This window comes from Pseudomonas sp. Tn43 (assembly GCF_014192635.1).
Classification (GTDB): Bacteria; Pseudomonadota; Gammaproteobacteria; order Pseudomonadales; family Pseudomonadaceae; genus Aquipseudomonas.
The window spans coordinates 115344-230452 of sequence record NZ_JACHYG010000007.1 but is presented as its reverse complement, the minus strand read 5'-3'; the positions used below and the strand labels follow the sequence as shown (position 1 = coordinate 230452).

The window sequence follows — 115109 nt, the reverse complement described above, 5'->3', positions numbered from 1 at the left end:
GCGCTTGTTTGCTCATCCATGACTCAACTCCTGGGACAAAAGGTGGGTTCGGCTGGGAGTATAGAAGCCAAACCTGATTCGCCCAGTTACAGGGCATGCAACTGTTCGAGGGCGCCTGGGCCGATGAACTCGTTGTAACCCGATAGAATCACGTAGACCGCGAAATAGCAGAAGATCGCTGCCGATGCCATATAGGAATAACGCAGTAGTTTATCCCCGAGCAATTTGCCGCCGTGGCTCGCCGCGAAGCACAGACCGACACACCAGAGCACTCCGGCGCACAAGAAACCGCCGAGAAACAGCGCCGAACTGAGGGTATCACCACCGCCGGAACGGGCGATCAGCGTGCCGCCCACCGCGGCAAACCAGAGAATGGCGCTGGGGGACGACATGGCGAGGAAAATTCCGCGAAAAAACGCTTTGCGGTGGGAGTTGTGACCGACTTCAGCGGTCTGCGCCAACAGCGCTTCATGGTGAATCGCCGAATAAATCATCTTCGCCGCGAAATACAACAGCAGCGCCGAGCCTCCGATCCACAGCACCCAACGCACGGTTTCGTATTGCAGCAAAACGGTCATGCCGGCCAACGCCAGCACGGCGTAAATCAGGTCGCCGACACACGTTCCCAACCCCAGCGCAAAGCCTTGGAAATAGCCGCGCTGCATTGCCAGCGTGATCATCGCGATATTGGCCACGCCGATGTCCAGGCACAGCGAAAGGCTCAGCAAAAAGCCGCTGGTAAATTCCATCAACCGATTTCCTTCGCAAAATTTGTTTACATAGACGCTGGACAGTCTGCCACAGCAGCCCTTACATTCCGCCACAGGCCACCGCAGTGGCCAGCGTCGCTCGGACGGTTCCGGGCGCTTACGTTATCCGAGGCAACAATGGCCGAACAAGGTTCGCCGCGCCGCTTTGCGCGCATAGATCGACTCCCCCCTTACGTTTTCAACATCACTGCCGAGCTGAAGATGGCCGCCCGTCGTCGTGGCGAAGACATCATCGACTTGAGCATGGGCAATCCCGACGGCGCTACGCCGCCGCACATTGTCGAAAAACTCGTTACGGTTGCCCAGCGTGAAGACACCCACGGCTATTCCACATCCAAAGGGATTCCGCGCCTGCGCCGGGCAATCTCCAATTGGTACAAGGATCGCTACGAAGTCGACATCGACCCGGAAACCGAAGCCATCGTCACCATCGGTTCCAAGGAAGGTCTGGCGCATTTGATGCTGGCCACCCTCGATCAGGGCGACACGGTGCTGGTGCCGAACCCCAGCTATCCGATTCACATCTACGGTGCCGTGATTGCCGGCGCCCAGGTGCGCTCGGTGCCGTTGATTCCTGGCGTGGACTTCTTCGCCGAGCTGGAACGGGCGATTCGCGGCTCGATTCCGAAACCGAAAATGATGATCCTCGGTTTCCCGTCCAACCCCACCGCCCAGTGCGTAGAGCTGGATTTCTTCGAGCGAGTGATCGCCCTCGCCAAGCAATACGATGTTTTGGTGGTGCATGACCTGGCCTATGCCGACATCGTCTACGACGGCTGGAAAGCCCCGTCGATCATGCAAGTGCCCGGCGCCAAGGACATCGCGGTGGAGTTTTTCACCCTGTCCAAGAGCTACAACATGGCCGGCTGGCGCATCGGTTTCATGGTCGGCAATCCGGAACTGGTCAACGCCCTGGCGCGGATCAAGAGCTACCACGATTACGGCACGTTCACCCCGTTGCAAGTCGCGGCGATCGCGGCACTGGAAGGCGATCAGCAATGCGTCAAAGACATCGCCGAGCAGTATCGGCAGCGTCGCAACGTGCTGGTCAAAGGCTTGCATGAACTGGGCTGGATGGTCGAAAACCCGAAAGCGTCGATGTACGTCTGGGCCAAGATTCCCCAGGCTTACGCACACATGGGTTCGCTGGAATTCGCCAAGAAACTGCTGGCCGAGGCCAAGGTCTGTGTGTCGCCGGGCGTGGGATTTGGCGAGTATGGCGATGATCATGTGCGCTTCGCGCTGATCGAAAACCAGGACCGGATTCGTCAGGCCGTGCGCGGCATTCGCGGGATGTTTCGGGCGGATGGGTTGGTTCAGAAAACCAACGCCTGACACATTGGTCGTTCCCACAAAAAAACCGCATTGCTGCGGTTTTTTTTTGCTTGATCGTTCCAACGCTCTGCGTGGGAATGCCGCCATGGACGCTTCGCGTCCACTGTGACGCGGAGCGTCACGGGATGCATTCCCACGCGGAGCATGGGAACGATCAGTGCAGTGTGCTTAGACGAACAACGACAACAGCAGAATGAAGCCCAGGCCTACCACGGACAGGATGGTTTCCATCGCGGTCCAGGTCTTGAAGGTTTCCGCTACGGTCATGTTGAAGTACTGCTTCACCAGCCAGAAACCGGCGTCGTTGACGTGGGACAGGATCAACGAACCGGCACCGGTAGCCAGTACCAGCAGCTCACGGTTCACGCCCGGAATCATCCCCACCACCGGCACCACGATGCCCGCGCCAGTGATGGTCGCCACGGTGGCCGAACCGGTCGCGATGCGGATCACCGCCGCCACCAGCCAGGCCAACAGGATGGGCGAAATCTGTGCGTTCACCGCCATGTGGCCGATCACGTCACCCACACCGCTGGTCACCAGCATCTGCTTGAAGCCACCACCGGCACCGATGATCAGAATGATCGCGGCGGTCGGCGCAAGGCTGGCATCCAGCCATTTCATCATTTGATTGGAACCGATGCCCTGCTTGTAGCCAAAGGTATACAGCGACAGCAGCAATGCCAGCAGCAACGCCGAAATCGGGTGACCGATCAGGTCCATGAAAGCGCGGAAAATGTTGCCATCGGGCAGCACCACGTCGGCAAATGTCTTGAGCAACATCAGGAACACCGGCAGCAGCACGGTCACCAGCGTGATGCCGAAGCTCGGCAGTTCAGCCGAATCCGTCTCGCGCGACAGTTGATCTACCAGCTCCTGATTCGGATGACCGGGAATGTGCTTGGCAATGAACGTACCGAAGATCGGGCCAGCGATGATGGCCGTTGGCAGCGCAACGATCAGGCCGTACAGAATGGTTTTACCGATGTCGGCACCGAACACACCGATGGCCAGCAGCGGACCCGGGTGTGGCGGCACCAGGCCGTGTACCGCGGACAGACCAGCCAGCAGCGGGATACCGATCTTGATAATCGACACGCCAGTGCGACGGGCCACGATGAACACCAGCGGAATCAGCAGCACGAAGCCGATTTCGAAGAACAGTGGAATGCCGACCAGGAACGCAGCGAACATCATCGCCCACTGCACCTTGTCCTTGCCGAAGGCGCGGATCAACGTCTGCGCAATCTGATCCGCACCGCCTGATTCGGCCATCATTTTGCCGAGCATGGTGCCCAGCGCCAGGATGATCCCGACGAAACCGAGTACCCCACCGAACCCATCCTGGAACGCCTTGATGATAGTGCCGATCGGCATGCCGGACGTCAGCCCGAGGAAAGCGGCGGCGATGATCAGAGCGAGGAACGGGTGCAACTTGAACTTGGTGATCAGGACGATAAGCCCTATCACTGTGACCACTGCGTCTAGCAGCAGGAATGACTCGTGGGACATGCCAAACATGGGGGGTGTCTCCGTTGTTTGTTGTTGTTATGAAAGCGATTATTCAAATGCCGTCAGGACAGCGCTATCTTTTGGAGCAAAATCAACCGGCGAGTTTCAAGCCGTGATCGAGCCACCAACGGTGGGCCTGAGCAGCCAACTCATCGACGCTATGGCTGGACGCATCCAGAGCCAGGGTCAGGGGCTCACCAACGGGCGATTCAAGTGTGGCGAACTGGCTGTCGATCAAGGTTGACGGCATGAAGTGACCCGGCCGATGAGTCACACGATCGGCGGCAACGTCAGGGCTCAGCTCAAGAAAAACGAAGCCCAGGCCCGGCAAGGCACTGCGCAAGCGTTCGCGGTAACTGTGTTTGAGGGCAGAGCACGTCAGCACCGGGCGTTCCCCCTTGGCATCGACACGGCGCAGCTCATCACACAGGCTGTCGAGCCAGCCGGCACGGTCTTCGTCGTTCAGGGGGATACCCGCGCTCATCTTTTCGATATTGGCGGCAGGGTGGAAAGTGTCGCCTTCAATGGCGGTCGCGCCGCTGAGCTGGCACAGGGCCTGGCTAACGCACGTCTTGCCGCAACCGGCAACGCCCATGATGACCAGGGCGGTGATGGGATGATTCATGTAACACCTCAGCGCGCAGACAGCGCTACCTTTGCTACGTGAGACTCAAGTGCAAAAGCAGAAGTTGCCGACGCCTTCTTGTCATTTTTGTGGGTTGCAGCATGTTCGTTCTCGAGGCCAAAAAACGAGGATCAGGCAAACCTCGTTAACGCATTTGCAGCTGCATCGAGACAGCGCTACCTTAGTGCCTTGAATTTTGTTTGGCAAGCCGTCCGATGAATACCCCTAAAAACGATAAAAATACTCGCACCACTGGCCGCCCTACCCTCAACGAAGTCGCACGCCTGGCCGGTGTCAGCCCGATTACAGCGTCCCGCGCGTTGCGCGGCGTCAGCACGGTGGCCACCGAACTGGTGGAAAAAGTGCAGAAGGCCGCCCTCGACCTGAACTACGTGGTCAACCCCGCCGCCCGCGCCCTGGCCTCGGCCCAGAGCCATTCCGTGGTGGTTTTGGTGCCGTCGCTGTCCAACTTGCTGTTCATCGACACGCTGGAAGCCATTCATCAGGTTTTGCGCCCCAAGGGCTTCGAAGTGCTGATCGGCAACTTCCATTACTCCCGCGACGAAGAAGAAAACCTGCTGCGCAATTACATGGCTTATCAGCCTCGCGGCCTGTTACTGACCGGTTTCGACCGCACCGAAAGTTCGCGGCGAATGATCGAGGCCAGCAATATTCCCTGCGTCTACATGATGGAACTGGATAGCGCGGCCGGGCTCAATTGCGTCGGCTTTTCACAAGTCGCCGCCGGCGAAACCGCGGCCGAGCATTTGCTCTCCCGCGGCCGCAAACATCTGGCCTACATTGGCGCACAACTGGATCAGCGCACGCTGTTGCGCGGCGAAGGTTTCCGCCGCGCGCTGCAAAAGGCCGGTTTGTATAGCCCGGACCTCGAAGTGCTGACCCCGCGCCCCTCCTCCGTCGGATTGGGAGGCGAGTTGTTCCTGCAATTGTTGGCCAGTCATCCGCAGGTCGATGCCATCTTCTTCGGCAACGACGACCTGGCTCAGGGCGCCCTGCTGGAAGCTCTGCGCTGCGGGATCAAGATCCCCGAACAAGTGGCGATTCTCGGATTCAACGACTTGCCCATGTCCGAACACATGGTTCCGCGCCTGAGCAGCATCAGCACCCCGCGCGAAGCCATTGGCCGTCGCTCCGCAGAGCTGATGCTGACCTTGCTGGCCGGCAATTCCGTGACCAGGCCGGTGCAGGATATGGGGTTTGAATTGAAGGTGCGCGAGAGCACCTGACGCACGACCATTCCCACGCTCCGCGTGCTAGATTCCGATACCTGGAACAGCAAACGGAGAAGCTCAATGGGACATGCGCTGAAGATTTTGGGTCGGGCCTCATCAATCAACGTCAGAAAAGTCCTGTGGACCTGCGACGAATTGGGCGTGTCGTACGACCGCGAAGACTGGGGCAGCGGTTTCGCATCGACCCAGCGCCCGGAATTTCTCCAGCTCAACCCCAACGCACAGGTGCCGGTGCTCATCGACGAGGCCGGCGTATTGTGGGAGTCCAATACCATTTGCCGGTACCTGGCCGGTAAACACCAGAACACTGACCTGTTACCCGTCGAACCGGCGGCCCGCGCTCGCGTGGAGCAGTGGATGGACTGGCAAGCCACCGAACTCAACCCCTCGTGGGGCTACGCATTTTTTGCGCTGGTCCGGCAGTTGCCGAACTTCCAGGACACGCAGCGAATTGCCGATGGCATTCGCGGCTGGAACGCGAAAATGGGCATCCTCGAACAGCAACTCGCAACGACCGGTGCGTATGTCGCCGGATCGCAGTTCACACTGGCCGATATCCTCATCGGATTGTCGGTCAATCGCTGGCGGATGACCCCGATGGATCGCCCGGACTACCCCGCCGTCGACGCCTATTGCCAGCGACTGGCGCTGCGGCCGGGGTTTATGGAACACGCTTGCAACGGCGTGCCATAACGCCAAATCCGCCCCCTCTGCCCTTCCATAAAAAGAGAACCCCATGAACGGACTCAACGTACTGCTGACTGGCGCCTGCGGCAGAATCGGCAGAACCTTTTTCGAAGCTTCGCAGGACCGCTACACCTTCGTGCTGACGGATCGAATCGAACCCGACTTCAATGTCGATGCACCGCATCGCTTTGTACGCCAGGACCTGTCCGACCTCACCGCCATAAGCGAAGTGCTGAAGGACATCGACGTCATCGTGCATCTGGCTGGCATCCCTCACGCCACCGCCTCTTTCGATGAGTTACTGCCCAACAATATTCTGGCCACCACTTACCTGTTCGAAGCCGCCGTGGCGGCGGGTTGTAAACGGTTGGTGTTCGCCAGCAGCGCGCAGACCATCGAGGGTTATCCGGTGGACCGGCAGATCACACCGGGCATGCAGGTGATGCCGGCCAATCTGTATGGCGTCAGCAAGTGTTATGGCGAAGCCTTGTGTGCGTTCTACGCTGCCAAACACAACCTATCGAGCATCGCCATACGCATCGGCGCTTTCGAGTTTGCGGACCGTCACGAATTGACCAACGCTCGTGACCTGAGCGCATGGCTCAGCCCTCGTGATGCGGTGCAGTTACTGCAACTGTCGGTAGAGGTCAAAGGTGTGCAACACCTGATCGCCCACGGTATTTCCAATAACCGTTTCAAACGCCTGGACCTCAGTGAAACTACCCGGGTGTTGGGTTATAGGCCGTTGGATGATGCGTTTCAGGAGTTCGACATTCCCATCGGGTGATCTGCAAGCATCCCCAACAACGCCCGCACCGCCGCCGAAGGTTCCTTGTCGGGCGCGACTACCAAGGCAAACTCGCGATCGATACGCGGCGTCACCGGCACTATGCGCAATCCTTGGCGATGGGTCGGCAGGGTCATTTCCGGCACAAGCGTAACGCCGATGTTCTCTCGCACCAGGGTGAACGCACTACTCCACTCCCGCACTTCTGCCCGTACATCCAGCAGCTGCAGCCCGGCGTCGGCGGCCAGGCTGCGGGCATTGGTCGAGCAACCGCCCGTGGCGAGTACAAAGGGTTGCTCCGCCAGTTCCGCCAATGAAACGCCCTCTTCATTCGAGCGGCGCGCCAAGGGGTGGCCACCGGGCAGCACCGCCACCCAGGCATCACGCCCCAGACGACCGGCATTACGCACAGGCGCAGGGTTCAACACCACGCCGACATCCACCAGCCCGTCACTGAGCAACGTTTCCACTTCATCGTCGCTGACCTCCAACGCCACTACTTGAATGCCGGGATACAGCCGATTGAATTGGCGCAGCAGTGGCGGCAGAAAAGTCGCCAGCACCAACGGAAAACTGGCCAGGCGAATTGTCCCGCGCTGGATATCCTTAGTGGCGTCGACGGTGCTGCGAATATTCTCGAGGGCGCCGAGCATGGTTCGCGCCTGTTCGATTACAGGCAAACCGATGGCGGTCGGCAAGGTTTGACGGTTTTCCCGGCTGAACAGCTGAACGCCCAGGGTTTCTTCAATCAAGGCCAACGCCTGACTGGCACCGGACTGGGTCATTCCAACCCGCTCGGCGGCCCGGGTGATGTTGCCGGTATCGGCCACCGCCACCACCATTCGCCAATGCATCAGATTCATCATGGCAGTAGCTTTCCTAATGGCAGTTTTCTGAAAGATTAATTTTACCGAGCAGGCCGCGCACTATGACACTGGCGCAAATCCGCAACCAGAGTCCTGCCCATGAAGTTGTATTACGCCCCGCAAGCCTGCTCATTGGCGCCGCACATTGTGCTGCTCGAACTGGATTTGCCGTTCGAGTTGGTCCGCGTCGACAACAGCACCAAACAAACCATCACTGGCGAGGACTTTCTGGCCATTAACCCAAAGGGTTACGTGGCGGCCTTGCAGCTGGATAACGGTGATGTGCTGACCGAAGGCCCGGCGATCCTGCAGTACCTGGCAGATCTGCGACCCGAGGCGAACCTGGCACCGGCGAACGGGACGTTCGAGCGGGTGCGTTTGCAGGAATGGCTGAATTTCGTTTCGACCGAGATTCATGGCGGGCTGGGTTGGCTGTTCAATTCGCAGTTTCCGGATGAGGTGAAGGCGCTCATCAAGGAGAAGCTGTTCAAGCGCTTCGCCGTGTTGAGCAAAACGCTGGAGCGCCAGGATTACTTGATGGCCGGTGGATTCGGCATCGCTGATGCGTATCTGTTTACGGTGTTGCGCTGGACTCAGGGGTTTGACATCGATCTGAATCAGTGGCCTGCGTTGGCGCGGTTTCAGGCGAGGGTTGATGTGCGGCCAGCCGTGAAAGCCGCGTCGGCTGCGCAATGGGCGTGAGGGGTTAAATCATCCGCGAGTAACTCGCTTTGCAGATTTCCGGGGTATTGCGTCAAACCTGCAGCAGGAGCCCGAGAACCCGGGCTCCTTTGACGCGGGATCAGTGGCCGAACACGCCCACCTTCTTGGCCTTCTTGTCCGCACGTTTTTCATCGGCGGTTTTCGCCGGTTTCTTCTTTGCCGCTTTCTTTGAATCCATGCCTTTGGCCATGACACATACTCCACTCATACGGGACGTGAGATCAGGTATACACCTATCGCGGTGCCCGCGTTCTTTTATAATCACCCGCTTTGCGCACAGACAGTCCAGGCCCATGCCCAACACCCGGTACACCTTGCTCGACGAGCCGTTATGGCCGTTGATGAACAAGTTTTATCGCGCCCACCAATCGTCGATGAAAGCAGTCCGCGACGCTCGGCTGTGGGTCGCGAAACGCGATGAGATCATTGCGGCGCTCTGCTTGCGACCCGTGGCCGGTGGGCATTGGCTGACCGGGCTGTTCGTCGACCCGCGCTGTCGCGAGCAAGGGATCGCCGCGACGTTGATCGCCCACGCCATCAAGCACCTCGAAGAACCCGTCTGGTTGTTCTGCCATCCGGATCTGCGTGGCTTTTATGAGCGTCGCGGTTTTACCTTCGACCCGCCGCTGCCCTATGCCATGGCTGAACGGTTGAGTCGTTATGCGCGCAGCAAACCGATGATTGCGATGGGTTTGGAACCAGGTTAGAAGATCAAAAGATCGCAGCCTTCGGCAGCTCCTACAGGGTTTTGTGTACACCCGTAGGAGCTGCCGAAGGCTGCGATCTTTTAGCGATTTAATCGTCCGCTGCAGGATCGAGATCCGGGAACATCACTTCGGTAAACCCGAATTTGCTGAAATCACTGATGCGCGACGGGTACAGCCGGCCGATCAAGTGATCGCATTCATGCTGCACCACCCGCGCATGAAATCCCGAGGCAACGCGCACGATCGGCTCGCCCTTGGGATCGAAGCCTTCATAACGAATCTGCTGATAACGATTTACCGCACCGCGCAAGCCCGGCACCGACAGGCAGCCTTCGAACCCCTCTTCAAGGATCGGGCTCAATGGCGTGATCAGTGGATTGATCAGAATCGTCTGCGGCACCGCTTCGGCGTCCGGATAGCGTTCGCTGTGTTCGAAACCAAAGATCACCAGTTGCAGGTCGACACCGATCTGCGGCGCGGCCAGGCCAACCCCGCCGACGCTTTCCATGGTCTGGAACATGTCATCGATCAACTGCCACAACTCAGGGCTGTCGAACATGTCTGTCGGCACCGGTGGAGCAATGCGCAGCAGGCGTTCATCGCCCATTTTCAAAATTTCACGGATCATTTCAGGGCTTCGTCAGTGGTCGGCTTGATTGAGTGGTCACGTCCCAATCCCGAAACGTGGTGTTTGGGTTCTTCGGGCACCTTGTCGCCAGGTTTCTTGCCTTCGGATGACATATGTTCGATGACTGCGTTCATTTCCGCGCCGAGCAACAGCACCGCTGAGGAAATATAGAAGTACAACAGCAACACGATGATCGCGCCGATACTGCCATACATGGCATTGTAGTTGGCGAACGTTTTGACGTAGAAACCGAAGCCCAGCGAAGCGATGATCCAGACCACCACAGACAACACCGCGCCCGGGGTAATGAAGCGAAACTCTTGTTTGACGTCGGGCATGACGTAGTAAATCAGCGCCACCGCCATCATCAACAGAACCACGATCACCGGCCAGCGGACGATGGTCCAGACGGTCACGATAAAATCTTCGAGGCCTACCTGCGCGGCAATCCAGCCCATCACCTGTGGCCCGAGCACCATCAGCGCGGCGGCGATCAGCAACATGCCGGCGATGCCGATGGTGTAGAAAATCGACAGCGGGAAACGTTTCCAGGCCGGGCGGCCTTCGACCACGTCATATGCGGCATTCATCGCGCTCATCATCAACCGAACACCGGCGGACGCGGTCCACAGGGCGATGACGATACCGACCGAGAGCAATCCCCCCTTGGACTGCTGAAGCTGGTCGATCACCGGGTTCACTTGCTCCAGCGCCTGGGGCGGCAGAACCAGCTCCGATTGCAGGCGCAGCCAGGAAAAGAAGTCCGGCAAGTGCAGAAAACCGATCAGGGCGATCAGAAACAGAATGAAAGGAAACAGCGAGAACAGCATTTGATAGGCCAGCGCCGAGGCATAAGTCGACATTTCATCGGCGATGAACTCGGTGACCGTGCGCACCATGACCCGATGCAAGGGCAAACCTTTCATGGTTGGAAAAAACATTAGCGTCTCCTTTCGCCGCAAAAAGGTTGAAGTCGTGGCGACTCAGGGGCCGTTTTCTACAACAAAGTAGCCTACTTGGCGACTTTGAAACAATCTCAGGGTATATCGCGTCTATCCAATACAAAAACGGCCATCCGTGGGATGGCCGCTTTCTTGCACTTCCTCAAAGGCCGAATCAAGCCTTGTCGACGCCTTTTTTAATGGCATCCTTGGCTTTGCCGACCTTTTGCTGGGCTTCGCCCTTCTTCTCCTGCGCCACGCCTTCAGTGCGCAGCCTTTCATTACCGGTGGCCTTGCCGACGCCTTGCTTGACGTTGCCGGCCGCTTCGTTTGCCATGCCTTTAACTTTATCGCCCGTGCTGCCCATGGTATTTCTCCGGTGAACATTTCAATGGGGAAAGTGGTTACACAAGGATTGACCGGAGGGCTTTGCGCGGAGTTTCATTTTTTTATTAACCGGACATTTCGCAGGTTAGGCTTTATGTTTGCAGCCTTTGCCCCGAGAATGCGCAACGTATTCAGGCCATGGCGCTGAAGATCCAATCCCGTAGGAAGGTTATGAAACTCGATAAAAAGCAGGCCATTGCCCGCAGAAACCAGGAACTCGGCGGTGCTGTGCTTGGCGTCAACAACTGCCATTTCGCCGAACTGAACCGCAACCGCAATATCTTCTGGTTCGATATTCCGGTCGCGCGCCTTGCCGTTGGTCAGTACGAATGGATTCACTTGCTGATGCATACCCCGGATACCGACGAACTGCTGCACCTTAAAGTGCCAACGGTGTTCCTGCGCGAGAAACTCGAAGGCCTGGTGGTGCGCAACCAAGGCAAGCGCAAGGCAGCCCTGAGCCTGGAACTGAGCGCCGACAAGGATTCCTACCTGCAGGACATGCGCCCGGCCGGCACCAACGTCAATTTCGCGCAGTTCCGCCAGTAATCCCTGTGGCGAGGGGGCTTGCCCCCGTTGGGCTGCGAAGCGGCCCCAAAACCTGCAACAGTGCTCCATCCGGCATAGCGCGTTTGCCGGATTTACGACTGCTTCGCAATCGAACGGGGGCAAGCCCCCTCGCCACAAAAGCGTTCTTGATACCGCTTCAAACAAAAAGCCCCGCATCTGCGGGGCTTTTTGTTGGTTAGGCGCTCACTTTCTTCATGCCGAGCTTCTTCAGCTCTTCATCGCGCAATTCGCGGCGCAGGATCTTGCCGACGTTGGTGGTCGGCAGCGCATCGCGGAACTCCACGGCTTTCGGCACTTTGTAGCCGGTGACGTTGGCGCGCATGTGCTCCATCACCTGATCCTTGGTCAGGGTCACACCCGGTTTGGCGACGATAAAGATCTTGATCGCCTCGCCCGACTTCTCGTCCGGCACACCAATGGCTGCGCATTGCAGCACGCCCGGCAGAGTCGCCAGCACATCTTCAAGCTCATTGGGATACACATTGAAACCGGAGACCAGGATCATGTCTTTCTTGCGATCGACAATGCGCATGTAACCGTCGGGCTGGATCAGCGCGATGTCACCGGTCTTCAACCAGCCTTCGCTGTCGAGTATTTCATCGGTGGCGTCCTGACGCTGCCAGTAGCCCTTCATGACTTGCGGACCTTTCACACACAGTTCACCGATGGCGCCCAGCGGCTGCTCAACACCGGCATCGTCGATGATTTTGCACAGCGTCGAGGGCACCGGAATACCGATGGTGCCGATCTGGATGTTCTGGCTCGGGTTCACCGTGGCCACCGGGCTGGTTTCGGTCATGCCGTAACCTTCGCAGATCGGGCAACCGGTAACGGCTTTCCAGCGTTCGGCCGCGGCCAGTTGCAAGGCCATGCCGCCGGACAGAGTGATTTTCAGGCTGGAGAAATCCAGCTTGCGGAACGCTTCGTTGTTGCACAGCGCGACGAACAGCGTGTTCAGGCCGACGAAACCGCTGAACTTCCACTTCGACAGTTCCTTGACCATCGCCGTCAGGTCCCGCGGGTTGCTGATCAGGATGTTGTGGTTGCCGATCAGCATCATTGCCATGCAATGAAAGGTGAACGCATAGATGTGGTACAGCGGCAGCGGAGTGATCAGGATCTCGCAACCTTCATTGAGGTTGGAACCCATCAGCGCTTTGCACTGCAGCATGTTTGCCACCAGATTGCGGTGGGTCAGCATCGCGCCCTTGGCCACGCCCGTGGTGCCGCCGGTGTATTGCAGCACGGCAACGTCGCCGCTGGCCGGGTTGGCTTCAGCCACTGGCTGGCCGTGGCCCTTGCTCAGCACATCATTGAATTTGATGGCCTTGGGCAAGTGATACGCCGGGACCATCTTCTTCACGTACTTGATGACGCTGTTGACCAGCAAGCGCTTGAGTGGCGGCAGCAGGTCGGCCACTTCAGTGACGATCACATGCTTGACGCCGGTTTTCGGCACGACGGTCTCGGCCAGATGCGCCATGTTGGCCAGGCAGACCAGGGCTTTGGCACCGGAATCGTTGAATTGGTGTTCCATTTCCCGCGCGGTGTACAACGGGTTGGTATTGACCACGATCAGCCCGGCGCGGATGGCGCCGAAAACGGCGATCGGGTACTGCAGCAGATTGGGCAGTTGCACGGCGATTCGATCGCCCGGTTGCAAATCGGTATGCTGTTGCAGGTAAGCGGCAAAGGCACCGGACAATTCATACAGCTCACCGTAGGTGATTGTCTTGCCCAGGTTGCTGAATGCCGGTTTTTCAGCGAAGCGTTGGCAGGACTGCTTTAACACTGCCTGAATATTCGGATACTCGTCTGGATTGATCTCGGCAGCAATTCCAGCTGGGTACTTATCCTTCCAAAAGTCTTCGATCATGGAAGCCCACTCCTCAGCAACGCGAATTCAAATACCGCATTTGATGCGATTATTATTGGTGTTTGATTATTGGTGAGTCTGGCTTTTAACAAGGCCGAGAAGTCACAAAGCGCGCCGAGAGTAGCAGCTTTGCCAAAGGCCGACTAGAGCCAAAAACGGCCTCTACAGTCACATTTTTGACTCTTGACTAATCAATAGTCACTTTTAGAGCAAAAATTCTATAGATCCTTGGAAGCCTTTGAAATCGGGGCTTCAACCTCTTGAAAGCTTCGCGGGCAAGCCTCGCTCCTACAGGGTTTGCGTCGTTCACCGCTATGTGACGACACTGAACCTGTAGGAGCGAGGCTTGCCCGCGAATGTGCGAAGCGCGGCCATTCAACGATCAGGCGATCTCCCGCAATTCCCGCCGCAGAATCTTGCCCACCGGCGTCATTGGCAACGACTCTCGCAAGACGATGTGCTTGGGAACTTTGTACGCCGTGAAATTTTCCTTGCAGTAGGCCTTCAGCTCTTCAAGGCTGATACCTGATTCACGGGCCACCACAAACAATTTGACTGCCTCCCCCGAACGCTCGTCCGGCACGCCGATCACCGCGCAATTGGCGACTTTCGGGTGAGCCATCACCACGTCTTCGATTTCGTTCGGGTACACGTTGAAACCCGAGACGATAATCATGTCTTTCTTGCGATCGACGATGCGAACGAAACCGTCCGGATCGATTACCGCAATGTCACCGGACTTGAACCAGCCTTCAGCGTCCAGCACTTCGGCGGTGGCTTCGGGTTTCTGCCAGTAACCCTTCATGATCTGCGGGCCTTTGATGCACAGTTCGCCGCGCTCGCCCAGCGGCTGCTCGACGCCTTCATCGTTGATCACTTTCAAAGTCGTGCCCGGTACCGGCAGGCCAACCGTGCCGATGCGCGACTTGTCGCCGTAGGGATTGGTGCAGGCCACCGGCGAGGTTTCAGTCAGGCCGTAACCTTCAGTGATGCGGCAACCGGTGAGCTGTTCCCAACGTTCGGCCGTGGCCTTGACCAGCGCGGTACCACCGGAGTTGGTGAGTTTGAGGCTGGAGAAATCCAGAGTCTTGAAGTCGGGATGGTCCATCAGCGCCACGAACAGTGTGTTGAGCCCCAGCAGCGCCGAAAACCGCCAGTTCTTCAATTCCTTGATGAAGTTACCGATGTCCCGTGGATTGGTGATCAGCACGTTGTGGTTGCCGGTCACCATCATGCACATGCAATTCGCCGTGAACGCATAGATGTGGTACAGCGGCAGCGGCGCGATCATCACTTCCTGGCCTTCGCGCAGCAGCGGCTGACCGTCAGCGCCGAATTGCCCAAGACAGGCGCGCGCCTGTTGCATGTTCGCCACCAGATTACCGTGGGTCAGCATCGCCCCCTTGGCCAGGCCAGTGGTGCCGCCGGTGTATTGCAGCACGGCGATGTCGTCGAGGCCGACCTTCAGCGGTTTGATGGCCAGGCCCCGACCCAGACGCAGCGCGCTCTTGAAGGAAATGGCCTGCGGCAATGAATAGGCCGGCACCATCTTTTTGACTTTGCTCACCAGGGTATTGACCAGCCAGCCCTTGGCGGTGGGCATCAGGTCGCCCATCTTCGCTTCGATCAAATACTGGATGTCAGTGTCAGGCAGCACTTGCTGGACCTTCTCTCCGAACACGTTCAGGTAGACCAGCGCCCGGGCACCGGAGTCCTTGAACTGATGACGCATCTCCCGCGCGGTGTACAACGGGTTGGTATTGACCACGATCAACCCGGCGCGCAAGGCACCGAACACGGCAATCGGGTAATGCAGGATGTTGGGCATCTGCACCGCGATGCGATCGCCCGGCGCCAGGTCGGTGTGGGCTTGCAGATAACCGGCGAACGCGGCGCTGTAGCGTTCCAGTTCGGCGTAGGTCAGGGTCACGCCCATGTTGCTGAACGCCGGGCGGTCGGCAAATTTCTTGCAGGAACGCTCGAACACCTCGATCACCGACTTATAGGCCCCAAGGTCAATATCCAGGGGCACGCCGGCCGGGCGCTTGTCATTCCAGAAATCAGGTTGCATTGTTCTTGTCCTCTTTACCTGAGCCTACCGGGGCCGCTTTCTGTGCTTTCTCAAAAACAGAAAGCGAAAAACGGTGCTTTCCGGACACTAGCAGCTATAACGAATCAGGCAAATATGCGCACGGTCGTCATTGATCGCGTGAATCTTGCTGCCCCGCCGTGGCCTGATCAGACGGTAGGCGACGGGATCCGCTATACAATGCATCGAGGCTGTTTTCACCCGGCAGCTTCATGCAGCCCAACGCAAAGGAATCGCCATGATCCACGACACTTTCTGGCTGACCGCGAGTGACCGCAGCCGCCTCTTCGTCAATCAGTGGCTGCCGGCCGCGCCGCTCAAGGCGGTGATCCTGCTGGCCCACGGCATGGCAGAACACAGCGCTCGCTACGCCCGTCTGGCGCAAGCCTGCTGTGATCGGGATTACGGTGTGTATGCGCCAGACCTGCGTGGACATGGCAAAACTGCCGAAAACGGCACCTTGGGCCATTTCGCCGATGATGATGGCTGGTGCAAAGTGGTCGGTGACCTGGCCAGCCTTAACCAACATATCGGCCAACAGCATCCCGGCGTGCCGATCGTGTTGCTCGGCCACAGCATGGGCAGCTACATCGCCCAGGCTTATTTGCTGCATCACAGCGCCAGCCTGCACGGGGCAATTCTCAGTGGTTCGAACTTCCAGCCGGTGATGCTCTATCGCGCAGCGCGACAGATAGCTCGCCTCGAGCGCCTGCGCCAAGGGCCCAAAGGGCGCAGTGCGCTGATCGAATGGCTGTCGTTCGGCTCATTCAACAAGAAATTCAAACCGGTGCGCACGCCATTCGACTGGCTAAGCCGCGACCCGGCTGAAGTCGACAAATACGCCAATGACCCGCTCTGCGGCTTTCGCTGCACCAATCAACTGTGGATCGATTTGCTTGGCGGCTTGCAGCAAATCAGCAAAGCGTCCAATCTCGCCCAGATCGATCCGGGCCTGCCACTGCTGGTGATCGGTGGCGAATGTGATCCGGTGAGCGAAGGCAAACGTCTGAAAGATCTGGCCCACGCCCTGCGCGATGCTGGCTGCCAGAACCTGCAGCTGACTGTTTACCCGCAGGCCCGGCATGAATTGTTCAATGAAATCAATCGCGATCAAGTGACTGCCGATGTGCTGAACTGGATCGCCCAGGCCTTGAGCGCTCACCGGCCACCCAGGACCGAATAGTTTTTTTGTGGATTTTTTAATTCGTCACAGGAATCGAGACAGATGACCCAGGTTACCAATACGCCTTACGAAGCCCTCGAAGTTGGCCAGACCGCCAGCTACAGCAAGACCGTCGAAGAGCGCGACATTCAGTTGTTCGCCGCGATGTCCGGCGACCACAACCCGGTGCATCTGGACGCTGAGTTCGCTGCCGCCAGCATGTTCAAGGAGCGTATCGCCCACGGCATGTTCAGCGGCGCGTTGATCAGCGCGGCGGTGGCTTGCGAGTTGCCTGGGCCGGGGACGATTTATATCGGTCAGACGATGAGCTTTCAGAAGCCGGTAAAAATTGGCGACACGCTGACTGTGCGCCTGGAAATTCTCGAGAAACTGCCGAAGTTTCGTGTACGTATTGCCACTCGGGTGTTCAACCAGCGCGATGAGTTGGTCGTGGATGGCGAGGCGGAAATTCTGGCGCCGCGCAAGCAACAGACCGTGACCTTGCCGACGTTGCCGGCGATCAGCATCGGCTGATTTGCAAGCCCCAAATGATCGCAGCCTTCGTCAGCTCCTACGCCGATCTCTGTAGGAGCTGCCGAAGGCTGCGATCTTTTGATCCTACCGCCCCTCCTGCACCTGCACACTCGCCGTCATCCCCGCGCTCAAACGGATCCCTTCAGGCAATGTGTCAAGCTTGATCCGCACCGGAATCCGTTGCGCCAGGCGCACCCAGTTAAATGTCGGTTCCACCTCGGCCAGCAACTGCCCATCGGGCGTGGTATTGCGGTCGGTAATCCCGCGACTGATGCTTTCGACGTGCCCCTGCAAGGGTTCCCCGGCGCTCATGAGCCAGACCTTGACCGGATCGCCGACGCGAATTCGCGGCAGTTTGGTTTCTTCGAAATACGCCTGCACATAAAAGGTCGAATCGTCGATCAACGCCATCACTGGTTGCCCGGCATTCACGTAATTACCCTGGGCCAGACGCAGGTTGGTGACATGACCGCTGCGCGGCGCATGCACCTCGCTGCGGGTCAGGTTGAGTTGCGCGACTTTGGCTTCAGCCTGAGCTTCGCGCAGTTCGGCCCGGGCGATGCCGGCATTGATTTGCGCGTTCTCCCGCAGTTCGGCGCTGATCGCCTGCGGCCCCAGACTGGCACGACGGCTGGCTTCGTGTTCACGCAAACCGAGTTGCTGCTGACGGGTCTGCACCACCGCTTGCGCCTTCTCCAGCGCGGCTTCGAAACGATCGCGGTCGATGCTCAGCAACACATCGCCAGCCTTGACCTGCTGGTTATCGAAAGCCTTGAGCTCCCGCACCCAGCCAGACACGTCGGGGGCGATGACTACGACGTCGGCGCGGATCCGCGCGTCGCGCGTCCAGGGCGTCAACATGTAGTACTGCCACAGATGGAAACCGGCAAAAATGGCCAGGGCCGTCAGGCTCAGGGTGATCGCGACACGTACGGATGTACGCATATTCAACTCCTTTATAAAGGCCCGAGGACGACGGTGATCAAGGTCAATACACAGACGTACAGGGCGCAATCAAACAATGCTTCGTGCCAGATCCAGCGACCGACCGGGGTCAGGCGCAATACCATGCGCAACGCTCCGGTCACCAGCAACGCCAGCAACACATCAATCAGAAACGGACTGAGCAGCACGCCGCCCACCGACCACTCACGCAAGCCCATGGCTTAGCTCCTGTTGGTGACACCAGGCACGCCAGCTGCTTTGCAATTGCAGCACTGCGCCCTGGGCGAGTTTCACCGCGTCGCTGGGCGGCAACGCGTACAAGGTTTTCAGTAACGCTTCGCTGGGTTGCGCCAGCGCCTCGGCGCGACTGCCGGCCGGGCCTTGCCCGAGGACTTTTTCCAGTTGCTCGAGATAACGCCGCTGTGGCGCATCGACCGGCACCTGGGCGGCCGCCAGGCTCAAGCGCAAATGCAGCAATTCATCGCCGATGTCCAGGCCGAGCAAGCCGTCATCCCAGCGGCTGCGCGCCGGCTCCGGCAACTCGGGATAATGCCGCGCCAGTTGTAGCAAACGGTCGGCCATGCGCCCGCCGAACCAGCTTTCGGCACCGCGCAGATTGCGTCGGGTGAGGCGCACCAGATCGGCGAGGGTCGCCTGCAGCAAGCGTCGGCTATGCCATGTCGGGTTACGCAGGATCAGCAAGCGAAACGCCAATACGGCAGCGCCGACACCGATCAGCATGGCCTGCGCGCTATTGAAGAAATTCGCGACATCGAACGTCATCCTGTTCAACGGCGAAACCAGCACAATAAAGTGCAGACAGAAGGACGTGGCCGTGGCGCCGATCTGCGGATTGGCCATGCCCAGCGCGCCGAGAAACAGCGGCACGCCCATGCCCATGCACAGCAGCGCAAACCCGCTCCATTGCGGCAGTAGAATCTGCCCGACGATAAACGCCGATGGAATCGCCAGCAGAATGCCACGCAGAAAGCTCATGCCGATTTGCGCCCCATTTTCGCGGCTGGCAAACAGACTGCATACCACACACGTCAGCACCAGAGCGCCCGACGCCGCTGGCCATGCCGTCGCCAGCCAGAAACCCGCCACCACCAGAAACGCCAGCGCACTGCGCGCGCCAAAGACCAGTGCCAATGACAGGTCGCGATGCGGCGTCAGGGTTCTCGGCGGGTCGACCGTTTCACGCCCCTCTTGCACCGCTTTCAATGCGGAACAGGCTGCCATGGCGGTATCGAGCAACAAAGTGAAACGGGCCAGACAGTAACTTTGCGCAGCACTGATGCCCGCATCGTGAGAGGCGTCGAGCAATCTGGGACGCAAGGCCTGTAACTGGGCGGTATCACAAGCCCCAATTGCTTCTTGGACCTCGGTCATCCATGGCATCAGCTGCTCGGCTTCGAGCAGTTCCAATTGATTCCATTGGCGGCGTACCGAACGGGCGATGCGCAACAGCATCAACAGCTTCTGACTCAAACCGCTGATGGCCCGCGCTCGTTGCCGACCGAGGCTGCCTTCGAACCAGGCATGCTCGCGCTGGGCATCGACCGCGACGATTTTCCCAAGGATTTCCAGCAAGCCTTTACGCGCCAGAGCGTCGCCGGCCAACGTCGCGCGCGCGGCATTCATGCCGCTATGCCAGGCTGCCCGGGCTTGGCCGGCCAGTTGCCGTTCGACCCGCAATGGCCAGAGCAACGCACTGGCAGCGGTGGCGCAGAGAATGCCCAGGCAGATTTCCGTGCAGCGAGCCACGGCTTGATCGAACACAGTCAGCGGATGGGTAATGGCGGGCAATGCGATGATCGCCACCGTGTAACCGGCCAACACGAAGGAATAGGACCAGGCACTGCGCAGCAAGGTTGAACTCGCGGTACACAGCCCGAGCCACAACGCCAACGCCAGCAAAAACAGCCAGGGCGTCTGGGCGAACAGCCCCATGAACACCACCGACATGATTGTCCCGACCAGCGTACCCAACAGCCGCGCCAAACCCTTTTGCACCACCATTCCAGACAAGGGTTGGGCGACGATAAATGCCGTCATCACCGCCCATGACGGTTGCTCCAGCCCCCAGCGCAATGCCAGCCACAGGGCCAGGCCGCCGCCGATCAAAGTCTTGATCGCGAATTGCAAGGCGCGGCGGTCAGGCGCGAACAAGGCCTGCAAAGTGATAGGCACGTAGGACACTCTTGAAAGGACGGTTTAACGATAGCCGGGTTAGACGGGATAATTTGAATGACAAATTATTAGCTAGCTATCTATATCCCGTCCAGTGTTAAATCCCGAACATAAAAAAACGCCAGACTGGCTGGCGTTTTTGACAGGTAACGAACGCTTATGAACGTGCGCGAGCCTGGTTACGCAGGGCTTTCACCTGGTCATGGTTGCGTTGCACGCCATGGTACTGACGCTCGACCATGTCACGAATACTTACCAGGTTGTGTTTGTTGATTTTTTCCAGTGCGTCCTTGTACACATTCAGCGCATGGTCTTCACCGCGTTCGGCTTCGTTCAGTACCGCCTCTTCGTCCTTGCCGGTGAACATCGCCTTGACGTCGACCCAGCGACGGTGAAGGTCGCCACTGACACTGGTGGAGGTTTCCGGATCACCGCCCAGGGAACGCACAGCGGCCTGCAACTCGGCAGCCGCTGCAGCGCAATCGGTGGAGCGCTGAACGAACAGGTTTTTGAGTTCTGGATGCTTGATGTCTTCAGCGCAAGTCTTGAACCCTTCCTGACCGTCTTTACAGGTTTCAATCAGGTCGTTGAGTACAGAGATCGCTTCTTTATTAATGTCGGTCATTTTTCAATTCCTTGCGGTTGATGAAAGATGCAATAAGGAGTTGCAGCCTGCATGCCAGCTTTGAATTGATGACTTTTTACTTACATTTCAATTAGTTATGTTTTAACGAGGAATCTGTATCCGCTTTTTTTGCATGATCTGTCATTTGGCCTGCATGCAGAATGCCTGTATTTTCCAGACTGCCTTGAATCAAGACGACTGATGATGAATCCCGAAAAGCTCGAACTGCTGATTACCCGCGAAATGCCCTTTGGCAAATACAAGGGCCGCATCATCGCTGACCTGCCCGGCCAGTACCTGAACTGGTTCGCTCGCGAAGGTTTCCCCCACGGTGAACTGGGCGGTTTGCTGGCTTTGATGCAGGAAATCGACCACAACGGCTTGTCGGAACTGCTTGAGCCACTGCGCGCCAAACACGGCAAACCCGCGCCTCGCCACTGACCCGCCCTACCCTCACCGAGTTGCTCATGCCCGACAATACCCGCCGTACCCGCGATGAAGCTTTTTGGCAGACCTTTGCCGACCGCTATGCGGTTGAACCCGGCCCCCTGAACCTGGAAAACGGTTATTTCGGCCGTATGTCGCGCACCGTGGTCGAGGAATATCAGCGCAACATCGAACTCATCAACCGCGGCAACTCGGTGCATGTGCGCCAGCGCTTCGAGCAGGGCGAAAGCGTCAAGATTCGTGCGCAGCTGGCCGAGCTGATCGGAGCCCCCGCCGAAGCCGTTGCCTTCACCCGTAACGCTTCGGATGGCCTGCAATCGCTGATTCGCAACTATAATCGCCTGGCACCGGGCGATCAGGTGCTGATAAGCGATCTGGAGTACGACACGGTCAAGGGCGCGATGCGTTGGCTGGCCCGGTATCGAGGCGTGGAAGTGATCGAGATCGAACACTGCCACCCCGCCAGTTTCGACAGTTTACTCAGCACTTACCGCGAAGCTTTCGTGCGTTATCCGCGATTGAAGCTGATGGCGCTGACCCACGTCACCCATCGCACCGGACTGGTCATGCCGGTGCAGGCGATTGCCGCTGCCGCCAGGGAATACGGGATCGATGTGATCCTCGACGGCGCCCATGCCCTTGGTCAGATCGAGTTCGATCTCGAGAAACTGGGCATCGCTTTTGCTGGTTATAACCTGCACAAATGGATCGGCGCGCCACTGACGCTGGGCTTCATTTACATCGCCCCCGAGCGCCTGGCCGATATCGACCCGGACATGGGCGAGATGCATTTCCCGGTCACCGACATTCGCGCCCGCACGCCCTACAGCACGCCCAATATTCCGGCCCTGCTGACCCTGCCGCTGGTGTTCGAAGAACATCACGCCATGGGCGGTTCCGTCGCCAAGGGCATGCGCCTCAATTACCTGCGTAACCGGTGGGTCGATGCCGTGCGGGGGTTACCGGAAATTGAAGTCATGACCCCGGATGACCCGCGCCTGTATTGCGCCATCACCTCGATGCGCTTTACCCGGCATGCCGATCAGCAGGTGCTGGTCGAGCGCCTGCTCAATGACTACAACCTGTTTACCGTGATGCGCAGCGGTGCGGCGTGTGGCCCGTGCATCCGCATTACGCCGGGCCTCACCACCACTGCAGCCGACATGGATCGGCTGGCACGGGCGCTGACTGAGTTGCGCTGAGGTCACACTGTGTATTTGTCGAAGTCTTCGGGTTTTATTTGCGATGACACCGCAAACGTGTCGACACCGATGGTCATGTGCCCGAAAAAGCCGTCCTCGTTCGAGTCTCGACCGATGGCATGGACAGTCAGGGTCGAGGCTTCACCTCCCATGCCCTGAAAGAACTCATCCTGCTCGTTTTTCAGCGCGCAGATGCCACGCCCACGGTACTCGCGGGCATTGAGTACCGTGCGCGAGGCCACCTCGGGAAAATACAGCTGGCCGACCCAGGCGACATGCCGCTCTTGCAGGTAGTTGTTGCCGGCGGTGATTCGTACCGCCACATGAATATGCAGGGCACGGCCAGCATAAAAACCGGGATAGATGGTGGTAAAACGCACCACGCCCTGCTGATCGGTAAATTGCCCGCCGCGCAGGTAGGTATCGTCATCGGTGCGCGGGATCGAACCGATGCTACCGACGTCGACTTCCTTGTCCGGGTCGATCTTGCTCCACCCCGAATACGCCCCGCGCGCATTGCAATGCCAGATATCGACCAGTGCCCCGGTAACCGGTTGACCGGTCATCGCATCGACGATCGTCAGCCGCAGCACCAAGGGGATGCCGTCCATGCCTTCGCTGATGTTGCGTCTGATCAGTTTCGGGTTTCGAAAATAGGGGCCGGCGATCTGCTCGGGTGACAGTTGGCAGACCGGGGGTGGGGATGAAATTGCAATGTTGTCTTCCATGACGCTCTCTCTTCCATAAGATGAACGCAGGTTAACGCCAGACGAGCGACGAGATGCGGTAACTATGTATCGCATGATGTCCTGTAGCAGCTGCCGAGCCTGCGAGGCTGCGTTCGGCTGCGTAGCAGTCGTCAAACCAGAGCTTGCGGTGCATCAGACAAACCGCGTCAGCCGGACTCACGACTGCTACGCAGCCGAACGCAGCCTCGCAGGCTCGGCAGCTGCTACAAAGATCGTTTCGATTAGTCACAGAAGTTTTCAGCAGGCAAAAAAAAACGGTGCACTGACCAAGCACACCGTAAAGCCGTAGAACACACAACGAAGTGTTTGGTAAAAATCCGGTAAATCAGTCCAGCAGCGCCAACGCCTCGGCGGTGCATTCCTGGATGCGGGCCCAGTCGCCGTTCTTGATCCACTCAGGGTCAAGCATCCAGCTACCGCCCACGCACATCACGTTTTTCAACGCCATGTAGCTCTTGATGTTGGCCGGGCTGACGCCGCCGGTCGGGCAGAATTTCACTTCGCCGAACGGACCGCCCAGGGCCTTGATGGCCGCAACGCCGCCGCTGACTTCCGCCGGGAACAGCTTGAAGCGGCGATAACCCAGGCTATAGCCTTCCATGATGCCGGAGGCATTGCTGATGCCCGGCAACAAGGGGATCGGGCTGCCGACACTGGCTTCAAGCAGGTCACGGGTAATGCCCGGCGTGACGATGAATTGCGAACCCGCCGCTTCGGCCGCGGCCAGCATGCTGCGATCCAGCACGGTGCCGGCACCGGTCACCAGTTCCGGACGCTGCTCGCGCAGGATCTGGATCGCCTTGAGACCGAACTGCGAACGCAGGGTCACTTCCAGCGCCGTCAGGCCACCGGCCGCCAGGGCGTCAGCCAACGGCAGCACGTCCTGTTCACGGGCGATAGTGATCACCGGCAGAATCCGCGCCTTGGCGCAGAGGCTGTCGATCAGGGCAACTTTGTCCGCCATGGAAACGGTCGGGGATGTGTTTGTCATAGCGGCTGATCCTTGGTTCATGGGCACCAGTAAATCTCTAACGTAGGTTGCAGAAACGCCCGAATCGGCATGGCGGCGACATCGTCACCGGCCAGTGCGGCGTTCAGGGTAGTCAGCTTGGACTGACCGGAAATCGATAGAACGGTGTGCTTGGCCGAAGCGAGCAACGCACGACTCATGGTCAGGCGTTGACGGGGCACGGTCGGCGCCAGCATTGGCCAGCAGCGACGGGTGCCCTCGGCTTTCAAGGCTTCGGCCAGGTTCGGGCTATTGGGGAACAGCGACGCGGTATGACCGTCGTCACCCATGCCCAGCACCAGCACGTCGATCGGCGGCAATTCGGCGAGCAAGCGATCAGCCTGCTCGGCGGCCTGTTCCAGGTTGGCGGTGGCACTGTAGAGACTCAGGAATTGGGCCTTGGCCGCCGGGCCTTGTAACAGATAACGCTTGAGCAGACCGGCATTGCTGTCGGCATGTTCTATCGGCACCCAGCGCTCGTCAGCCAGGCTGACCACCACTTTCGACCAGTCCAGCGCCTGCTTGGCCAAGTGCTGAAAAAACGCCACCGGGCTGCGTCCGCCAGACACCACCAGCGTCGCGGCGCCTTGTGCGGCAATCGCGTCGCTCAGTTGCCTGGCCACCGCCAATGCCAGGCCTTCGGCCAGCAGCACCGGGCTTTTGAACTCATGAGCGCTGACGCCCTGAGGCAGTTTCAATTCAGATATCGCCATACCACGACCTCCCGTCCCGCGTAATCAGTGCAATGGAGCTCATCGGCCCCCACGACCCGGCCGCGTACGGCTTGGGCGCATCGCCGGATTTTTTCCACCCGGCGATCAACTGGTCACACCACTTCCACGCGGCTTCGATTTCATCTTTACGGACAAACAAATTCTGATTGCCGCGCATCACTTCCAGTAACAACCGTTCGTAGGCGTCGGGAATCCGCGCGCTGCGCCAGGTGTCGGAAAAATTCAGCTGCAACGGACCGCTGCGCAGCTGCATGCCCTTGTCCAGGCCTTGTTCTTTGGTCATCACGCGCAAGGAAATGCCTTCGTCCGGTTGCAGGCGGATGATCAGTTTGTTGCTGATCTGCAAGCGCTGCTCAGGGGCGAAGATGTAGTGCGACGGTTCCTTGAAGTGGATGACGATTTGCGACAGTTTCTGCGGCATGCGCTTGCCGGTGCGCAGGTAAAACGGCACGCCGGCCCAGCGCCAGTTACGAATATCGGCACGCAGGGCGACGAAGGTTTCGGTGTCGCTCTGGGTGTTGGAATTAGGCTCCTCCAGATACCCGGGTACCGACTTGCCTTCGCTGTGGCCGGCGATGTATTGGCCGCGCACCACTTGAGTGCTCAGGCCTTCCGGGCTGATCGGCGCCAGCGCCTTGAGGACTTTGACTTTCTCATCGCGAATGCTGTCGGCCGACAGGTCGGCCGGCGGGTCCATGGCGATCAGGCAGAGCAATTGCAGCAGGTGATTCTGGATCATGTCCCGCAGCTGCCCGGCCTTGTCGAAATAGCCCCAACGGCCTTCGATCCCGACCTGCTCGGCCACGGTGATTTCCACGTGGGAGATGTAATTCTGGTTCCACTGGGTTTCGAACAGGCTGTTGGCGAAACGCAGGGCGATCAGGTTTTGTACGGTCTCTTTGCCCAGGTAATGGTCGATGCGGTAGGTGCGATTCTCCGGGAAGAACTGCGCCACGGCGTCGTTGACCTTGCGCGAGGATTCCAGGTCCGAACCGATGGGTTTTTCCAGCACCACGCGGGTGTTTTCGGTCAGGCCGACCTTCGACAGGTTCTCGCAAATAGCGCCATACACCGCCGCCGGGGTGGCGAAGTAGGCAATCACCCGCTGGGCACTGCCAGCCTGCTCGGCCAGGGCGACGTAGTCGTCAGCCTTCAGGAAGTCGACATGCAGGTAGCTCAAACGGGCCAGGAAGCGCTCGACCACCGCTTCATCCAGTTCTTTGGCGCCCACATAGCGGCGCAGCTCAGTGGCGATGAATGCCAGATGCTGCTGCTCGCTGCCGGGTTCACGGGCCAGCGCGATAATGCGCGTATCCTCATGAAGCAGGCCGGCGCCATCGAGCTGATAAAGGGCAGGAAACAGCTTGCGCAAGGCCAGATCGCCGAGAGCGCCGAACAAGGCAAAGGTGCAAGGTTCAACCGTAATCGAAGGCATGATGTTTGTTCTTTTATCAAGTTAAGCTACAAATACCTTTTTTCAAGGCATCACTCAAGGGAAAATGTAGTAATAACCACAACATTTTCGCAAAATACAGATTCCGAGTGGTGGTCGGTCGGAGCCATCAGTAGGATAGGCCACCGTTATGGGCCGTATCAAAGGCCCAATTTGCATTAGTCGAACGCTTATTTGCGCTGCTGACCTAAGGAACATTAAATGGATCGCGTGCGAAATTTACTGGAACAGATCCAGAATCGCCTTGAAGACCTGAACAAGGCTGAACGCAAAGTCGCCGAAGTGATTCTGCTGAATCCGGAGCAGGCCACCCGGTTCAGCATTGCCGCCCTCGCCCAGGCCTCCAAGGTCAGCGAGCCGACGGTCAACCGTTTCTGCCGCTCCTTCGGCGTCAGCGGCTACCCGGAACTGAAACTGCAACTGGCCCAAAGCCTGGCCAGTGGCGCGGCGTATGTCAGCCGGGCAGTTGAAGCCGATGACAATCCGGAAGCGTATACAAAAAAGATTTTCGGCAGCGCCATCGCCTCTTTGGACAGTGCGTTGCAGGCGCTTGACCCGAGCCTGATCAGCCGCGCCGTCGACCTGTTGATCCAGGCCCGGCAGATCCACTTCTTCGGCCTCGGCGCTTCTGCTCCGGTGGCGCTGGATGCGCAGCACAAGTTCTTCCGTTTCAACCTGGCGGTAACCGCCCATGCCGACGTGCTGATGCAACGTATGATCGCCTCGGTGGCCCACACCGGTGAATTGTTCGTGATCATTTCCTACACCGGCCGCACCCGGGAACTGGTGGAAGTGGCGCGCATTGCCCGGGAAAACGGCGCTTCGGTGCTGGGCCTGACGGCGGAGGGTTCGCCACTGGCCAAGGCCAGCACCTTGAGCCTGAACATTCCGCTGCCGGAAGACACGGATATCTACATGCCGATGACGTCGCGGATCATTCAACTGACCGTGCTCGATGTGCTCGCCACCGGCATGACCCTGCGCCGGGGCGTGGATTTCCAGCCGCATTTGCGCAAGATCAAGGAAAGCCTGAATGCCAGTCGGTATCCGATTGGGGATGAATTCAATTAACTCGTACCGATCGTTCCCACGCTCTGCGTGGGAAGGCCTCTAGGGACGCTCCGCGTCCAGTGACGCGGAGCGTCACGGGCTGCATTCCCACGCAGAGCGTGGGAACGATCATCTTTCCTACGCTCCAACCCGCGCCTGCAAACTCAAATGCGCCCGCTCCCCCGGTGCCAGGCACAGGCTGTCGGTGCCGCCGCTGGCCGCTTCCACACAAACAAACTCTAAAACCTCGTTCCAGCTCACACCCAGCAACGGTCGCGAGCCGGGATGCCAGACCACGGTGTCTGCATGATCACCGGTGTCGATGCACAATTGCCGCTGCCAGGCGTGATCCTTGAGCTGCAATTCGCCATCATGCTGGAACACGCGCTGACAACCGCCGTCGACCCGCAACTCACCTTCCTGCTGACAAACCTGGCGGCTCAACTGGTCATAACCTTGCGCACCATCGAGCCCAGACAGCGCTACCTCAGCCACGTCACCAATACGCCAATAGGCGTGCAACGCCTGGCTCAACTGGCACGGCATGTCGTCTTGATGCTCGGTGCTCAAGTGCAAATCCATGCGTTCGCCCAGATGCGCATGCAAATCCACTTGCCAGTCGCACAGCTGTAACTGCCAGTGCAAGTGCACGCCATCGTCATCACTGCTGCTGTCGAGCAATTTCCAGTCGAGCAAACGCGCCCAGCCATGGGACGGCCAGGCGTTTTCGCTTGGATGACGGCCGTACCACGGCCAGCAAACCGGCACGCCGCCGCGAATCGCGCCGACATGCGGCCATTTCGCCGCGCACCACAGCCAGGGTTTCTGCCCCTTAGGCTGGAAATGCAGCAACTGCGCGCCCTGCCGACTGAACACCGCCTGACACAGCGGATGATCGATCACCAACACATCGCGCATCTGATAGCGCTCCCACGCAAACACCGGACGTTCGCGCAAGGATTTGAAGAAGCGTTGTAGCGGATGCTCAAGCATGTGCCGCGGTCCTGAAAATCATGGGTGTACTCGTACTCTTGTGCCCAGTGAACCACTGTGGCGAGGGGGCTTGCCCCCGTTCGGCTGCGAAGCAGTCGTAAAAATGGCCAATTGACTGTTTCAGACGAAACCTGGTGAAGATTGGGAGCGCTGCGCACTCCAACGGGGGCAAGCCCCCTCGCCACAGGTCCTGTTTGACCTTGCACAAAAAAAAGCGGACAGCCATGGCCGTCCGCAAAAATGCGCACATAGAGAGGAGCTTATCGCAACAGCGTCAGAACACCGACTGAATTTTCAGACCGGCCACCAGGGCATCGTCGACTTCATCCACACCGCCGGGGTGAGTGATGTATTGCAGGTTAGGACGCACGGTCAGCCAGTTGGTGACGTGGAAACCGTAGTTGATCTCATAGTTGTACTCGGTGGAACGCAGGGGCGAGAACAGCGGATCGTTATAGTCGCTAACGCCATTGGCGGCGTTGACCAACTCGGCGTTTTTCTTCACATCTTCGTTGACATGGATACGGGCGAAACCGATCCCCACATCATCTTTGGGACGCGCATCGAACGGGCCTTTGTACACGAACATCAGCGACTGATAGTTATCGACGATGTTGGTGTCCTTGTCGTGGAAAGTGGCGTTGGCCGCAATGTTCAGACCGCGCGAAGCATCACCGTTATGCGTGGTGAGTTGTTGCTGCGCCACGAACCAGTAGCCGTGCTTGCTATCGTGACGGCGATAGGCGTTGCCGGTGGTCGCGGCATCATTGCCATCTTCGTCTTCACGCACGTCATCGGCGTTGGCCGTACTTTTGTAGTAACCGACACGGTATTCGCCCGGCAGGTTGTTGACCTTCGGCGACCAGACCAATTCGACCGGCAAGACGGTGCCCTCGGTACCACTGCCGCTGAGCTTGAAGCCGTTGCCGTGCTCAAGTTGCGACGGGTTCTGGTTGTACGCGCCAATCTGCGCATAGAACTCAGGCGTGATGTTGTACTTCACCCGAACTGCCGCCTGCATGACCGGCCAGTTGTACCAGATGTTGGTTGCCCAGTTACCCACTTGGGAACCGCAGAAGGCCAGGTTCTGGAACTCGCAAGGAAAGGTGTTGAAGTCTTCACCTTCGCCGAAGTAACCAGCCTTGACGTCCAGTTTACCGTCGAGGAACTGGTGCTTGATCCACAGCTGGGTCAGCCGGACCATGTGGCCACGGCCGTAGACTTCCTGAGAAGAACTCAAGGTACCGGCACGCGGGTCGCCGACACGGTCATTGGAGATGTTTTCACCGTTACGGTTGGTGAGCTGGATCTTGGCCTGGGTGTTATCCCAGCCCCACAGTTTTTCCAGGTCCAGTGCCACGCCCAGACCAAACTGGTCAGCGTAACGTGCCGTCTTGTCGTCGTTATAGCCGCCATGCAGGTTGGCGCCCATTTCACCGACGTAGTCGGCCTTGATGTCGATACCTTGTTCGATCAGCCTGGTCCGCTCGCCACCCCAATCCCCGGTCATCCACTGCGAGTCGGCACTGAACGCCTCAGCCGCGTGTGCGCTACCGGCCAGCATCATTGCCGCAATCGCTGACAACTGGCAGATAAGCTGAGCGTTGTTCTTCTTCTTCATCCCTACATCCTCGTTTTATTGTTATTAACTGTTTTTATCTAACGCGGTTTACAACGGTCGTGACGCACGCCACGGATTCCCCCTGTGGGAGCGCGCTTGTGGCGAGGGGGCTTGCCCCCGTTGGGCCGCGCAGCGGCCCCAAGACCTACGAGCGCTATGCGCTCGAACAGGGGCAAGTCCCCTCGCCACAAGCCCATTCCCACATTTGATTCTTCAGCGGCCTTTGAACTGCGCCACGTTGGCGCTGTGAGCTTCGGTTTTTGGCAGGCCGGCCACCCCCAGGCGTTCACCGGTCTTGGCATCGAACAACAGCACTTTCGATGGATCGAATTGCAGGGTCAGGGTCTCGCCCACGGCCGGCGCGACGTCCGGTGCCAGGCGGCAGCAGACCTTGGTGTCGTTGAGGTTGACGAACACCAGCGTGTCGGGCCCGGTCGGTTCGGTGACCTGCACTTCGGCACGAATGGTCGGCAAACCATTCGGCTCGCTGCCCGCCAGCACGATCTGCTCCGGGCGCATGCCGAGGATCACTTCGCGGTCTTCGAGACCGGCGTCCTGCATGCCCAGCGGCAATTCGCAGCGCGCCTGACCGCTGTCGAGCAGCGCTATCAACCGACCTTCCTTACGCTGCAACCGCAGAGGAATGAAGTTCATTGGCGGCGAACCGATGAAGCTCGCCACGAACAGGTTGGCCGGGTTGTTGTAGATGTCTTTGGGCGTGCCGAACTGCTGAATGATCCCGTCCTTCATCACCGCCACTTTGTCGCCCAGGGTCATGGCTTCGATCTGGTCGTGAGTCACGTAGACCGTGGTGGTTTTCAGACGCTGGTGCATCAGTTTCATTTCGGTGCGCATCTCGACCCGCAACTTGGCGTCGAGGTTGGACAGCGGTTCGTCGAACAGGTAAATCTTCGGTCGTCGCGCCAGCGCCCGGCCCATGGCCACACGCTGTTGTTGACCACCGGAAAGCTGGCCCGGCTTGCGGCTGAGCAGGTGTTCGATCTGCAGCAGCTTGGCCACGCGAGCGACTTCTTCGTCGATTTCGGCGACGGGCATTTTGCGAATCTTCAGGCCAAACGCGATGTTGTCCCGCACGCTCATGGTCGGGTACAGCGCGTATGACTGGAACACCATGGCGATGTCGCGATCTTTCGGGCTCATGCCGCTGATGTCGGCGTCGTCCACCAGAATCGCGCCGCCGCTGATGCTTTCCAGACCCGCGATGCAGTTCATCAGCGTGGACTTACCACAGCCCGATGGACCGACCAGGATCAGGAACTCACCGTCATTGATCTTCAGTTCGATGTTTTTCAGGGTGTCCGGCAAACCGGCACCGTAGGTCTTGTTGACGTTGCGTAATTCGAGAGTTGCCATGTTCTACCCCTTGACCGCGCCGGACGTCAGCCCACGCAGGAAATACTTGCCAGCGAATATGTAGACCAGCAGTGTCGGCAGCCCGGCGATCATCGCGGCGGCCATATCAACGTTGTATTCCTTGGCCCCGGTACTGGTGTTGACCAGGTTGTTCAGGGCCACGGTAATCGGCTGGGCATCGCCACTGGCGAAGACCACGCCGAACAGGAAGTCATTCCAGATTTGCGTGAACTGCCAGATCAGGCAGACCATCACGATCGGGATCGACATCGGCAGCAGGATCTTCCAGAAAATCATGAAGAACCCCGCGCCATCCAGCCGCGCTGCCTTGACCAGCGCATCCGGAATGCTCACGTAGTAGTTACGGAAGAACAGCGTGGTGAATGCCAGGCCGTAGACCACGTGCACCAGCACCAGACCGGTGGTGGTATTGGCCAGGCCGAACTTGCCGAGGGTGAACGAGGCCGGCAGCAGCACGGTCTGGAACGGCAGGAAGCAGCCGAACAACAACAGGCCGAAGAACAGTTGCGAGCCCCGAAAGCGCCACATCGACAGCACATAGCCGTTCATTGCGCCGATGAAGGTCGAGATCAAAACCGCTGGCACGGTGATTTTTACCGAGTTCCAGAAGTAGCCGCCAACCACGTCCCAGGCCTTGATCCAGCCGATGCCGTCGATCACGGTAGGCCAGCTCAACAGGTTGCCGGTGCGGATGTCTTCCGGGGATTTGAAACTGGTCAGCAGCATCACCACCAGCGGGACCAGATAGATCGCGGCGGCCAGCAGCAAGGTTGCGTAGATCGCGATGCGGCTGAAGCTGATCGCCGGCTTTGCGAGTTGATTACTCATGGCGTTTGCCTCGCAATTCGGAGTACAGGTACGGCACCAGAATCGCCAGGATCGCGCCGAGCATCATCATGGCGCTCGCCGAACCGATGCCCATCTGGCCACGACTGAAAGTGAAGGAGTACATGAACATCGCCGGCAGGTCGGAGGAATAGCCCGGGCCACCCGCGGTCATCGCCGCCACCAGGTCGAAGCTCTTGATCGCGATGTGCGCCAGGATCATGAAAGCGCTGAAGAACACCGGGCGCAGGCTCGGCAATACGATCTTCAGGTAGATGGTCGGCAGGCTCGCCCCGTCGACTTGCGCCGCACGGATGATCGATTGATCGACCCCACGCAGGCCGGCCAGGAACATCGCCATCACAAACCCGGAGGCTTGCCATACAGCGGCGATCACCAGGCAATACACCACGCGATCCTGATCCACCAGCCAGTCAAGACGGAAGCCTTCCCAGCCCCAGTCGCGCAGCATTTTGTCCAGGCCCAGACCCGGGTTGAGCAGCCATTTCCACGCGGTACCGGTGACGATCATCGAGAGCGCCATCGGGTACAGGTAAACGGTGCGGATGAAGCCTTCCTTGCGAATACGCTGATCCAGCAGCACCGCGAGAAACACCCCCAGCACCAGGCTGATGCCGATGAACATGCCGCCGAACACCGCGAGATTCTTGCTCGCGACCCACCAGCGATCGTTTTCCATCAGGCGAATGTATTGCTGCAGGCCGACCCACTTGTAGCTCGGCATGAAGCTGGAATTGGTGAAGGACAGAACAAATGTCCAGATGATGTAACCGTAAAAACCAACCAGGACGATCAGCATGCTTGGCGCTAAAACCAGCTTGGGAAGCCAGCGCTGCAATGCGTCGAACGGTGAGGCTTTGCTGAAAACCGCCACAGAGCTCATCGGGATAATCCAGGTGAAGAAGTGAGGATCTGTAGGAGCGAGGTTTGCCCGCGAATGCGGACTGACATCCAGAATCGATGTCGACTGATACACCGCCTTCGCGGGCAAGCCTCGCTCCTACAGGGGGAGCATTTTCGGGAAAGGCCGCAGGTATACCTGCGGCACCCGGGATTACTGGGCAGCTTTGACGGCTGACGCCAGTTGCGCGCTGGCCTTGGCCGGGTCAGCGTTCTTGTCGTTCATGAAGTTGGTGACCACATCGAAGATCGCGCCCTGCACGGCCAGGGACGTGGCCATGTTGTGCGCCATGCTCGGTTGCAGGCCGCCGGTCTTCTCGTCCGCCAGGAAATCCTTGGCCGCCGTTTGAGCGCAGGAATCGAAGCCCAGCGCGCTCATGTCGTTAAGCATGTCGATGCGCACCGGGATCGAGCCTTTGTTGATGCTGAAGACTTTCTGGAAGTCTTTGCCCAGAGCGACCTTGGCCAGGTCTTGCTGGGCGGCGATGTCGCCTTTGCGATCGGCTTTTAGCTTGAACACAGCCATCGAGTCGATGTTGTAGGTGAAGGCTTTTTCGGTGCCGGGGAACGGCACGCACTGGTAGTCCTTGCCCGCGAGTTTATTCGCCGCGGTCCATTCGCTTTTGGCCCAGTCGCCCATCATCTGCATGCCGGCCTTGCCGTTGATGACATCGGCGGCTGCGATGTTCCAGTCACGACCGGCGCGGTTGGGGTCCATGTAGCCGGTGATTTTTTTCAGCTCGGTGAAGGCCTTGGCCATCTCGGGCCCGGAGAGGGTTTTCTGGTCCAAGTCGACCAGCGCTTTCTTGTACCCTTCGGCGCCCATGACCGAGAGCACCACGTCTTCAAACACGGTGCTGTCCTGCCACGGCTGGCCACCGTGAGCGAGTGCGATGAAGCCGGCGGCTTTGAGTTTGTCGCCAGCGGCGTAGAACTCTTCGAGGGTGGTCGGCGCTTTTTCGATCCCGGCTTTCTTGAAGACTTCCGGGTTGATCCACAGCCAGTTGACGCGGTGGATGTTCACCGGCACGGCGACGTAATCGCCTTCGTATTTCACCGTGTCGGAGACTTTCTTGATCAGCAGGTTATCCCAGCCTTCGGACTTGGAAACCTCTTTGAGGGCGTCAGTGCTGAGCAGGCCAGTGCTGCCCCATTCCTGGATATCCGGCCCTTTGATCTGGGCAACGCCCGGAGGGTTACCGGCCACGGCGCGGCTTTTGAGTACGGTCATGGCCGTGGAACCGCCACCGCCGGCGACTGCGCCGTCTTTCCAGGTGAAGCCGTCTTTTTCGACTTGGGCCTTGAGCACATCGACGGCTGCTTTTTCACCACCAGACGTCCACCAGTGAACGACTTCCACCGAGCCTTTGGCATCGGCGGCAAGGGCACTGACAGGAAATGCAGCAACGGGAAGCAACGAAGCGAGAGAAATGACAGTAGCGAGGCGAGAAATCGCATTCATCTAGGAGTACCTTTCTTGTTGTTATGCATGCAAGTCTGGTGCTTGCGCTGCATAGGATTCTAAACAGGGGATGCCCCTTCGCAGGTAACGAAGGGACGCGCGAATGTCACCACATGGTTACACAGCAACGCTCTGGGACAACTGCGCCAGCGCAGTGGCCATGCTCGGCGCCAGCGGCAGGCGCGGGATCAAAACGGCTTGCCAGGCGTGATACAGGTCGGGTTTGCCGGCCCAGATATCGGCGCTTGGACGGTTCAGCGGATCGAGTTCGTGATGCCAGCTGCCATCGCAACGGTCGATGAAATGACGGTCACAGAATTCCCAGAACAGTCGGTACCAGCGCTCGTATTGCTCATCACCGGTACGTTTGAGCAACGCACTGGCAGCGGCGCTGGCTTCGCAATGAGTCCAGTGCAAGCGATGGCGAACCACCGCACGGTTATCCCAATCGAGGGTGTAGACAATGCCTGGTGCACCGTCGACATCCCAGCCGTGGCGACAATTGTGCTCGAAGAGTTTTTGCGCATCGGTGGCGAGCCAGCCCGGCGTGAGTATCCCGGCCTGCACCCGCGCCGCTTCAAGATGCAGCAACAGCCGCGCCCATTCGAAACCATGGCCCGGTGTGGTGCCGTAAGGACGGAAACCATCGGCCGGATTGTCGTGGTTGTAGTCGCGTAGCGGCTGCCAGTCACGGTCGAAATGCTCGACCACCAGGTAATCATTGGCTGCGGCATGATCATGAATGACGCGCTCGACGATGCGCTGGGCGCGAATCAGCCAGCGGTTGTCGGCGGTGACATCGGCCAGGGCGAGAAAGGCTTCGGTGGCGTGCATGTTGCTGTTGGCGCCGCGATAGGCTTCCTCGACGCTCCAGTCGCGGTTGAAGGATTCGCGCATGGCGCCCTCCTCCTCGCTCCAGAAATGCGTGTCGATGATATGGATCGCGTCGTCGAGCAACGCTTGTGCGCCCGGACGCTGGGCGACTACCGCAGAGCTCGCGGCCAATGCCACGAAGGCATGCAGATAAGCGGCTTTGCCGGTATTGCCGTCGCGGTGTTCGGGCGTGGCGAACCAGCCTGCGTGTTCGGCATCACGCAGCGGCCCGCTGAGGGCCTGGATGCCGTGATCGACCAGCTCGGCGAAACCCGGCAGGCCCTGGATGTGGGCCATGGCGAAGCTGTGGGTCATGCGTGCGGTGTTCATGGTTTGGGCTTGCGCGTTGGCCGCCAGATGACCCTTTTCATCGAGATTGCCGAAGCCTTCGGCAAGCTTTGCCGCCTTGGCAAACGCCAACAGGCGCAGGCCTTCGGTGGCGAGCCATTGCTGATGGGCAGGTGCGTTCAGCCAACTGCTGAAGGCAGGTTGGAAGGTGTCCATGGGAAGACCTTTTTTGTTGTTATGACTGGGGGCAGTCTAAACAACGGGCGGTGGCGGGCAGGTAACGAAGGGGGCGGCTTTTGTCACAGAGTCGTGACAAAAAAAAGCAAAATCAAAAGATCGCAGCCTTCGGCAGCTCCTACAGACGACCTGTGGCGAGGGGGCTTGCCCCCGTTCGGCTGCGAAGCAGTCGTAAAAAAACTGCCACCTCATTTCTTCAGGTAAACCGCGGTGATTGTTTTGGGAGCGCTTCGCGCTCCAACGGGGGCAAGCCCCCTCGCCACAGGGTCTTCCTAATCAACACTGCGGGGCAATTGCAACGTCACCCGCAACCCGCCTTCACGCAGGTTTTGCAGGCTGACTTCACCCCCATGGCTGTGGGCAATGTTGCGCGCAATCCCCAGCCCCAGGCCATAACCCTGCTGCTGCCCGGCCAGGCGGAAGTGCGGTTCGAACACCTGCTCCAGACGCTGCTCCGGCACGCCTGGCCCTTCATCGTCGACATGCAGGACAAACGCGCTTTCGTCGTCATCGATGTGCAGATGTGCGTTCTGCCCGTACTTCAAGGCGTTGTCGATCAGGTTGCCGATGCAACGCTTGAGCGCCAGCGGCTTGCCGGGATACGTCGCCAGCGCTCGTCCATGCTGGGTCACGCGACCATTGCCGTTGGGCGCCAGATACGGCTCCACCAAACAGTCGAGCACATGATTGAGGTCCACCGGTTCGATGTTTTCATGAATGTCGGTGTCTTTCACGCATTGCAGCGCGCCCTTGACCAGCAACTCCAGCTCATCCAGATCACGACCGAACTTGGCTTGCAGCTTTTCGTCTTCAAGCAATTCGACCCGCAACCGCAGCCGGGTAATCGGCGTGCGCAAGTCATGGGAAATGGCGCTGAACAACTGGCTACGTTCAGTCAGGTAACGGCTGATGCGCTCGCGCATGGCGTTGAAGGCGCGACCCACTTCCACCACTTCACTGCCGCCGCCCTCGGCCACCGGTTCGACTTCGGCACCCAGAGACATGTCCCGCGCCGCCCGCGCCAATCGCTTGAGGGGCCGGCTCTGCCAATGCACCAACAGGCCGATGAACAACAGCAAGAAACCGCTGGTGAGCACGATGAACCAGACCTGCTGCGCCGGCAGGCCTTGCTCTTCAAGACTGGTGTAGGGCTCGGGCAACAGCGAGGCGATGTACAGCCATTCCCCTGGGGCCATCTGGATTTGCGTGACCAGCACTGGCGGGTTCACCGGTTCCAGGGTCAACGCGTAATGCGCCCAGGAGCGCGGCAACTCATCGAGCTTCAGGCCACCGTTGAAAATCCGCAGGTCTTCGGGGCTGACGAAGGTCACCGAGATATCGGTGTCCTGACCCAGCGACTGGCGCAGCACTTCGTCCACCGCTTTTAGCACCGCTTCTTTGCGCGGGGTGATCGGCAGCACTTCCATGCCCAAGGGTTTGTCGTTGAGCGTCACCACGAACCGGGTGCCGCCCATGCTGCGTAACTGATCGAGCACCAGCGGCCGAAATGCCACCGGCAACGAGCGGAAATAACTGACGCTGGCCGTCATCGAATGGGCCAGGCTGCGGGCACTGGTGACCAGGCCTTCGAGCTGCGTGGCGCGCAATTGTGACACCCAGATCACGCTCGACAACGCCTGTGCGAACAGCACCGCCAGCAGGGTCAGCAGCAACATGCGCCCAAGCAGCGAGCGCGGTACCGGCACCCGCCCGGCGAGCTTGCGCAGGTACTCAGTGACCATTGCCGGCAACCACGTTAGCGGCCAGTTGGTAGCCACTGCCACGCACAGTACGGATCAGCCGTGGCGGCTTTTCAGTGTCGCGCAGGCGCTGGCGCAAACGGCTGACCGCCATGTCGACAATGCGATCGAGCGGCATCAGGTCACGGCCACGGGTGGCGTTGCCGATGGTATCGCGGTCGAGGATTTCCTGAGGGTGATCGAGGAACAGTTTCAGCAGCGCGAAATCGGCGCCCGAGAGAATCACTTCTTCGCCGTCGATGTGGAACAGTCGATGGCTGACCATGTCCAGCCGCCAATCATCGAAAGCCAGCACTTCACTGCCGGAACGCTCCTGACCGAACTGCGCGCGGCGCAACAAGGCTTTGATGCGTGCCTGCAATTCACGCGGGCTGAAGGGTTTGCCCAGGTAGTCGTCTGCGCCCAGTTCCAGGCCGATGACGCGGTCGGCCTCGTCGGAACTGGCGGTGAGCATGATGATCGGCACATGGGCCTGGCGCGGGTGCTGACGGATCCAGCGGCAGAGGCTGAAACCGTCTTCGTCCGGCAGCATCACATCGAGGATGACCAGGTCGCTCGGCGCCTCGTTCAAGGCCTGACGAAATCCTGCACCGTCGGGTGTGGTACGAACCTGGAAACCGGCGCGGGTCAGGTAGGTGTCCAGCAACTCGCGTATCTCTTGATCGTCATCGACCAACAAAATCGACTTGTTGACTGAGCTCACGGGGCGGCGTCCTTGTTGTTTGTGTTAGAGAGGATTATGCCTGATCGTTCAAAGATCTATGTTGTCGGTGAGGGCCTCATCGCGGGCAAGCCCGCTCCCACAAGGTTATGCGTACATTTTCAGATGTAGGTAATCCTGTGGGAGCGTGGCTTGCCCGCGATGAAGGCGACGCGGTCTCAAGCCTGATCCAACGCCACACCCGCACCAACAAGCCCGGAATACGGCGCCGTCACCAACCACACCGGAATGCCTTTGAAGTAATCGCTCATGCAGCCCTTGTCGGCGAAGCAACGGGCAAAACCGCTTTTGACGAAGAAATCGGCAAACCGTGGAATCACGCCGCCAACGATGTACACGCCACCGCGCGCTCCGGTGGTCAGGACATTGTTGCCGGCCACGCGACCGAGCCAGCAGCAGAACTGCTCGAGCACTTCCAGGGCAATCGGATCGCCCGCCAGCCCGGCCTTTGTGATCGCCTCAGGCGTGTCGAGCACAGGCGTGTGACCGTCCACCGCGCAGATCGCCCGGTAGACCCGCGGCAAACCACCGCCGCTCAACGCCGTTTCAGCACTGACATGCCCGATCTCGTTGAAGATGTGCTGCCACAGTTGGGTTTCTCGCAGACTGCTCAGCGGCAGGTCGACGTGACCGCCCTCCCCCGGCAGCGGGGCAAAACGACCTTCGCCCAGATCCAGCAAGGTGCCCACGCCCAGGCCAGTGCCCGGGCCGATCACCACCGCCGGCCGCAAGGGTTCCGGCGTGCCCTCGCAGACCACCCGAAATTCGCCCGGCTGCAAGCGGGTCATGCCCAGGGCCATCGCCGAAAAATCGTTGATCAACAGCAGCTGATCCACCTGCAAGGTCTTGCAGAACCCCTGGCGACTGAGCCGCCAGTGATTGTTGGTGAACTTGAATTCATCGCCGCTCACGGGGCCTGCCACCGACAGGCAAACAGAACCGATCGAACCCGGCGCCAGACCGAGGCCGCTCAGATAGAGCGCAATCGCCTCTTCCGGGCTGCCGTGGTCTGCCGTCGCCAGCACCTGGACCGATTCCAGCTGCTGGTTTTTCCACAACGCGAAACGTGCGTTGGTACCACCGATGTCACCGACCAGAGCCAGTTTCAATTAAGCGTCTCCAGGGCAGAAGTAAAGGCGCTGGCGCCTTGCTCTGCGGAGCTGAAGGCCATGCGCATGAAACCAAACAGTTCGCGACCGCTGCCAATGTTGTTGCCCAACAAACCTTTGGCGGGCTCGCGTGCTGCGAATTCTTCGGCGTCCACCTTAAGCTCCAGAGTGCCTTTGACGCCATCGACGCGGATGATATCGCCCTCTTGCACCCGCGCCAAAGCGCCGCCCACATAAGCTTCGGGGCTGACGTGGATCGCCGCCGGGATTTTCCCCGAGGCGCCGGACATACGCCCGTCGGTCACCAACGCAACCTTGAAACCGCGATCCTGCAACACGCCGAGGAACGGCGTCATCTTGTGCAGCTCCGGCATGCCGTTGGAACGCGGGCCCTGGAAGCGCATCACGGCGACAAAATCCTTCTCCAGCAAACCGGCCTTGAACGCATCGGCCAGGTCCTGTTGGTCCTGGAACACCATGGCTGGTGCTTCGACAATCTGGTTTTCCAGCGCGACCGCCGAGACCTTCATCACGCCACGGCCGAGGTTGCCTTCCATCACCCGCAAGCCACCCTCTGAGGAGAATGCGCGAGCGACCGGACGCAGGATGGTTTCATCGAGGCTTTCGATCGGGCCTTCGCGCCAGACCAGCTCGCCGTTTTCCAGGAACGGTTCCTGGGTGTAGCGGCTCAGGCCGTGGCCGAGCACGGTGTTGACGTTTTCGTGAAGCAGGCCGGCTTCCAGCAGTTCGCGGATCAGGAACGACATGCCGCCCGCCGCCTGGAAGTGGTTGATGTCGGCTTTGCCGTTCGGGTACACGTGGCTCAGGGTCGGCACCACCTCGGAGAGGTCGGCCATGTCCTGCCAGGTCAGCTGAATGCCCGCGGCCATGGCGATGGCTGGCATGTGCAGGGTGTGGTTGGTCGAGCCGCCCGTGGCGTGCAGGGCCACGATGGAGTTGACCAGCGAACGCTCGTCGACGATTTCGCCGATCGGCATGAAGTCGCCATTCTGCTTGGTCAGGCGCGTGACCTGGTGCGCCGCTTCGCGGGTCAGGGCATCGCGCAACGGGGTGTTCGGGTTGACGAAAGAGGCGCCCGGCAAGTGCAGGCCCATGACTTCCATCAGCAACTGGTTGGTGTTGGCGGTGCCGTAGAAAGTGCAGGTGCCAGGGCTGTGATAGGACTTCATCTCCGATTCCAGCAGCTCTTCGCGCGTCGCCTTGCCTTCGGCGTAGCGCTGACGCACATCGGCTTTCTGCTTGTTGGAAATGCCCGACACCATCGGCCCGCCCGGCACGAAAATCGTCGGCAGATGACCGAAACGCAACGCGCCCATCATCAGGCCCGGCACGATCTTGTCGCAGATGCCGAGCATCAACGCGCCGTCGAACATGTTGTGGGACAACGCCACAGCGGTGGACAAGGCGATCACTTCGCGGCTTGGCAGGCTCAGTTCCATGCCTGGCTCGCCTTGGGTCACGCCATCGCACATCGCTGGCGTGCCACCGGCGAACTGGCCGACGGAACCGATTTCGCGCAGGGCTTTTTTGATCTGTTCCGGGAAGACTTCGTACGGCTGGTGCGCCGAGAGCATGTCGTTATATGACGAAACGATGGCGATGTTGGCGGAGTTCATCATCCGCAGGCTGTGCTTGTCGTCGCTGCCACACCCGGCGACGCCATGGGCGAAGTTGGCGCATTGCAGCTTGCCGCGCATCGGCCCGTCGCTGGCGGCGCCGCGGATCAATGCAAGGTAAGCCTCACGTGTGGCGCGGCTGCGGGCGATAAGCCGTTCGGTGACCTCAAGGACGCGGGGATGCATGTGTAGAACTCCAGGCTAACGGATGTGGCGACCTGATTGTCTATGCTGACCAAGCACCGCTGTGATCGGGGTGACAGACGGTTTTCTTGATCATTCGGACCAGTTGATTCAGGTCACTCGTTGTAGATAAAACAAAATATTGCCACTAAAAAGGCTTGTTTTCTATTTTTTTGCGAATAATCTTGTAATTCCAACAACAAAACGACGGCGGCGCTGTAAATGACTCTTCGAATCGCAATCAATGGTTTTGGCCGTATCGGCCGTAATGTCCTGCGCGCACTGTATACCCAAGGTTATCGTCAGGATCTGCAGATCGTTGCGATCAACGACTTGGGCGACAGCTCAATGAACGCTCACCTGCTCAAGTACGACACCGTTCATGGCACATTCGATGCCGATGTCCAGCACGATCAGGAAAGCCTGACCGTCAACGGCGACCGTATTGCGGTCAGTGCCATTCGCAACCCGGCCGAATTGCCTTGGGCCGCGGAAAAGGTCGACGTCGTTTTCGAATGCACCGGTCTGTTCACCGACCGCGCCAAAGCTGCCGCGCATATTACGGCCGGCGCGCGCAAAGTGATTATCTCGGCCCCGGCTAAAGGCGCCGATGCCACCGTGGTTTATGGGGTTAACCACGACATCCTGCGCCAATCGCACCAGATCATTTCCAACGCCTCGTGCACCACCAACTGCCTGGCGCCGGTGGCTCAGGTGCTGCACCGCGAGCTGGGCATCGAAAGCGGTCTGATGACCACCATCCATGCCTACACCAACGACCAGAACCTGACCGACGTCTACCACACCGACCCGTACCGTGCCCGTTCGGCCACCCAGAACATGATCCCGAGCAAGACCGGTGCCGCTGAAGCGGTGGGCCTGGTGCTGCCGGAACTGGCGGGCAAACTGACCGGCATGGCGGTGCGTGTTCCGGTGATCAACGTGTCGCTGGTGGACCTGACCGTGCAGCTCAAGCGTGAAGCGTCGGCCGATGAAGTCAACGCGATGCTCAAACAAGCCAGCCAGCACTCGAAAATTCTCGGCTACAACACCCTGCCGCTGGTCTCCAGCGACTTCAACCACAACCCGCTGTCGTCGATCTTCGACGCCAACCACACCAAGTCCAGCGGCAAGCTGCTCAAAGTGCTGGCCTGGTACGACAATGAGTGGGGCTTCTCCAACCGCATGCTCGATAACTGCCTGGCGCTCTGCAACGCAGAATAAACAGCTACGTCGACACGGCCCCCGTAGGAGCTGCCGAAGGCTGCGATCTTTTGATCTTGATCTTCTCTGGATCGCTGAAATCAGGATCAAAAGATCGCAGCCTTCGGCAGCTCCTACGGGTATGTGAAACGCCGGAAGATGCGTCGGTACCGGCGCATTACGCCTGGGAGAAGCAAGCGATGATCGGTATCAGCTTTACGCAAAGAACCCTGGCAGCGCGCAAGCGTATTGCCTTGGTTGCCCACGACCACTGCAAGGTATTTTTGCTCGACTGGGCCGAGCGGCAGAAAGACAAACTCGCGCAACATGAACTGGTCGCCACCGGCACGACGGGGTTGTTGTTGCAACAACGCCTCGACCTGCCGGTGGAAAGCATGATCAGCGGTCCGCTGGGCGGCGACCAGCAACTCGGCGCGCGAATCGCCGAGCAGCGGGTCGACATGCTGGTGTTCTTCTGGGACCCGTTCGAACCGCAACCCCACGACCCGGACATCAAGGCGCTGCTGCGGGTCGCGGCGGTGTGGAATATCCCGGTGGCCTGCAACGAGTGCAGCGCCGACTACCTGCTCAGCAGCCCGTTGATGGATCAGGCTCACGAACACCGCATCCCGGATTACGCGACCTATTTGCTAGGTCGTGGATGAAGCGTGACCAGTACCGGGCGTAGCAACAATCACAAATCCTTGTGGGAGCTGGCTTGCCTGCGATGGCGGTGTGTCAGCCGAATCTCTGTTGGCTGATACACCGCCATCGCAGGCAAGCCAGCTCCCACAGAGTAGGGTATTCGGCCGGCAACCGGCGTTTTCATCTAATCGAGCGGTATTTTGAACTATGCTCGGGCTCTCGCTCCGGAGGGCCTTCGATGACTGATTTACTCACGTCCATTCAAGCCGCGCTCGGCTTGCCGCATTCCCCAATCCCGTTTACCTCGAAGGGCGCCCTGCCCTCGGCGTTTGCCGTCACCGACCTTGCCTGCGCAAGCATTGCCGCTGCCGGCCAGGCTGTCAGTGAGTGGCTGCAACAACGCACTGGCCGTTTGCCTGCTCTTGAAGTCGACCGCCGCCTGGCGTCGTTCTGGTTCGCGACGTCGATCCGCCCCGTGGGCTGGAGTGTTCCACCGTTATGGGACCCGGTTGCCGGTGACTACGCAACCAAGGACGGCTGGATCCGCCTGCACACCAACGCGCCTCATCATCGTGCCGCCGCTGAAAGTGTGCTCGGTGCCTGTGTCGACCGCACTGCAATGGCGAACAAGGTGGCGCGATGGGAGAAGTGCGATCTGGAACAGGCGGTAGTCGATGCCGGCGGTTGCGCAGCCGAAATGCGCAGCTGGGCCCAATGGCAAACGCATCCCCAAGGTTTGGCGGTGAATGCCGAGCCGTTGATTCAGTTCAGCGCCGACAGTGGCGAAAACGCAAAGCCGTGGCGGGGTTCGGTGGCGCAACCGCTGGCGGGTATCAGGGTGCTGGATTTGACCCGCGTGTTGGCCGGCCCCATTGCCAGCCGTTTTCTCGCGGGCCTGGGCGCCGATGTGTTGCGCATCGACCCACCGACCTGGAACGAACCGGGCGTGGTACCGGAAGTCACCTTGGGCAAACGCTGTGCGCTCCTTGACCTGCACGACAAGACTGATCGCGCGGTGTTCGAAAGCCTGCTCAAGGACGCCGACATCCTGCTCCACGGCTACCGCGCCGATGCACTGGAAACGTTGGGTTACGGCGTCGCCGTGCGGCAAAGACTGGCACCCGGCCTGATTGATGTGTGCCTCAACGCCTACGGTTGGGGCGGCCCCTGGCAGAACCGTCGAGGGTTCGACAGCTTGGTACAAATGAGCAGCGGGATTGCCGAAGCGGGGATGCAGTGGAAGAAAACGAACCAGCCGACGCCGCTGCCGGTGCAGGCGCTTGATCATGCCACTGGATATTTGATGGCAGCAGCGGCGATCACGTTATTGGAACGTGGCGGGTCGGCCAGATTGTCGTTGGCACGGACCGCCAAGTTGCTGATTGAGCATGGCGCGGGGACCGATGAGCCGTTGCGGGCGGAGGATGATAACGATCAAGGGCTGTTGATTGAGCAGACACCTTGGGGCCCGGCCCATCGGTTGAAGGTGCCACTGAAAATCACCGGGACACCGCTGCAGTGGGCACTGCCGGCCGGGGAATTGGGTTCCCATCGCGCGCAGTGGTGGTGACCCTTCGCGAGCAAGCCCGCTCCCACATGTGATCGCATTCCTCCAAGGAAACTCGTTCACTGTGGGAGCGGGCTTGCCCGCGAAGAGGCCCGGGAATTGACTACACCTCTCAGCTCAGCTCAATCCAGTTCGGCTCAACGATGTCCAAAGCACCCGCGCCGCCTATTCTCGACAGGATTGATACGCCAGCAACAACCTCACAACGACAACAATCCGCTGTACAACCCATAGGCCGCCAACCCCGCCCCGGCAACCACACAGCTGAAAATGCCTTTCTCCACCAACGTAAACAGCGGTTTGCCCTGCTCCCGCTTGGCCTGGGCAAACAGGATCACCCCCGGTGCATACAACAACGCCGAGAGCAGCAGGTATTTCACGCCGCCGGCATACAACAACCAAACCGCATAACACAGGGCAATACCGCCGATCAGCAAGTCTTTCGTGCGCTCGGCCGAAGCATGCTCATAGGTTTCCCCTCGCCCGCTCAACAACACCGCATACGCCGCCGACCACAGATACGGCACCAGAATCATCGATGAGGCAAGGTAGATCAGGCTGGTGTAAGTACCGGCGGAAAACAGCGTGATCAGCAGAAAAATCTGGATCATCACGTTGGTCAGCCACAATGCGTTGACCGGCACATGGTTGGCGTTCTCTTTTTTCAGGAAGGCTGGCATCGTCTTGTCTTTCGCGGTAGCGAAGAGGATTTCGGCGCACAGCAATGCCCAGGACAGCAAGGCGCCCAATAGCGAAATAGCCAGGCCGATGCTGATCAGCAGCGCGCCCCAAGGGCCGACGATATGTTCCAGCACTGCCGCCAGCGACGGGTTCTGCAAGGTGGCCAGTTCCGGCTGGCTCATGATGCCGAGGGACAACAGGTTCACCAGCACCAGCAGCGCCAACACACCGACAAAACCGATGACCGTCGCCCGGCCCACGTCCGAACGTTTCTGCGCCCTGGCCGAATACACGCTGGCGCCTTCGATACCGATGAAGACGAACACGGTCACCAGCATCATGTTGCGCACCTGGTCCATCACACCGCCGAAATTCGGGTTGCTGCGTCCCCAGATGTCGCGAGTAAAGATGTCCGCCTTGAAGGCTACGGCGGCAATCACGACGAACATGATCAGCGGCACGATCTTGGCCACGGTGGTCAGTTGATTGATGAACGCCGCTTCCTTGATTCCGCGCAGCACCAGAAAATGCACCGCCCACAGCAAAACCGACGCGCAGCCGATGGCGATGGGTGTATTGCCCTGGCCAAAGGCCGGAAAGAAATAACCGAGGGTACTGAATAGCAAGACAAAATAACCGACGTTGCCCAGCCAGGCGCTGATCCAGTAGCCCCAGGCCGACGAGAACCCCATGTAATCGCCGAAACCGGCTTTGGCGTAGGCGTACACCCCGGAGTCGAGTTCTGGCTTGCGATTGGCCAGGGTCTGAAACACGAAGGCCAGGGTCAGCATGCCCACAGCAGTGATCGCCCAACCAATCAATATCGCTCCGACCTCGGCCCGCGCTGCCATGTTTTGCGGTAAGGAAAAAATCCCGCCGCCAATCATCGATCCCACCACCAAAGCGATCAGCGCATTCAGACGAAGCTTTTGCGTCGGTTGCGACATTCAGGCGTCTCCATTATTCCGCCGCTCCATTGCGGCGAGACCTCACATAATCGTTTATTAACTAAATGGATAAAGCGTAATAACGTTATCCATTAGCGTCACGCCGGTTTATTTATAACTGATCGTGCTTTCACAACCGCCCGGAAATAGCGGTTGTGATGGGAGATTTTAATAAATCCATATCACTGAAAAATCAACGACCCCCTACCTTGCCAAAACAAAAAAACCAACTAGCGTTTATAACTGATCGGGATGCGCTTTATTTCTTTCACTTTTATTCCAAGCCTCAGGATGGGCTTTCCCGGCATTAAGCCTTTTGCCAGTAAAAGGCTTATAAATCATTAATTAACAATGGAATGTGATCATGCATTGATTTAAGTCAGATGATGGAAAAGCGAACGAATTTAATCTGTTTTTCTCTTTCGCCTGCACTGGAGTCATGCATGTCTGAATCCCCCGGTAAGTTGCGATTAGGCGCCCTGGTTGCGCTGGTAGTCGGCTCGATGATCGGTGGCGGGATTTTCTCGCTCCCCCAAAACATGGCCGCCAGTGCCGACGTCGGTGCCGTTCTTATTGGTTGGGCAATCACCGCCGTCGGCATGTTGACCCTGGCCTTCGTGTTCCAGACCCTGGCCAATCGCAAGCCAGATCTGGACGGCGGGGTGTACGCCTACGCCAAAGCCGGTTTCGGCGACTACATGGGTTTCTCGTCCGCCTGGGGCTACTGGATCAGCGCCTGGCTGGGCAACGTCGGCTATTTCGTCTTGCTGTTCAGCACCCTCGGCTACTTCTTTCCCATTTTTGGCGAGGGCAATACCGTTGCGGCCGTGATCGGCGCGTCGCTGCTGCTGTGGGGGGTGCATTTCCTGGTATTGCGCGGAATCAAGGAAGCAGCGTTCATCAACCTGATAACCACCGTCGCCAAAATCGTACCGCTGCTGCTGTTTGTCCTGATCGCGATTTTCGCCTTCAAACTGGAGATCTTCACCGCCGACATCTGGGGCCTGAAAAACCCGGATCTGGGCAGCGTGATGAACCAGGTGCGCAACATGATGCTGGTCACCGTCTGGGTGTTCATCGGCATCGAAGGCGCGAGCATCTTCTCGGCCCGCGCGGAAAAACGCAGCGACGTGGGTAAAGCCACCGTCATCGGTTTCATCACCGTGCTGCTGTTTTTGGTGCTGGTGAACGTGCTGTCCCTGGGCATCATGACCCAGCCGGAACTGGCCAAACTGCAGAATCCGTCCATGGCCGCGGTGCTGGAACACGTGGTCGGGGATTGGGGCGCGGTGCTGATCAGCGTCGGTCTGATCATCTCGTTGCTCGGCGCGCTGCTGTCGTGGGTGTTGCTGTGTGCGGAGATCATGTTCGCCGCCGCCAAGGACCACACCATGCCGGCCTTTTTGCGCCGCGAAAACGCCAACCATGTGCCGGTCAATGCGTTGTGGCTGACCAACGCCATGGTCCAGCTGTTCCTGATCATCACGCTGTTCTCGGCCAGTACTTACCTGTCGCTGATCTACCTCGCCACGTCGATGATTCTGGTGCCGTACCTGTGGTCGGCGGCGTACGCGCTGCTGCTGGCGGTACGCGGCGAGAGTTATGAAAACGCTGCGGCCGAGCGCAGGAAAGACCTGTTCATCGGCGCCATCGCATTGATCTACGCGGTCTGGCTGATCTATGCCGGCGGGGTCAAATACCTGCTGCTCTCCGCCCTGCTCTATGCCCCCGGCGTGATCCTGTTCGCCAAGGCCAAGCTTGAAGTCAACAAACCGGTTTTCACCAACGTCGAGAAGCTGATTTTCACCGCCGTAGTCGTGGGCGCCCTGGTGGCAGCTTACGGGCTGTATGACGGCTTCCTGACCCTGTAACACGCGACTCATCTGTCATCTGGAGGATCACTGTAATGACCACCGAAAAAGTTAAGTACGGCGTCCATTCCGAAGCCGGCAAGCTACGCAAAGTCATGGTTTGCTCCCCCGGCCTGGCCCATCAGCGGCTGACCCCGAACAACTGCGATGAACTGCTTTTCGACGATGTGCTGTGGGTGGCTCAAGCCAAGCGTGACCATTTCGACTTCGTCACCAAAATGCGCGAGCGCAACGTCGACGTGCTGGAAATGCACAACCTGCTGACCGACATCGTTGCAATTCCTGAAGCATTGAACTGGATCCTGGAGCGCAAGATCACCGCCAATTCGGTGGGCCTGGGTCTGGTCAATGAAACCGCTTCCTGGCTGCGCAGCCTGGAGCCGCGCAAGATCGCCGAGTTCCTGATTGGCGGTGTTTCGGCCGATGACCTGCCGGACAGTTTTGGCGGCAAGACCATCCAGATGTTCCGCGAATTTCTCGGTCATTCCAGCTTCATTCTGCCGCCGTTGCCCAATACACAATTCACCCGCGACACCACCTGCTGGATCTACGGCGGCGTGACGCTCAACCCGATGTACTGGCCGGCGCGTCGCCAGGAAACCCTGCTGACCACCGCCATCTACAAATTCCACCCGCAGTTCACCAACGCCGATTTCCAGATCTGGTACGGCGATCCGGATCAGGACCATGGCAGCGCCACCCTTGAAGGCGGCGACGTGATGCCGATCGGCAACGGCGTGGTGCTGATCGGCATGGGCGAGCGTTCGTCCCGCCAGGCCATCGGCCAATTGGCGGTCAACCTGTTCAAGAACAAAGCCGTCGAACGGGTGATCGTCGCCGGCCTGCCGAAGTCCCGCGCCGCGATGCACCTGGACACCGTGTTCAGCTTCTGCGACCGCGACCTGGTGACCATTTTCCCGGAAGTGGTGAGCCAGATCGTCGCCTTCAGCCTGCGCCCTGACGAAAGCAAACCGGGCGGCGTCGACGTTCGACGCGAAGAAACCAGCTTCCTCGACACCGTGGCCAAGGCTCTCAACCTGCCGGCGTTGCGCGTGGTGGAAACCGGCGGCAACGCCTTCGCCGCCGAACGGGAGCAATGGGACGATGGCAACAACGTGGTGGCCGTGGAACCCGGCGTGGTGATCGGTTACGACCGCAACACCTATACCAACACCCTGCTGCGCAAGGCCGGTGTAGAGGTCATCACCATCAGCGCCGGTGAACTCGGTCGCGGGCGTGGCGGCGGCCATTGCATGACCTGCCCGATCATTCGTGACCCTATCGACTATTAACCTGCGAACCCTGGCCGCCGCTTATCCCGCGCGGCCCGGGGGATAACCGATACCCGAGGAGATCCACTCATGGCTTTCAACATGCGCAACCGCAGCCTGCTGAGTTTGATGCACCACACCACTCGCGAGCTGAACTACCTGCTGGACCTGTCCCGTGACCTCAAGCGCGCCAAGTACACCGGCACCGAGCGTCCGCACCTGCAAGGCAAGAACATCGCGCTGATCTTCGAAAAAACCTCGACCCGCACCCGCTGCGCCTTCGAAGTCGCGGCCCATGACCAGGGCGCCCACGTCACCTACATCGACCCGGTGTCGTCGCAGATCGGCCACAAGGAAAGCATGAAAGACACCGCCCGCGTGCTGGGGCGGATGTTCGACGCCATCGAGTACCGTGGCTTCGAACAGGAAATCGTCGAAGAGCTGGCCAAATTCGCCGGCGTGCCGGTGTTCAACGGCCTGACCGCTGAATTCCACCCGACGCAAATGATCGCCGACACCCTGACCATGCGTGAACACAGCGACAAGCCGCTGCACGACATCAGCTACGCCTACCTCGGCGATGCCCGCTACAACATGGGTAATTCGCTGTTGATGATCGGCGCCAAACTCGGCATGGACGTGCGCATCGCCGCACCGAAAGCGCTGTGGCCACATCAGGACTTCATCGATCAGTGCAAGGCCTTCGCCGAGGAGAGCGGCGCGCGCATCACCATCACCGAAGACCCGAAAGAAGCGGTCAAGGACGTGGACTTCATCCACACCGACATCTGGGTGTCGATGGGCGAGCCGGTGGAGGCGTGGGATGAGCGCATCGAGCAACTGCTGCCCTACCAGGTCAACGCCGAGATGATGAAGGCCTCGGGCAACCCGCGGGTGAAATTCATGCATTGCCTGCCGGCGTTCCACAACAGTGAAACCAAGGTCGGCAAGGACATCGCCGCGCGCTATCCGCACCTGGCCAACGGCGTCGAAGTGACCGAAGACGTCTTCGAGTCGCCGGCCAACATCGCCTTCGAGCAAGCGGAAAACCGCATGCACACCATCAAGGCGATTCTGGTCTCGGCGCTGGCGGATATTTAAAGACTGACGCGGTGATCGTTCCTACGCTCTCCGCTGATCGTTCCCACGCTCTGCGTGGGAATGCATCCGGTGACGCTCCGCGTCACATGGGACGCAGAGCGTCCCGGGCGGCATTCCCACGGGGACCGTGGGAACGATCAGCAATGGAACGATCATCGTGTTGTTCGCTCCCTCTCTGAAAGGACTGCATTATGCGTATCGTCGTTGCTCTGGGCGGTAACGCCCTGCTCCGCCGGGGTGAACCGATGACCGCTGACAATCAGCGCGCCAACATCCGGATCGCCACCGAACAGATCGCCAAGATCCATCCCGGCAACCAATTGGTCATTGCCCACGGCAATGGCCCACAGGTCGGATTGCTGTCATTGCAGGCCGCTGCCTACACCTCGGTTTCGCCCTATCCGCTGGACGTGCTCGGCGCCGAAACCGAAGGCATGATCGGCTACATCATCGAACAGGAACTGGGCAACCTGCTGGACTTCGAAGTCCCGTTCGCAACCTTGCTGACCCAGGTCGAGGTCGACGCCAACGATCCGGCATTCCAGGCCCCCAGCAAACCCATCGGCCCGGTCTATACCAAGGCCGAAGCGGAAAAACTCGCGGTCGAAAAAGGCTGGGCGATTGCGCCGGACGGCGACAAGTTCCGCCGTGTGGTGGCCAGCCCCAGACCCAAACGCATCTTCGAAATCCGCCCGATCAAGTGGCTGCTGGAAAAAGGCAGCATCGTGATCTGCGCCGGCGGTGGCGGCATCCCGACGATGTACGGCGCCAGCGGAAAACTGCAAGGCGTGGAAGCGGTGATCGACAAGGACCTGTGTTCGGCGCTGCTGGCCGAACAGCTTGAAAGCGATCTGTTGGTGATCGCCACCGACGTCAATGCGGCGTTCATCGACTTCGGCAAACCCACCCAGAAAGCCATCGCCCAGGCCCACCCCGATGAGATGGAAAAACTCGGCTTCGCCGCCGGCTCCATGGGACCGAAGGTCCAGGCCGCCTGCGAGTTCGCCCGCCATACTGGAAAAACCGCGGTGATCGGTTCACTCTCGGACATCGAAGCGATCGTCCAGGGCAAGGCCGGCACGCGTATCAGTACCGCGACACCTGGCATAACTTACTTTTAAGGAGAGACATCAATGGCAACGTTTGAGCCCGGTCATCTGCACATCGAACGCCACGCGCTGACCCCTGATGATGTCAACTACAACGTGCACCTGGACTATGAAGTCTCGCAGGATCCCAAGAAAGGCAAAGGGATTCTGTTCACCATGCACGGCAGCATGCAGGGAAAAGACATGACGGAGACCTTCTTCTTGCCCAAGGAGGAGGCTTACAACTTCGCCAACAACGTGACGAAAATCGCCGAGAAGTACGGAATCCCGAAGACACACAGCCAGATCGGCTCGATACACAAGCATTACGATCTGATGTTTGAAGACATTCGGCAGCAGTTGAACATGAAATCCGGCGACCCGGTAAACCCCGAGCACTTCGAATAACCCACGTACCTTGTGGGAGCGAGCCTGCTCGCGATGACGGACTTTCATTCGCTATACGACCTGTAGGAGCGAGGCTTGCCCGCGAAGCTTTTAGCGGTCTTGATGGCCTCTTCGCGGGCAAGCCTCGCTCCTACAAATTTGCACGTGCATTTCACCTAAGGCCCGCCCCAAGGCATACTTGCCACCCTCCGCACTCCAGAACCCAACCGCCCCATGCGTATCCACGTCAGCTTCATCGACCGCGTCGGCATCACCCAGGAAGTCCTGGCCTTGCTGGGTGGGCGCAATCTCAATCTGGATGCGGTGGAAATGGTTCCGCCCAACGTCTACATCGACGCGCCGACATTGAGCCCGGCAGTGCTCGAAGAACTGCGCGATGCGCTTTTCAGCGTACGCGGCGTGCAAGCGGTGACGGTGGTCGACATCCTTCCCGGCCAGCGCCGTCACTTGCAGCTCGATGCGTTGCTCGCCGCCATGACCGACCCGGTATTGGCACTGGACAGTGCCGGCAAGGTGCTGCTGGCCAACCCGGCGCTGATCGCCCTGTACGGCCGCGAACCGGCGGGTGAAAGCATCAGCGAGCTATTTGCCGACCCGGCGCTGCTCGACGCATTGCTGGAAAACGGCTTCCGCCTGCCGCTGCGCGAGATCACCGTCAATGGCCAGACCCTGCTGCTGGACGCAACGCCGATCACCGACGCCGGCGCCTTGCTGACCCTGTATCAACCGAACCGCATCGGTGAACGCCTCTCGGCGCTGCACCACGACCACGCCGAAGGCTTCGATGCCCTGCTCGGCGAATCCCCGGCGATCCGTACACTCAAGGCTCGCGCCCAACGGGTTGCGGCCCTCGATGCACCGTTGCTGATCCAGGGCGAGACCGGCACCGGCAAAGAACTGGTAGCCCGCGCCTGCCACGCCATCAGCGCCCGCCACGGCTCGCCATTCCTGGCCTTGAACTGCGCAGCGCTGCCGGAAAACCTCGCCGAAAGCGAGCTGTTCGGCTATGCCCCCGGCGCCTTCACCGGCGCGCAACGGGGCGGCAAACCGGGGCTGATGGAACTGGCCAACCAGGGCACGGTATTTCTCGACGAGATCGGTGAAATGTCACCGTACTTACAGGCGAAACTGCTGCGCTTTCTCAACGACGGCAGCTTCCGACGGGTTGGTGGCGATCGCGAAGTGAAGGTCAATGTGCGGATCCTCAGCGCGACTCACCGCGATCTGGAAAAAATGGTCAGCGAAGGCACCTTCCGCGAAGACCTGTTTTATCGCCTCAATGTGCTGAATGTCGAAGTCCCGCCGTTGCGCGAGCGAGGCCAGGACATTCTGCTGCTGGCGCGCTACTTCATGCAGCAGGCCTGCGCTCAAATCCAGCGCCCGGTCTGTCGACTGGCGCCGGGCACTTATCCGGCACTGCTGGACAATCGCTGGCCGGGGAACGTGCGGCAATTGCAGAACGTAATCTTCCGTGCCGCGGCGATTTGCGAAAGCAGCCTGGTGGACATCGGCGACCTCGACATCGCTGGCACCTCCGTGGCGCGCCAGAGCGACAACGAGGTCGACAGCCTTGAACAGGCTATGGAGGAGTTCGAGAAAACCCTGCTGGAAAAGCTCTACGTCAGCTACCCCTCGACCCGCCAACTGGCCAGCCGCCTGCAAACCTCCCACACCGCGATCGCCCATCGGTTGCGTAAGTACGGTATACCCAACAAACCCTGAAGCTCCTTTGCCTTCGGCCGTATCGGGCCATGCGCTTATCCATGTAGGAGCTGCCGAAGGCTGCGATCTTTTGACTTTCGCTTTGTGGTGCCAGGGACAAGATCGCAGCCTTCGGCAGCTCCTACGGGTCGGGTTCCAATTCAAGGGCTTCTAACCTGTTTAAAAGCGACCTCCATCTGTACTGAAAGCGCTACAGTGGAATGATATCGATACACCCTCTCCTGATCGCCGCTTTGCAAGGCTTTGATCCTCCTAGGCTTTTTTCTTCGGCTCGCGCTGTAGCGATTTCGCTACAGCTACGGCAATACGACAATCCACACTTATACATAAGTCATTGTTTTTAAATAACAAAAAAACATTGGCCGCGTTTTTGCTTAGTAACCATCCATAAAGTACGGCATTGCCGATTATTCAATCGCGTCCACCAGACGAGTCTGGCCCCCTTAGGAGTTTCCATGAGCGAGTTGCGTTTTACTGAAGATCACGAATGGCTGCGCACTGAAGCTGACGGCACCGTCACCGTCGGCATCACCGCTTTCGCGCAGAACGCCCTGGGCGACGTGGTTTTCGTACAACTGCCTGAGCTGCAGTCCTACGACAAAGGCGCTGAAGCCGCCACTGTGGAATCGGTAAAAGCCGCCAGCGGCGTGTACATGCCACTCGACGGTGAAGTGCTGGAAGTGAACCCGGCGCTGGACAGCAGCCCTGAACTGGTCAACGAAGATCCGCTGGGCGAAGGCTGGTTCTTCCGCTTCCAGCCAGCCGACGCCTCGGCTGTCGGCCAACTGCTGGATCAAGACGCTTACGACCGTCTGATCAAAGCCAACGCTGAAGCCTGAGGAGCGCTGACATGACTCAAATTAATCTCGGCACTGCCAACGAATTCATCGCCCGCCACATCGGCCCGCGTGCCGGCGATGAGCAAGCCATGCTCAACAGCCTTGGCTTTGACTCACTGGAAGCCCTGAGCGCCAGCGTCATTCCCGACAGCATCAAGGGCACCAGCGTCCTCGGCCTGGAAGACGGCTTGAGTGAAGCGGATGCCCTGGCGCTGATCAAATCCATCGCCGGCAAAAACCAGCTGTTCAAGACCTATATCGGCCAGGGCTACTATGGCACTCACACGCCCTCGCCAATCCTGCGCAACCTGCTGGAAAACCCGGCCTGGTACACCGCTTACACTCCCTACCAGCCAGAAATTTCCCAAGGCCGTCTCGAAGCGCTGCTGAACTTCCAGACCCTGATCAGCGACCTGACCGGCCTGCCGATCGCCAACGCCTCCCTGCTCGACGAAGCCACCGCCGCTGCTGAAGCCATGACCTTCTGCAAGCGCCTGAGCAAGAATAAAGGCAGCCATGCGTTCTTCGCCTCGGTTCATTGCCACCCGCAAACCCTCGACGTGCTGCGCACCCGCGCCGAGCCGTTGGGCATCGACGTGGTGGTCGGCGATGAGCGCGAACTGAGCGACGTGACGCCGTTCTTCGGCGCTTTGCTGCAATACCCGGCCAGCAATGGTGATGTGTTCGACTACCGCGAACTGACCGAGCGTTTCCACGCGGCTAATGCGCTGGTCGCTGTCGCGGCTGACCTGCTGGCCCTGACCGTGCTGACTCCGCCAGGCGAATTCGGCGCCGACGTGGCTATCGGCAGCGCGCAACGCTTCGGCGTGCCGCTGGGCTTCGGTGGTCCGCACGCGGCCTATTTCTCCACCAAAGATGCATTCAAACGTGACATGCCGGGCCGTCTGGTCGGTGTTTCCGTGGACCGTTTCGGCAAGCCGGCCCTGCGCCTGGCCATGCAGACCCGCGAGCAGCATATCCGCCGCGAGAAAGCCACCAGCAACATCTGCACCGCCCAAGTGCTGCTGGCCAACATCGCCAGCATGTACGCCGTATACCACGGCCCGAAAGGCCTGACGCAGATCGCACAACGCATTCATCACCTGACCGCGATCCTCGCCAAAGGCTTGAGCGCATTGGGCTTGACCGTCGAGCAAACCAGCTTCTTCGACACACTGACGATCAAGACCGGCGCGCAAACTGCTGCCCTGCACGACAAGGCTCGTGCCCAGCGCATCAACCTGCGTGTGGTGGATGACGAGCGCCTGGGCCTGTCCCTGGACGAAACCACCAGCCAGGCTGATGTTGAAACCCTGTGGAGCGTGCTGGCCGACGGCAAGGCGCTGCCAGACTTCGCCGCCCTCGCCGCCTCGGTCGAAAGCACCCTTCCGGCCGCGCTGGTTCGCCAATCGCCGATCCTCAGCCACCCGGTGTTCAACCGTTATCACTCCGAAACCGAGCTGATGCGCTACCTGCGCAAGCTCGCCGACAAGGATCTGGCCCTGGATCGCACCATGATTCCGCTGGGTTCGTGCACCATGAAGCTCAACGCCGCCAGCGAAATGATCCCGGTGACCTGGGCTGAATTCGGTGCCCTGCATCCGTTCGCTCCAGCCGAGCAAAGCGCCGGCTACCAGCAGCTGACCGATGAACTGGAAGCAATGCTCTGTGCCGCCACCGGTTACGACTCGATCTCCCTGCAACCGAACGCCGGTTCCCAAGGTGAATACGCTGGCCTGCTGGCGATTCGTGCCTACCACCAGAGCCGTGGCGAAGACCGTCGCGACATCTGCCTGATCCCGTCCTCCGCCCACGGCACCAACCCGGCCACTGCCAACATGGCTGGCATGCGCGTGGTCGTGACCGCCTGCGATGCCCGCGGCAACGTCGACATCGAAGACTTGCGCGCCAAGGCCATCGAGCACCGCGAACATCTCGCTGCGCTGATGATCACCTACCCGTCGACCCACGGCGTGTTCGAAGAAGGCATCCGCGAAATCTGCGGCATCATTCACGACAACGGCGGCCAGGTGTACATCGACGGCGCCAACATGAACGCGATGGTCGGCCTCTGCGCGCCAGGCAAGTTCGGCGGCGACGTGTCTCACCTCAACCTGCACAAGACCTTCTGCATTCCACACGGCGGTGGCGGCCCGGGCGTCGGCCCGATTGGCGTCAAGTCGCACCTGACACCGTTCCTGCCGGGCCACGCCCAGATGGAACGCAAGCAAGGCGCGGTCTGCGCGGCACCGTTCGGCAGCGCGAGCATTCTGCCGATCACCTGGATGTACATTCGTATGATGGGTGGCGCGGGTCTCAAGCGTGCTTCGCAACTGGCGATCCTGAATGCCAACTACATTTCCCGTCGCCTCGAAGAGCACTACCCAGTGCTGTACACCGGCAGCAACGGGTTGGTGGCGCACGAATGCATCCTCGACCTGCGTCCGTTGAAAGACAGCAGCGGCATCAGCGTCGATGACGTCGCCAAGCGCCTGATCGACTTCGGCTTCCACGCCCCGACCATGTCGTTCCCGGTGGCCGGCACGTTGATGATCGAACCGACCGAAAGCGAATCCAGGGAAGAACTGGACCGCTTCTGCGACGCCATGATCCGCATCCGCGAAGAAATCCGCGCGGTGGAAAACGGCACGCTGGACAAGGACGACAACCCGCTGAAAAACGCGCCACACACCGCCGCGGAAATCGTCGGCGAGTGGACTCACCCGTACAGCCGCGAGCAAGCGGTGTACCCGGTCGCGTCGCTGATCGAAGGCAAGTACTGGCCACCGGTCGGTCGCGTCGACAACGTCTTCGGCGATCGCAACCTGGTCTGCGCCTGCCCGTCGATCGAAAGCTACGCTTAAAAAAAGCAGCCTCAAGTGGCAGGCCTCAAGCTGCAAGAAAGAGCCGATCGGCTTTGACTTGCAGTTTGTAGCTTGCCGCTTACAACTACTCCAACGGAGGCCAACCATGTCGTTAAGCGTGCTCGACCTGTTCAAGATTGGCATCGGCCCCTCCAGCTCCCACACCGTCGGCCCGATGCGTGCCGCTGCGCGTTTCGCCGAAGGTCTGCGCCGTGAAGGGCTGCTGGCCGCAACCACCTGCGTCAAAGTCGAGCTCTACGGCTCGCTCGGCGCCACCGGCAAAGGCCATGGCAGCGACAAGGCCGTGTTACTGGGCCTGGAAGGCGAACACCCGGATACCGTGGACACCGAAACCGTCGCCGCGCGCCTACAAGAGATTCGCGGCAGCGGTCGCCTGAATCTGCTCGGCGAACACAGCATTGCGTTCAACGAGAAAGAACACCTGGCGATGATCCGCAAACCGTTGGCCTATCACCCCAACGGCATGATCTTTCGCGCATTCGATGCCGCTGGCCTGCAAATCCGCAGCCGCGAGTATTACTCGGTCGGCGGTGGTTTCGTGGTTGATGAAGACGCTGCCGGTGCCGACCGCATCGTCGAAGACGCTACCCCGCTGACCTTCCCGTTCAAAAGTGCCAAGGATTTGCTCGGTCATTGCAGCACCTACGGCCTGTCGATCAGCCAGGTGATGCTGACCAATGAGAGTGCCTGGCGACCCGAAGCGGAAACCCGCGCCGGACTGCTGAAAATCTGGCAAGTGATGCAAGACTGCGTCGCCGCCGGTTGCCGCAACGAAGGCATCCTGCCCGGTGGGCTCAAGGTCAAGCGCCGGGCCGCGGCGTTGCATCGGCAATTGTGCAAAAACCCGGAATCGTCACTGCGCGATCCGCTGTCGGTGCTCGACTGGGTCAACCTGTACGCCTTGGCGGTTAACGAAGAAAACGCCAATGGCGGACGTGTGGTCACTGCGCCCACCAACGGTGCAGCCGGAATCATCCCCGCGGTGTTGCATTACTACATGCGCTTCATTCCTGGGGCTAACGAAGATGGCGTCGTGCGCTTTCTGCTGACGGCCGCCGCGATCGGCATTCTTTACAAGGAAAACGCCTCGATCTCCGGCGCCGAAGTCGGCTGTCAAGGCGAGGTTGGCGTCGCCTGTTCCATGGCCGCCGGCGCCTTGTGTGAAGTGCTGGGCGGCACGGTGCAGCAGGTGGAAAACGCCGCCGAAATCGGCATGGAACACAACCTCGGCCTGACCTGCGACCCGATTGGCGGACTGGTGCAAGTGCCTTGTATCGAGCGCAACGCAATGGGTTCGGTCAAAGCCATCAATGCGGTGCGCATGGCCCTGCGCGGCGACGGCCAGCACTTCGTCTCCCTCGACAAAGTCATCCGCACCATGCGCCAGACCGGCGCCGACATGAAAAGCAAATACAAGGAAACCGCCCGTGGCGGTTTGGCGGTCAACATTATCGAGTGCTGATGCGCGCATCTGCACTATTTTCAGGAGCTGGATATGTCCACCGAACACCTGTTGAAAACCCCGTTGCACGCACTGCACCTCGAACTCGGCGCCCGCATGGTGCCGTTCGCCGGTTACGAAATGCCAGTGCAATACCCGCTGGGCGTGATGAAAGAACACCAGCACACCCGTGAGCAGGCCGGGCTGTTCGATGTTTCGCACATGGGCCAGATCCGCCTGACCGGCGCGAATGCGGCCAAAGCTCTGGAAACCCTGGTGCCGGTGGATATCATCGATTTGCCGGTGGGCATGCAGCGCTACGCGATGTTCACCAATGAGACCGGCGGCATCCTCGACGACCTGATGGTCGCCAACCTTGGTAACGACGAACTGTTCCTGGTGGTCAACGCGGCCTGCAAGGATCAGGATCTGGCGCACCTGCGCAAGCATATCGGCGAGCAGTGCACCATCGAGCCGCTGTTCGAAGAGCGCGCGTTGCTGGCGTTGCAAGGCCCTGCAGCCGTCACCGTGCTCGCACGCCTTGCGCCTGAAGTGGCGAAAATGACTTTCATGCAGTTCGCCCGTGTGAAGCTGTTGGGTGTGGACTGCTTTGTCAGCCGTTCGGGCTACACCGGTGAAGACGGTTTCGAAATCTCCGTACCGGCCGCCAATGCCGAAGCCCTGGCTCGCGCCCTGCTGGCCGAACCGGAAGTGGCGGCCATCGGCCTCGGCGCTCGCGACTCCCTGCGCCTGGAAGCCGGCCTGTGCCTCTACGGCCACGACATGAACACCGAAACCACCCCAATCGAAGCCAGCCTGTTGTGGGCCATCTCCAAGCCTCGTCGTGCCGATGGCGCGCGGGCCGGCGGCTTCCCCGGCGCTGAAACCGTGTTCGCCCAGCAGCAAGCCGGTGTCAGCCGCAAACGTGTTGGCCTGCTGCCACAGGAACGTACGCCAGTGCGCGAAGGTGCAGAGATCGTCAACGAAGCCGGCGACATCATCGGCAGCGTGTGCAGCGGCGGCTTCGGTCCGACCCTCGGCGCTCCTTTGGCCATGGGTTACCTCGACAGCGCTTATATCGCTTTGGATACGCCGGTTTGGGCAATTGTTCGTGGGAAAAAGGTGCCTTTGCTTGTAAGCAAAATGCCATTTGTTCCACAACGCTACTATCGCGGCTGATCGACTGTTTCTATAAGTAACGCGGCTGCGTTAAGAGTGCACTAATCTGTAACGCAGCCGCCATAAAACAGTGCGAACGTTTCGTTTATGAACGTTACTTATAACGATCGAAAACAACCTGAACAACGCTATCGAATAAGCCTGCCCTAGTGCCATCAACCCGAGGAAATACGGGGCTTCGCAGGGCTTGTTTTTTCTCCCGTAGTTGGCGTAGAGTTTGTTCACTGTGTTTGCATGGGTCGCTTGGAATCGTGACCTGGGCAGTAGCCTACAAAGTTAGCTACATCCCGTCCGACGTCTTCTTACTCTCCTGCAACCAGCCCCAGTACTCTTTCACCAGAAGGAGACTGTCATTCATTTTTTTGCGTCAAAGGAAATAAGAAATGTCCCAACGTCAGAGCGGTACCGTCAAGTGGTTTAACGACGAGAAAGGTTTTGGTTTTATCACTCCAGAAAGCGGTCCGGATCTGTTCGTACATTTCCGCGCTATTCAGGGCAACGGCTTCAAGAGCCTGAAAGAAGGCCAGAAAGTGACTTTCGTTGCTGTGCAAGGCCAGAAAGGCATGCAAGCTGACGAAGTTATCGCCGAAGCGTAATTCCGTCTTTCACAAAAAAGCCCCTGATGCTGACATCAGGGGCTTTTTTGTGCGTGTAAATCCGTAAAATGGCTTCTTTTTCCGTTCAGAGGCTGCCATGTCGAAACACCTGCTCTCCCCACAGGGCGATTTTCCCGCCGTCGGCCTGGGGCGTCGCCTGGCAGCGATGTTCTACGACTTTTTGCTGTGCACCGCCCTGCTGATCGTTACCAGCGGCATTTACAAGATGATCCAGATGGCGATCATCGGCGAAGACCAAATGCGCGCCTTGACCGACGCCGGCGCGCTGGACGGTGACCCGCTGCTATCGACGGTGCTGCTGTTCGTGCTGTTCGGCTTCTTTGCCAAGTTCTGGACCTGGTCGGGGCAGACTCTGGGGATGCAGGTGTGGGGCATTCGCGTGCAGAACGCCGATGGCTCATCCATCAGTCTGTGGCAGGCTCTGTTGCGCTTTGTGGTGTCGATCGCCTCCTGGCTATGCCTGGGGCTGGGATTCTTCTGGTCGCTGTTCGACAAGCAGAAGCGCAGCTGGCATGACATTTACTCCAATACCCAGCTTGTGCGTATTCCAAAGAAGGCAAAGTAAGTTGCGCAGAGCACAAATCATTGTGGGAGCGAGTCTGCTCGCGATAGCGGTGTATCAGTCAACATTGATATGACTGACAGATTGCTATCGCGAGCAGGCTCGCTCCCACAGGTTTTGTGGCTTACCTGAAAGATCTCAGGCGTTGCCGGCTAATTTCATCCTTGCAGCCTGCGTGAAATCAAGCATCCGCTTCAACGGCCGCACCGCCTGCGGAATCAACGCTGGATCGACAAAAATTTCATTCGTCCCTTCCTTCAAGCTCTTCAGCGTGCGCTCAAGCGTGTTCATCGCCATCCAGGGGCAATGTGCGCAACTGCGGCAGGCGGCGCCGTTACCGGCCGTTGGCGCTTCGATGAAGACCTTGTCCGGACACAGCTGCTGCATCTTGTAGAAGATGCCACGGTCGGTGGCGACGATCAGGGTCTTGTTCGGCAGACTTTGCGCCGCAGCGATCAGTTGACTGGTGGAACCCACTGCGTCGGCCAAGTCGATTACGGCAGTCGGCGACTCCGGGTGCACCAGAATGGCCGCATCCGGGTACAGCGCTTTCATGTCTTCGAGCTGTTTGGCCTTGAACTCTTCATGGACGATGCAGGCGCCGTCCCACAGCAGCATGTCAGCACCGGTCTTGCGCTGGATATAAGTGCCCAGGTGCTTGTCTGGCGCCCAGATGATGGTTTCGCCGTTATCCATCAGGCTTTCGACGATTTCCAGCGCACAGCTGGACGTCACCACCCAATCCGCCCTGGCTTTGACTGCCGCCGAGGTGTTGGCATACACCACCACCGTACGCTCCGGATGCTGATCGCAGAACGCCGAGAACTCGTCCACCGGGCAACCCAGGTCCAGCGAGCAAGTCGCTTCCAGGGTCGGCATCAGCACGCGTTTTTCAGGGTTGAGGATTTTCGCGGTTTCGCCCATGAATTTCACGCCGGCGACCACCACAGTCTTGGCGGGGTGGGCATTGCCAAAGCGGGCCATCTCCAGAGAGTCGGAGACGCAGCCACCGGTTTCTTCGGCCAGGGCCTGAATGACCGGATCGCAATAGAAGTGGGCAACCAGCACCGCGTCCTGAGCCTTGAGCTCGGCAGCGATGGCAGCACGGTAATAAGCCTCTTCCTCGGCTGTCAGCGGCTTGGGCTGCTTGGCGTCGAGGTGGGCTTGAACCAGAAGGCGTTCGGAAATCTGCGTCATGTTCGCAAGACCTGCAGGCGCTTTCGCGCGAAAGTCGAGTATACACCCGGCTCCGGACCCTTATGGGCACCGCCGGGATAGTGAGTATTCATCAGGCATGGACAGCATTGAAGTTGCGCAAGGCTACAGAATATCCCGAAGATGCAAAAGATGATTCTGACCTGCGTCACCCGGATTGAGCGGTGCTCAAATTGCGGGCAAAAAAAAACCCGGAAATCCTCACTTACGTGGGCCTTCCAGATTTTTTAAAATGGTGGGTCGTGTGGGATTCGAACCTACGACCAATTGGTTAAAAGCCAACTGCTCTACCAACTGAGCTAACGACCCGCTGTGTGGTGGCGCGTATAATACTGATTTTTAAGGACTATTCAACACCTAATTTGAAATAAATCAAAAATAAGGTGTTGGGTCCGTCACACCGGCCGCCGCGAAGCCTTCTGCACGCAGGCGGCAGCTGTCGCATTTACCGCAGGCGCGGCCGTTATCGTCCGCTTGATAGCAGGAAACGGTCAGCCCGTAATCGACGCCCAGCTTCACGCCGGCCTGGACGATCTGCGCCTTGCTCAGGTTCTGCAGTGGCGCCTGAATACGGAAACCCTGCCCTTCTACCCCGGCCTTGGTCGCCAGATTGGCCATGCGCTCGAAGGCCTCGATGAACTCGGGACGGCAATCCGGGTAACCGGAATAATCCACCGCGTTGACGCCAATAAAGATGTCACGCGCCCCCAGCACTTCGGCCCAGCCCAGTGCCAAGGACAGAAACACGGTGTTGCGCGCTGGCACGTAAGTCACCGGGATACCTTCACCCGGTGTTTCCGGCACATCGATACGGGTGTCGGTCAATGCCGAGCCGCCGATACCGTTCAGGTTCAAGCCGATCACTTTGTGCTCGACCACTCCCAAGTCTTGGGCGACACGTGCGGCGGCGTGCAATTCGGCATGAGACCGCTGACCGTAATCGAAGCTCATGGTGTAGCAGCGGTAGCCTTCGGCACGAGCCATGGCCACGACTGTCGCGGAATCGAGGCCACCGGACAGCAAGATGACCGCGCGTTTTTCAGCAGTGTTCGTTTGTTCAGTCATTTCAGCGCCCCGGCTCATCATTCCAAAGATATTTATGCAGCTGCAATTGCAGACGCACAGGCAGATTGTCCGCTACCACCCAGTCCGCCAGATCACGCGCATTCAGGTCATGGTGACTGGGCGAGAACAAGACTTCGCCGGCACGCTGGTCCAGGCCATATTGAATCAGCTTGGACACAGCCCAGTCGTAGTCTTCCCGCGAGCAGATGACAAACTTTACCTGATCGTTAGGCGTGAGCAGCTCGATGTTTTCGTAGCGGTTGCGGTGTGCTTCTTTCGAACCCGGGGTTTTCAGGTCGACGACGCGACTGACCCGTGGATCGACCGCCGAGATGTCCAGCGCACCACTGGTTTCCAGTGACACTTCGTAGCCGGCATCACACAACTGCTTGAGCAAAGGGATGGCATTCGGTTGCGCCAGGGGCTCGCCACCCGTGACACAGACGTAACGCGGGCGAAAACCGGCCACTTGCTCGAGGATGTCATCGAGCGTGCGAAGGGTGCCGCCAGTGAACGCGTAGGCGCTGTCACAGTATTGGCAACGCAATGGGCAACCGGTCAGGCGCACAAAGACAGTGGGCAGCCCGGCAGTCCGCGTTTCACCCTGCAACGAGTAGAAAACTTCGGTGATTCTCAATGTGTCTTGCATAGTCGCCACGGGCGTAACAGCTAAACAGGCTGTCCGCCTCCGTCAGGCACTTCAAGGAACCTCGCCAACGCGCAGATCCCAAAAAGCGTGTTTCATAAAAAGGGCATGAATTCTAACGAAAAAACCCGCGACAAGCGCGGGTTTCTTCTAAACGCATCAAGCAAGCTTACATACGCTGCAAATCGCGTTGAGCCAGCTGAGCGGCGGAAGTGCCCGGATATTGGGACACGACCTGCTGCAGAATGCCTTTGACCCGGTCGGTATGACCGAGGCGGCGCTCTACATCAGCGAGCTTGTACAGCGAATCAGGCACTTTGGGGTGCTTGGGATACAGCTGCGAAACCTTGGCAAATGCCTGACCTGCACCTTGCAGATCGCCCTTGGCCAGGTTCACTTCACCCAACCAGTACTGGGCATTGCCCGCGTACTGGCTGTTCGGGTACTTGCGCAGGAATGCGGCGAAAGCCTGACTGGCCTTGTCGAAATCCTTGGCTTTGATCAGGTCGAAGGCTGCATCGTAGTACAGTTTTTCCTTCGCCGGATCAGCCGGTTCGCTACCTGCGGCAGGCGCTTGTGTGGAAGTGGCAGCGGCTGCCGCTCCCGCGCCGGCTGCTGCACCGGGGGCATTCAAATTGCCACCGGTGGAAGAATTATCAGGAGTCGCGGCGGGTGCAACACCGGTTCCTATGCGCCGATCAAGATCCTGATATCGCTCCAGGCTTTCTTGCTTCATGCGCGCTACATCATTTTGCAGTTCTTCGATCACACCCTGTTGGCGCGAGATCTGATCCTGCATTTGTTGCAGTTGGTTGAACAGCTGGCCCTGCGCCGAGACAGGGGCTGAAACCCCTCCCCCGGCATAGGCGCCGTTCGTACCGTAACCCGCAGGCGGATAACTGCTCCCGCTATTGTTATAGCCGGAGTTGTCCTCGACCACAGGAACCGCAGCCCACACCGCAAGCGGTGCGAGGCTGAGAGCCAAAACAGTTACAGCACGACGGCACGTTCGCATGACGAATTACTTACGCAGTTCGACGCGACGGTTTTGAGCCCAGGACTGCTCGTCGTTGCCGGTAGCAACTGGACGCTCTTCGCCGTAGGAAACCAGTTCCGCCTGAGCTGGGGAAACACCTTGCAGTACCAGGTAACGCTGAACGGCTTTCGCACGACGCTCGCCCAGTGCCATGTTGTACTCACGAGTACCACGTTCGTCGGTGTTGCCTTCCAGAACAACGCGAGCGCCGTTTGCTTTCAGGTCTTTGGCGTGAACGTCCAGAGCGCGCATGGCTTCTGGCTTCAGGTCCGAGCTGTCGTATTCGAAGTAGAAGGTGGTGATTGCGCGCAGAGCAGCTTCTTCGCTCAGGGAACCGTCAACAGCACCAGTGTTAGCGCCGTAACCAGCGTTTGGATCAACAGCGCCTTCACCGGCGTTGTCGCCGCCTTTGGACGAGCAACCTACAGCTACAGCCATGGCCAGAGCCAGCGCAGCAAATTTACCAAACTTCAGCATTTCCATCGTGAAACTCCTAATGAACCCCAGTGTGTTAAGTACAACATGTAGCGCCGCGTCAGTTCAGGTAAGGGGACCAGGACGGTTCTCTGACTTCGCCTTGTGCGGTAGGAAGCGGGAGCCTCACGCGCCCATTAATGGACACGAGCATCAAGACTCCCCGGCCCTGCTGGCGGGTGGCGTAGATTACCATGGTGCCGTTGGGCGCAACAGTAGGCGACTCGTCCAGAGTGCTATCAGTGAGGATCTTTACACTACCGCGCTGCAAATCCTGCGCCGCCACCTTGAAATTGGTGAAGCCTTCCTGACGATGGATCATTACCAGGGTCTTTTCATCGGCCGACAGTTTAGGGTTGGCGTTGTAGTTACCGATGAAGGTCACACGCTCCGCACCACCACCGCTTGCGCTGGTTTTGTAGATCTGTGGCTTGCCGCCACGATCGGAGGTGAAGTAGATGGTCGAACCATCTTTACCCCAGAACGGTTCGGTGTTGATGCCCTGACCATTGGTGACGCGACTGATCTGACGCGAACCCAGGTTCATCACATAGATGTCCGGGTTACCGTCTTTGGACAATACGAATGCCAGACGCTGACCATCCGGCGACCAGGCTGGCGCACCATTCAGGCCTTCGAAATTGGTGATCTGCTCACGGCGACCGGTGTCGATGTTCTGCATGAAAATGCGCGGACGCTTCTGCTCGAACGACACATAAACAATGCGTTTGCCATCCGGTGCAAAACGCGGCGACAGGATCGGCTCGCGCGATTGCAGCAGGGTCACCGCACGGGCACCGTCATAGTCCGAACGTTGCAGCGTGTAGCGAGTGTTCTTCTCGGAGAACCGCTCGGCCGTCACGTACAGCAGACGAGTCGAGAACGCACCTTTGATACCGGTGAGTTTCTCGAACGACTGGTCGGAGATGTAATGCGCCATGTCGCGCAGTTGATCGACGCCGCCCGACACGCTGCCGGTCAGCACTTGCTGCTCGGTGGCGACGTTGAACAGTGCGTATTGAACCTGCAGGCGACCGCCCGCTGGAACAATGCTGCCGACCATGACGTACTGGGCACCCAGCGCCTTGAAGTCACGGAAGATGATTTCGCTGGCCTGGCTTGGCTGGCTGATCATGTTCTGTTTTGGAATCGGCGAGTAGTAACCCGAGTTGCGCAGGTCGTTACCGATAATTTCAGCCATGTCGTCCGGCAGCACGCTACCGCCCTGGAAGCCAAACGGCACTACCGCGATCGGGGTGGCCCGATCACTGCCGCTGGTGACCAGAATGTTTTTCTCATCAGCTGCCGCTATCCCTGCCAGGCAGCAAATAACGACAAGCATTCCTCGAAGAAGGTTTCTCACAAGGCTAGATCCTCAGGTGTGAATGTCATCTTGAATGAACGATAGGGAGCGAAATCGCTCGGTTTCATTCCCTGCATTTCTGTCAAACGTCCAATGTTCTTGACCGCCGCTACAGCGGAAGCGTCAAACGGACTATCGCCGCTGGACTTGGCTACGCCGACCGAAGTCACCGTACCATCGGGCAACATGCCGATTTGCAATACCACCGTCATGCCTTTGCGTGCCGAAGGTGGACGAGCCCAACCTTCCGCTGCACGAGCACGAATCAGATCATCGAAACTGCCGGCGACTTCGTCACCCTGCTCATCGGCCAAGGCCTGCTGACGCTCCGGCGTGTCGGAAAGCAAATCTGCCAGGGCCTGAGCCTTTTTTTCTTCGGCGGATTTACGTGCCGCTTCCTGCGATTTTTTCTTCGCAGCATCGGCAGCAGCTTTCTTCTTCGCGTCTTCGGCGACTTTCTTCTTCGCCTCTTCAGCTTCGGATTTTTTCTTGGCGTCTTCGGCGGCTTTCTTCTTCGCGTCTTCGACGATCTTTTTCTTCGCTTCTTCGGCGGCCGCTTTCTTGGCCTCTTCTTCCGCAGCTTTCTTGGCTTCTTCTTCAGATTTCTTCTTGGCTATATCAGCCAATTGTTTCTCTTCGGCCTTTTTGGCTTCGGCGGTCTTCTTGGCTTCATCGGCTTTCTTGGCTTCATCCGCCTTTTTTGCCTCTTCCGCTTTCTTCGTCTCGTCGGCCTTCTTGGATTCTTCGGCTTTTTGAGCCGCATCTTCCTTCTTTTGTTCCGCGGCCTTGATCGCTTCCTGCTCGATCTTTTTCTGTTCCATCTGTTCGACTTCGGTCTGGCGCGCGGCGGATTTCTTCGCTTCACCCGCAATCTTCTGATTGGTCTGGGTGGTCGCCTGACTTTTCGATTTCAGCTGGTACAAGGTCGCCTGGACAATCGGCCTGGCCGGCGGCAGTTCCGGTGTGAAGGCAAAACTGACGAACAGCATGCCGAAAACCAGCACGTGCAAGACAATCGCCCAGACACTAGGCCAGAAATAGCTTTCCGAGGCGGACGGCTCTCGCATTTGCTGCATCAGGGTGCCTCGGTAATCAAGCCAACATTACCGACCCCGGCTTTCTGCAACCCGCCCATGGCGCCCATGACGGCGCCGTAATCGACGGTCTTGTCGCCACGGATGAATACCTGGGTACGCTTGCCACCTTCAGTGCCGGCGCGAACGATCTTGGTCACCGCGTCGGTCATTTGCGGCAAGGTCATGGCCTTGTCCTGCTGCTTATCGGTGTCGACTTCGCTGCCAAGGTTCCAGTAATAGGTCTTGTCAGCCTTGATCGAAATGGTCAGGACCTGAGTGTTGTTGTCCTGCGGCAAGGCTTCACTGGAAACCTTGGGCAGATCAACTTTCACGCCCTGATTGAGCATCGGCGCGGTCACCATGAAGATGACCAGCAGTACCAGCATCACGTCGATGTAAGGCACCACGTTCATCTCGGCAACCGACTTGCGCTTTTTGCGAGCTCGAGCGATTAAAGCCATTGGGAATTACCTGCTTATTCTTCGCTGGTGTGCACTTTGCGGTGCAGGATCGCCTGGAATTCATCGGCGAAGGTGTAGTAACGGCCCAGCAGGGTTTCGCTGCGAGCAGCAAAACGGTTGTAGGCAATTACAGCCGGGATGGCGGCGAACAGACCGATCGCGGTAGCGATCAGTGCTTCGGCGATACCCGGGGCCACAGTGGCCAGGGTCGCTTGCTGGGCGGTGGCCAGGCCACGGAAGGAGTTCATGATGCCCCAGACCGTACCGAACAGACCGATGTACGGGCTGACGGAACCGACGGTGGCAAGAAACGGCAGGCTCTGCTCGAGTTTTTCTTCCTCGCGGGAGATGGCCACGCGCATGGCACGGGCTACGCCTTCCATGACCGCTTCCGGATCAACGCCTGACTGCTGACGCAGACGGGAGAATTCCTTGAAACCGGCGCGGAAGATTTGCTCCACGCCCGAATCCGGATCAGGGTTACTGCCGGCCTGACGGTAGAGTTTGGACAGGTCGATACCGGACCAGAAGCGCTCTTCAAAGCTCTCCAGGGCGCGTCGACCGGCGCGCAGCAAGTTGCTGCGCTGAAAGATCATGATCCATGAGGTCACCGATGCGGCTACCAGGGTCAGCATTACCAGTTGCACCACGATACTGGCATTGCTGACCAGGCTCCACATGGAGGAATGGTCGACGACGTTAGCTTCCACGCTTTATCTCCTGCTTTGAGTGTGTACCCGCGCCGCTCACGTCGGCAAAGGCCGCACGTAGAGCTTCGGGAATGGCCCGGGGTTTTAAACTGTTGGTGCGCACACAGGCCACCAGAAACTGCCCTTCGCAGAGCAGCACATTATCCGTAGCTCGCCTGACCTGCTGTTTGAAGCGCAGGCTGACCCGGTTCAATTCAATTACTTCAGCGCTTACCAGCAGTTCGTCGTCCAGTCGCGCCGGCGCGTGGTAACGCGCTTCGCTGGAATGCACGACGAACAACAGGTCCTCCCCTGCCAGCGCCGACTGGGCAAAGCCCAGCTCCCGGAGCCGCTCGGTTCGAGCCCGTTCCATAAACTTGAGGTAATTGACGTAATACACGATGCCGCCCGCATCGGTGTCCTCGTAATAAACGCGACAACGATGTGCGAACGACTCAAGCCCGTTTTGCGCGCGCATACTCTAGTGCTTACTCCTCAGGTTGCCAATCCGGCCAGGCAACTGTTTTTCATTGATTCGCGGCTTTGCGGCGAAAGTACGGTCCTGGGACAGCACAAACCCCGAATAAATCAGCACGCAAAGGTTACTAATCGTCCACGGCATCGAGGAACTCGTCTACCACAGGCATCTCGCCTAATCGTGACGGGATGTTTAAGCCGAAATGCAGGTATGCATGTCGAGTGACCACTCGCCCCCGCGGAGTGCGCATGATGTAGCCCTGCTGGATCAAATACGGCTCCAGCACATCTTCAATAGTGTGTCGCTCTTCGCTGATCGCCGCCGCCAGACTGTCGACCCCCACCGGTCCTCCGTCGAACTTCTCGATCATGGTCAACAGCAGGCGTCGATCCTGATGGTCGAAGCCACGCTCGTCGACATCCAGCAGATTCAGCGCCAGGTCGGCGATCGGCTTGGTGATGTGGCCTTTGGCGCGAACCTCGGCGAAATCCCTCACTCGGCGCAGCAAGCGGTTGGCGATCCGCGGCGTGCCACGGGCGCGGCGGGCGATTTCGAAGGCGCCCTCCGGGTCCAGCGGCAACCCGAGAATGTTCGCCGAACGGCCGACAATCGTTGCCAGGTCGGCGGTGCTGTAGAACTCCAGACGCTGGACGATCCCGAAGCGGTCGCGCAACGGGTTGGTCAGCATGCCGGCCCGGGTGGTTGCGCCGACCAGGGTGAACGGCGGCAGATCGAGTTTGATCGAGCGCGCGGCCGGCCCTTCGCCGATCATGATGTCGAGCTGGAAATCTTCCATCGCCGGGTACAGCACCTCTTCGACGATCGGCGACAACCGATGGATCTCGTCGATGAACAGCACGTCATGGGGTTCAAGGTTGGTCAGCAACGCCGCCAAATCACCTGGACGCTCAAGGACCGGCCCCGAGGTGCTTTTGATCGACACGCCCATTTCCTGGGCAATGATGTTGGCCAGGGTGGTTTTACCCAGCCCCGGCGGGCCGAAAATGAGTGTGTGATCCAGGGATTCGTTGCGCCCACGCGCGGCCTGGATGAACAGCTCCATTTGCTCGCGAACGGTCGGCTGGCCAATGTACTCGGCCAGGCTGACGGGACGAATTGCCCGGTCCTGGACTTCCTCACGCTCACGAGGGCCACCCGTGGCGGCGATCAGACGATCAGCTTCAATCACTTAGATCATTCCCTTAAGGGCACGACGAATCATGTCTTCACTGCTCAAACCCTTCTCCTTGATCGCAGAAATCGCCTTGCTGGCTTCCTGCGGCTTGTAGCCCAGGGAAATCAGCGCGCTGACCGCGTCATTTTCAGCGCTGGCAACTGGAGGCGCATCTGGCCCGCCCGGCTGGTTTGGCACCAACGCGAACATCGCCGGCACGGTTTCCCACGCCTTGAAGCGATCCTTGAGTTCCACCAACAAACGCTCGGCCGTCTTCTTGCCCACGCCTGGCACCTTGGTCAGCGCCGAAGTGTCCTGGGACTGCACGCAGCGAACCAGTTCATCGACCTCAAGGCTCGACATCAAGGCCAGCGCCAGTTTGGGCCCCACACCATTGAGACGGATCAGCTCGCGAAAAAAGTCTCGCTCGCGCTTGCCAAAGAAGCCATAGAGTAACTGCGCGTCTTCGCGTACGACCAAATGGGTATGCAAGGTCAGCGGTTCACCGACCGACGGCAAGCGATAAAGCGTGGTCATGGGCACTTCCAGCTCATAGCCCAGACCGTTTACATCCAGAATCAGGTGCGGCGGCTGTTTCTCAGCCAAAGTGCCGCGCAAGCGTCCAATCACGTTTCAGATCCTTGAGCCTTGGCCAGATCAGTGCTGGCGACTGACAGAACAAAGGCTTTACGCCGACAACACAGGCGCAAACCCTCATTCCATAAAAAATGATTGCTGATGCTATCAGAGACGCAGGCGCCCGCCACGACTGCGTGCTGTGCCCAGACCATGAGGCAACAGGCTGGACCGTGTATGAGCATGGCAAATTGCGATGGCCAGGGCATCCGAGGCATCGATTTGCGGCTTGCTGGTCAATTTGAGCATGTGCATGACCATCATCTGCACCTGCTCTTTATTCGCCGCGCCGGTGCCGGTCACCGCCTGTTTGACTTGGGTCGCAGTGTATTCGGCGATTTCCAGGCTTTCCTCGGCACCGGCCACGATGGCAGCACCGCGGGCCTGACCGAGCTTGAGGGCGGAGTCGGCATTGCGGGCCATGAAGACTTTTTCGATGCCCATGGTCACCGGGCCGTAGGTCTGGATCACTTCACGCACGCTCCGATAGACGATTTGCAGGCGTTCATGCAGCTCGCCGGAGCCCGTGCGAATGCACCCCGACGCCACGTACACGCAGCCACGCCCGGTATCGCGTACCACGCCATAACCGGTGATACGCGAACCGGGGTCGATACCAAGAATTAAAGTCATAACGCCTGCAGGCTTAGTAAAAGCACGATATTCAATACAGCGAATAACAAATGTGGGAGCTGGCTTGCCTGCGATGGCGTAGGCACATCAGACAATGATGTAGCCTGACACGCCGCCATCGCAGGCAAGCCAGCTCCCACACTGGATCTTAGTCGCCCTTAACCGAGCTGTGCGGCGACCGACTCTGGAATGTCCGCGTTGGAATACACGTTTTGCACGTCATCCAGGTCTTCGAGCATGTCGATCAGCTTCAGAATCTTCTCCGCGCCTTCCAGGTCCAGTTCGGCACTGGTGGTCGGCAGCATGACGATTTCCGCGTCATCACCCTTGAAGCCGGCAGCCTCCAAAGCGTTGCGCACGGAATAAAAGCCGGCGAACGAAGTGAACACGTCGATTGAACCGTCTTCGTGAGTCACCACATCATCGGCGTCAGCCTCCATGGCCGCCTCCATCAGCGCATCTTCGTCCACGCCCGGCGCGAAGGAAATCTGCCCCTTGCGTTCGAACAGATAGGCCACCGAACCGTCAGTGCCAAGGTTGCCGCCGCACTTGCTGAACGCATGGCGAACGGCGGCGGCTGTACGGTTACGGTTATCGGTCATGCATTCGACCATCACCGCCACACCGCCCGGGCCGTAACCTTCGTAGGTCAGCTCGACCATGTCGTCGGTATCGGCGGCGCCAGCGCCGCGAGCCACTGCGCGGTCGATGATGTCGCGACTCATGTTCGCACCCAGCGCTTTATCCAGCGCCAGGCGCAAACGCGGGTTGGAGCCCGGATCACCGCCGCCCTGACGAGCAGCAACCGTCAGCTCACGAATCCACTTGGTGAAAATCTTGCCCTTCTTGGCATCCTGACGTTCTTTGCGGTGCTTGATGTTCGCCCACTTGGAATGACCTGCCATAACTCGCTCCGAATTATCTTTGAAACATTGCCCGCCACGCCATGATGCGCCAGCCAGCAAAAAAAAATCTCGACCTGTCTATATAGAAAGGGCGCATCCGAAAATGCGCCCTTCTGGTCAGCCTTACTCAGCTTTAGGCGTTTCGCGCAGACGAATGTGCAGTTCGCGCAGTGCCTTGGCATCCACCTGACCCGGTGCCTGAGTCATGACATCCGCCGCGCTCTGGGTTTTCGGGAAGGCGATCACTTCACGGATCGACTGGGCGCCGGTCATCAGCATCACCAGACGGTCCAGACCGAAGGCCAGGCCACCGTGCGGCGGTGCACCGTACTTCAGCGCATCGAGCAGGAAGCCGAATTTCTCTTCCTGTTCCGCTTCGTCGATACCCAGCAGACGGAACACCGACTGCTGCATTTCCTTGCGATGGATACGGATCGAACCGCCACCCAGCTCGGTGCCGTTGAGCACCATGTCGTAGGCACGGGACAGAGCCTTGGCAGGATTGGCTTCGAGTTCTTGCGGGGTGCACTTCGGTGCGGTGAACGGGTGGTGCAACGCGCTGAAGCTGCCGTCGTCGTTCTCTTCGAACATCGGGAAGTCGACGACCCACATTGGCGCCCACTTGCAGGTCAGCAGCTCCAGGTCGTGGCCGAGCTTGATTCGCAGAGCCCCCAGGGCTTCGCTGACAATCTTCGATTTATCAGCGCCGAAGAACACGATATCGCCATCGACCGCACCGACGCGATCGAGGATCACGTTCAGGTTGGCCTCAGGGATGTTCTTGACGATTGGCGATTGCAGGCCTTCGACGCCTTTGGCGCGCTCGTTGACCTTGATGTACGCCAGGCCCTTGGCACCGTAGATGCCGACGAACTTGGTGTAATCGTCGATCTTGCTGCGCGGCATGCTTGCCGCGCCTGGCACGCGCAGAGCGGCAACGCGGCATTTCGGGTCATTGGCCGGGCCGCTGAACACCTTGAAGTCGACTTCTTTCAGCTGGTCGGCAACGTCCACCAGTTCCAGCGGGTTACGCAGGTCCGGTTTGTCGGAACCATAACGACGCATGGCCTCTTCGAAGGTCATGTGCGGGAAATCGCCGAACTCCAGACCCAGCACTTCCTTGAACAGGGTGCGGACCATGCCTTCGGTGATGCCCATGATGTCTTTTTCATCGAGGAAGCTGGTTTCGATGTCGATCTGGGTGAATTCAGGCTGGCGGTCGGCACGCAGGTCTTCGTCGCGGAAGCACTTGGCGATCTGGTAGTAACGGTCGAAGCCGGCGACCATCAGCAGCTGCTTGAACAGCTGTGGCGATTGCGGCAAGGCGAAGAAGCTACCTGCGTGAGTACGGCTCGGCACCAGGTAGTCGCGAGCGCCTTCTGGCGTGGCGCGGGTCAGGATCGGTGTCTCGACGTCGAGGAAGCCGTTCTCGTCCAGGTAGCGACGGATGCTGGTGGTCATGCGCGAGCGTAGACGCAGCTTCTCGAGCATTTCCGGGCGACGCAGGTCAAGGAAGCGATAGCGCAGGCGGGTTTCTTCACCAACGTCGGAGAACTCGTTGAGCGGGAACGGCGGGGTTTCCGATTCGTTCAGCACTTCCAGTTCGTAGCCGAGAACCTCGATCATGCCCGACGCCATGTTGGCGTTGGTGGCACCGGCCGGACGCAGGCGGACTTTGCCGGTGATCTTCACGACGAACTCGCTGCGCACGCGATCGGCGGCGGCGAAGGATTCAGCGCGGTCCGGGTCGAACACCACCTGGGCCAGACCGTCACGATCACGGATATCGAGGAAAATCACCCCACCGTGGTCACGACGACGGTGGACCCATCCGCAAAGGGTAATTTCCTGGCCTTCCAGGCTTTCGTTCAGTTGGCCGCAATAATGGCTGCGCATCATGGTAGTGGTTTCGCTTCTCGTAATTCGAAATTCGGTTGGAGGTCTTGCCGCCCTACACCTGAATAAGGTGCCGGATGATGCAAGAGCTCGCGCGTGTCGTTCAGCCGGGGCGCTAGACCCTAGTCAGCTTTGTCGCCACCGGCCAGGTTTTTCTTGGAACCGGTCTTGAAGTCGGTTTCGTACCAGCCGGTACCGCTGAGGCGGAAGCCCGGCATGGACAGCATCTTTTTAAGCTCTGGCGCCTGGCAGGCAGGGCAGTCGACCAGCGGTGCCGCGCTGATCTTTTGAATGGCTTCCAACTGATGACCACAGGAAGCACATTGATAGTCGTACATCGGCATGGGGGTTGTCTCGGCGATCAGATTGCTACCGCGCATGCTGGGCTTTGCGGCAAAGGGCGGGATTATATCCATTAAATGCAGCCTGTGCAGCCGTAAGACTGCACAGACCGACACTCGACCTGATCAACCACCACCGTTAAGCCATGACCAGGCAACTTCCTTCCTTCAGGCTGTGCACGACGCAGACAACCCGCACCAGCCCGGTGAAATTCTTCACCCCGCCGTGACGCAGATGCACTTCGCGATCCACGTGGGACAACAGCGCACTGACCGAGCAGCAATTGACCTTGGCCATATCACCCAAAATATCCCAATAAACCTGCTCCAGCCGCAAACAGGTCGCAAAGCCATTCAAGCGCACGGACCGGGATAATGGCTGGGCCAGGCCCATATTGAATTCATTGACCAATGAATCAATCTTTCCCTCCTTGAGCGGACCGCCCCTCCCTTCGCGTCGCCTGTCTTGATCAACCATAACTTGACACTCCTTTGCCATCCTTGCTGCTTATAAGAGTCATATTCCGTTTTCTTATAAAAGCGCAGGCGCACAGGGATAATCCAGATGACTTTTTGACCATCGCCGTAGGATAAGCCAACAACGGAGGGCAGATGATGGAGCTCGTCCTAGGCCGGACGATTTCCTACGAAAACCGACGCAATGTCTTTCGGCGAAAAGGCAAAAAGACGCCAGAAACACAGCAGACAAATATGACTCAGCATGGGTCATCCACACGGTGGCCACTGGGAGTACCGCTGGACTGCCTGATTTGAGTAGCTGCGGGCTTTGCTGTTAAATAGGCAGTGTGTCGCTACCGCCTATTTTCCGGGGGTTGCGCATAGGCTGATACCGGGTACGTGTCCAACGCCTCTTATTGTTCTGAAGCGAACCGTGCTCCATCAGCTCTTCCTTGTGATCCGTCTTAACGTGAGTTAATCAAAATGTTGAAAATCGTCCACCTGCTAATGGGCGCAGCAGCCTTGCTGCTGTCCTTCATCCCTAGCCTGCGATCCGAAGCGCTACCTTACCTGCAACAACCCGATGCGCTGTACCTGGCCTTTTTCGGCCTGCTCAACCTCACACTTGCACCTGTCATCCCTTACTGGAACAAAGGCCCGCGTCATCAGTTGCAAAACCTGGTCAGCGCCTTGCTGGTTCTGGCTGTGGTATTGCAAACACTGACCTTGTTCGCCCCGATGCCTGTCATCGCCGGTCAACCTGCCGTTCTGTTCAGTCTGGTCGTTGCCCTGATCGCCGTTCTTTTGCACCTGGCTGTCAGCTTCTACAAATCCTCACCGGCCGCCGCCTCGCCAAGCTATGACATGAGCAACCGCGATACCGGCACCGTCAAGTGGTTCAATACCTCCAAAGGCTTCGGCTTTATTTCCCGTGATTCCGGCGATGATATTTTCGTGCATTTCCGGGCAATTCGCGGCGAAGGCCACCGTGTTCTGGTCGAAGGCCAGCGTGTGGAGTTCTCCGTGATGAACCGTGACAAAGGCCTGCAAGCTGAAGATGTGATCGCCGCTCTGCCGCGTCGCTGACTCCAAAGCTAAAAAAACCGCGAACAGCCCAGGCTGTTCGCGGTTTTTTTATGCCCTGCTTTCCACTCATGCCGCTCAGTAATGCGGTGGCGGAGCCTCTTCTTCGAAGGACTCGAACTGACCGACCATTTCCTCCTGCCGCTTGAGCAGCGCTGCCATTTGCAGTTGCAGGCGCTCAACCGCATGCTGCTGTGCCGCCAGCACATCATTCAAGGTCTGGATAGTGTCATCCTGAAACGCCAACTGGCTTTCCAGATCGTTAACGCGCTCTTCCAGGCTCATGTTCAGCCCTCCAGAAACGTGAAGTCATCGGTCAACACCAGACGCAGACGCTCACGAATCGTCGCGATCTGCTCTGGACTGTAGGGTTTGGCCGGCTGATTGCCCCAGACCGGGGCTGGCCAGGCGGCGTCCTCACGCTTGCGCACAATCACATGCATGTGCAACTGACTGACGACATTACCCAAGGCCGCGACGTTCAATTTATCCGCGTCGAACGAGTCCTTGAGCGTTTCCGCCAGTGCGGTGGTTTCCTGCCACAGCTGGTGTTGATCTGCGACATCTAATTGAAATATCTCGCTGATATCCTCGCGGCGGGGCACGAGGATGAACCACGGGTAGTTCGAATCATTGGACAGCAGCAACCGACAGAGCGGGAAATCGCCAATAGGCAACGTGTCTTGTTTAAGTCGTGGATCTAAAGCGAACACAGCGCACACTCCCCTCTGGTGATCTTTTTTCAGCTTAGCGCCCCATTGCCAGAGACGGCGCACCAAGCGACAGGACGGCAGCATACCTGCGAACGCCACGCGCTTCACGACGAACTGCCACCTGCTGTGCCCTGCGGGCGCCCCGATATGAGCCATTTTGATCCGGTACGCACCATGACAGAACCAGCCACCGAACAAAAAATGCCGAAATACCGATAAACAACGAGCCGTTCGAATCCATGACAAAGAGACACTGGGTGAATTCGGTACAGCAATTGAAATTTTTTGCACCAAAACCGCACAACGCGTCTACGCTCAGTGCGTCAGCATCCGCTAACTACTCACTGTCGGGGTGAACCGGTAACGTTTTTGATTGTCACCCCCATCAATTCGAGGTGGTAACCACGATGCGAAGCATGGCGTCAAGCTCAAGTAAATAGAGCTCGACGCCCCCGGTTTCATGAGGTTTTTATAGCAGCAGGCAGGCTTTGGGGAAAAAACAGCGACAGAATTCCGATTTGTGCACGCTTGTTGCATTCACCCCCGTATCGTCTATAAGCGCTCCGCTGGAAGTGGAAGCCTTAAGGCCAATAAAACAGTGGCAGGATTGCCCGATGGAGATTCAGGTGCAGGACAAGGGACTCTTTTTTACCGACGCTCAAGCCATGGAAAACAACGATGAAGTTGTCAGTCCGATTGCGTCGGAATTGTGAATTTGCGACATCTACCCAGTCATTTGCGACACGCTCGTAAAGAAGCTGAAAGGTTAGATACGCAAGTATCGCCAACATGGTCGGCGTGATATAAGTTTGCGCCGACACAAAAAGAAAGAGCCGCCCGGATAATAAAACAGGCGGGACGGCAGTACTCTTCTAAAACCAAAGGAGCAAATCACGATGCGCGTGATGAAGTGGAGCATGATCGCACTGGCAGTTGCAGCAGCAGCCAGTACTCAAATGGCTACGGCCGCACCGTTTGTAAGTGACCAGGCTGAAGCCAAAGGTTTTGTTGAAGACGCCAAGTTCGACTTGCTGCTTCGCAACTATTACTTCAACCGTGACCGCAGAGACGGCGCAAACGACCAGAAAGACTGGACACAGGGCATCTGGGGCAATTTCAGCTCCGGTTATACTCAAGGTACCGTAGGTGTCGGCGTTGATGCATTCGGTTATCTGGGTATCAAACTGGACGGTGGCGACGGCACAACTGGCTCGGGTAACCTGAGCCGCGACTCCCAAGGCCGCAACCACGACGACTTCGGCAAAGCCGGTGCCGCCGTTAAAGTTCGCATCTCCAAAACTGAACTGAAGTTCGGTGAGATGCAGCCAAGCACCTCTCCAGTATTCGCTATCGGCGGTTCTCGTCTGCTGCCTCAAACCGCTACCGGTTTCCAACTGCAGAGCAGCGAAATCAAGAACCTGGACCTGGAAGGCGGTCACTTCTACTCGGCTTCCAGCCAGGATGAGATGAACAGCGATGGCGAACTGTGGGCGAACTACGCCGGCGTTACCGCTAAAACCGCAGACTATGCTGGCGGCAAGTACGGGTTCACCGAGAACCTCAGCGCATCGTTTTACGGCGCCCAGCTGGAAGACATCTGGAACCAGTACTACGCCAACCTGAACTACACCATCCCAATGGGTAGCGATCAGTCGATTAACCTGGACGGTAACATCTACAACACCCAAGATACCGGTTCCGCCAAAGCAGGCGAGATCAGCAACACCACGTTCTCGCTGGCTGCTGCTTACTCGTTCCTGAAAGCACACACCGTTACCGTGGCCTTCCAGAAAGTTAACGGCGACGTCCCGTTCGACTACATCGGCGTGGGTGACAACAACCGCGGCGGCGACTCGATCTTCCTCGCCAACTCCATCCAGTACTCTGACTTCAACGGTCCTAACGAGAAGTCTGCTCAGGTCCGTTATGACCTGAAAATGGCTGAGTACGGCGTTCCAGGTCTGAGCTTCATGACCCGTTACGTAAAAGGTTGGGACATCGACGGCACCAACACTCCAACAGGCAGTGCTTACGCCGGCCTGTACGGTGAAGATGGCAAGCACAACGAAACCAACCTGGAAGCCAAGTACGTTGTTCAGACTGGCCCGGCAAAAGATCTTTCCTTCCGCGTTCGTCAAGCATGGCACTTCGCTAATGGCGACCAGGGCGAAGGCGATATCAAAGAGTTCCGTCTGATCGTCGACTACCCGCTGTCGATTTTGTAATTGCCGTTAGCTACTTCGCGGTAATCAAAAAAGGCCCATCTTCGGATGGGCCTTTTTTATTGGCTACAGCATTGTGTTTAAGGGTTCAGCTCTTGCAGAACAAGTCTGACCGAGAGGTCAAACATGAGACCCATTATTACGCCGTTGCCGATTCCTGAACCATTCGAATAACCCGCTGCGGAAATGGAATATCGATACCGGCAGTCTTCAAACGATCACGGGATTGTTCGTTAAACATGAACATCACATTCCAGTAGTCAGCGGTCTTCACCCACACTCGCAGGGAAACAGTGATCGAACTGTCGCCCAGTGTCGAAATCACCGCTTCCGGTGCCGGATCAGCCAGTACGCGCGGGTCTTTGGCCAGTTCCAGCAATACTTCACGGGCCTTCTGCAAGTCCGCTTCGTAAGCCACACCTACATCGAATATCACCTTGCGGGTCGGCTGACGGTTGGTATTGGTAATGATGCCGTTCGACAGATTGCCGTTAGGCAAAATGATGGTTTTGTTATCGCCGGTGCGCAGTACAGTGTGGAAGATCTGGATGCTGTCGACGGTACCGGCAACACCTTGGGCTTCGATCCAGTCACCGATGCGGAACGGGCGGAACAACAGAATCAGCACGCCGCCAGCGAAGTTCGCCAGGCTGCCCTGCAACGCCAGACCGATCGCCAGGCCAGCAGCACCGATCGCCGCGACGAACGAGGTGGTTTCCACGCCGATCATCGACGCCACACTCACGATCAGCAAAACCTTGAGAATGATGTTCGCCAGGCTGCTGATGAAACCTTGCAGCGCCAGGTCGGCATTGCGCAACGCCAGCAGGCCGCCGAGTTTTTGCGTCACCTTGTTGATCAGCCACCAGCCGACAGCCAGGGTAATCACCGCCAACAGCACGCGGCTGCCGTATTCCATGATCATTGGAATCCAGGCTTGGGATGCCTTGACCAGGTTGTCCACTTCAGCATTCAAATCCATCTTTTTCTCCTGATTTCCGGCTACCCGGCACGCAAAAAATGAGCGGCAGAAAGACCGAACCCATGAAGAATTCAATCGTTTCTGCCGTTGCTTGGGCCTCGGACGTCGAAAACGCCGAGAGGTTCCCGCTTGAAAAGTCAGTCGCGGAAGTTATTGAACTGTAGCGGCATATCGAAGGATTTGGCGCGCAGGGCCGCAATTGCTTCTTGCAAGTCATCACGCTTCTTGCCGGTGATGCGCACTTGCTCGCCCTGGATGGCGGCCTGAACCTTGAGCTTGGCGTCTTTGACGTGGGCGACGATTTTCTTCGCCAGCTCTTTGTCGATGCCTTCCTTGAGGACCGCTTCCTGCTTCATCAACTTGCCCGACGCGTAGGCATCCTTGACTTCAAGGCACTGCACGTCGATTTTGCGCTTGACCAGGGCCAGCTTGAGGATCTCGATCATCGCTTCGAGCTGGAAATCGGCTTCCGCGGTCAGGTTGACGGTCAGGTCCTTTTCCTTGAACTCGAAGGTGCCTTTGCCTTTCAGGTCATAGCGACGATCGAGTTCCTTGACGGCGTTCTCGACCGCGTTGGTGACTTCGTGTTTGTCCAGTTCGGATACCACGTCGAACGACGGCATGTAATCTCTCCAATAAAAAGGCACGCTCGATAACGATGGAGCGCGCTTGGCTTGCGGTTAAAATCGGGCTCATTATAACGGGTCTTTTCCAACCGATACTGCGAGCCTCACATGCCAGCGTCAAACCGAGCAAAAAGCTGATGTCCACTCCTTGGCATATTCTGGGTGCCGGCAGCCTCGGCACCCTTTGGGCCACACGTCTGGCGCGGGCAGGTGTGCCGGTCAGGCTGATCGTGCGGGACTCGACACGCTTGCAGGCCTATCGGACGGCGGGCGGTTTGACGCTGGTCGAACACGGCGAAGCGCAGCTGTATCCAGTGCCCGGCGAAACACCTGACAGCGACGAGCCCATCAGCCGCCTGCTGGTGGCCTGTAAAGCCTACGACGCCGTAACAGCCGTGGCCCGCCTCGCCCACCGCCTGACACCGAACGCCGAACTGATCCTGCTGCAGAACGGCCTCGGCAGCCAGGACGCGGTTGCCAAGCAGGTGCCTCAGGCGCGCTGCATTTTCGCCTCCAGCACCGAAGGCGCATTTCGCGAGGGTGACTGGCGTGTGGTATTCGCCGGCCATGGCTACACCTGGCTGGGCGATGCGAGCCATCCCGTGGCGCCGATCTGGCTGGAGGAGTTGAGCGCCGCCGGTATTCCTCATGAGTGGAGCACCGATATCCTCACAAGGCTGTGGCGAAAACTGGCGCTCAATTGTGCGATCAACCCGCTGTCCGTGCTGCACGAATGTCGCAACGGCGGTTTGCAGCAGCATCATGGCGAAGTCGCCGCCCTGTGCGTCGAGCTCACCGAGCTGCTAAAGCGCTGCGGCCAGCCAGCAGCGGCGCAAAATCTGCGGGAAGAAGTCGAACGAGTGATCCAGGCCACGGCGGCCAATTTCTCCTCGATGTATCAGGACGTCGCAAATCAGCGCCGCACCGAAATCAGCTATCTATTGGGTCATGCCTGCAAAGTCGCGTCGCAGCATCAGTTGGACCTGCCCCACCTCAGTCAATTGCAGGAGCGCCTGACTGTTCATCTGCGCAGCCTTGGATTGCCCAGCGACTGAGCAGCGGCTACGCTGGCCACTTGTTCCTTTTTAGCGATGAACCTGATGCCATTGCGCCAGCGCCTTGAAAACCTTCCAGTCGGCCAGAAATTGCTGGCCGCCCTGCTGGTGCTGTTGACCACTGTTTTGTTGGTCGCCAACCTGACCTTTATCAGCGCCGCCTATTACATCTCCCAGGAAAGCATGGCTCCCCAGGCCTTGCAGACCATCGGCCGACTGGTGTCCAACCCGAGCCTGGTGTCCGATGCGCTGAAATCGCCGCAAAACGCCGAGCGCTTGCTCAACGAACTCAATAGTTATACACCGCTGCGCGCGGCGGCCATTTATGACGGTAAGGGCGTGCGTCTGGCGCAACTGCAACACGGCGACGAATTGAGCCTGCCAGCGCATTTCCGGCACCTGGAAGCCTGGCAAGCCACCGAGTTCCGTAACAATCAAGTCATCACCCTGCCCCGCCCCGGTGCTGCGCCAGGGCATTTGTTGCTGGTGGCTAGCAGCGAATTGCCGATGGCGTTCTATACCGGGACCCTGACTGCCAGCCTGGGGATTCTGATTTTCAGCGTGCTGTTATGGCTGGTGATCGCCCGGCAGATCAAACGCCTGATCACCCGACCGATCCATCAGCTCGAAGAATTGTCCCGGCAAGTGACCCGGGAAGAGAACTACGCCCTGCGCGCCTCCCGCGGCAACCACGATGAAATCGGCAGCCTCGCCGAAGCCTTCAACACCATGCTCTCGCGCATCGAAGCCCGGGAGCAGCAGCTCAAGCGTGCCCGCGACGATTCTCAGGCCGCTTATGACCAGGCTCAGGGGCTGGCGGAAGAAACCCGTCACACCAACCGCAAGCTGGAACTGGAAGTTCAGGTGCGCAGCAAGATCGAAAAGAAACTCACCGGCTTCCAGAACTACCTCAACAGCATCATCGACTCCATGCCGTCGGCCCTGATCGCCCTCGACGAGCAGCTCTACGTGACCCAGTGGAATCAGGAAGCCAGCGCCCTGTCCGGCACGCGCCTCGCGGAAGCCTTGAACCAACCGATCTTCCTCGCCTTCGAACCGCTCAAGCCATTTCTGCCGCAACTCAGGCAAACCGTCGAGCAGCACACAGTGGCGAAGATCGAACGCGTGACCTGGCTCAAGGACGAAGAGCCCCGGCATTACGCCCTGACGTTCTACCCGTTGATGGGCGGTGCCGGGCGCGGTGTGGTCATCCGGATCGACGACATCACTCAGCGGCTGTCCTTGGAAGAAATGATGGTGCAGTCGGAAAAAATGCTCTCGGTTGGTGGTCTCGCCGCCGGCATGGCCCACGAGATCAATAATCCGCTGGGCGCGATCCTGCACAACGTGCAGAACATTCGTCGGCGCCTGTCGCCCGATCTGCCGAAAAACCTCGAACAGGCCGAGCAACTCGGCATCGAGCTGGAAACGGTCAACCAGTACCTGATAGCTCGCGAAGTGCCGCAGTTGCTCGATGGCATTCAACAGGCTGGCGCACGGGCGGCAAAAATCGTGACGCACATGCTCAGCTTCAGCCGACGCAGTACCCGGCAGATGGCGCCCTGCGATTTGCCGGCGTTGATCGATCAAGCGGTGGAAATCGCCGGCAACGACTTCGACCTGGCGATCGGTTTCGACTTCAAGGGGCAGGCGATCATTCGTCAGTTCGATCCGGCGTTGGGCCCGGTGCCCGGCACTGCCAACGAACTGGAACAGGTGCTGCTCAACCTGCTGAAAAATGCCGCGCAAGCCATTCATCAACGTACCGACGACCGCGAGCCGGGGCGGATCATTCTGCGGACAAAACTGAACCCGCCGTGGGCAGAGATTCAGGTCGAGGACAACGGCATCGGCATGAGCGAGAGCGTGCGCAAACGTACGTTCGAGCCGTTCTTCACCACCAAGGAAATCGGTCAGGGCACCGGCCTTGGGCTTTCGGTTTCGTACTTCATCATCACCAACAACCACAAGGGCCAGATGGAAGTGCAATCGACGCCGGGCCAAGGCACCTGTTTCACCTTGCGCCTGCCGTTGTCAGGCGCTCCGGTGGTTTCCCAAGAACTCAATCAGCTGTCGAGGTAACCATGGGCTTTCGCTTGTCGAAGATTTACACCCGCACTGGCGACAAAGGCGAAACCGGGCTCGGCGATGGCCGCCGGGTGCCCAAAGACCATCCGCGCATCGAAGCCATTGGCGAAGTCGATACGCTGAACAGCCAGGTGGGCGTGTTGTTGGCCGGACTGGCAGCGCAAAGTGAAACGTATCCGGGGTTGAACGAAATCATCGAGGTGTTGGCGCCCTGCCAGCATCGGTTGTTCGACTTGGGTGGTGAGCTGGCGATGCCGGTGTATCAGGCACTGAACACGGCGGAAATCGAGCGGCTGGAAGCGGCGATCGATGTCTGGAATGAAGAGTTGGGGCCGCTGGAGAATTTCATTCTGCCCGGCGGTTCGGCGTTGATTGCCCAGGCTCACGTTTGCCGCTGCCTGGCGCGCAGTGCCGAGCGGCGCTGTCAGCAGTTGAATGCGATCGAACCATTGGCCGGAGTTGGATTGGCGTATATCAATCGGTTATCGGATTTATTGTTTGTGGCGGCACGGTTGATTGCCAAGCGTCAGGGGGTTGCCGAGATTTTGTGGCAGCCTGCGGCGAAACCCGGAGTGTAGTAACTGATCGTTCCCACGCTCTGCGTGGGAATGCAGCCCGGGATGCTCTGCGTCCCAATCAAGAGCCGAACGCGGAGCATCCGTTGAGGCATTCCCACGCAGAGCGTGGGAATGATCGGGTGCTATGCCTCAGGCCAAAACGCCCGAATCCCCGCCACACCCTGCGCGCCCGCCTCCCAGGCTTTCTGCCGCTCTGCCGGGCCAACCCCTCCCAGCAAAAACACCGGCTTACTGAAGCCCTCGATCAGGGTTGAGGCCTGTTCCCACCCCAGTGGCAGAGCATCCGGATGAGTCTGCGTCGGCTGCACCGGCGACAAGGTCACAAAGTCCACACCCATTTGCTCGGCCAGCGCCAGCTCTTCAGCGTTGTGGCAAGACGCTGCCAGCCAGCGTGACGCCGGTAGCGGACGCCCGGCCGCCGCGTACTTGCGCAACTGTGCCGAGGTGATGTGCCAACCGGCGGACGGGAAGTCCCCCAGCCATTCAAACGGCCCCTTGATCATCAACTGCGCCTTGCCGGCACATAGCCCCGCCGCATCCACCGCCAGATCGCGGTATTGCGGGTCGTAGCCGTTGGGGGCGCGCAATTGAATCAGCTTGATGCCGCCAGCGATGGCTTTCTGAATACCGCGCAGCAAGGCCGGGGTTTCCAGGCCCTCCGGAGTGATCAGGTAGTCGCCGGGCAAGCGAGCAGCGGCGACGATCGGCTGGTTGGCGGCCGGAAATTCGTAATCCACCAGTTCCCGCGCGGTCACCCACGCCAAAGGCTGACCTTCGGCACCGTGGGGTTCGCCGGCAAATGCCGAGACTTCCCAGACATCCAGCAGCACTTGCTTATCCGGGTAATCGTGGCGGACCTTGATCATCGGCCGCGCAGTATTGACCACAATGCCCAACTCTTCGTGAAGCTCGCGAGCCAGGGCCGTTTCGACGGACTCGTCATCCTCGACCTTGCCACCAGGAAACTCCCACAGACCGCCCTGATGCTGGGTGTCGGCACGGCGGGCAATGAGGATTTTGCCGTTGCTATCGCGGATAACCGCAGCGGCTACGTGAACTCGTTTCACTGCTTTATTGCCTCCAGATCAGCGTAGCGCCGAGCCTTGAAGGCCGGCCATTGGTAGAGGGTTTCAAGGTCGCGCAGGGACCAGCACGTATGCAGTTTATCGCCGATGATCAAGTGAAGACTCATGTTCGGGCGCCTTTTTGGTAAGTGGAACAGGCCAGAATTTTTAATGTCTGGCCGTCCGTCATCGCGGGCAAGCCCGCTCCCACAAAGACCGAGTCAACCGCACGACCCTGTGGGGCGGGCTTGCCCCCGATAGGGTCGACGCGGTCTTAAGTACGGTACTCGGCGTTGATCTTCACGTATTCGTGGGACAGATCAGTGGTCCAGATGGTTTCGCTGCAATCGCCACGCCCCAGTTCGATGCGGATGGTTATTTCTTCCTGCTGCATTACCGCAGCGCCCTGGGCTTCGGTGTAGGTGGCGGCGCGAGCGCCACGGCTGGCGATGCACACGTCACCGAGGAATACGTCGATCTTGCTCACGTCCAGGTTCGGTACGCCGGCACGGCCCACGGCGGCCAGAATGCGGCCCCAGTTCGGGTCGGAGGCGAACAGCGCGGTTTTGATCAGCGGCGAGTGAGCCACGGTGTAACCGACGTCCAGGCACTCCTGATGATTGCCGCCGCCGTTGACTTCCACGGTAACGAACTTGGTAGCGCCTTCACCGTCGCGCACAATGGCCTGGGCCACGTCCATGCACACCTCGAACACCGCTTGCTTCAACTTGGCGAACAATTCACCTTCGGCGCGGGTGATTTCCGGCAGAGCAGCCTGACCGGTGGCGATCAGCATGCAGCAGTCGTTGGTCGAGGTGTCGCCGTCGATGGTGATGCGGTTGAACGACTTGTTGGCGCCGTCCAGCAGCAGGTTTTGCAGCACATCGCGGGAGACTTTGGCGTCGGTGGCGATGTAGCCGAGCATGGTCGCCATGTTCGGACGAATCATGCCCGCACCTTTGCTAATGCCGGTGACGGTGATGGTCACGCCGTCGTGCTGAAACTGGCGGCTGGCACCCTTGGGCAGGGTGTCGGTGGTCATTATGCCGGTAGCGGCGGCTTCCCAGTTATTGACCGACAGGTCGTCGAGAGCGGCTTGCAGCGCGCCTTCGATCTTTTCGACCGGCAGCGGCTCGCCGATCACACCGGTGGAGTACGGCAGCACGAGATTTGCATCGACGCCGGTCAGCTCAGCCAGCTTGGCGCAGGTGCGCTCGGCGGCTGCCAGGCCTGGTTCGCCGGTGCCGGCGTTGGCATTGCCGGTGTTGGTCAGCAAGTAACGTACCGGGCCTTGCACACGTTGTTTGGCCAGGATCACGGGAGCGGCGCAAAAAGCGTTCAGGGTAAACACGCCCGCCACTGTGGAACCTTCGGCGCAGCGCATGACCACGACATCCTTGCGCCCAGGGCGTTTGATGCCGGCCGAGGCGATACCGAGTTCAAAACCGGCAACCGGGTGCAACGTTGGCAAAGGACCAAGACCAACAGCCATGAATGCGCTCCTTAAAGTAGTGTCTGCACCGCCATTCCCCCGTTTTCTTAACGTGGCGCGGTGGTTTAAATGGCAAAACGCCGCGACGGCATAAGCCGGTCGCGGCGCGGGTATTTCAGCGTATGAAACGGGTTTACTGGATCTGCCCGTGGCAATGCTTGAACTTCTTGCCCGAACCGCAGTAGCACAGCTCATTGCGGCCCAGCTTCTGCTCGTTGCGCACCGGTGCGGTGGCGGTGGCGAGGGCTACATCGACCTCTTCACCCAACACTTCCGGTTGCTCCAGGCCAGGGGCTTCGTCGTGCTGGAACTGCATGCGCGCAGCCAGTGCCTCGGCTTCCTGACGCAGGCGAGCTTCTTCTTCGATCGGATCTTCGCGGCGGACCTGAACGTGCGACAGCACACGGATCGAGTCGCGCTTGATGGAATCCAGCAGTTCGGAGAACAAGGTGAACGACTCGCGCTTGTATTCCTGCTTCGGGTTCTTCTGCGCATAACCACGCAAGTGGATGCCGTGACGCAGGTGATCCATGGTCGACAGGTGGTCTTTCCACAGGTCGTCCAGTACGCGCAGAACGATTTGCTTCTCGAAGGTGCGCAGTGCTTCGGCACCGGCCTGGTCTTCTTTCTCGTTGTACGCGGCGATCAGCTCGTTCATCAGCTTTTCGCGCAGGGTCTCTTCGTAGAGGTGATCGTCTTCGTCCAGCCATTGCTGGATTGGCAATGCCACACCGAAGTCGCTCTGCAACGCTGCTTCCAGACCGGCCACGTCCCACTGCTCAGGCAGCGATTGCGGTGGAATGTGTGCGCTGACGGTTGCGTTGAGCACGTCCTGACGGAAATCGGCGATGGTTTCGCCGATGTTGTCGGCAGCCAACAAACTGTTACGCATGTGATAGATCACTTTACGTTGTTCGTTGTTGACGTCGTCGAACTCAAGCAGTTGTTTACGGATGTCGAAGTTGCGGCCTTCAACCTTGCGCTGAGCCTTCTCGATGGCGTTGGTCACCATGCGGTGCTCGATCGCCTCACCGGACTGCATGCCCAGCGCCTTCATGAAGTTCTTCACCCGGTCAGAGGCGAAGATGCGCATCAGGCTGTCTTCCAGCGACAGGTAGAAACGGCTGGAACCGGCGTCGCCCTGACGACCGGCACGACCACGCAACTGGTTGTCGATACGGCGCGATTCGTGACGTTCGGAAGCGATCACCTGCAAACCGCCCGACTCCAGCACTTGCTGGTGACGCTTCTGCCAGTCGGCCTTGATCTGGGCAATCTGCTCAGGGGTCGGGTTTTCAAGCGAAGCGACTTCCACTTCCCAGTTACCGCCCAACAGGATGTCGGTACCACGACCGGCCATGTTGGTGGCGATAGTCAGCGCGCCCGGGCGACCGGCCTGAGCAATGATTTCGGCTTCTTTTTCGTGGAACTTGGCGTTCAGAACCTTGTGTTCGATGCCTTCCTTCACGAGCAGGCTGGACATGTGCTCGGACGTTTCGATGGTGGCGGTACCCACCAGCACCGGACGGCCCTGAGCCATGCATTCCTTGATGTCATTGATGATCGCCGCGTATTTCTCCTCGGCGGTCAGGAACACCAGGTCGTTGTAGTCTTTACGCGCCAACGGTTTGTTTGGCGGGATGACCATGACCTGCAGGCCATAGATCTGGTGGAATTCGAACGCTTCGGTGTCCGCGGTACCGGTCATGCCGGACAGCTTGTTGTACAGACGGAAGTAGTTCTGGAACGTGGTCGATGCCAGGGTCTGGCTTTCGGCCTGGATGTTCAGCCCTTCTTTCGCTTCGATGGCCTGGTGCAGGCCTTCGGACAAACGGCGACCGGGCATGGTACGGCCGGTGTGTTCGTCGACCAGTACGACCTGACCGTCCTGCACGATGTATTCGACGTTGCGATTGAACAGTTTGTGCGCACGCAGACCGGCATAAACGTGGGTCAGCAGACCCAGGTTATGCGCCGAATACAGGCTCTCGCCTTCAGCCAGCAGGCCGACGCGGGTGAGCATGTCTTCGATGAACTGGTGACCGGCTTCGTTGAGTTCGACCTGGCGGGACTTCTCGTCCACGGTGTAGTGGCCAGCCTTGGTGACTTCGCCTTCGACTTCTTCGACATGCAATTCCAGCTGCGGGATCAGTTTGTTGATCTCGATGTACAGCTTGGAGCTGTCCTCGGCCTGACCGGAGATGATCAGCGGGGTACGGGCTTCGTCGATGAGGATGGAGTCGACTTCGTCGATCACGGCAAAATTGAGTTCGCGCTGGAATTTTTCTTCCATGCTGAACGCCATGTTGTCGCGCAGGTAATCGAAACCGAATTCGTTGTTGGTGCCGTAGGTGATGTCGGCGGCGTAGGCGGCACGCTTCTCTTCCGGCGGCTGGAAGGGCGTGACCACGCCGACCGTCATGCCAAGGAATTCGTAGAGCGGACGCATCCAGTTGGCGTCGCGGCGGGCCAGGTAGTCGTTCACCGTCACAACATGCACGCCCTTGCCGGACAGCGCATTGAGGTAAACGCCCAGTGTTGCCACCAGGGTCTTGCCTTCACCGGTACGCATTTCCGCGATCTTGCCTTCGTGCAAGGTCATGCCGCCGATCAGCTGGACATCGAAGTGGCGCATACCCATGACGCGCTTACCGGCTTCGCGGGCGACCGCAAAGGCTTCTGGCAGCAGCTTGTCGAGGGTTTCCCCTTTGGCGAGGCGGGCCTTGAACTCGTCTGTCTTGGCACGCAATTGATCGTCCGAAAGGGCCACCATTTGCTCTTCGAAGGCATTGACGAGCTGCACCGTCTTGAGCATGCGCTTGACTTCACGCTCGTTCTTGCTTCCAAAAAGTTTCTTTAACAAAGGCGCAAACATATCGGCAGGATCTTCCACACTAAAGGGATGGAGGGCGGCCCCGTGAGTCGCCCGTGCAGCCCTCATGGCCGCATGCGAACGAGTATTCTACCCGGAAACGATGGTGAGGAAAGTGGCGTTATTCCACGATGCATGCACTGCGCTGTGACGGGGCTCACTTGAGATAAGGGCATTTTGCTGAACTTCAACCCATCAAGGGCACAAGTTACTTGTTGATTTAATGGGTAAAGCGCTCGCAAAGCAATGGGGCGGGGGCAGCGGGTGCTTTCTGTTAACATGGCCGCTCTGTTACTTCAGGTGTTTGATCATGGCATTTCGCCCTCTCACGGCCAGAGCCCCCGCCGTTCTGCTTCGCGAAGCCAAACCGCTGAAAGCCATTTTTGGCCATGCTCAACGCCTGGGCCATTTACAACGTCTGGTGGAAAGCCAGTTGCAGCCAGCAGCCCGCGAGCATTGCCATGTGGCATCGTGGCGCGAAGGCAGTTTATTGCTGATTGTCACCGACGGCCACTGGGCTACCCGCCTGCGCTATCAACAAAAGCGTCTGCAACGGCAATTACAGCTGTTCGACGAGTTCGCCAGCCTGACGCGGATTTTGTTCAAGGTTCAACCGCCTACCGTTCAGCAGGGGGCTGCGGGGCATACGATAAATTTGTCGACCGATGCGGCGGCGACCATTCAGGCGACGGCTGACGGGATTACCGACCCGAATCTAAGGGCGGCACTGGAGCGGTTAGCGGCGCACGCCAAACCCAAAACCTGAAATTGACACATACCCCGCAGGAGCGAGGCTTGCCGGCGAAGCTTTTGGCGGTCTCAAGGACCTCTTCGCGGGCAAGCCTCGCTCCTACGGGGGGTTGTGTTCAATCAAAGGCTTTCAGCGGCGTTTGCTGCCACCGAGCAATGACCCCATCAACCCGCGTACCAATTGTCGGCCCAATTGATTGGCCGCCTGTCGCATCGCTGATTTCAACGCCTGGCCTGCCGCTGTGCCAAGGAATTCCCCGGCCTGTTCGGTGAAACTCGGCTCTTGAGGTACAGGTTTGCCCGGCGCGGTTTCAGGAGCCGGCGCCAGGCCTTTGCGCCCCATCAGCACTTCATACGCCGATTCGCGATCGACCGGTTTATCGTAACGCCCCTTGAACGGCGAACCGGCAATCAGCACGGTGCGCTCTGTCTCGGTCAGCGGCCCGATCCGCGATTGTGGCGGTGCAACCAACACGCGCTGGACCATCCCGGGCGTGCCCTTGTCCTGCAAGGTGCCGACCAGCGCCTCACCGATTCCCAATTCAGTCAATACCGACAAGGCATCAAATGCCGGGTTCGGCCGGAAACCGTCGGCCACTGCGCGCAGGGATTTCTGCTCTTTGGCGGTAAAGGCACGCAAACCGTGCTGAATGCGCAACCCCAGTTGAGCCAGGACATCATCCGGCAAGTCGCCCGGCGACTGGGTGACGAAATACACGCCCACGCCTTTCGAGCGGATCAGTCGCACCACTTGTTCCAGACGCTCCTGCAACGCCTTGGGGGTATCGGCGAACAACAAGTGCGCTTCGTCGAAAAACAGCGCCAGCAGCGGTTTCTCGGCATCGCCACGCTCTGGCAATTGCTCGAACAGTTCGGCCAGCAGCCAAAGCAGGAACGTCGCATAGACCTTCGGCGCTTCATGCACCAGACGGCTGGCATCGAGCAAGTGAATGCGCCCGCGACCATCCACGGCCGGTTGCAACATGTCTTCCAGTTGCAGCGCCGGTTCGCCGAACAATGCTTCGGCGCCTTGCTGTTCCAGCGTTGCCAGACGGCGCAACAGTGCCTGGCTGGAACCGGTGGTCATCAGCGCCGCGTCATCTCCCAGCAATTCGGGGCTGTCACGCAGATGATTGAGCAGCGCCTTCAAATCCTTCAAATCCAGCAGCAACAACCCTTCGCGGTCGGCCACCTTGAACGCGGCATAGAGTGCCGACTGCTGACTGTCGGTCAATTCCAGCAGGCTGCCGAGCAGCAACGGGCCCATTTCGCTCAAGGTTGTGCGCAGTGGATGACCGGACTGACCGTTAATGTCCCACAGGGTCACTGGATACGCCTGAGGCTTGTGGTTCAGCCAAGGCATGCCGGTGATCCGCTCGGCGACTTTGCCTTGAGGGTTGCCGGCAGCGCCCAGGCCGCACAGGTCGCCTTTGATGTCCGCTGCGAACACCGCCACGCCGGCGTCGCTGAAAGCTTCTGCCAGACGCTGCAAGGTGACGGTTTTACCGGTCCCGGTAGCGCCCGCTATCAGCCCGTGACGGTTGGCCAGGCGCATGGCCTGGGCGATGGACTGGCCCGTGAGGTCGGCGCCGATAAGGAGTTGCGATGAATCAGGCATTTTGTCACCCATGGTTAATCTTTGATCCTTCATGGCCGATAACAAGCGAGAGACCAGACTGAAGATAGCGTCGGTAATTCCCTAAGGAGAGGTGGAAATATCAGCTTACTTTCAACACTGCCCATTTTGCGCGCCTTGATAAAAGCACGCCCTGGACATTAAGACTTTAGCGGACCCCCAAGCCATGAATAAAAATCTGCGCTTCAGCCATAAAATACTGCTTGCCGCCGCCCTCATCGTTATTGCCGCCTTCGCCTCGTTCACGTTGTACAACGACTATCTGCAGCGCAATGCGATACGCGACGATCTGGACAACTATCTGCAAGAGATGGGTAGCGTTACGGCCAACAATATCCAGACCTGGCTGGCCGGACGCAGCCTGCTGATCGAAAACCTGTCACAAAACGTCGCCCTGAACGCTGACATCGACAATGTCTCCAGATTACTTGAGCAGAAGGCCGTGACCTCGACCTTCATGGGCGCTTATCTGGGCAACAAGGATGGCACCTTCATCATCCGCCCTGACAGCAAGATGCCCGACGGCTATGACCCTCGCGTCCGGCCCTGGTACAAGAGCGCCCAAAGCACCGGCGGCTCGGCACTGACCGAACCGTACATCGATCTGGCGTCCGGCCAGTTGGTCATTTCCATCGTCAACAGTGTGCTCAAGGACGGTCAAAGCATCGGCGTGGTCGGTGGCGACTTGAGTTTGCAGGTGATCGCCGACAGCCTCAATGCGCTGGACTTCGACGGCATGGGTTACGCCTTTCTGATCAGCGCCGATGGCAAGATCCTGGTTCACCCGGATAAAGCGTTGGCGATGAAGACCCTGAGCGAGGCGTACCCGAAAAACACCCCGCGCATCAGCAGCGAACTCAGTGAAATCGACGTCGACGGCAAGACTCGCATCGTCACGTTCACCCCGATCAAAGGCCTGTCTTCGGTCAATTGGTACATCGGGCTGTCGGTGGACAAGGACAAAGCCTTCTCGATGCTCAGCGAATTCCGTGCCTCGGCAGTCGTTGCCACCCTGATTGCCGTGGCGATCATCATCGCCTTGCTCGGCATGCTGATCCGCATCCTGATCCAGCCGTTGCACGTCATGACCCGCGCCATGGAAGACATCGCCGACGGTGAAGGTGACCTGACCAAGCGCCTGAGCATCCAGAATCAGGACGAATTCGGCATCCTCGGCACGGCGTTCAACCGCTTCGTGGAACGGGTTCACGCCTCGATTCGCGAAGTGTCCTCGGCCACCGGCCAGGTCAACGAAGTGGCGTTGCGTGTGGTGGCCGCCTCGAACTCGTCGATGTTCAATTCCGACCAGCAAGCCTCGCGCACCAGCAGCGTTGCCGCGGCCATCAACCAGCTCGGTGCCGCGGCCCAGGAAATCGCCCGCAATGCCGCGCAAGCGTCAAGTCAGGCCAGCGATGCGCGCAGCCTGGCCGAGGATGGCCAGCAAGTGGTGGATCGCAGCATTGCCGCGATGAATCAGTTGTCGAAGATGCTCAGCGCCTCGAGCACCAATATTGAATCGCTGAACAGCAAAACCGTGAACATCGGGCAAATTCTCGAGGTGATCACCAGCATCTCCCAGCAAACCAATTTGCTGGCGCTCAACGCGGCCATTGAAGCGGCGCGGGCCGGTGAAGCCGGGCGCGGTTTTGCCGTGGTGGCCGACGAAGTGCGCAACCTGGCGCACCGCACACAAGAGTCGGCACAACAGGTGCAAACCATGATCGAGGAACTGCAAGTGGGCGCCCGGGAATCGGTCAGCACCATGAGCGACAGCCAGCGCCACAGCCAGGACAGCGTGGAAATCGCCAACCTGGCCGGCGAACGGCTGAACAGTGTGACGGTGCGCATCGGCGAAATCGACGGTATGAACCAGTCGGTGGCCACCGCGACCGAGGAACAGACGGCGGTGGTTGAGTCGATCAACGTCGATATCACCGAAATCAATACGCTGAACCAGGAAGGCGTGGAAAACCTGCAATCGACGTTGCGAGCGTGCTCGGACCTTGAACAGCAAGCTTCGCGATTGAAGCAGTTGGTGGGCAGTTTCCGGATTTAGTGCCTGAACTGGCCCCTTCGCGGGCAAGCCCGCTCCCACAGGGATCTCTGTCGTACACACAATATGTGTCCACCGAAGATCATTGTGGGAGCGGGCTTGCCCGCGATGAGGTCCACCCAGATACCACAAATCCCACTATCGCGTCCCACCCGCAAAACCCCAAACGAACATCTATCCTTCATATAGGTCAACCCAAGGGAGAACAAACGGACCGGAGGAATGTTCATCGTGCATATCGCTGACATAACCATGTTCTACGCCCCTGCCAGCGGTGGCGTGCGCACTTATCTGGATGCCAAACACCGTCGCCTGGGCAGCAAGCCGGGCATTCGCCACAGTTTGCTGATTCCTGGGGCTCATTTGAGTGAACAGGATGGCATTTACACGGTTCCGGCCCCTGCCCTGCCTTTTGGCAAGGGTTATCGCTTCCCCCTCCGCCTTGCGCCGTGGCGCAATGTCTTGCAGGACTTGCAACCTGACTTGATTGAAGCCGGCGACCCTTACCTGACTGCCTGGGCAGCCTTGGACGCCAAGCGGCAACTCGACGTCCCGGTGATCGGTTTTTATCACTCGGATCTGCCGTTGCTGGTCAGCAACCGCATGGGCAATTGGGTGACACCCAATGTCGAAGCTTATGTCAGCAAACTGTATGGCAACTTCGACCGGGTTCTGGCACCGAGTCAAATCATGGCCGATAAACTGATCGGGTTGGGCGTGAAGAACGTTTTCGTACAACCACTGGGCGTCGATCTGCAAACGTTCAACCCCAATGCACGGGATCCAGATTTGCGGGCCGAATTGGGCATCGATGAAAATACCCATCTGCTGATCTTCGCCGGCCGTGGCTCCAAGGAAAAAAACCTGCCGGTGTTGCTCAAATGCATGAAACGCCTGGGTCGTCGTTACCACCTGTTACTGGTGGGTTCGTCAATGCCGACCCTGGTGCCGCGCAATGTCACCGTCCTCAACGAGTTCTACCCGGCAGCGCAAATCGCGCGCTTGATGGCCAGTGCCGATGCGCTGGTGCATGCCGGCGATCAGGAAACCTTTGGCCTGGTGGTCCTTGAAGCCATGGCCAGCGGCATTCCCGTGGTGGCCGTGGCGGCCGGGGCTTTTCAGGAAATTGTCACCGAGCAGTGCGGCCTGCTCTGCGCGCCGAACAATCCAGCCGCCATGGCCAACGCGGTGCGCGAACTGTTCAGCCAGGGCAGCGCCGCGCTGGGCAAACAAGCCCGTAGCCATGTCGAGCAGCATTACGCCTGGGACATCGTCGTCGATAGCCTGCTGGGGCACTATCACGCGGTACTCGGCACTCAATGGCCACTGATCGCCAATGGTTGAGCCCATGAATGCGCCCAGCCTGTTATTGGTACTGCACGACGTTGCGCCGCAAACCTGGCCCGATTACCAAGCCTTTGTCGAAGCCGTCGACGCACTGGGCGGGGTACCGATCACTTGGCTTGTGGTGCCCGATTTACATAAACATAACGACCTGGCTGGCTATCCGGCGTTTCGACGTTTGCTGGCCCAGCGCATCGCTCGCGGCGACGAACTGGCTCTGCACGGTTACTTCCATTGTGATGAAGGGCCGATCCCCGTCACTCCCCGAGACTGGTTCATGCGCCGAATCTACACCCATGAAGGCGAGTTCTACGACCTGTCTCTGGAGGCCGCCCTGTCCCGCCTGCGGGCTGGAATCGAGGTGTTTCACCGTTATGACTGGCCACTGGAAGGTTTCGTCGCCCCGGCCTGGCTGATGAGCGAAGGCACCCGCCAGGCCTTGCGCCAGTTACCGCTGCGCTACACCAGCGACTCGCAGCATCTGTATCGTTTGCCGGATTTCACCGCGATCGATGCCCCCGGTCTGGTCTGGAGCGCGCGCAGCGCCTGGCGTCGCGGCCTGTCGAAAATCGTCAGCGATCAGCGCCAACAACGTTGGCACCAGGCGCCGGTAATACGTCTGGGCCTGCACCCGGTGGACATGCGTCATGAGTTCTCACGTCATTACTGGCTGCACACCCTCAAGCGCTTGCTCGACGAGGGACGTGTGCCGATGACCAAGGCCAACTGGCTGGCACAGCAACGCGACGTCGTCGGTCGTGCCGCATGAGCCGCGGGATTGTGCTGGTCGTCGCCCTGCTCGCTGCGGTGCTCATCCCGTCGTTGCTGGGCGGCGGCGAGACATGGTCGCGGTTGCAGAGCTTTCCGCTGAAATGGTTGCTGGTCATGTTCGGCATGATTCTGCTGTGCTGGATGCTCAACACCCTGCGCTTGCGCCTGTTGCTGGGAGACCAGCGCGGCAGGATCAGTCCGGTAAAAAGCCTTGGGGTGGTGATGTCCGCCGAATTTGCTTACTGCGCTACTCCCGGCGGCAGTGGCGGACCACTGACCCTCATGGCCCTGCTGGCACGCCATGGCATACGACCGGCCAGGGGCAGCGCCGTGTTCGCTATGGACCAATTGAGCGATCTGTTGTTTTTTCTCTGCGCGCTGAGCGGGATTCTGATTTATGCACTGTTCCAGCACCTCAGTCAGCGCATGGAATGGCTGCTGACCGTCAGCGCCATCTCGATGTTCGGTGGACTGTTCAGCTGCGTATTAGCGGCCCGCTACCACCGCTCGCTGATTCGGCTGGGTGGTCGGTTGCTCACTCGTCTCAATGTCAAAGGCACCACCCGGATGCGCTGGGCGCGAAAACTCCTGCACTTTCTGGCGGCATTCACTGACACACTGAAGTTGCCCTTTCAGACATTGATCACGGTGTTTGCACTGACCTGCCTGCATTGGCTCTTGCGCTATAGCGTGTTGTATCTGGCCTTGCGTGGGCTGGGCACGGACTTGCAGTGGGCCTGGTGTTTTCTGATCCAGATGCTGTCGCTGAGTGCAGGGCAGTTCAGCCTGTTGCCGGGCGGTGCCGGAGCGGCGGAGCTGACATCGGCGGCGCTACTGGCGCCCATGGTCGGGAAGTCCACCGCGGCGGCGGCCATTCTGATCTGGCGTACAGTGACTTATTACTTTTACCTGGTGATCGGTGGCCCGGTGTTTTTGCTGATGCTCGGGCGGCCATTGCTCAGGAAGCTGATGAAGCTCAAACAGGCTTAGAAGATCGCAGCCTTCGGCAACTGCACCCTGTGGTGAGGGGGCTTGTCGGAACGCCGCATCGCCCCGTTCGGCGGCGCAGCCGTCGCAGGATCAGCGTCCAGGGTATAGCTGAAAGAATGTTTGGGGCCGCTTCGCTGCCCAACGGGGGCAAGCCCCCTCGCCACAGGGGATTTTTTCAGGAGTCTGCGGATTCATCCTCTGAATCGCCCTGCAACTGCTCCCACAACTCGGCGGCACCGGGAAACTCCGTGCCATCTTCGGGGCTCAGGTCATCCGGGTCATAGCGACTCAAACAACCCTCGCCCAATGTGGCGGGTGCTTTGGAAGCGGCTTTGTCCAATGGATCGGCCATGGTCATGTTCTCAGTGCAAAAACGGCGAAGGGCCTGAAGCGATTGAACGCCCAGGCCCTTCGAATTTCAACCGTATCGCTATCCGCTATCAGAACACCACGGTTTTGTTGCCATGCACCAGCACCCGGTCTTCCAGGTGATAACGCAGGCCACGGGCCAGCACCATTTTCTCGACATCACGACCGAAGCGAACCATATCTTCAATACTGTCGCTGTGACTCACGCGCACAACGTCTTGCTCGATGATCGGACCGGCGTCCAGCTCTTCGGTGACATAGTGGCAAGTGGCACCGATCAACTTCACACCGCGCATCGAAGCCTGGTGATACGGCTTGGCACCGACGAACGACGGCAAGAAGCTGTGGTGAATATTGATGACTTTATGAGCATATTCGCTGCACAACTCGGGCGGCAGAATCTGCATGTAACGGGCAAGTACCACCACTTCCGCTTCGTGCTGTTTGACCAGGCGCGAAACTTCGGCGAAGGCCGGTTCCTTGTTCTGTGGATTGACCGGGACATGGTAGTAGGGAATACCGTGCCACTCGACCATGCTGCGCAAATCATCATGGTTGGAAATCACACAGGCGATTTCACAATCCAGTTCGTCGCTGTGCCAGCGGTGCAGCAAATCGGCCAGACAGTGGGATTCACGGCTGGCCATCAACACCACGCGTTTCTTCTGCTCGGTGTCCGTGATGCGCCAATCCATCGAAAACTCTTCGGCAATCGGTGCAAACGCTTCGCGAAAGGCTTCGATACCGAAAGGCAACGAATCGGCCCGAATTTCGTGACGCATGAAGAACCAGCCACTCAGGTTATCCGAGTGGTGGCTCGCTTCAGTGATCCAGCCATTATGTGACGCCAGAAAGTTACTGACTTTAGCAACGATGCCGACGCGGTCCGGGCAAGCAATCACCAGCCGAAAAGTGCGCATGAGGGGGAAACTCCAGAACTTCGCAAAGGCCGCCATTCTAGCGATTGCGCGGCAAAACTGCAGTATTGATGACGCATGGACCTCCCCGCAGCTCCGTGCACGGGTTCTGCAACACCACGCCGCCCCACGTGATGGTGTTTTTGTGGGGAATCTTCAAGAGGTCAACTGAGAATATTTGTGACGCTATTTAACTATCACTCCAATGTGTGTCCTATTCCCGCAACTAATTTAAATAAAACTCCGGTTAAATGTTTACTTGGTGAAACACCCTGACTATTATTGTCGCACTGTATCCCTGCCATCCAGCGCCAAACATAAGGTAGTCCCCATGTCCTTGATCAACGAATATCGCGCCACCGAAGAAGCTATCAAAGAGCTGCAAGCCCGTTTGAAGAATCTGTCCCAAGACGACAAACTGCAAACCGAGCTGGAATTCGAAGGCAAACTGCGCACCTTGATGGGCGAATACTCCAAATCCCTGCGCGACATCATCGCACTATTGGATCCAGAGTCCAAAACCAAGGCTCCACGTGGCGGCGCAGTAAAAACTACTGGCACCAAGCGTGCTCGCAAAGTTAAACAATACAAAAACCCGCACAATGGCGAAGTCATCGAAACCAAAGGTGGCAACCACAAGACTCTGAAAGAGTGGAAAGCCAAGTGGGGCGGTGATGTGGTTGAAGGTTGGGCTACCCTGCTGGGCTAAGCCGCATGCCAGTCGCAGATTGATCCGCGACCAGAAGAACGCCAGCAATCGCTGGCGTTTTTTTATGCCTGAAAATTCAAGCGCAGATTATTTTCGTTTTCAAAGACTCAAACGTTTTCGTAATGTCTGGACATGATTCTGCCATTCACCCAGAACCTCTCGCTGAAACGATGTAGCACTAGTCGCCAGTTCAGCAGCCGCCTGCAGAAAACTATTCAACGTATTGGGAGCGCCCCATTCAGGTGCACACAAACGTTTCTGACAGAATATTCGCCAGCGTTCTTGCTCTTCCAGGCTCAACGTATCGGGAAAGTTGCGTGCGCGATAACGAAACAATAATTCAGGCAAACGTTCATCATCGAAAGGCCACTGTTCTTGTGCTAACTGCGCCGGGTCGGCAGCCCTGACTTGCTCACATAGACGCCGGTCCCGATCACCGATAAAACCGTCGTATAACTGTTGCTCGGGGTCTTGGCTTTGAGCGAAATCGTCACTGGCGTAAATACCTGCCACTTTATCTCGCCAAACTTGTTGTGCGTCACTTAGCCGCAGCGCCCGCTGCTGATAAAGCGCCATATCCAGCCCCAGACGTTGCTGATCTACAGGACGCAGTACCGATAATGGCGCCACTACCGGGCACTTGTTTATGTGTATGAGCTTGAGCGGCACCGGCAGTTCGCCTTCGGCCAAGTCATCGCGGCGGGTGTAAAGCCGCTGACGCAAGGTTTCGGCATCCAGATCAAGCAATCCCTGAGGGTCCAGGTGCAAGTCACAGACAATCAGCGCATTGCGATTACGTGGATGCCAGGCCAACGGCAGAACCACACCCACATAGTTGCGGGCCGCCGAAAAGCGTCCGGAAATATGCACCATCGGCTGCAACAGCCGAATTTGATCCATGACTTTTTGCTTACTGCGAAGTTGAAACAGCCAGTCATATAACTTTGGCTGTTTTTCCCGAATCAGACGCGCCAACGCAATCGTGGCCCGAACATCCGACAACGCCTCGTGCGCATGCCCATGATCGATGCCATTGGCGGCGGTCAGACGTTCGAGTTTGAGCGTGACTCGCCCCTCGTCGTCCCTGGGCCAGACGAGGCCATCGGGGCGCAAGGCATAAGCCGCGCGCACCACGTCGATCAAGTCCCAGCGGCTATTGCCGCCCTGCCATTCCCGTGCGTAGGGGTCGAAAAAGTTTCGATACAGGCTGTAACGGGTCATCTCGTCATCGAAACGCAGCGTGTTGTATCCGGCCCCACAGGTGCCGGGCGCCGCGAGTTGGGCATGCACCCGTGTCATGAAATCGGCTTCGCTCAAACCCTGCTCGAGCAGACGCGCAGGCGTAATACCGGTGATCGCGCACGCCGCCGGATGCGGCAGGATGTCGTCACTGGGCTGGCAATAAAGGTTGACCGGTTCGTCTATTTCATTGAGATCGAAGTCGGTGCGAATCCCTGCCACTTGCAGCGGACGGTCGCAACGGGGGTTGATACCCGTAGTTTCATAGTCGTACCAGAAGATCGAGGTCACGGGCTGTTCCTGAACTGAAGACCGGCGAAGTCTAGGCGCACACGCGGCGCCCCGACCAGAGTTCTTGTCATTCAATCATCTCTAACCACGCACCGTGCAATACATAGTTATGTCGTTTTCCCCCGAGAGGCTGCTAGCATCCGACGGACCAGGCCACATCAAGGTTGCCCATGCTCGACACCACAGCCCCGCCAGGGAAAGCGACGCTGGCCCCGCCACTGGACACGCGGTATCACGTCGAAACGCCCGAAGGCATCGACTTGCCGCTGCGCCCGGCCGGGCTGATGGTACGCGCGCTGGCGTTCGCCATCGACCTGGCTCTGCGTGGGGCAATGCTGGGCCTGCTGTTCATTGTGTTGGCGTTTCTTGGAAAACTTGGCGCCGGGCTGGGTTCGATTCTAGTATTCGTGGTGAGCTGGTGGTACATGGTGCTGTTCGAGGTGCTCAATCAGGGCCGCTCGCCGGGCAAGCAATGGATGGGATTGCGCGTGGTGCATGACGATGGCACGCCGATCGGCTGGTCCGCGTCCTTGGTGCGCAACCTGCTGCGATTTGTCGATATGTTGCCATTCGGCTACTTCCTCGGGGCAATCAGCTGCCTGCAACATCCCACCTTCAAACGCCTCGGCGACCTGGCCGCCGGTACGCTGGTGATCTACCGCGAACAACCGCTCACCCGCCCACAGCTGCCTGATGTCCCACCGCGGCGCGCAGCCTTCACACTGACACTGAGCGAGCAACGCGCCATCCTCGGATTTGCCGAACGCCAGGGTGAACTCTCCGAGGCGCGGGCCAACGAGCTTGCCTCGATACTCGCGCAACCATTGCAGGTATCGACGCCACAAGCGAGAGCCGAACTCAACGGTATCGCCCGCGCACTATTAGGCCCCACATGAAGCAAAGCCTGTTCGAAAGTCGCCACCAAGCCGAATGGGAGCAGTTTGCACTCATGCTTGAGCGGCTGGAACGAGGCGAAGACGCCTCTGGCGTCGACAGTTTCCCCAGTGATTATCGACGGATTTGCCACCACCTGGCCCTGGCTCAGGAGCGCGGTTACAGCAGTTTCCTGATCGACTCATTGCAGCAACAGGTACTGCGCGGGCATCAACAGCTTTATCGGCATCGCAGTCGACTGGGTGCCAACGTGTTGAGTTTCATCGTCGCCGACTTCCCGCGATTGGTGCGTCAACAGTGGCGCTTCGTCCTGGCCGCCAGCCTGATGTTCTTTGGCAGCCTGATCGGCTTCGCGTTGCTGGTGTATCTGTTCCCGGAACGGGTCTACAACCTGATCCCGGCCGAGCAGGTCAGCGAGATGCAAAGCATGTACGACCCTGTCGCCGGTCATTTGGGACGTTCGGCCGAACGGGCCGCCAGTGAGAACTGGCTGATGTTCGGTTATTACATCATGCACAACATCGGCATCGCCTTTCAGACCTTCGCCAGTGGTTTGCTGTTTGGCCTGGGCAGCGCGTTTTTCCTGTTCTACAACGGGTTGATGATCGGTGCAGTGGCCGGACACCTGACGCACATCGGCTATGGCGAAACCTTCTGGTCGTTCGTGATCGGCCATGGCGCCTTCGAATTGAGCGCTATTGCCCTGGCCGGCGCTGCAGGCCTGCAACTGGGTTGGGCCTTGATCGCGCCGGGGCGTCTGCCCCGTGCCGAAGCCTTGCAGCTGGCGGCGCGCAAGAGCGTGTTATTGATTTGCGGAGTCATGTTGTTTCTGCTGATTGCGGCGTTTATCGAAGCCTACTGGTCGTCGCGGACCGGGCTCACGCCGCTGACCAAATACCTGGTCGGCTCGGCGCTCTGGGGCCTGGTGGCGATTTATCTACTGTTCGCCGGACGGACTCGCCATGCGCCTGAGTGATGCCAGTGTGGTGATACGCCCGCGAACGACCTGGGAAGCCATGGACCTGGGCGTGCTGCTGAGTCAGCGCCATCGACGTTTGTTGATGACCAGTTGGGCCATCGTGACCTTGCCGATCTTCGCCCTGCTCACCTTGCTGTTGTGGGACTCGCCTTCTCTCGCCGTGTTCCTGTTCTGGTGGCTCAAACCGGCGTTCGATCGGCTGCCGCTGTACATCCTGTCCAAAGCCATGTTCGGCGAAACGCCCACGCTGAAGCAGGCCCTGCGCCAGTGGCCGCGCCTGCTCCAACCGCAATTACTGGCCAGCCTGACCTGGCGCCGCCTGAGCCTGAGCCGCAGTTTTTTGATGCCGGTGGTGCAACTCGAAGGTCTGTCGGGGGAAGAACGCCAACAACGTTTACGCGTGCTGCTGCAACGTAACGCGGGCGCCGCCCAATGGCTGACGATCATCGGCGTGCATCTGGAAACTGCCCTGTGGATCGGCTTGATGGTGCTGTTCTATATGTTCTTGCCGCAACAGGTCGAACTCGACTGGGGCTGGCAGACCTTGATCACCGCTGCCACCCAAGACTGGCGGTGGCTGGAACACCTGACCAATACCTTTTACGCTCTGGTGCTGATTGTCTGGGAACCGATCTATGTGGCCTGCGGCTTCAGCCTTTATCTGAACCGGCGCACGCGGCTGGAAGCCTGGGATATCGAGCTGGTCTTTCGCCGATTGCGCCAACGCTTGAGCAGCGCGGTCGTCACGCTGCTGCTGGCCGCGACCCTGCTGCTGCCGACGGCGCAAAATGGCTGGGCTGCCGAACCGAATGTTTCACCGGAATCCGCCCGTTTGCTGGAGCAACCACTGACCAGTCAGGCATCTCGGGACAGCATCAAGGCCATCCTTGAGCAGCCGCCGTTCAAGAACAAGGAAACGGTCACGCGCTATCGTTTTGGCGAAAACAAACCCGATGCCAACAACGCGGACGAGGATCAAACACCCGCCTGGCTGAAGGCGCTGTTCAGCTTGCTGGACAGCCAACGCTTTGGTGTATTGGCCAACCTGATCGAAATGCTGCTGTGGGGCACAGTGATCGCCGCCATTGGGTTGATGATCTGGCGTTACCGCGACTGGCTGCAGGCCTTTGGCAGCCGTCGACCTACCTTGAATCGCAAAATCACACGGCCATTCGCGCAGCAGGCGTTTGGCCTGGACCTCAACCGCGAAACCCTGCCCGCCGATATCGCGGCCAGCGCCGAAAGCCTCTGGCAGACCCAGCCCCGAGAAGCCCTTGGGTTGCTCTATCGCGCCCTGCTCAGCCATTTGCTGTATGACTTCAACATGGCGCTCAAACCCGCCGACACCGAAGGTGAAGTTCTTCAGCGGGTCGAACAACTCCAACAACCTGCCTTGCTGGCCTTCAGTAAAAACCTCACCGGGCACTGGCAGAACATGGCCTACGGGCATCGCCTGCCACCGGCGCATTTGCAGCAGGAACTCTGTGACGGCTGGCGCGCGTTATTCGGCCCGGGAGCGGGCCGTTGAACCGGCGTTTGTGGCTTTCGGTCGGTGCGTTCATCGCCCTGCTGGTGGGCGCGTTGAGCATCTACCTGTATGTCAAGGCTACGCCCTATCAGGTAGAAATCGATCACGGCCCGTCTCCCGAAGCCCAGGCCAACCCGTATCTGGCGGCCGAGCATTTTCTGCGCAAACAGGGCCTGCTTGTCAGCCACGCCAACAGCCTCGACATCTTGCCTACGCTCAAGCCTCATCAGCGCAGTTTGTTGTTGCTCGGCGATCGGTCGAACATGTCGCCGCGACAGGTGGATCAGGTGTTGAACTGGACCCGGGCCGGTGGACGTCTTTTGTTCGTCGCCGAAGCGCTGTGGGATGAGAAGACCGGTCAGAGTAACGACCTGCTGCTTGATCGTGTGCAGTTGCGCCAGTCCCTGAGCAAAGACCTCAAGGAACCGCCGCCCGATCCTGAAGACGATCCCTACCCGAAACTGACCAAGCTGTACCTGGAAAACGAAGAAGCGCCGGCCTACGTCGGCTTCAATACCGAGTTCCATCTCGACGACCCGAAAAACCTCGCCCACGCCTGGGCCAACAGCGGCAAGGCCACGCACATGATGCAAGTGGCTCACGGGTTGGGCTCGATCACCGTGGTCACCGATGCCGACCTCTGGAAAACCCCGACCATCGACCAGTACGACAACGCCTGGTTACTGTGGTACCTGACGGCCGACACAAACGTGACCCTGCTGTTCACTACCGATCACGACAGTCTGCTGACCTTGCTGTGGCGCAACTTTCCACAAGCACTGGTGGCCCTGATTGCCTTGATCGCCTTGGGGTTCTGGCACGTCGGCGTGCGCAATGGCCCATTGCTCGAACCTGCCCCAAGGGCACGTCGTCAACTTCAGGAACACCTGCGTGCCAGCGCCGATTTCATGCTGCGTCGCAATGGCCAGCACAGCCTGTTGCAAGCCTTGCAGCAAGATATCCTGCGTCGTGTCCGTCACCGTCATCCTGGTTTTGAACAACTCGGCGTTGCCGAACAATGGCTCGTGCTCGCACGCCTGACTGGCCACTCCACACGCGCCGTCAGCCAGGCCATGAGCCCGCGAGCAAAGCAGCGGCTGCCCAACGCTGAATTCAGCCGTCAGGTCGCCCAGCTGCAAAATTTGAGGAACACCTTATGACTGAACAGATCGAGCCCGGTACACAGACCCACGCCGCCCAGCAGCGCCAACGCGCCAGCCAGTTGGCCCAAGCGATAAGAACAGAACTGCAAAAAGCCGTGATCGGCCAGGACATCGTGATCGACGACGTGCTCACCGCCCTGATCGCCGGCGGCCATGTGCTGCTCGAAGGCGTGCCGGGGTTGGGCAAGACCTTGTTGGTACGCGCCCTCGCTCGCTGCTTCGGCGGTGAGTTCGCACGTATCCAGTTCACCCCGGACCTGATGCCCAGCGACGTCACCGGGCACGCGGTGTACGACTTGCAAACCGAGCAATTCAAACTGCGCAAAGGCCCGCTGTTTACCCACCTGCTGCTGGCCGACGAGATCAACCGCGCCCCGGCGAAAACCCAGGCTGCGCTGCTCGAAGCCATGCAGGAACGCCAGGTTACCCTCGAAGGCCGCGCCCTGCCGATTGCACAACCGTTCATGGTACTCGCCACGCAAAACCCCATCGAACAGGAAGGCACTTACCCGTTGCCGGAAGCCGAACTCGACCGCTTCATGCTCAAGGTACGCATGGACTACCCCGATGCCGAGCAGGAATTGAACATGGTGCGCCAGGTCAGCCGCTCGACCCGCGCCGACATGCTGGATGTGCAACCATTGCGCACCGTGTTGCAAGCCAAGGATGTGCTGGCCTTGCAACGCATTGCCAGTGAGCTGCCCATGGACGATCAGGTACTCGATTACGCCGTGCGCCTGGCCCGCACCACCCGAACCTGGCCGGGGCTGACCCTCGGCGCCGGGCCTCGTGCATCAATCGCGCTGGTACGTTGCGCCCGCGCCCGGGCCTTGTTGCGCGGTGGCGAGTTTGTGATCCCGGATGACATCAAGGGCTGTGCACTGTCGGTGTTGCGTCACCGGGTACGGATTGCCCCGGAGCTGGACATCGAAGGGCTGGACGTCGATCAGGTGCTCCGGCAGTTGCTCGACCAAGTGCCGGCACCACGGCTGTGACCGACACTCCCGTGGCGAGGGGGCTTGCCCCCGTTGGGCCGCGAAGCAGCCCCACAACCTATCGACGCGTAATGTCAGATAAAACGCGTCTGCCTGTTTTACGACGGCTTCGCAGTCGAACGCGGGCGAGCCCGCTCGCCACAGAGGTACTGTTCCAGATTCTTGAATGCAATCCCTGCCAGAGAGCCGCGACACGATGAAACCCTCTCGCCTGCTGCTGATCTGGCTCGCGGCCCTGCTGGCCATCGGCATCGTGCTGGGCACCTTGCGAGCCTTGGACATCGCCGTTCCATCGAACCTGTTATCGATCAACTGGGGATTGCTCCTGGCGCTGTTGGCCTTGGCGATACTCGACGCCATCCGCCTCGAACGACTGCCCTCGCCTCGCGTGCAACGGCAAATGCCCGGCAGCCTGGCGCTTGGTCGATGGGGCGACGTGCGACTGGAGGTCGAGCATGATTTCGCTCAACCGCTGAATGTACAAATCTTCGACCACGCCCCGGAGGGCCTGAGTTTCGAAAACCTGCCCCTGTCGGTCGAACTGCAACCCGGCCAGCACAGCCAGATCGGCTATCGCCTGCGCCCCCTCAAGCGCGGCTACTTTACCTTTGACCGCTGCGAAATCAGCCTGCCGAGCCCAATGGGCCTGTGGTCAGGCAAGCGTCTATTGAACGTAGTCGACAGCACCCGCGTCTACCCCGACTTCGCCCGCCTCTACGGCGGTCAATTGCTGGCGGTGGACAACTGGCTCAGCCAACTCGGCGTACGCCAACGCCCACGTCGTGGCCTGGGCATGGAGTTTCACCAGTTACGGGAATTCAGAGAAGGCGACAGCCTGCGCCAGATCGACTGGAAAGCCACCGCCCGCCAACGCACACCGATTGCCCGTGAATATGAGGACGAACGCGATCAGCAAATCATGTTCCTGCTCGATTGCGGCCGGCGCATGCGCAGCCAGGACGATGAACTGTCGCACTTCGATCATGCGCTCAACGCCTGCCTGTTGCTCAGCTACGTGGCCTTGCGCCAGGGTGATGCGGTGGGTTTGTGTACCTTCGCCGGCGATCAGGCACGCTACCTCGCACCGATCAAGGGCGCCAGCCAACTCAATGTGTTGCTCAATAGCGTCTACGATCTCGCTAGCAGCAAACGCCCCGCCGACTATCAGGCAGCGGCTAATCAATTGCTGGCAAGACAGAAACGCCGGGCGCTGGTGGTGCTGGTGACCAATCTGCGTGATGAAGATGATGAGGGTCTGGTTGGTGCGGTCAAACACCTGAGTCAGCTACATCAGGTGCTGGTGGTCAGCTTGCGCGAAGAAGCCCTCGATCGAGTGCGACATGCGCCGGTGCAGACGTTGCCGGAAGCGCTGGCCTATTGCGGCACGCTGGATTACCTGAACGCACGGGCCGAACTCCATGAGCGGTTGAATGCTCATGGGGTTTCGGTGCTGGATGCAAGGCCTGGGGAGTTAGGTACGGCGTTGGTGACGAGGTATCTGGGATGGAAGCGAGTGGGCGCACTCTGACGCCCCCACCCTACTTATCAAACTGATCGTCAACAGCGTACGAGGCAGGCAACGGAATGCTGCCCAACGACATCGTATTACCCGGGGACAGCTTGGCCAGGCGGGATGCGGAGGCAAACACGTTAAAGCTTGCGTCCTGGATATCGCCCAGTTGCAACCTCCATGACACACCCTCGGCAGTCATCATCTGTGACTGCCCCCAATCGGGGGTCAGTATGGCTCCAATATCGCGAGCCTCGATGCCACCCACCCCCAGTGCAACAGCTCGACCTACCAAGGGGTTACTCGCATTATCCGGTTTCAACTTGATGGTGTAGTTACCGCCTCGACGTGGAAATGCCGTTTTGCGGCCAATCTGATCCGGCTGCGGATCATCATTGAATTGAAACTTGAGATCGTCCCATGGAAGTTTCTCCAGCGCCTTAACAGAAAACTCTGTGGATAACGTTTCTCCGCTATAGCGGTTCTGGAGGCTTGCCTTCACCACAAAGTCATCAGCGGTTGGTGGAACGTACCTACACATCGCCCATCCTCCCTGACCAGTTGGTTCCGTCACATCGGATCGTCCCGGCAGCTCGAACTTGACCTGTACATCCCGCACAGGATGCCCGTTGTAGTAAGACACCACTTGAAGGCCCATTTGGGACTGTTCACTGTCCGCCAGTACAGTATCCATGGGTGGTTGTCGCTCGGCTGCGATACGGAAACGGTGAACACCCAATGACATGTGAATAGAGGAATAGATCAGATCCAGCTCAGGGAAAAACAGCTCCAGCGAAAATGGCTCGATACGCTGGGTGTAAAGGCAGCCAAGTTGCCATTTGATGCCCGAGGCATCGAGCCGCACTGCCAGATCCAGCTCCGGGGAAAATAAAATATTCAACTTGTCCTCGGGGGCATCCCTGAAACGCAAGGCCACCTTCAGACCTGATAACGGACTATTCACTTTCGGCCAGAACCATAAGTCATGCTGGGCACCAATGCAGGGATAGGCACCTTTCTGGCTTTCGAACATCACCTGATCCAGTGCAAGACTGCCTTCAACGTCAATCGATCTTGAAAGCGCCCGCCCTGGCACTGTCCAAGGGTCGAGCATGTCGCAACACACCTGCAAATCGAAACGGGCGCTTTCGGTCGAATTGAACTTCACCTTCCAGCTCAGTCCCGTAGACGTCAATTTCCGCCTTTGCTCCATCGGCGGATCGGTCACAAGCCCCAGATCCGGGTTGGTATCCGGCCAGCCCAGGTAAATCTCCTGATCGAGCAAACCGTCACCGCTGGGCATCAGTTTCAATGTGCCTTCATCTTCCAGAAACGCATAGATCCCGATCGAACCAGGTTCTTTGTCATTCATGGTCAATATGGCCATTTTGAGCCAAGGCTCTTCGCCTATTACCGTGACGTTGAAATCGTGTGTGAACGAAGTATCGTCATACCGGTTATCCACCTTGGCGGTGACTTTAAAGGAACCTTCCACGCTGGGGATAAACTCATATTCACTGACTCCGTCGACGCCGGTTTGCCGTAATTCTTCATCCGGCTCCAGAGTCCAGAGCACGTCAACCTCTTTGGCCTCAAGCACATTCGATATTTTCGACTTCACCTGAAGCGCCAATGGCAACGGAACCGGACTATCCAGACTGGGAAACCGGGTCGCCTCTTTCACCCAGCCTTTCTCCACCCAATTGTGAGCCAGGCTCATCGGCTTGAGGTTGGATCGCTCCTTGAGCCTGGAGCTTTCAAGTTGCAATGAGAATTGGCCGTTTTTCCAGTTTCCGCAGACCATCGCCCATCGCATCAGCGTTTCAGATTGCGGATGTGGCTGACTCAGGAGAGGATCGAACGTTACCTGCAGCGACTCCGGAGTATCAGGTGTACTGATGGAAAACAGAATGAGATCGGTATCCAGCAGCGGACTGCCCTCAGGTAGCGTCAACCAAATCTCATGGGAGCCCCCGCGGTTGGGATACAGCACCTTGTCCCAGCTTCCCAACGCCAAGGCATCCAATCTGACTTGAACATCCAGCCAGGGATCACTCTGTAGCGCCCATACCTCAAACACATGCAGCGCATCTTCAGGCTTATAAAAGCTGTCTACTTTGGCGACAATCTGCTGCTTGCCCATCACATCAGGTTCATAGTCGAAACGGGCCTCTCCGGATTCATCCGTTTCGCCATTAGACAGTTCAACCTCGCCCCGATACCAACGCACCATGCGCCCAGCCAGTGGCTGAGCTGTATAGTGCGATTGAACCCGTGCGACCAGTTCAACCGTTTGCTTGAGGTCAATCACCGGGTAATACGCCGCCTCCTTTACTGCGACAACATCAAGCCGAAAATGGCCGGACAGGGTTTCAAGCACATAAGGATTTGCGGTGAAGGTACTTTCGATCAACAGTTCGTGCCTGACCCCTTCCTCGTCGGGCAAATCCGCGCAGCTGATTTGCCACGGGCTTTCGATGAGATGTTCTCCGTCCGGCAATACGCTGACCGGAGCCCCCGGAGCTGGAATTGCACCATCCACCAGCAAGCCGATGTCCGTGCCCTTCCAGACACTGTCATCGGCCGGCTCGAATCTGAGCGTTGCGGCTTGGTCGGCTGCGGCGCCAAGGCATAACCTCAAAGGTCTGCGAAGGTCTTGCGGCGCGCCGTCCAGCCATACCTGCTTGAGACGCAAATCCTCCAGCCGCAATTCAACCTTGATCTGAGTCACGCGCAAGCCACGAAGCATGCCGGGCTGATCATTGGCCGGTGAACCGAAGCAGACAGTGACTTGGGTTTCATCTGCTTCCAGCTGGATATCTCTCTCCATCAGTTCCAGACGCAAATCCAGTGGCTCTTCCGGATCTTCGCCTTCTTCGGGATCCAGAGTCGGTATCAGGTCGTAGCACTGCTGCCCGCCCTTACCCGGTTTCAAGACCACCCAACAGACGGCCCCTTGAGTCGCCTGATACCAGAAACTCACCCGGTAAACCGCCCGGCCCGTAGTGGGGCGCGGAAGATCGCGCAAGGTGATGGTCTGCTCGGCTTCACCTTTATTGACCAGGCGCATATGGGCGGTTGGCACGCCGTCCCATAAATCCGTCTGTTTCGTTACTTTGGCCGGGTCATTGAGAGTCCAGCCATCCTCCAGATCATTCTGAAAATCACCGTTTCTGATGAAGTTGTAATCGGCAGTAACCTTTTGCTCACTCATGATGATATTTCTCCAGCCCAATCAACCAGTGTCGGGGATGACGCAATCAAGTCCTGGCCCTGAGTTCACTTTCAACGTCGTCGGCAAAATCCGGCCCACCGTCCCTGGCCGAATACACCAGGCGAACAACGATTTCGGTTAATGAATGAAAGAGCGCTTGTTGCGGCGGTTGATCGTGTCGGGGGAAGGACAACCTCCAGCTCGACACGGCGCCGGTGCCTTCGAAGGGACCATAGCGAGTGCTGTCCAAGTCCACGCCCGCCGTACCGTTATCGGTCAGGCCATCGGATACACAGATCTGCTGGTACGGACGCACGTTGTTGATCACTCCTTCTGGCAGCGGATCTGCGGATGGAGGCTTGTGCAGGTACCGAACCGACTCCAGGGTTGGTTCGGTCGCGGTATGGCTGCCGAGTTGAGTCAGGACGGCCCGAATATTTTCATAGGGGCCAAGCAAGGCCGGAAAGGTCAGCTCGAGCAAAACGATCTGCCGGCAATAGTGCCCCGGGTAATCTTCGTCGAGCATTTTCTGGGTAATCTGGAAATCCAGATGATCGAGCGTCCCCTTGAGCAGGTCGGCCCACTCCTCGGGCGACACCCATTGGCTCAAGGCAATGGTCTTGACCAGCGTCAGTCGTCGCTCGTTGCGCTTGATATAAGCGGCCTCCAATTTCAGCAAGGCCAATTGCAGGTACTCCGGAGCGGTCAGACCGTGATAGGCATCAAGCCAGAGGTTCGGCTGGATAAAGCGCTCCTTGTAATGACCCATTTCATACTGCCAACAAGTCTCGGCGTTCAGGCAGAGCGACACCACCGCATCGTAAGCCTGGAAGTACAGGCTCTTCATTTGCCCCAACAGCCAACTGTAAAGCTGCTGGTTGGAACTGCGGTTCTTGTAAAAGGCATACAGCGCCTGCGCCTGTCCATTGGATATCTCCGTCTGCTGCAGACTGGATTCGGCCGCATTGATCGCGTGTTGTTGCGCCACAAGCTGCGCCTGCAAGGCAGCGATCTCCAGATCAGCCTGATCGCGAGCCTGTTCCCATTCTTGCTGCCGACGCCGGTATTGCTCATTGGTGGCGGCTTGTTCGGCTTCTATCAGCATCAGGCTGGTGGCTAGCTCAAAGCCATTGCTGATCGCATAGGGAATGGCCGACAAACGATACCCGCCCCCGGCCGTGCCGAAGATGTTGGGCAACAGATCAAGACTTGCGCCCACCATTCTTGATGCTGACGCTCCGAGGCTGATGGACTTGGCCAAAACGGTTTTCTCCAGAACGTCAGCCTCGGCAATGGAAATCCCTTCGTGGGCCAGTGCGTCGTAATAGGCTTTGCGCTGTTCGGCCACCGCCTTGCTTTGCACCAGCGCCTGGCGCGTCGCCTTCATTTGGGCCAGCGTTTCCTCTTGCACCGCTTTGGCGTAACTGCCGAGCTCGATCAGATGGCTTTGCTGCAACTCCTCCTGTTCTGCCCGATCGCGTTGTTCCATGTACAGGCGAACCTGGGCGGAAAAACCGGCGAGGGTCTGCACGGCACGGGATGCCAGTTCCAGCACGACACGGAAACGATACGGTACGACCTGCACCTGCCCGCCGGGGCTGCGCCCCTCTCCCAGACCGCCCTGTGCCTGTGCCCGCAGGATTTCCTTCGGACTGATCGGAGCGTCAAACAGGGGCAGGTTCAAGGGCTTGCCGTCAATCGAGAGGTCATTGCGAAGATTGGAAACTCGTTGCCTGAGCAAGGTAAACAACCCTGTCACTTGCTCGCTGGCCGGCGGACGAAACACGCCGCTGCCCAACAGGCCGAATCGCGGCTTCGTTTGCATGCTTAACGGCACATCTGCAAGGTTCAGATCGAAGCCTTTCTCAAAGGTTTTGAGCAGGTGGCGATCAGCAACCTCTTCCATCAGTTGCTCAAGGGTTTTGCGCTGCCAGGTATTCGCCGTTCGCGTGTCCGGCTCCTCACCCAACATAGAGAGCGCACGCACGTAGTACAACTTGGCCGCTCCCAGGCTGTCGCGTGACAACTGACGATAGAACCAGTCCCCCCAATCAATCAGGTTCTGCACATAGCGCATGAAAATGGCGATCTGCAAGTGAATTGGTTTCGTATAGCCGATGGCGTCTGGATCGTACGGCGCAGAGACCTCATAGGCGGGATTCAGTACATTGGCCAATGGTCGGCAACGCCAGTAAGCCGGAGCCGGGATCACTTCGGGCTGGTCGGGATCAGCCAGGATTTCACGGGCCATGGGGTCGAAGATATATTCGAACCATCCCTGAGCTTCCCGGAACCGCCCTTCTTCTTTCAGCCGCGACCCCACCAGATCCGGCACATGGAAAAACAGTTCCCAGAAATACCGGCCATTGCTTCCCTCGAACGGCCCGTTGTTTTCCACTGAGCCATCAGGCATGGGCGGCTCGGCGACATATTGGGTGTCATAGGACAGCACTGCGTCGACCGAAACCGCCGCACGCGCCACCAGGACTTTGCCAAAAAGTGAATTCAGACGCACATGCCTGAG

105 protein-coding genes, 1 tRNA gene and 1 pseudogene (2 of these 107 cut by a window edge) are annotated in these 115109 nt (G+C 58.8%); 45 read left to right on the top strand and 62 right to left on the bottom strand.

Features of this window, described 5'->3' with window-relative positions; translation table 11 throughout:
• Both FHW68_RS19410 and FHW68_RS19405 read right to left on the bottom strand, forming a co-directional pair.
• Positions 1-20 carry the start of a GyrI-like domain-containing protein gene (locus FHW68_RS19410; RefSeq protein WP_095632118.1) on the bottom strand. The gene continues 469 nt to the left of window position 1, outside the view, so the window shows 20 of its 489 coding nt (coding positions 1-20); it begins with the start codon at positions 18-20; the stop codon falls past the left edge of the window.
• 66 nt (positions 21-86) lie between these two features.
• The gene (locus tag FHW68_RS19405) at positions 87-749 is read right to left on the bottom strand and encodes a LysE family translocator (protein WP_183682384.1); all 663 of its coding nucleotides are present in this window, start codon (positions 747-749) and stop codon (positions 87-89) included.
• A gap of 138 nt (positions 750-887) precedes the next feature.
• Here FHW68_RS19405 and alaC point away from each other — a divergent pair, with 138 nt between their 5' ends.
• Positions 888-2105: an alanine transaminase gene (gene alaC / locus FHW68_RS19400; RefSeq protein ID WP_095632120.1), complete on the top strand. Its 1218-nt coding sequence runs from the start codon at positions 888-890 to the stop codon at positions 2103-2105.
• A gap of 168 nt (positions 2106-2273) precedes the next feature.
• On the opposite strand, the gene FHW68_RS19395 is transcribed toward alaC, so the two are convergent.
• The gene (locus tag FHW68_RS19395; RefSeq protein WP_095632121.1) at positions 2274-3626 is read right to left on the bottom strand and encodes a GntP family permease; all 1353 of its coding nucleotides are present in this window, start codon (positions 3624-3626) and stop codon (positions 2274-2276) included.
• Between the two features lie 82 nt (positions 3627-3708).
• Positions 3709-4242, bottom strand: a complete 534-nt coding sequence (locus FHW68_RS19390) for a gluconokinase (protein WP_183682381.1) — start codon at positions 4240-4242, stop codon at positions 3709-3711.
• A 215-nt stretch (positions 4243-4457) separates the two neighbouring features.
• On the opposite strand from FHW68_RS19390, the gene FHW68_RS19385 reads away from it, so the two are divergent.
• The 3 genes from FHW68_RS19385 (at position 4458) to FHW68_RS19375 (ending at position 6969) form a co-directional block, all read left to right on the top strand.
• Positions 4458-5489: a LacI family DNA-binding transcriptional regulator gene (locus FHW68_RS19385; protein WP_095632123.1), complete on the top strand. Its 1032-nt coding sequence runs from the start codon at positions 4458-4460 to the stop codon at positions 5487-5489.
• Positions 5490-5555: 66 nt separating this feature from the next.
• Positions 5556-6188 carry a glutathione S-transferase family protein gene (locus FHW68_RS19380; RefSeq protein WP_183682378.1) on the top strand — a complete coding sequence of 211 codons (633 nt, stop codon included), beginning with the start codon at positions 5556-5558 and terminating at the stop codon, positions 6186-6188.
• A 43-nt stretch (positions 6189-6231) separates the two neighbouring features.
• The gene (locus FHW68_RS19375; RefSeq protein ID WP_095632125.1) at positions 6232-6969 is read left to right on the top strand and encodes an NAD(P)-dependent oxidoreductase; all 738 of its coding nucleotides are present in this window, start codon (positions 6232-6234) and stop codon (positions 6967-6969) included.
• Here FHW68_RS19375 and FHW68_RS19370 read toward each other — a convergent pair.
• Positions 6942-7835 (bottom strand): LysR family transcriptional regulator, encoded by an 894-nt coding sequence (locus tag FHW68_RS19370; protein WP_095632126.1) that lies wholly within the window; start codon positions 7833-7835, stop codon positions 6942-6944. The genes FHW68_RS19375 and FHW68_RS19370 overlap by 28 nt on opposite strands.
• A 99-nt stretch (positions 7836-7934) precedes the next feature.
• Here FHW68_RS19370 and gstA point away from each other — a divergent pair, with 99 nt between their 5' ends.
• Entirely contained in the window at positions 7935-8537 is a 603-nt protein-coding gene (gene gstA / locus FHW68_RS19365; protein ID WP_183682375.1) for a glutathione transferase GstA, read from the top strand.
• Between the two features lie 314 nt (positions 8538-8851).
• Positions 8852-9265, top strand: a complete 414-nt coding sequence (locus FHW68_RS19360; RefSeq protein WP_183682372.1) for a GNAT family N-acetyltransferase — start codon at positions 8852-8854, stop codon at positions 9263-9265.
• 88 nt (positions 9266-9353) lie between these two features.
• Here the strand turns inward: FHW68_RS19360 and def are convergent, their stop codons facing one another.
• The 3 genes from def to FHW68_RS19345 form a co-directional block, all read right to left on the bottom strand.
• Positions 9354-9893, bottom strand: a complete 540-nt coding sequence (gene def, locus FHW68_RS19355; RefSeq protein WP_095632129.1) for a peptide deformylase — start codon at positions 9891-9893, stop codon at positions 9354-9356.
• The gene (locus tag FHW68_RS19350; RefSeq protein WP_183682369.1) at positions 9890-10834 is read right to left on the bottom strand and encodes a YihY/virulence factor BrkB family protein; all 945 of its coding nucleotides are present in this window, start codon (positions 10832-10834) and stop codon (positions 9890-9892) included. The genes def and FHW68_RS19350 overlap by 4 nt, the downstream gene beginning before the upstream one ends.
• Positions 10835-11009: 175 nt before the next feature.
• Positions 11010-11201 (bottom strand): CsbD family protein, encoded by a 192-nt coding sequence (locus FHW68_RS19345; RefSeq protein ID WP_095632131.1) that lies wholly within the window; start codon positions 11199-11201, stop codon positions 11010-11012.
• A gap of 191 nt (positions 11202-11392) precedes the next feature.
• Between FHW68_RS19345 and FHW68_RS19340 the strand changes: the two genes are divergently transcribed.
• Positions 11393-11770, top strand: coding sequence for a hypothetical protein (locus tag FHW68_RS19340; protein WP_095632132.1), 378 nt, complete (start codon positions 11393-11395; stop codon positions 11768-11770).
• A 196-nt stretch (positions 11771-11966) separates the two neighbouring features.
• Here FHW68_RS19340 and fadD1 read toward each other — a convergent pair whose 3' ends face one another.
• Both fadD1 and fadD2 read right to left on the bottom strand, forming a co-directional pair.
• A complete protein-coding gene (fadD1, locus tag FHW68_RS19335) occupies positions 11967-13667 on the bottom strand; it encodes a long-chain-fatty-acid--CoA ligase FadD1 (protein WP_183682366.1) in 1701 nt (566 codons plus the stop codon).
• Between the two features lie 382 nt (positions 13668-14049).
• The gene (gene fadD2 / locus FHW68_RS19330) at positions 14050-15738 is read right to left on the bottom strand and encodes a long-chain-fatty-acid--CoA ligase FadD2 (protein ID WP_183682363.1); all 1689 of its coding nucleotides are present in this window, start codon (positions 15736-15738) and stop codon (positions 14050-14052) included.
• Positions 15739-15994: 256 nt separating this feature from the next.
• On the opposite strand from fadD2, the gene FHW68_RS19325 reads away from it, so the two are divergent.
• Both FHW68_RS19325 and FHW68_RS19320 read left to right on the top strand, forming a co-directional pair.
• Positions 15995-16939 carry an alpha/beta hydrolase gene (locus tag FHW68_RS19325; protein WP_183682360.1) on the top strand — a complete coding sequence of 315 codons (945 nt, stop codon included), beginning with the start codon at positions 15995-15997 and terminating at the stop codon, positions 16937-16939.
• Between the two features lie 42 nt (positions 16940-16981).
• Entirely contained in the window at positions 16982-17452 is a 471-nt protein-coding gene (locus FHW68_RS19320) for a MaoC family dehydratase (protein WP_007902410.1), read from the top strand.
• Between the two features lie 84 nt (positions 17453-17536).
• Here FHW68_RS19320 and FHW68_RS19315 read toward each other — a convergent pair whose 3' ends face one another.
• The 4 genes from FHW68_RS19315 to FHW68_RS19300 all read right to left on the bottom strand — a co-directional run bounded on the left by FHW68_RS19315 (position 17537) and on the right by FHW68_RS19300 (position 21215).
• Positions 17537-18397, bottom strand: coding sequence for an HlyD family secretion protein (locus tag FHW68_RS19315; protein ID WP_095632136.1), 861 nt, complete (start codon positions 18395-18397; stop codon positions 17537-17539).
• Between the two features lie 11 nt (positions 18398-18408).
• Entirely contained in the window at positions 18409-18615 is a 207-nt protein-coding gene (locus tag FHW68_RS19310) for a DUF1656 domain-containing protein (RefSeq protein ID WP_008069143.1), read from the bottom strand.
• The gene (locus tag FHW68_RS19305; protein WP_183682358.1) at positions 18602-20590 is read right to left on the bottom strand and encodes an FUSC family protein; all 1989 of its coding nucleotides are present in this window, start codon (positions 20588-20590) and stop codon (positions 18602-18604) included. The genes FHW68_RS19310 and FHW68_RS19305 overlap by 14 nt, the downstream gene beginning before the upstream one ends.
• Positions 20591-20747: 157 nt before the next feature.
• Positions 20748-21215, bottom strand: a complete 468-nt coding sequence (locus tag FHW68_RS19300; protein ID WP_095632138.1) for a PA2169 family four-helix-bundle protein — start codon at positions 21213-21215, stop codon at positions 20748-20750.
• Positions 21216-21419: 204 nt separating this feature from the next.
• Between FHW68_RS19300 and FHW68_RS19295 the strand changes: the two genes are divergently transcribed.
• The gene (locus FHW68_RS19295) at positions 21420-21656 is read left to right on the top strand and encodes a DUF3820 family protein (RefSeq protein ID WP_007949456.1); all 237 of its coding nucleotides are present in this window, start codon (positions 21420-21422) and stop codon (positions 21654-21656) included.
• 26 nt (positions 21657-21682) lie between these two features.
• Entirely contained in the window at positions 21683-22864 is a 1182-nt protein-coding gene (locus FHW68_RS19290) for an aminotransferase class V-fold PLP-dependent enzyme (RefSeq protein WP_183682355.1), read from the top strand.
• Between the two features lie 2 nt (positions 22865-22866).
• On the opposite strand, the gene FHW68_RS19285 is transcribed toward FHW68_RS19290, so the two are convergent.
• The 4 genes from FHW68_RS19285 to zwf form a co-directional block, all read right to left on the bottom strand.
• Positions 22867-23592 carry an intradiol ring-cleavage dioxygenase gene (locus FHW68_RS19285; protein ID WP_183682353.1) on the bottom strand — a complete coding sequence of 242 codons (726 nt, stop codon included), beginning with the start codon at positions 23590-23592 and terminating at the stop codon, positions 22867-22869.
• Positions 23593-23938: 346 nt separating this feature from the next.
• Positions 23939-24604, bottom strand: coding sequence for a bifunctional 4-hydroxy-2-oxoglutarate aldolase/2-dehydro-3-deoxy-phosphogluconate aldolase (locus FHW68_RS19280; protein ID WP_008072964.1), 666 nt, complete (start codon positions 24602-24604; stop codon positions 23939-23941).
• Between the two features lie 17 nt (positions 24605-24621).
• Complete coding sequence (gene pgl, locus FHW68_RS19275) at positions 24622-25335, bottom strand: 6-phosphogluconolactonase (RefSeq protein ID WP_095632141.1); 714 nt, start codon at positions 25333-25335, stop codon at positions 24622-24624.
• On the bottom strand, positions 25322-26791 hold the full coding sequence (gene zwf / locus FHW68_RS19270; RefSeq protein ID WP_183682350.1) for a glucose-6-phosphate dehydrogenase: 1470 nt from the start codon (positions 26789-26791) through the stop codon (positions 25322-25324). Before zwf ends, pgl begins: the two co-directional genes overlap by 14 nt.
• Before the next feature lie 228 nt (positions 26792-27019).
• On the opposite strand from zwf, the gene FHW68_RS19265 reads away from it, so the two are divergent.
• Positions 27020-27880, top strand: a complete 861-nt coding sequence (locus tag FHW68_RS19265) for a MurR/RpiR family transcriptional regulator (protein WP_177319492.1) — start codon at positions 27020-27022, stop codon at positions 27878-27880.
• Between the two features lie 117 nt (positions 27881-27997).
• Here the strand turns inward: FHW68_RS19265 and FHW68_RS19260 are convergent, their stop codons facing one another.
• The 11 genes from FHW68_RS19260 to edd form a co-directional block, all read right to left on the bottom strand.
• On the bottom strand, positions 27998-28852 hold the full coding sequence (locus FHW68_RS19260) for a D-hexose-6-phosphate mutarotase (protein WP_183682347.1): 855 nt from the start codon (positions 28850-28852) through the stop codon (positions 27998-28000).
• A 274-nt stretch (positions 28853-29126) separates the two neighbouring features.
• Positions 29127-30473: a carbohydrate porin gene (locus FHW68_RS19255; RefSeq protein WP_095632145.1), complete on the bottom strand. Its 1347-nt coding sequence runs from the start codon at positions 30471-30473 to the stop codon at positions 29127-29129.
• A 213-nt stretch (positions 30474-30686) separates the two neighbouring features.
• Positions 30687-31847: an ABC transporter ATP-binding protein gene (locus tag FHW68_RS19250; protein ID WP_095632146.1), complete on the bottom strand. Its 1161-nt coding sequence runs from the start codon at positions 31845-31847 to the stop codon at positions 30687-30689.
• A gap of 3 nt (positions 31848-31850) precedes the next feature.
• Positions 31851-32696, bottom strand: coding sequence for a carbohydrate ABC transporter permease (locus FHW68_RS19245; protein ID WP_183682344.1), 846 nt, complete (start codon positions 32694-32696; stop codon positions 31851-31853).
• Positions 32689-33597 (bottom strand): carbohydrate ABC transporter permease, encoded by a 909-nt coding sequence (locus FHW68_RS19240; RefSeq protein ID WP_095632148.1) that lies wholly within the window; start codon positions 33595-33597, stop codon positions 32689-32691. The genes FHW68_RS19245 and FHW68_RS19240 overlap by 8 nt, the downstream gene beginning before the upstream one ends.
• Before the next feature lie 171 nt (positions 33598-33768).
• Complete coding sequence (locus FHW68_RS19235; RefSeq protein ID WP_095632149.1) at positions 33769-35076, bottom strand: ABC transporter substrate-binding protein; 1308 nt, start codon at positions 35074-35076, stop codon at positions 33769-33771.
• Positions 35077-35193: 117 nt separating this feature from the next.
• A complete protein-coding gene (locus FHW68_RS19230) occupies positions 35194-36453 on the bottom strand; it encodes an AGE family epimerase/isomerase (protein WP_183682341.1) in 1260 nt (419 codons plus the stop codon).
• 293 nt (positions 36454-36746) lie between these two features.
• Positions 36747-38216: an ATP-binding protein gene (locus tag FHW68_RS19225; protein WP_183682338.1), complete on the bottom strand. Its 1470-nt coding sequence runs from the start codon at positions 38214-38216 to the stop codon at positions 36747-36749.
• Entirely contained in the window at positions 38206-38937 is a 732-nt protein-coding gene (locus FHW68_RS19220; RefSeq protein ID WP_008072948.1) for a response regulator, read from the bottom strand. Before FHW68_RS19220 ends, FHW68_RS19225 begins: the two co-directional genes overlap by 11 nt.
• 176 nt (positions 38938-39113) lie before the next feature.
• Positions 39114-40064 (bottom strand): glucokinase, encoded by a 951-nt coding sequence (locus FHW68_RS19215; RefSeq protein WP_183682335.1) that lies wholly within the window; start codon positions 40062-40064, stop codon positions 39114-39116.
• On the bottom strand, positions 40061-41887 hold the full coding sequence (gene edd, locus FHW68_RS19210) for a phosphogluconate dehydratase (RefSeq protein ID WP_095632154.1): 1827 nt from the start codon (positions 41885-41887) through the stop codon (positions 40061-40063). The genes FHW68_RS19215 and edd overlap by 4 nt, the downstream gene beginning before the upstream one ends.
• Positions 41888-42106: 219 nt before the next feature.
• Here edd and gap point away from each other — a divergent pair, with 219 nt between their 5' ends.
• The 3 genes from gap to FHW68_RS19195 all read left to right on the top strand — a co-directional run bounded on the left by gap (position 42107) and on the right by FHW68_RS19195 (position 45302).
• Positions 42107-43108 (top strand): type I glyceraldehyde-3-phosphate dehydrogenase, encoded by a 1002-nt coding sequence (gene gap / locus FHW68_RS19205; RefSeq protein ID WP_095632155.1) that lies wholly within the window; start codon positions 42107-42109, stop codon positions 43106-43108.
• Positions 43109-43287: 179 nt separating this feature from the next.
• Complete coding sequence (locus FHW68_RS19200) at positions 43288-43752, top strand: methylglyoxal synthase (protein WP_095632156.1); 465 nt, start codon at positions 43288-43290, stop codon at positions 43750-43752.
• A gap of 218 nt (positions 43753-43970) precedes the next feature.
• Positions 43971-45302 carry a CoA transferase gene (locus tag FHW68_RS19195; RefSeq protein WP_183682332.1) on the top strand — a complete coding sequence of 444 codons (1332 nt, stop codon included), beginning with the start codon at positions 43971-43973 and terminating at the stop codon, positions 45300-45302.
• 197 nt (positions 45303-45499) lie between these two features.
• Here FHW68_RS19195 and arcD (FHW68_RS19190) read toward each other — a convergent pair whose 3' ends face one another.
• On the bottom strand, positions 45500-46927 hold the full coding sequence (gene arcD, locus FHW68_RS19190) for an arginine-ornithine antiporter (RefSeq protein WP_183682329.1): 1428 nt from the start codon (positions 46925-46927) through the stop codon (positions 45500-45502).
• A gap of 443 nt (positions 46928-47370) precedes the next feature.
• Between arcD (FHW68_RS19190) and arcD (FHW68_RS19185) the strand changes: the two genes are divergently transcribed.
• From arcD (FHW68_RS19185) to FHW68_RS19130, 12 genes are all read left to right on the top strand, one after another.
• Positions 47371-48798 (top strand): arginine-ornithine antiporter, encoded by a 1428-nt coding sequence (gene arcD / locus FHW68_RS19185; RefSeq protein WP_095632159.1) that lies wholly within the window; start codon positions 47371-47373, stop codon positions 48796-48798.
• A 35-nt stretch (positions 48799-48833) separates the two neighbouring features.
• On the top strand, positions 48834-50090 hold the full coding sequence (gene arcA, locus FHW68_RS19180; protein WP_095632160.1) for an arginine deiminase: 1257 nt from the start codon (positions 48834-48836) through the stop codon (positions 50088-50090).
• Positions 50091-50159: 69 nt separating this feature from the next.
• Positions 50160-51170, top strand: coding sequence for an ornithine carbamoyltransferase (locus tag FHW68_RS19175; protein ID WP_007903335.1), 1011 nt, complete (start codon positions 50160-50162; stop codon positions 51168-51170).
• Between the two features lie 191 nt (positions 51171-51361).
• The gene (gene arcC / locus FHW68_RS19170) at positions 51362-52291 is read left to right on the top strand and encodes a carbamate kinase (RefSeq protein ID WP_095632161.1); all 930 of its coding nucleotides are present in this window, start codon (positions 51362-51364) and stop codon (positions 52289-52291) included.
• A gap of 12 nt (positions 52292-52303) precedes the next feature.
• The gene (locus FHW68_RS19165; protein WP_095632162.1) at positions 52304-52666 is read left to right on the top strand and encodes a DUF5064 family protein; all 363 of its coding nucleotides are present in this window, start codon (positions 52304-52306) and stop codon (positions 52664-52666) included.
• A 213-nt stretch (positions 52667-52879) separates the two neighbouring features.
• A complete protein-coding gene (locus tag FHW68_RS19160) occupies positions 52880-54388 on the top strand; it encodes a sigma-54-dependent transcriptional regulator (RefSeq protein ID WP_183682326.1) in 1509 nt (502 codons plus the stop codon).
• 455 nt (positions 54389-54843) lie between these two features.
• Entirely contained in the window at positions 54844-55227 is a 384-nt protein-coding gene (gene gcvH / locus FHW68_RS19155) for a glycine cleavage system protein GcvH (RefSeq protein WP_183682324.1), read from the top strand.
• An 11-nt stretch (positions 55228-55238) separates the two neighbouring features.
• Complete coding sequence (gene gcvP, locus FHW68_RS19150) at positions 55239-58091, top strand: aminomethyl-transferring glycine dehydrogenase (RefSeq protein ID WP_183682321.1); 2853 nt, start codon at positions 55239-55241, stop codon at positions 58089-58091.
• Positions 58092-58197: 106 nt separating this feature from the next.
• Positions 58198-59574 (top strand): L-serine ammonia-lyase, encoded by a 1377-nt coding sequence (locus tag FHW68_RS19145; RefSeq protein ID WP_183682319.1) that lies wholly within the window; start codon positions 58198-58200, stop codon positions 59572-59574.
• 33 nt (positions 59575-59607) lie between these two features.
• Positions 59608-60732: a glycine cleavage system aminomethyltransferase GcvT gene (gene gcvT, locus FHW68_RS19140; RefSeq protein WP_183682315.1), complete on the top strand. Its 1125-nt coding sequence runs from the start codon at positions 59608-59610 to the stop codon at positions 60730-60732.
• A gap of 383 nt (positions 60733-61115) precedes the next feature.
• A complete protein-coding gene (locus FHW68_RS19135; protein WP_011335634.1) occupies positions 61116-61328 on the top strand; it encodes a cold-shock protein in 213 nt (70 codons plus the stop codon).
• A gap of 97 nt (positions 61329-61425) precedes the next feature.
• Positions 61426-61914 carry an RDD family protein gene (locus tag FHW68_RS19130; protein ID WP_183682313.1) on the top strand — a complete coding sequence of 163 codons (489 nt, stop codon included), beginning with the start codon at positions 61426-61428 and terminating at the stop codon, positions 61912-61914.
• 135 nt (positions 61915-62049) lie between these two features.
• On the opposite strand, the gene nadA is transcribed toward FHW68_RS19130, so the two are convergent.
• From nadA to FHW68_RS19040, 18 genes are all read right to left on the bottom strand, one after another.
• On the bottom strand, positions 62050-63108 hold the full coding sequence (gene nadA / locus FHW68_RS19125; protein ID WP_183682310.1) for a quinolinate synthase NadA: 1059 nt from the start codon (positions 63106-63108) through the stop codon (positions 62050-62052).
• Between the two features lie 251 nt (positions 63109-63359).
• A tRNA-Lys gene (locus FHW68_RS19120) sits at positions 63360-63435 on the bottom strand.
• A gap of 63 nt (positions 63436-63498) precedes the next feature.
• Positions 63499-64191, bottom strand: coding sequence for a 7-cyano-7-deazaguanine synthase QueC (gene queC, locus FHW68_RS19115; protein WP_183682307.1), 693 nt, complete (start codon positions 64189-64191; stop codon positions 63499-63501).
• Position 64192: 1 nt separating this feature from the next.
• Positions 64193-64840, bottom strand: coding sequence for a 7-carboxy-7-deazaguanine synthase QueE (queE, locus tag FHW68_RS19110; protein ID WP_095632171.1), 648 nt, complete (start codon positions 64838-64840; stop codon positions 64193-64195).
• Positions 64841-65006: 166 nt separating this feature from the next.
• Complete coding sequence (gene ybgF, locus FHW68_RS19105; protein ID WP_183682305.1) at positions 65007-65852, bottom strand: tol-pal system protein YbgF; 846 nt, start codon at positions 65850-65852, stop codon at positions 65007-65009.
• 6 nt (positions 65853-65858) lie between these two features.
• Complete coding sequence (pal, locus tag FHW68_RS19100) at positions 65859-66356, bottom strand: peptidoglycan-associated lipoprotein Pal (protein WP_095632173.1); 498 nt, start codon at positions 66354-66356, stop codon at positions 65859-65861.
• 52 nt (positions 66357-66408) lie between these two features.
• Entirely contained in the window at positions 66409-67710 is a 1302-nt protein-coding gene (gene tolB, locus FHW68_RS19095) for a Tol-Pal system beta propeller repeat protein TolB (protein WP_095632174.1), read from the bottom strand.
• On the bottom strand, positions 67707-68786 hold the full coding sequence (tolA, locus tag FHW68_RS19090; RefSeq protein WP_183682301.1) for a cell envelope integrity protein TolA: 1080 nt from the start codon (positions 68784-68786) through the stop codon (positions 67707-67709). The genes tolB and tolA overlap by 4 nt, the downstream gene beginning before the upstream one ends.
• Positions 68786-69238 (bottom strand): protein TolR, encoded by a 453-nt coding sequence (tolR, locus tag FHW68_RS19085; RefSeq protein ID WP_168185083.1) that lies wholly within the window; start codon positions 69236-69238, stop codon positions 68786-68788. The genes tolA and tolR overlap by 1 nt, the downstream gene beginning before the upstream one ends.
• Positions 69239-69261: 23 nt before the next feature.
• Entirely contained in the window at positions 69262-69957 is a 696-nt protein-coding gene (tolQ, locus tag FHW68_RS19080; RefSeq protein WP_007977321.1) for a protein TolQ, read from the bottom strand.
• Positions 69947-70414 (bottom strand): tol-pal system-associated acyl-CoA thioesterase, encoded by a 468-nt coding sequence (gene ybgC / locus FHW68_RS19075; protein ID WP_183682298.1) that lies wholly within the window; start codon positions 70412-70414, stop codon positions 69947-69949. The genes tolQ and ybgC overlap by 11 nt, the downstream gene beginning before the upstream one ends.
• A 127-nt stretch (positions 70415-70541) precedes the next feature.
• The gene (gene ruvB / locus FHW68_RS19070; RefSeq protein WP_095632177.1) at positions 70542-71603 is read right to left on the bottom strand and encodes a Holliday junction branch migration DNA helicase RuvB; all 1062 of its coding nucleotides are present in this window, start codon (positions 71601-71603) and stop codon (positions 70542-70544) included.
• Positions 71604-72218 (bottom strand): Holliday junction branch migration protein RuvA, encoded by a 615-nt coding sequence (gene ruvA, locus FHW68_RS19065; RefSeq protein ID WP_095632178.1) that lies wholly within the window; start codon positions 72216-72218, stop codon positions 71604-71606.
• A 114-nt stretch (positions 72219-72332) separates the two neighbouring features.
• Positions 72333-72857, bottom strand: a complete 525-nt coding sequence (ruvC, locus tag FHW68_RS19060) for a crossover junction endodeoxyribonuclease RuvC (protein ID WP_183682295.1) — start codon at positions 72855-72857, stop codon at positions 72333-72335.
• 158 nt (positions 72858-73015) lie between these two features.
• A complete protein-coding gene (locus FHW68_RS19055) occupies positions 73016-73762 on the bottom strand; it encodes a YebC/PmpR family DNA-binding transcriptional regulator (protein ID WP_095632180.1) in 747 nt (248 codons plus the stop codon).
• A gap of 123 nt (positions 73763-73885) precedes the next feature.
• The gene (gene aspS, locus FHW68_RS19050; protein WP_095632181.1) at positions 73886-75661 is read right to left on the bottom strand and encodes an aspartate--tRNA ligase; all 1776 of its coding nucleotides are present in this window, start codon (positions 75659-75661) and stop codon (positions 73886-73888) included.
• 119 nt (positions 75662-75780) lie between these two features.
• Positions 75781-76002, bottom strand: a complete 222-nt coding sequence (locus FHW68_RS19045) for an FmdB family zinc ribbon protein (protein ID WP_010457489.1) — start codon at positions 76000-76002, stop codon at positions 75781-75783.
• Positions 76003-76138: 136 nt separating this feature from the next.
• Entirely contained in the window at positions 76139-76477 is a 339-nt protein-coding gene (locus tag FHW68_RS19040; protein ID WP_183682292.1) for a ribbon-helix-helix domain-containing protein, read from the bottom strand.
• 464 nt (positions 76478-76941) lie between these two features.
• On the opposite strand from FHW68_RS19040, the gene FHW68_RS27445 reads away from it, so the two are divergent.
• The gene (locus FHW68_RS27445) at positions 76942-77544 is read left to right on the top strand and encodes a cold-shock protein (protein WP_095632183.1); all 603 of its coding nucleotides are present in this window, start codon (positions 76942-76944) and stop codon (positions 77542-77544) included.
• Between the two features lie 75 nt (positions 77545-77619).
• Here the strand turns inward: FHW68_RS27445 and FHW68_RS19030 are convergent, their stop codons facing one another.
• Positions 77620-77826 (bottom strand): SlyX family protein, encoded by a 207-nt coding sequence (locus FHW68_RS19030; RefSeq protein WP_095632184.1) that lies wholly within the window; start codon positions 77824-77826, stop codon positions 77620-77622.
• A 2-nt stretch (positions 77827-77828) separates the two neighbouring features.
• Positions 77829-78254: an HIT domain-containing protein gene (locus FHW68_RS19025; protein ID WP_095632185.1), complete on the bottom strand. Its 426-nt coding sequence runs from the start codon at positions 78252-78254 to the stop codon at positions 77829-77831.
• 896 nt (positions 78255-79150) lie between these two features.
• Between FHW68_RS19025 and FHW68_RS19020 the strand changes: the two genes are divergently transcribed.
• On the top strand, positions 79151-80479 hold the full coding sequence (locus tag FHW68_RS19020) for an OprD family porin (protein WP_095632186.1): 1329 nt from the start codon (positions 79151-79153) through the stop codon (positions 80477-80479).
• Positions 80480-80615: 136 nt separating this feature from the next.
• On the opposite strand, the gene FHW68_RS19015 is transcribed toward FHW68_RS19020, so the two are convergent.
• The gene (locus FHW68_RS19015) at positions 80616-81458 is read right to left on the bottom strand and encodes a mechanosensitive ion channel family protein (RefSeq protein WP_095632187.1); all 843 of its coding nucleotides are present in this window, start codon (positions 81456-81458) and stop codon (positions 80616-80618) included.
• Between the two features lie 137 nt (positions 81459-81595).
• Positions 81596-82081 carry a YajQ family cyclic di-GMP-binding protein gene (locus tag FHW68_RS19010; RefSeq protein WP_095632188.1) on the bottom strand — a complete coding sequence of 162 codons (486 nt, stop codon included), beginning with the start codon at positions 82079-82081 and terminating at the stop codon, positions 81596-81598.
• 140 nt (positions 82082-82221) lie between these two features.
• Here FHW68_RS19010 and FHW68_RS19005 point away from each other — a divergent pair, with 140 nt between their 5' ends.
• The 3 genes from FHW68_RS19005 to FHW68_RS18995 are packed head-to-tail and all read left to right on the top strand — an operon-like array spanning position 82222 to position 85805.
• A complete protein-coding gene (locus FHW68_RS19005; RefSeq protein WP_183682289.1) occupies positions 82222-83139 on the top strand; it encodes a putative 2-dehydropantoate 2-reductase in 918 nt (305 codons plus the stop codon).
• Between the two features lie 45 nt (positions 83140-83184).
• Positions 83185-85221 (top strand): HAMP domain-containing sensor histidine kinase, encoded by a 2037-nt coding sequence (locus FHW68_RS19000; RefSeq protein WP_183682286.1) that lies wholly within the window; start codon positions 83185-83187, stop codon positions 85219-85221.
• 2 nt (positions 85222-85223) lie between these two features.
• Positions 85224-85805, top strand: coding sequence for a cob(I)yrinic acid a,c-diamide adenosyltransferase (locus tag FHW68_RS18995; RefSeq protein ID WP_183682283.1), 582 nt, complete (start codon positions 85224-85226; stop codon positions 85803-85805).
• Between the two features lie 122 nt (positions 85806-85927).
• Here the strand turns inward: FHW68_RS18995 and FHW68_RS18990 are convergent, their stop codons facing one another.
• The 4 genes from FHW68_RS18990 to secA all read right to left on the bottom strand — a co-directional run bounded on the left by FHW68_RS18990 (position 85928) and on the right by secA (position 91236).
• Positions 85928-86872, bottom strand: coding sequence for a Nudix family hydrolase (locus tag FHW68_RS18990; protein ID WP_183682280.1), 945 nt, complete (start codon positions 86870-86872; stop codon positions 85928-85930).
• Entirely contained in the window at positions 86869-86997 is a 129-nt protein-coding gene (locus FHW68_RS27315; RefSeq protein ID WP_256582833.1) for a hypothetical protein, read from the bottom strand. The genes FHW68_RS18990 and FHW68_RS27315 overlap by 4 nt, the downstream gene beginning before the upstream one ends.
• Before the next feature lie 146 nt (positions 86998-87143).
• Complete coding sequence (argJ, locus tag FHW68_RS18980; protein WP_095632191.1) at positions 87144-88361, bottom strand: bifunctional glutamate N-acetyltransferase/amino-acid acetyltransferase ArgJ; 1218 nt, start codon at positions 88359-88361, stop codon at positions 87144-87146.
• A gap of 133 nt (positions 88362-88494) precedes the next feature.
• Positions 88495-91236, bottom strand: coding sequence for a preprotein translocase subunit SecA (gene secA, locus FHW68_RS18975; protein ID WP_183682277.1), 2742 nt, complete (start codon positions 91234-91236; stop codon positions 88495-88497).
• A 307-nt stretch (positions 91237-91543) separates the two neighbouring features.
• On the opposite strand from secA, the gene FHW68_RS18970 reads away from it, so the two are divergent.
• Positions 91544-91999 (top strand): DUF721 domain-containing protein, encoded by a 456-nt coding sequence (locus FHW68_RS18970; RefSeq protein WP_007906612.1) that lies wholly within the window; start codon positions 91544-91546, stop codon positions 91997-91999.
• A 114-nt stretch (positions 92000-92113) separates the two neighbouring features.
• Here the strand turns inward: FHW68_RS18970 and FHW68_RS18965 are convergent, their stop codons facing one another.
• The gene (locus FHW68_RS18965) at positions 92114-93601 is read right to left on the bottom strand and encodes a helicase HerA-like domain-containing protein (protein WP_183682274.1); all 1488 of its coding nucleotides are present in this window, start codon (positions 93599-93601) and stop codon (positions 92114-92116) included.
• 184 nt (positions 93602-93785) lie between these two features.
• Between FHW68_RS18965 and FHW68_RS27570 the strand changes: the two are divergent.
• The 5 genes and pseudogenes from FHW68_RS27570 to FHW68_RS18945 form a co-directional block, all read left to right on the top strand.
• Positions 93786-94817 (top strand): annotated as a pseudogene (locus FHW68_RS27570) (cache domain-containing protein); the annotation flags it as partial.
• A 93-nt stretch (positions 94818-94910) separates the two neighbouring features.
• Positions 94911-95675, top strand: a complete 765-nt coding sequence (locus FHW68_RS27565; RefSeq protein WP_371916211.1) for a methyl-accepting chemotaxis protein — start codon at positions 94911-94913, stop codon at positions 95673-95675.
• Between the two features lie 219 nt (positions 95676-95894).
• A complete protein-coding gene (locus tag FHW68_RS18955) occupies positions 95895-97016 on the top strand; it encodes a glycosyltransferase family 1 protein (RefSeq protein ID WP_095632194.1) in 1122 nt (373 codons plus the stop codon).
• Positions 97009-97785 (top strand): DUF2334 domain-containing protein, encoded by a 777-nt coding sequence (locus FHW68_RS18950; RefSeq protein ID WP_183682266.1) that lies wholly within the window; start codon positions 97009-97011, stop codon positions 97783-97785. The genes FHW68_RS18955 and FHW68_RS18950 overlap by 8 nt, the downstream gene beginning before the upstream one ends.
• Positions 97782-98777, top strand: a complete 996-nt coding sequence (locus FHW68_RS18945) for a lysylphosphatidylglycerol synthase transmembrane domain-containing protein (RefSeq protein WP_183682263.1) — start codon at positions 97782-97784, stop codon at positions 98775-98777. Before FHW68_RS18950 ends, FHW68_RS18945 begins: the two co-directional genes overlap by 4 nt.
• 175 nt (positions 98778-98952) lie before the next feature.
• Here the strand turns inward: FHW68_RS18945 and FHW68_RS18940 are convergent, their stop codons facing one another.
• Both FHW68_RS18940 and purU read right to left on the bottom strand, forming a co-directional pair.
• Positions 98953-99129, bottom strand: coding sequence for a hypothetical protein (locus tag FHW68_RS18940; RefSeq protein WP_168185080.1), 177 nt, complete (start codon positions 99127-99129; stop codon positions 98953-98955).
• An 88-nt stretch (positions 99130-99217) separates the two neighbouring features.
• On the bottom strand, positions 99218-100066 hold the full coding sequence (gene purU, locus FHW68_RS18935) for a formyltetrahydrofolate deformylase (RefSeq protein WP_007903852.1): 849 nt from the start codon (positions 100064-100066) through the stop codon (positions 99218-99220).
• Positions 100067-100394: 328 nt separating this feature from the next.
• Here purU and mvaT point away from each other — a divergent pair, with 328 nt between their 5' ends.
• Positions 100395-100772, top strand: coding sequence for a histone-like nucleoid-structuring protein MvaT (gene mvaT, locus FHW68_RS18930; protein ID WP_007933316.1), 378 nt, complete (start codon positions 100395-100397; stop codon positions 100770-100772).
• 99 nt (positions 100773-100871) lie between these two features.
• Here the strand turns inward: mvaT and sbcB are convergent, their stop codons facing one another.
• Complete coding sequence (sbcB, locus tag FHW68_RS18925; protein WP_183682260.1) at positions 100872-102302, bottom strand: exodeoxyribonuclease I; 1431 nt, start codon at positions 102300-102302, stop codon at positions 100872-100874.
• 170 nt (positions 102303-102472) lie between these two features.
• Here sbcB and FHW68_RS18920 point away from each other — a divergent pair, with 170 nt between their 5' ends.
• The 6 genes from FHW68_RS18920 (at position 102473) to FHW68_RS18895 (ending at position 109389) form a co-directional block, all read left to right on the top strand.
• Positions 102473-103198 carry an RDD family protein gene (locus tag FHW68_RS18920; protein ID WP_095632198.1) on the top strand — a complete coding sequence of 242 codons (726 nt, stop codon included), beginning with the start codon at positions 102473-102475 and terminating at the stop codon, positions 103196-103198.
• Positions 103195-104172 carry a stage II sporulation protein M gene (locus FHW68_RS18915; RefSeq protein ID WP_095632285.1) on the top strand — a complete coding sequence of 326 codons (978 nt, stop codon included), beginning with the start codon at positions 103195-103197 and terminating at the stop codon, positions 104170-104172. The genes FHW68_RS18920 and FHW68_RS18915 overlap by 4 nt, the downstream gene beginning before the upstream one ends.
• A complete protein-coding gene (locus tag FHW68_RS18910; protein WP_183682256.1) occupies positions 104159-105703 on the top strand; it encodes a DUF4129 domain-containing protein in 1545 nt (514 codons plus the stop codon). Before FHW68_RS18915 ends, FHW68_RS18910 begins: the two co-directional genes overlap by 14 nt.
• Entirely contained in the window at positions 105700-106863 is a 1164-nt protein-coding gene (locus FHW68_RS18905; protein WP_183682253.1) for a DUF4350 domain-containing protein, read from the top strand. Before FHW68_RS18910 ends, FHW68_RS18905 begins: the two co-directional genes overlap by 4 nt.
• A complete protein-coding gene (locus FHW68_RS18900; protein WP_095632201.1) occupies positions 106860-107861 on the top strand; it encodes a MoxR family ATPase in 1002 nt (333 codons plus the stop codon). The genes FHW68_RS18905 and FHW68_RS18900 overlap by 4 nt, the downstream gene beginning before the upstream one ends.
• 196 nt (positions 107862-108057) lie before the next feature.
• Complete coding sequence (locus FHW68_RS18895; RefSeq protein WP_183682250.1) at positions 108058-109389, top strand: DUF58 domain-containing protein; 1332 nt, start codon at positions 108058-108060, stop codon at positions 109387-109389.
• Between the two features lie 10 nt (positions 109390-109399).
• Here FHW68_RS18895 and FHW68_RS18890 read toward each other — a convergent pair whose 3' ends face one another.
• Both FHW68_RS18890 and FHW68_RS18885 read right to left on the bottom strand, forming a co-directional pair.
• The gene (locus tag FHW68_RS18890) at positions 109400-112585 is read right to left on the bottom strand and encodes a hypothetical protein (protein WP_183682247.1); all 3186 of its coding nucleotides are present in this window, start codon (positions 112583-112585) and stop codon (positions 109400-109402) included.
• 46 nt (positions 112586-112631) lie between these two features.
• Positions 112632-115109, bottom strand: the 3' portion of a protein-coding gene (locus tag FHW68_RS18885; protein ID WP_183682244.1) for a neuraminidase-like domain-containing protein. It continues 1974 nt past the right edge of the window; the window shows 2478 of its 4452 coding nt (coding positions 1975-4452); the start codon falls outside the window, past its right edge; the stop codon is at positions 112632-112634.

Excerpts from the sequence above, each read along its gene's own strand:
- FHW68_RS19405 (WP_183682384.1), bottom strand. The coding sequence starts at position 749 with ATGGAATTTACCAGCGGCTTTTTGCTGAGCCTTTCGCTGTGCCTGGAC.
- alaC (WP_095632120.1), top strand. The coding sequence starts at position 888 with ATGGCCGAACAAGGTTCGCCGCGCCGCTTTGCGCGCATAGATCGACTC.
- FHW68_RS19395 (WP_095632121.1), bottom strand. The coding sequence starts at position 3,626 with ATGTTTGGCATGTCCCACGAGTCATTCCTGCTGCTAGACGCAGTGGTC.
- FHW68_RS19390 (WP_183682381.1), bottom strand. The coding sequence starts at position 4,242 with ATGAATCATCCCATCACCGCCCTGGTCATCATGGGCGTTGCCGGTTGC.
- FHW68_RS19385 (WP_095632123.1), top strand. The coding sequence starts at position 4,458 with ATGAATACCCCTAAAAACGATAAAAATACTCGCACCACTGGCCGCCCT.
- FHW68_RS19380 (WP_183682378.1), top strand. The coding sequence starts at position 5,556 with ATGGGACATGCGCTGAAGATTTTGGGTCGGGCCTCATCAATCAACGTC.
- FHW68_RS19375 (WP_095632125.1), top strand. The coding sequence starts at position 6,232 with ATGAACGGACTCAACGTACTGCTGACTGGCGCCTGCGGCAGAATCGGC.
- FHW68_RS19370 (WP_095632126.1), bottom strand. The coding sequence starts at position 7,835 with ATGATGAATCTGATGCATTGGCGAATGGTGGTGGCGGTGGCCGATACC.
- gstA (WP_183682375.1), top strand. The coding sequence starts at position 7,935 with ATGAAGTTGTATTACGCCCCGCAAGCCTGCTCATTGGCGCCGCACATT.
- FHW68_RS19360 (WP_183682372.1), top strand. The coding sequence starts at position 8,852 with ATGCCCAACACCCGGTACACCTTGCTCGACGAGCCGTTATGGCCGTTG.
- def (WP_095632129.1), bottom strand. The coding sequence starts at position 9,893 with ATGATCCGTGAAATTTTGAAAATGGGCGATGAACGCCTGCTGCGCATT.
- FHW68_RS19350 (WP_183682369.1), bottom strand. The coding sequence starts at position 10,834 with ATGTTTTTTCCAACCATGAAAGGTTTGCCCTTGCATCGGGTCATGGTG.
- FHW68_RS19345 (WP_095632131.1), bottom strand. The coding sequence starts at position 11,201 with ATGGGCAGCACGGGCGATAAAGTTAAAGGCATGGCAAACGAAGCGGCC.
- FHW68_RS19340 (WP_095632132.1), top strand. The coding sequence starts at position 11,393 with ATGAAACTCGATAAAAAGCAGGCCATTGCCCGCAGAAACCAGGAACTC.
- fadD1 (WP_183682366.1), bottom strand. The coding sequence starts at position 13,667 with ATGATCGAAGACTTTTGGAAGGATAAGTACCCAGCTGGAATTGCTGCC.
- fadD2 (WP_183682363.1), bottom strand. The coding sequence starts at position 15,738 with ATGCAACCTGATTTCTGGAATGACAAGCGCCCGGCCGGCGTGCCCCTG.
- FHW68_RS19325 (WP_183682360.1), top strand. The coding sequence starts at position 15,995 with ATGATCCACGACACTTTCTGGCTGACCGCGAGTGACCGCAGCCGCCTC.
- FHW68_RS19320 (WP_007902410.1), top strand. The coding sequence starts at position 16,982 with ATGACCCAGGTTACCAATACGCCTTACGAAGCCCTCGAAGTTGGCCAG.
- FHW68_RS19315 (WP_095632136.1), bottom strand. The coding sequence starts at position 18,397 with ATGCGTACATCCGTACGTGTCGCGATCACCCTGAGCCTGACGGCCCTG.
- FHW68_RS19310 (WP_008069143.1), bottom strand. The coding sequence starts at position 18,615 with ATGGGCTTGCGTGAGTGGTCGGTGGGCGGCGTGCTGCTCAGTCCGTTT.
- FHW68_RS19300 (WP_095632138.1), bottom strand. The coding sequence starts at position 21,215 with ATGACCGACATTAATAAAGAAGCGATCTCTGTACTCAACGACCTGATT.
- FHW68_RS19295 (WP_007949456.1), top strand. The coding sequence starts at position 21,420 with ATGAATCCCGAAAAGCTCGAACTGCTGATTACCCGCGAAATGCCCTTT.
- FHW68_RS19290 (WP_183682355.1), top strand. The coding sequence starts at position 21,683 with ATGCCCGACAATACCCGCCGTACCCGCGATGAAGCTTTTTGGCAGACC.
- FHW68_RS19285 (WP_183682353.1), bottom strand. The coding sequence starts at position 23,592 with ATGGAAGACAACATTGCAATTTCATCCCCACCCCCGGTCTGCCAACTG.
- FHW68_RS19280 (WP_008072964.1), bottom strand. The coding sequence starts at position 24,604 with ATGACAAACACATCCCCGACCGTTTCCATGGCGGACAAAGTTGCCCTG.
- pgl (WP_095632141.1), bottom strand. The coding sequence starts at position 25,335 with ATGGCGATATCTGAATTGAAACTGCCTCAGGGCGTCAGCGCTCATGAG.
- zwf (WP_183682350.1), bottom strand. The coding sequence starts at position 26,791 with ATGCCTTCGATTACGGTTGAACCTTGCACCTTTGCCTTGTTCGGCGCT.
- FHW68_RS19260 (WP_183682347.1), bottom strand. The coding sequence starts at position 28,852 with ATGCTTGAGCATCCGCTACAACGCTTCTTCAAATCCTTGCGCGAACGT.
- FHW68_RS19255 (WP_095632145.1), bottom strand. The coding sequence starts at position 30,473 with ATGAAGAAGAAGAACAACGCTCAGCTTATCTGCCAGTTGTCAGCGATT.
- FHW68_RS19250 (WP_095632146.1), bottom strand. The coding sequence starts at position 31,847 with ATGGCAACTCTCGAATTACGCAACGTCAACAAGACCTACGGTGCCGGT.
- FHW68_RS19245 (WP_183682344.1), bottom strand. The coding sequence starts at position 32,696 with ATGAGTAATCAACTCGCAAAGCCGGCGATCAGCTTCAGCCGCATCGCG.
- FHW68_RS19240 (WP_095632148.1), bottom strand. The coding sequence starts at position 33,597 with ATGAGCTCTGTGGCGGTTTTCAGCAAAGCCTCACCGTTCGACGCATTG.
- FHW68_RS19235 (WP_095632149.1), bottom strand. The coding sequence starts at position 35,076 with ATGAATGCGATTTCTCGCCTCGCTACTGTCATTTCTCTCGCTTCGTTG.
- FHW68_RS19230 (WP_183682341.1), bottom strand. The coding sequence starts at position 36,453 with ATGGACACCTTCCAACCTGCCTTCAGCAGTTGGCTGAACGCACCTGCC.
- FHW68_RS19225 (WP_183682338.1), bottom strand. The coding sequence starts at position 38,216 with ATGGTCACTGAGTACCTGCGCAAGCTCGCCGGGCGGGTGCCGGTACCG.
- edd (WP_095632154.1), bottom strand. The coding sequence starts at position 41,887 with ATGCATCCCCGCGTCCTTGAGGTCACCGAACGGCTTATCGCCCGCAGC.
- gap (WP_095632155.1), top strand. The coding sequence starts at position 42,107 with ATGACTCTTCGAATCGCAATCAATGGTTTTGGCCGTATCGGCCGTAAT.
- FHW68_RS19200 (WP_095632156.1), top strand. The coding sequence starts at position 43,288 with ATGATCGGTATCAGCTTTACGCAAAGAACCCTGGCAGCGCGCAAGCGT.
- FHW68_RS19195 (WP_183682332.1), top strand. The coding sequence starts at position 43,971 with ATGACTGATTTACTCACGTCCATTCAAGCCGCGCTCGGCTTGCCGCAT.
- arcD (WP_183682329.1), bottom strand. The coding sequence starts at position 46,927 with ATGTCGCAACCGACGCAAAAGCTTCGTCTGAATGCGCTGATCGCTTTG.
- arcD (WP_095632159.1), top strand. The coding sequence starts at position 47,371 with ATGTCTGAATCCCCCGGTAAGTTGCGATTAGGCGCCCTGGTTGCGCTG.
- arcA (WP_095632160.1), top strand. The coding sequence starts at position 48,834 with ATGACCACCGAAAAAGTTAAGTACGGCGTCCATTCCGAAGCCGGCAAG.
- FHW68_RS19175 (WP_007903335.1), top strand. The coding sequence starts at position 50,160 with ATGGCTTTCAACATGCGCAACCGCAGCCTGCTGAGTTTGATGCACCAC.
- arcC (WP_095632161.1), top strand. The coding sequence starts at position 51,362 with ATGCGTATCGTCGTTGCTCTGGGCGGTAACGCCCTGCTCCGCCGGGGT.
- FHW68_RS19165 (WP_095632162.1), top strand. The coding sequence starts at position 52,304 with ATGGCAACGTTTGAGCCCGGTCATCTGCACATCGAACGCCACGCGCTG.
- FHW68_RS19160 (WP_183682326.1), top strand. The coding sequence starts at position 52,880 with ATGCGTATCCACGTCAGCTTCATCGACCGCGTCGGCATCACCCAGGAA.
- gcvH (WP_183682324.1), top strand. The coding sequence starts at position 54,844 with ATGAGCGAGTTGCGTTTTACTGAAGATCACGAATGGCTGCGCACTGAA.
- gcvP (WP_183682321.1), top strand. The coding sequence starts at position 55,239 with ATGACTCAAATTAATCTCGGCACTGCCAACGAATTCATCGCCCGCCAC.
- FHW68_RS19145 (WP_183682319.1), top strand. The coding sequence starts at position 58,198 with ATGTCGTTAAGCGTGCTCGACCTGTTCAAGATTGGCATCGGCCCCTCC.
- gcvT (WP_183682315.1), top strand. The coding sequence starts at position 59,608 with ATGTCCACCGAACACCTGTTGAAAACCCCGTTGCACGCACTGCACCTC.
- FHW68_RS19135 (WP_011335634.1), top strand. The coding sequence starts at position 61,116 with ATGTCCCAACGTCAGAGCGGTACCGTCAAGTGGTTTAACGACGAGAAA.
- FHW68_RS19130 (WP_183682313.1), top strand. The coding sequence starts at position 61,426 with ATGTCGAAACACCTGCTCTCCCCACAGGGCGATTTTCCCGCCGTCGGC.
- nadA (WP_183682310.1), bottom strand. The coding sequence starts at position 63,108 with ATGACGCAGATTTCCGAACGCCTTCTGGTTCAAGCCCACCTCGACGCC.
- queC (WP_183682307.1), bottom strand. The coding sequence starts at position 64,191 with ATGACTGAACAAACGAACACTGCTGAAAAACGCGCGGTCATCTTGCTG.
- queE (WP_095632171.1), bottom strand. The coding sequence starts at position 64,840 with ATGCAAGACACATTGAGAATCACCGAAGTTTTCTACTCGTTGCAGGGT.
- ybgF (WP_183682305.1), bottom strand. The coding sequence starts at position 65,852 with ATGCGAACGTGCCGTCGTGCTGTAACTGTTTTGGCTCTCAGCCTCGCA.
- pal (WP_095632173.1), bottom strand. The coding sequence starts at position 66,356 with ATGGAAATGCTGAAGTTTGGTAAATTTGCTGCGCTGGCTCTGGCCATG.
- tolA (WP_183682301.1), bottom strand. The coding sequence starts at position 68,786 with ATGCAGCAAATGCGAGAGCCGTCCGCCTCGGAAAGCTATTTCTGGCCT.
- ybgC (WP_183682298.1), bottom strand. The coding sequence starts at position 70,414 with ATGCGCGCGCAAAACGGGCTTGAGTCGTTCGCACATCGTTGTCGCGTT.
- ruvC (WP_183682295.1), bottom strand. The coding sequence starts at position 72,857 with ATGACTTTAATTCTTGGTATCGACCCCGGTTCGCGTATCACCGGTTAT.
- FHW68_RS19055 (WP_095632180.1), bottom strand. The coding sequence starts at position 73,762 with ATGGCAGGTCATTCCAAGTGGGCGAACATCAAGCACCGCAAAGAACGT.
- aspS (WP_095632181.1), bottom strand. The coding sequence starts at position 75,661 with ATGATGCGCAGCCATTATTGCGGCCAACTGAACGAAAGCCTGGAAGGC.
- FHW68_RS19045 (WP_010457489.1), bottom strand. The coding sequence starts at position 76,002 with ATGCCGATGTACGACTATCAATGTGCTTCCTGTGGTCATCAGTTGGAA.
- FHW68_RS19040 (WP_183682292.1), bottom strand. The coding sequence starts at position 76,477 with ATGGTTGATCAAGACAGGCGACGCGAAGGGAGGGGCGGTCCGCTCAAG.
- FHW68_RS27445 (WP_095632183.1), top strand. The coding sequence starts at position 76,942 with ATGTTGAAAATCGTCCACCTGCTAATGGGCGCAGCAGCCTTGCTGCTG.
- FHW68_RS19030 (WP_095632184.1), bottom strand. The coding sequence starts at position 77,826 with ATGAGCCTGGAAGAGCGCGTTAACGATCTGGAAAGCCAGTTGGCGTTT.
- FHW68_RS19020 (WP_095632186.1), top strand. The coding sequence starts at position 79,151 with ATGCGCGTGATGAAGTGGAGCATGATCGCACTGGCAGTTGCAGCAGCA.
- FHW68_RS19015 (WP_095632187.1), bottom strand. The coding sequence starts at position 81,458 with ATGGATTTGAATGCTGAAGTGGACAACCTGGTCAAGGCATCCCAAGCC.
- FHW68_RS19010 (WP_095632188.1), bottom strand. The coding sequence starts at position 82,081 with ATGCCGTCGTTCGACGTGGTATCCGAACTGGACAAACACGAAGTCACC.
- FHW68_RS19005 (WP_183682289.1), top strand. The coding sequence starts at position 82,222 with ATGTCCACTCCTTGGCATATTCTGGGTGCCGGCAGCCTCGGCACCCTT.
- FHW68_RS19000 (WP_183682286.1), top strand. The coding sequence starts at position 83,185 with ATGCCATTGCGCCAGCGCCTTGAAAACCTTCCAGTCGGCCAGAAATTG.
- FHW68_RS18995 (WP_183682283.1), top strand. The coding sequence starts at position 85,224 with ATGGGCTTTCGCTTGTCGAAGATTTACACCCGCACTGGCGACAAAGGC.
- FHW68_RS27315 (WP_256582833.1), bottom strand. The coding sequence starts at position 86,997 with ATGAGTCTTCACTTGATCATCGGCGATAAACTGCATACGTGCTGGTCC.
- argJ (WP_095632191.1), bottom strand. The coding sequence starts at position 88,361 with ATGGCTGTTGGTCTTGGTCCTTTGCCAACGTTGCACCCGGTTGCCGGT.
- secA (WP_183682277.1), bottom strand. The coding sequence starts at position 91,236 with ATGTTTGCGCCTTTGTTAAAGAAACTTTTTGGAAGCAAGAACGAGCGT.
- FHW68_RS18970 (WP_007906612.1), top strand. The coding sequence starts at position 91,544 with ATGGCATTTCGCCCTCTCACGGCCAGAGCCCCCGCCGTTCTGCTTCGC.
- FHW68_RS18965 (WP_183682274.1), bottom strand. The coding sequence starts at position 93,601 with ATGCCTGATTCATCGCAACTCCTTATCGGCGCCGACCTCACGGGCCAG.
- FHW68_RS27565 (WP_371916211.1), top strand. The coding sequence starts at position 94,911 with ATGTTCAATTCCGACCAGCAAGCCTCGCGCACCAGCAGCGTTGCCGCG.
- FHW68_RS18955 (WP_095632194.1), top strand. The coding sequence starts at position 95,895 with ATGTTCATCGTGCATATCGCTGACATAACCATGTTCTACGCCCCTGCC.
- FHW68_RS18950 (WP_183682266.1), top strand. The coding sequence starts at position 97,009 with ATGGTTGAGCCCATGAATGCGCCCAGCCTGTTATTGGTACTGCACGAC.
- FHW68_RS18945 (WP_183682263.1), top strand. The coding sequence starts at position 97,782 with ATGAGCCGCGGGATTGTGCTGGTCGTCGCCCTGCTCGCTGCGGTGCTC.
- FHW68_RS18940 (WP_168185080.1), bottom strand. The coding sequence starts at position 99,129 with ATGGCCGATCCATTGGACAAAGCCGCTTCCAAAGCACCCGCCACATTG.
- purU (WP_007903852.1), bottom strand. The coding sequence starts at position 100,066 with ATGCGCACTTTTCGGCTGGTGATTGCTTGCCCGGACCGCGTCGGCATC.
- mvaT (WP_007933316.1), top strand. The coding sequence starts at position 100,395 with ATGTCCTTGATCAACGAATATCGCGCCACCGAAGAAGCTATCAAAGAG.
- FHW68_RS18920 (WP_095632198.1), top strand. The coding sequence starts at position 102,473 with ATGCTCGACACCACAGCCCCGCCAGGGAAAGCGACGCTGGCCCCGCCA.
- FHW68_RS18915 (WP_095632285.1), top strand. The coding sequence starts at position 103,195 with ATGAAGCAAAGCCTGTTCGAAAGTCGCCACCAAGCCGAATGGGAGCAG.
- FHW68_RS18910 (WP_183682256.1), top strand. The coding sequence starts at position 104,159 with ATGCGCCTGAGTGATGCCAGTGTGGTGATACGCCCGCGAACGACCTGG.
- FHW68_RS18900 (WP_095632201.1), top strand. The coding sequence starts at position 106,860 with ATGACTGAACAGATCGAGCCCGGTACACAGACCCACGCCGCCCAGCAG.
- FHW68_RS18895 (WP_183682250.1), top strand. The coding sequence starts at position 108,058 with ATGAAACCCTCTCGCCTGCTGCTGATCTGGCTCGCGGCCCTGCTGGCC.
- FHW68_RS18890 (WP_183682247.1), bottom strand. The coding sequence starts at position 112,585 with ATGAGTGAGCAAAAGGTTACTGCCGATTACAACTTCATCAGAAACGGT.